The organism is Caulobacter sp. DWR3-1-2 (assembly GCF_049896225.1).
GTDB lineage: Bacteria > Pseudomonadota > Alphaproteobacteria > Caulobacterales > Caulobacteraceae > Caulobacter.
The window spans coordinates 223,269-338,611 of the sequence record NZ_JAFCTW010000001.1 but is presented as its reverse complement, the minus strand read 5'-3'; the positions used below and the strand labels follow the sequence as shown (position 1 = coordinate 338,611).

90 protein-coding genes, 2 tRNA genes and 3 pseudogenes (2 of these 95 cut by a window edge) are annotated in these 115,343 nt (G+C 66.3%); 38 read left to right on the top strand and 57 right to left on the bottom strand.

What is annotated here, in order from left to right; all coding sequences use genetic code 11:
- The 4 genes from ACP696_RS01570 to mazG form a co-directional block, all read left to right on the top strand.
- Positions 1-18: the end of a cobyric acid synthase gene (locus ACP696_RS01570; RefSeq protein WP_426043390.1), read on the top strand. Its footprint begins 1,443 nt before the window's first position; the window shows 18 of its 1,461 coding nt (coding positions 1,444-1,461); its start codon lies beyond the left edge, outside the window; its stop codon occupies positions 16-18.
- A 78-nt stretch (positions 19-96) separates the two neighbouring features.
- On the top strand, positions 97-1,293 hold the full coding sequence (gene nhaA / locus ACP696_RS01565) for a Na+/H+ antiporter NhaA (protein WP_426011553.1): 1,197 nt from the start codon (positions 97-99) through the stop codon (positions 1,291-1,293).
- Positions 1,294-1,565: 272 nt separating this feature from the next.
- Positions 1,566-2,957: an MFS transporter gene (locus tag ACP696_RS01560; RefSeq protein ID WP_426011554.1), complete on the top strand. Its 1,392-nt coding sequence runs from the start codon at positions 1,566-1,568 to the stop codon at positions 2,955-2,957.
- Positions 2,917-3,780 carry a nucleoside triphosphate pyrophosphohydrolase gene (gene mazG / locus ACP696_RS01555; RefSeq protein WP_426011555.1) on the top strand — a complete coding sequence of 288 codons (864 nt, stop codon included), beginning with the start codon at positions 2,917-2,919 and terminating at the stop codon, positions 3,778-3,780. Before ACP696_RS01560 ends, mazG begins: the two co-directional genes overlap by 41 nt.
- Positions 3,781-3,796: 16 nt before the next feature.
- Here the strand turns inward: mazG and ACP696_RS01550 are convergent, their stop codons facing one another.
- The 7 genes from ACP696_RS01550 to ACP696_RS01520 form a co-directional block, all read right to left on the bottom strand.
- Positions 3,797-4,291 carry a hypothetical protein gene (locus ACP696_RS01550; RefSeq protein ID WP_426011556.1) on the bottom strand — a complete coding sequence of 165 codons (495 nt, stop codon included), beginning with the start codon at positions 4,289-4,291 and terminating at the stop codon, positions 3,797-3,799.
- Positions 4,292-4,370: 79 nt separating this feature from the next.
- The gene (locus ACP696_RS01545; RefSeq protein WP_426011557.1) at positions 4,371-4,916 is read right to left on the bottom strand and encodes a lysozyme; all 546 of its coding nucleotides are present in this window, start codon (positions 4,914-4,916) and stop codon (positions 4,371-4,373) included.
- Positions 4,917-4,997: 81 nt separating this feature from the next.
- Positions 4,998-6,338 carry a GTPase HflX gene (hflX, locus tag ACP696_RS01540; protein WP_426011558.1) on the bottom strand — a complete coding sequence of 447 codons (1,341 nt, stop codon included), beginning with the start codon at positions 6,336-6,338 and terminating at the stop codon, positions 4,998-5,000.
- Positions 6,339-6,385: 47 nt separating this feature from the next.
- A complete protein-coding gene (hfq, locus tag ACP696_RS01535) occupies positions 6,386-6,634 on the bottom strand; it encodes an RNA chaperone Hfq (RefSeq protein ID WP_012286640.1) in 249 nt (82 codons plus the stop codon).
- 136 nt (positions 6,635-6,770) lie between these two features.
- Positions 6,771-7,634 (bottom strand): D-amino-acid transaminase, encoded by an 864-nt coding sequence (locus tag ACP696_RS01530; protein WP_426011559.1) that lies wholly within the window; start codon positions 7,632-7,634, stop codon positions 6,771-6,773.
- 5 nt (positions 7,635-7,639) lie between these two features.
- A complete protein-coding gene (locus tag ACP696_RS01525) occupies positions 7,640-9,028 on the bottom strand; it encodes a sigma-54-dependent transcriptional regulator (protein ID WP_426011560.1) in 1,389 nt (462 codons plus the stop codon).
- Positions 9,025-11,268, bottom strand: coding sequence for an ATP-binding protein (locus tag ACP696_RS01520; protein WP_426011561.1), 2,244 nt, complete (start codon positions 11,266-11,268; stop codon positions 9,025-9,027). Before ACP696_RS01520 ends, ACP696_RS01525 begins: the two co-directional genes overlap by 4 nt.
- A gap of 360 nt (positions 11,269-11,628) precedes the next feature.
- On the opposite strand from ACP696_RS01520, the gene ACP696_RS01515 reads away from it, so the two are divergent.
- The gene (locus tag ACP696_RS01515; protein ID WP_426011562.1) at positions 11,629-12,207 is read left to right on the top strand and encodes a hypothetical protein; all 579 of its coding nucleotides are present in this window, start codon (positions 11,629-11,631) and stop codon (positions 12,205-12,207) included.
- Between the two features lie 140 nt (positions 12,208-12,347).
- On the opposite strand, the gene ACP696_RS01510 is transcribed toward ACP696_RS01515, so the two are convergent.
- From ACP696_RS01510 to dusB, 3 genes are read right to left on the bottom strand one after another with little or no spacing between them, the layout of a single operon-like run.
- Positions 12,348-13,769 (bottom strand): sigma 54-interacting transcriptional regulator, encoded by a 1,422-nt coding sequence (locus ACP696_RS01510; protein WP_426011563.1) that lies wholly within the window; start codon positions 13,767-13,769, stop codon positions 12,348-12,350.
- Positions 13,766-14,896 carry a two-component system sensor histidine kinase NtrB gene (locus tag ACP696_RS01505; protein WP_426011564.1) on the bottom strand — a complete coding sequence of 377 codons (1,131 nt, stop codon included), beginning with the start codon at positions 14,894-14,896 and terminating at the stop codon, positions 13,766-13,768. The genes ACP696_RS01510 and ACP696_RS01505 overlap by 4 nt, the downstream gene beginning before the upstream one ends.
- Complete coding sequence (gene dusB, locus ACP696_RS01500; protein WP_426011565.1) at positions 14,893-15,900, bottom strand: tRNA dihydrouridine synthase DusB; 1,008 nt, start codon at positions 15,898-15,900, stop codon at positions 14,893-14,895. The genes ACP696_RS01505 and dusB overlap by 4 nt, the downstream gene beginning before the upstream one ends.
- Before the next feature lie 98 nt (positions 15,901-15,998).
- On the opposite strand from dusB, the gene ACP696_RS01495 reads away from it, so the two are divergent.
- The 3 genes from ACP696_RS01495 to ACP696_RS01485 all read left to right on the top strand — a co-directional run bounded on the left by ACP696_RS01495 (position 15,999) and on the right by ACP696_RS01485 (position 18,875).
- A complete protein-coding gene (locus tag ACP696_RS01495; protein WP_426011566.1) occupies positions 15,999-17,150 on the top strand; it encodes a bifunctional 2-C-methyl-D-erythritol 4-phosphate cytidylyltransferase/2-C-methyl-D-erythritol 2,4-cyclodiphosphate synthase in 1,152 nt (383 codons plus the stop codon).
- 104 nt (positions 17,151-17,254) lie between these two features.
- Positions 17,255-17,746 (top strand): CinA family protein, encoded by a 492-nt coding sequence (locus tag ACP696_RS01490; RefSeq protein ID WP_426043389.1) that lies wholly within the window; start codon positions 17,255-17,257, stop codon positions 17,744-17,746.
- Between the two features lies 1 nt (position 17,747).
- Positions 17,748-18,875 (top strand): FUSC family protein, encoded by a 1,128-nt coding sequence (locus tag ACP696_RS01485; RefSeq protein ID WP_426043388.1) that lies wholly within the window; start codon positions 17,748-17,750, stop codon positions 18,873-18,875.
- Here the strand turns inward: ACP696_RS01485 and ACP696_RS01480 are convergent.
- Together ACP696_RS01480 and lipA are read right to left on the bottom strand one after the other, a co-directional pair.
- Complete coding sequence (locus ACP696_RS01480) at positions 18,872-19,324, bottom strand: type II toxin-antitoxin system RatA family toxin (RefSeq protein ID WP_426043387.1); 453 nt, start codon at positions 19,322-19,324, stop codon at positions 18,872-18,874. The genes ACP696_RS01485 and ACP696_RS01480 overlap by 4 nt on opposite strands.
- A gap of 2 nt (positions 19,325-19,326) precedes the next feature.
- Positions 19,327-20,301 (bottom strand): lipoyl synthase, encoded by a 975-nt coding sequence (gene lipA / locus ACP696_RS01475; RefSeq protein ID WP_426011830.1) that lies wholly within the window; start codon positions 20,299-20,301, stop codon positions 19,327-19,329.
- Positions 20,302-20,383: 82 nt separating this feature from the next.
- Here lipA and ACP696_RS01470 point away from each other — a divergent pair, with 82 nt between their 5' ends.
- From ACP696_RS01470 to ACP696_RS01460, 3 genes are all read left to right on the top strand, one after another.
- Positions 20,384-21,421 (top strand): alpha/beta fold hydrolase, encoded by a 1,038-nt coding sequence (locus tag ACP696_RS01470; RefSeq protein ID WP_426043386.1) that lies wholly within the window; start codon positions 20,384-20,386, stop codon positions 21,419-21,421.
- A 158-nt stretch (positions 21,422-21,579) separates the two neighbouring features.
- A complete protein-coding gene (locus ACP696_RS01465) occupies positions 21,580-23,133 on the top strand; it encodes an AMP-binding protein (RefSeq protein ID WP_426043385.1) in 1,554 nt (517 codons plus the stop codon).
- 168 nt (positions 23,134-23,301) lie between these two features.
- Positions 23,302-23,697: a DoxX family protein gene (locus ACP696_RS01460; RefSeq protein ID WP_426031554.1), complete on the top strand. Its 396-nt coding sequence runs from the start codon at positions 23,302-23,304 to the stop codon at positions 23,695-23,697.
- Positions 23,698-23,870: 173 nt separating this feature from the next.
- Here the strand turns inward: ACP696_RS01460 and lpdA are convergent, their stop codons facing one another.
- From lpdA to secG, 13 genes and pseudogenes are all read right to left on the bottom strand, one after another.
- A complete protein-coding gene (gene lpdA / locus ACP696_RS01455; protein WP_426043384.1) occupies positions 23,871-25,271 on the bottom strand; it encodes a dihydrolipoyl dehydrogenase in 1,401 nt (466 codons plus the stop codon).
- An 86-nt stretch (positions 25,272-25,357) separates the two neighbouring features.
- On the bottom strand, positions 25,358-25,834 hold the full coding sequence (locus ACP696_RS01450) for a glutathione peroxidase (protein ID WP_426011574.1): 477 nt from the start codon (positions 25,832-25,834) through the stop codon (positions 25,358-25,360).
- Positions 25,835-25,847: 13 nt separating this feature from the next.
- The gene (locus tag ACP696_RS01445; RefSeq protein WP_426011575.1) at positions 25,848-27,158 is read right to left on the bottom strand and encodes a pyruvate dehydrogenase complex dihydrolipoamide acetyltransferase; all 1,311 of its coding nucleotides are present in this window, start codon (positions 27,156-27,158) and stop codon (positions 25,848-25,850) included.
- 12 nt (positions 27,159-27,170) lie between these two features.
- Positions 27,171-27,254: pseudogene (locus ACP696_RS01440) on the bottom strand (aldehyde-activating protein); the annotation flags it as partial.
- 650 nt (positions 27,255-27,904) lie between these two features.
- A complete protein-coding gene (locus ACP696_RS01435; protein ID WP_426011576.1) occupies positions 27,905-29,290 on the bottom strand; it encodes a pyruvate dehydrogenase complex E1 component subunit beta in 1,386 nt (461 codons plus the stop codon).
- Positions 29,290-29,889, bottom strand: coding sequence for a hypothetical protein (locus ACP696_RS01430; RefSeq protein ID WP_426011577.1), 600 nt, complete (start codon positions 29,887-29,889; stop codon positions 29,290-29,292). Before ACP696_RS01430 ends, ACP696_RS01435 begins: the two co-directional genes overlap by 1 nt.
- 37 nt (positions 29,890-29,926) lie before the next feature.
- Complete coding sequence (gene pdhA / locus ACP696_RS01425; protein WP_426011578.1) at positions 29,927-30,952, bottom strand: pyruvate dehydrogenase (acetyl-transferring) E1 component subunit alpha; 1,026 nt, start codon at positions 30,950-30,952, stop codon at positions 29,927-29,929.
- 162 nt (positions 30,953-31,114) lie between these two features.
- Positions 31,115-31,411, bottom strand: coding sequence for an FtsB family cell division protein (locus ACP696_RS01420; RefSeq protein WP_426011579.1), 297 nt, complete (start codon positions 31,409-31,411; stop codon positions 31,115-31,117).
- Positions 31,412-31,765: 354 nt separating this feature from the next.
- On the bottom strand, positions 31,766-33,046 hold the full coding sequence (eno, locus tag ACP696_RS01415) for a phosphopyruvate hydratase (protein WP_426011580.1): 1,281 nt from the start codon (positions 33,044-33,046) through the stop codon (positions 31,766-31,768).
- A gap of 93 nt (positions 33,047-33,139) precedes the next feature.
- On the bottom strand, positions 33,140-34,138 hold the full coding sequence (locus tag ACP696_RS01410) for a retroviral-like aspartic protease family protein (protein WP_426043383.1): 999 nt from the start codon (positions 34,136-34,138) through the stop codon (positions 33,140-33,142).
- A gap of 183 nt (positions 34,139-34,321) precedes the next feature.
- Complete coding sequence (rpmF, locus tag ACP696_RS01405) at positions 34,322-34,504, bottom strand: 50S ribosomal protein L32 (protein ID WP_007671126.1); 183 nt, start codon at positions 34,502-34,504, stop codon at positions 34,322-34,324.
- Positions 34,505-34,621: 117 nt separating this feature from the next.
- Positions 34,622-36,274, bottom strand: a complete 1,653-nt coding sequence (locus ACP696_RS01400) for a CTP synthase (protein WP_426011582.1) — start codon at positions 36,272-36,274, stop codon at positions 34,622-34,624.
- 77 nt (positions 36,275-36,351) lie between these two features.
- Complete coding sequence (gene secG, locus ACP696_RS01395) at positions 36,352-36,873, bottom strand: preprotein translocase subunit SecG (protein ID WP_426011583.1); 522 nt, start codon at positions 36,871-36,873, stop codon at positions 36,352-36,354.
- Positions 36,874-37,014: 141 nt separating this feature from the next.
- On the opposite strand from secG, the gene ACP696_RS01390 reads away from it, so the two are divergent.
- Positions 37,015-37,533 (top strand): GNAT family N-acetyltransferase, encoded by a 519-nt coding sequence (locus ACP696_RS01390; RefSeq protein WP_426011584.1) that lies wholly within the window; start codon positions 37,015-37,017, stop codon positions 37,531-37,533.
- A 280-nt stretch (positions 37,534-37,813) separates the two neighbouring features.
- Positions 37,814-40,198 (top strand): DEAD/DEAH box helicase, encoded by a 2,385-nt coding sequence (locus ACP696_RS01385; RefSeq protein WP_426011585.1) that lies wholly within the window; start codon positions 37,814-37,816, stop codon positions 40,196-40,198.
- Between the two features lie 148 nt (positions 40,199-40,346).
- Here the strand turns inward: ACP696_RS01385 and ACP696_RS01380 are convergent, their stop codons facing one another.
- Positions 40,347-41,525 carry an NAD(P)/FAD-dependent oxidoreductase gene (locus tag ACP696_RS01380; RefSeq protein WP_426043382.1) on the bottom strand — a complete coding sequence of 393 codons (1,179 nt, stop codon included), beginning with the start codon at positions 41,523-41,525 and terminating at the stop codon, positions 40,347-40,349.
- A 195-nt stretch (positions 41,526-41,720) separates the two neighbouring features.
- Between ACP696_RS01380 and ACP696_RS01375 the strand changes: the two genes are divergently transcribed.
- A complete protein-coding gene (locus ACP696_RS01375; RefSeq protein WP_426011587.1) occupies positions 41,721-43,061 on the top strand; it encodes an Hsp70 family protein in 1,341 nt (446 codons plus the stop codon).
- Here the strand turns inward: ACP696_RS01375 and ACP696_RS01370 are convergent.
- From ACP696_RS01370 to ACP696_RS01360, 3 genes are all read right to left on the bottom strand, one after another.
- Positions 43,058-43,600: a GlcG/HbpS family heme-binding protein gene (locus tag ACP696_RS01370; RefSeq protein WP_426030995.1), complete on the bottom strand. Its 543-nt coding sequence runs from the start codon at positions 43,598-43,600 to the stop codon at positions 43,058-43,060. The two genes, ACP696_RS01375 and ACP696_RS01370, sit on opposite strands and share 4 nt — an antisense overlap.
- Before the next feature lie 44 nt (positions 43,601-43,644).
- The gene (ppdK, locus tag ACP696_RS01365; RefSeq protein WP_426030997.1) at positions 43,645-46,344 is read right to left on the bottom strand and encodes a pyruvate, phosphate dikinase; all 2,700 of its coding nucleotides are present in this window, start codon (positions 46,342-46,344) and stop codon (positions 43,645-43,647) included.
- Between the two features lie 273 nt (positions 46,345-46,617).
- Positions 46,618-47,694 carry a carbohydrate porin gene (locus tag ACP696_RS01360; protein WP_426043381.1) on the bottom strand — a complete coding sequence of 359 codons (1,077 nt, stop codon included), beginning with the start codon at positions 47,692-47,694 and terminating at the stop codon, positions 46,618-46,620.
- Between the two features lie 320 nt (positions 47,695-48,014).
- Here ACP696_RS01360 and ACP696_RS01355 point away from each other — a divergent pair, with 320 nt between their 5' ends.
- Complete coding sequence (locus ACP696_RS01355) at positions 48,015-49,829, top strand: methyl-accepting chemotaxis protein (protein WP_426043380.1); 1,815 nt, start codon at positions 48,015-48,017, stop codon at positions 49,827-49,829.
- 60 nt (positions 49,830-49,889) lie between these two features.
- On the opposite strand, the gene glyS is transcribed toward ACP696_RS01355, so the two are convergent.
- The 3 genes from glyS to ACP696_RS01340 all read right to left on the bottom strand — a co-directional run bounded on the left by glyS (position 49,890) and on the right by ACP696_RS01340 (position 53,460).
- Complete coding sequence (glyS, locus tag ACP696_RS01350) at positions 49,890-52,055, bottom strand: glycine--tRNA ligase subunit beta (protein ID WP_426011592.1); 2,166 nt, start codon at positions 52,053-52,055, stop codon at positions 49,890-49,892.
- A gap of 4 nt (positions 52,056-52,059) precedes the next feature.
- Positions 52,060-52,971: a glycine--tRNA ligase subunit alpha gene (locus ACP696_RS01345; protein WP_426011593.1), complete on the bottom strand. Its 912-nt coding sequence runs from the start codon at positions 52,969-52,971 to the stop codon at positions 52,060-52,062.
- Positions 52,972-53,070: 99 nt separating this feature from the next.
- Positions 53,071-53,460 carry a hypothetical protein gene (locus ACP696_RS01340; protein WP_426011594.1) on the bottom strand — a complete coding sequence of 130 codons (390 nt, stop codon included), beginning with the start codon at positions 53,458-53,460 and terminating at the stop codon, positions 53,071-53,073.
- Positions 53,461-53,868: 408 nt separating this feature from the next.
- Between ACP696_RS01340 and ACP696_RS01335 the strand changes: the two genes are divergently transcribed.
- Both ACP696_RS01335 and ACP696_RS01330 read left to right on the top strand, forming a co-directional pair.
- Positions 53,869-54,207, top strand: a complete 339-nt coding sequence (locus tag ACP696_RS01335; RefSeq protein ID WP_007665036.1) for a P-II family nitrogen regulator — start codon at positions 53,869-53,871, stop codon at positions 54,205-54,207.
- Positions 54,208-54,234: 27 nt separating this feature from the next.
- A complete protein-coding gene (locus ACP696_RS01330) occupies positions 54,235-55,770 on the top strand; it encodes an ammonium transporter (RefSeq protein ID WP_426011595.1) in 1,536 nt (511 codons plus the stop codon).
- Positions 55,771-55,935: 165 nt separating this feature from the next.
- Here ACP696_RS01330 and ACP696_RS01325 read toward each other — a convergent pair whose 3' ends face one another.
- The 3 genes from ACP696_RS01325 to ACP696_RS01315 all read right to left on the bottom strand — a co-directional run bounded on the left by ACP696_RS01325 (position 55,936) and on the right by ACP696_RS01315 (position 60,361).
- The gene (locus ACP696_RS01325; protein WP_426011596.1) at positions 55,936-56,817 is read right to left on the bottom strand and encodes a 4-(cytidine 5'-diphospho)-2-C-methyl-D-erythritol kinase; all 882 of its coding nucleotides are present in this window, start codon (positions 56,815-56,817) and stop codon (positions 55,936-55,938) included.
- A 61-nt stretch (positions 56,818-56,878) separates the two neighbouring features.
- Entirely contained in the window at positions 56,879-58,600 is a 1,722-nt protein-coding gene (locus ACP696_RS01320; protein ID WP_426011597.1) for a tetratricopeptide repeat protein, read from the bottom strand.
- Positions 58,601-58,687: 87 nt separating this feature from the next.
- Entirely contained in the window at positions 58,688-60,361 is a 1,674-nt protein-coding gene (locus ACP696_RS01315) for an electron transfer flavoprotein-ubiquinone oxidoreductase (RefSeq protein ID WP_426011831.1), read from the bottom strand.
- 174 nt (positions 60,362-60,535) lie between these two features.
- Here ACP696_RS01315 and ACP696_RS01310 point away from each other — a divergent pair, with 174 nt between their 5' ends.
- On the top strand, positions 60,536-61,357 hold the full coding sequence (locus ACP696_RS01310) for a uracil-DNA glycosylase (protein ID WP_426011598.1): 822 nt from the start codon (positions 60,536-60,538) through the stop codon (positions 61,355-61,357).
- 80 nt (positions 61,358-61,437) lie between these two features.
- On the top strand, positions 61,438-62,985 hold the full coding sequence (locus tag ACP696_RS01305) for a lytic transglycosylase domain-containing protein (RefSeq protein WP_426011599.1): 1,548 nt from the start codon (positions 61,438-61,440) through the stop codon (positions 62,983-62,985).
- Positions 62,986-63,215: 230 nt separating this feature from the next.
- Here ACP696_RS01305 and ACP696_RS01300 read toward each other — a convergent pair whose 3' ends face one another.
- The 3 genes and pseudogenes from ACP696_RS01300 to ACP696_RS01290 all read right to left on the bottom strand — a co-directional run bounded on the left by ACP696_RS01300 (position 63,216) and on the right by ACP696_RS01290 (position 64,949).
- Entirely contained in the window at positions 63,216-63,701 is a 486-nt protein-coding gene (locus ACP696_RS01300; protein ID WP_426011600.1) for a glycosyltransferase, read from the bottom strand.
- Positions 63,702-63,727: 26 nt separating this feature from the next.
- A pseudogene (locus tag ACP696_RS01295) lies at positions 63,728-63,833 on the bottom strand (hypothetical protein).
- A gap of 24 nt (positions 63,834-63,857) precedes the next feature.
- Positions 63,858-64,949, bottom strand: a complete 1,092-nt coding sequence (locus tag ACP696_RS01290; protein WP_426011832.1) for a PA0069 family radical SAM protein — start codon at positions 64,947-64,949, stop codon at positions 63,858-63,860.
- Positions 64,950-65,153: 204 nt separating this feature from the next.
- Here ACP696_RS01290 and ACP696_RS01285 point away from each other — a divergent pair, with 204 nt between their 5' ends.
- Positions 65,154-65,306, top strand: coding sequence for a hypothetical protein (locus tag ACP696_RS01285; protein WP_426011601.1), 153 nt, complete (start codon positions 65,154-65,156; stop codon positions 65,304-65,306).
- A 44-nt stretch (positions 65,307-65,350) separates the two neighbouring features.
- Positions 65,351-66,142 carry an exodeoxyribonuclease III gene (locus ACP696_RS01280; RefSeq protein WP_426011602.1) on the top strand — a complete coding sequence of 264 codons (792 nt, stop codon included), beginning with the start codon at positions 65,351-65,353 and terminating at the stop codon, positions 66,140-66,142.
- Between the two features lie 14 nt (positions 66,143-66,156).
- On the opposite strand, the gene ACP696_RS01275 is transcribed toward ACP696_RS01280, so the two are convergent.
- The 3 genes from ACP696_RS01275 to ACP696_RS01265 form a co-directional block, all read right to left on the bottom strand.
- Positions 66,157-66,230 (bottom strand) — tRNA-Cys (locus ACP696_RS01275).
- An 87-nt stretch (positions 66,231-66,317) separates the two neighbouring features.
- Positions 66,318-67,379 carry a class I SAM-dependent methyltransferase gene (locus tag ACP696_RS01270; RefSeq protein ID WP_426011603.1) on the bottom strand — a complete coding sequence of 354 codons (1,062 nt, stop codon included), beginning with the start codon at positions 67,377-67,379 and terminating at the stop codon, positions 66,318-66,320.
- 42 nt (positions 67,380-67,421) lie between these two features.
- Entirely contained in the window at positions 67,422-68,648 is a 1,227-nt protein-coding gene (locus ACP696_RS01265) for a class I SAM-dependent RNA methyltransferase (protein ID WP_426011604.1), read from the bottom strand.
- Between the two features lie 266 nt (positions 68,649-68,914).
- Here ACP696_RS01265 and ACP696_RS01260 point away from each other — a divergent pair, with 266 nt between their 5' ends.
- The gene (locus ACP696_RS01260; RefSeq protein ID WP_426011605.1) at positions 68,915-69,577 is read left to right on the top strand and encodes a hypothetical protein; all 663 of its coding nucleotides are present in this window, start codon (positions 68,915-68,917) and stop codon (positions 69,575-69,577) included.
- Positions 69,578-69,763: 186 nt separating this feature from the next.
- Here ACP696_RS01260 and ACP696_RS01255 read toward each other — a convergent pair whose 3' ends face one another.
- Positions 69,764-70,507 carry a TlyA family RNA methyltransferase gene (locus ACP696_RS01255; protein ID WP_426011606.1) on the bottom strand — a complete coding sequence of 248 codons (744 nt, stop codon included), beginning with the start codon at positions 70,505-70,507 and terminating at the stop codon, positions 69,764-69,766.
- Positions 70,508-70,561: 54 nt separating this feature from the next.
- Positions 70,562-72,325, bottom strand: a complete 1,764-nt coding sequence (locus ACP696_RS01250) for a class I adenylate-forming enzyme family protein (protein WP_426043379.1) — start codon at positions 72,323-72,325, stop codon at positions 70,562-70,564.
- A gap of 542 nt (positions 72,326-72,867) precedes the next feature.
- On the opposite strand from ACP696_RS01250, the gene ACP696_RS01245 reads away from it, so the two are divergent.
- Together ACP696_RS01245 and ACP696_RS01240 are read left to right on the top strand one after the other, a co-directional pair.
- Positions 72,868-73,134 carry a hypothetical protein gene (locus ACP696_RS01245; RefSeq protein WP_426011608.1) on the top strand — a complete coding sequence of 89 codons (267 nt, stop codon included), beginning with the start codon at positions 72,868-72,870 and terminating at the stop codon, positions 73,132-73,134.
- A gap of 222 nt (positions 73,135-73,356) precedes the next feature.
- Positions 73,357-75,417 (top strand): calcium-binding protein, encoded by a 2,061-nt coding sequence (locus ACP696_RS01240; RefSeq protein WP_426011609.1) that lies wholly within the window; start codon positions 73,357-73,359, stop codon positions 75,415-75,417.
- Positions 75,418-75,571: 154 nt separating this feature from the next.
- Here ACP696_RS01240 and ACP696_RS01235 read toward each other — a convergent pair whose 3' ends face one another.
- From ACP696_RS01235 to ACP696_RS01210, 6 genes are all read right to left on the bottom strand, one after another.
- Entirely contained in the window at positions 75,572-78,448 is a 2,877-nt protein-coding gene (locus ACP696_RS01235; RefSeq protein ID WP_426011610.1) for a valine--tRNA ligase, read from the bottom strand.
- 149 nt (positions 78,449-78,597) lie between these two features.
- Positions 78,598-79,137, bottom strand: a complete 540-nt coding sequence (locus ACP696_RS01230; RefSeq protein WP_426011611.1) for a DUF2497 domain-containing protein — start codon at positions 79,135-79,137, stop codon at positions 78,598-78,600.
- A 117-nt stretch (positions 79,138-79,254) separates the two neighbouring features.
- Complete coding sequence (locus ACP696_RS01225) at positions 79,255-80,775, bottom strand: TolC family outer membrane protein (protein WP_426011612.1); 1,521 nt, start codon at positions 80,773-80,775, stop codon at positions 79,255-79,257.
- Positions 80,776-80,900: 125 nt separating this feature from the next.
- Positions 80,901-81,473: a protein-L-isoaspartate O-methyltransferase family protein gene (locus ACP696_RS01220; protein WP_426011613.1), complete on the bottom strand. Its 573-nt coding sequence runs from the start codon at positions 81,471-81,473 to the stop codon at positions 80,901-80,903.
- Between the two features lie 94 nt (positions 81,474-81,567).
- Positions 81,568-82,947 carry a DUF6880 family protein gene (locus ACP696_RS01215; protein ID WP_426043378.1) on the bottom strand — a complete coding sequence of 460 codons (1,380 nt, stop codon included), beginning with the start codon at positions 82,945-82,947 and terminating at the stop codon, positions 81,568-81,570.
- Between the two features lie 22 nt (positions 82,948-82,969).
- Complete coding sequence (locus ACP696_RS01210; protein WP_426011615.1) at positions 82,970-83,467, bottom strand: hypothetical protein; 498 nt, start codon at positions 83,465-83,467, stop codon at positions 82,970-82,972.
- Positions 83,468-83,576: 109 nt separating this feature from the next.
- On the opposite strand from ACP696_RS01210, the gene ACP696_RS01205 reads away from it, so the two are divergent.
- Complete coding sequence (locus tag ACP696_RS01205; RefSeq protein ID WP_426011616.1) at positions 83,577-83,975, top strand: hypothetical protein; 399 nt, start codon at positions 83,577-83,579, stop codon at positions 83,973-83,975.
- Between the two features lie 32 nt (positions 83,976-84,007).
- Here ACP696_RS01205 and ACP696_RS01200 read toward each other — a convergent pair whose 3' ends face one another.
- From ACP696_RS01200 to ACP696_RS01190, 3 genes are all read right to left on the bottom strand, one after another.
- Positions 84,008-85,522 carry a tryptophan halogenase family protein gene (locus tag ACP696_RS01200; RefSeq protein WP_426011617.1) on the bottom strand — a complete coding sequence of 505 codons (1,515 nt, stop codon included), beginning with the start codon at positions 85,520-85,522 and terminating at the stop codon, positions 84,008-84,010.
- A 12-nt stretch (positions 85,523-85,534) separates the two neighbouring features.
- Positions 85,535-87,061: a tryptophan halogenase family protein gene (locus ACP696_RS01195; RefSeq protein ID WP_426011618.1), complete on the bottom strand. Its 1,527-nt coding sequence runs from the start codon at positions 87,059-87,061 to the stop codon at positions 85,535-85,537.
- Positions 87,062-87,208: 147 nt separating this feature from the next.
- On the bottom strand, positions 87,209-90,352 hold the full coding sequence (locus tag ACP696_RS01190) for a TonB-dependent receptor domain-containing protein (protein ID WP_426011833.1): 3,144 nt from the start codon (positions 90,350-90,352) through the stop codon (positions 87,209-87,211).
- Between the two features lie 690 nt (positions 90,353-91,042).
- On the opposite strand from ACP696_RS01190, the gene ACP696_RS01185 reads away from it, so the two are divergent.
- The 5 genes and pseudogenes from ACP696_RS01185 (at position 91,043) to ACP696_RS01165 (ending at position 95,823) form a co-directional block, all read left to right on the top strand.
- Positions 91,043-92,065 (top strand): LacI family DNA-binding transcriptional regulator, encoded by a 1,023-nt coding sequence (locus tag ACP696_RS01185; protein ID WP_426011619.1) that lies wholly within the window; start codon positions 91,043-91,045, stop codon positions 92,063-92,065.
- 62 nt (positions 92,066-92,127) lie between these two features.
- Complete coding sequence (locus ACP696_RS01180; protein WP_426011620.1) at positions 92,128-94,383, top strand: glycoside hydrolase family 3 C-terminal domain-containing protein; 2,256 nt, start codon at positions 92,128-92,130, stop codon at positions 94,381-94,383.
- Between the two features lie 193 nt (positions 94,384-94,576).
- Positions 94,577-94,651, top strand: a tRNA-Asn gene (locus ACP696_RS01175).
- A gap of 176 nt (positions 94,652-94,827) precedes the next feature.
- Positions 94,828-95,073 (top strand): annotated as a pseudogene (locus ACP696_RS01170) (protein CapI); the annotation flags it as partial.
- A 582-nt stretch (positions 95,074-95,655) separates the two neighbouring features.
- Positions 95,656-95,823: a hypothetical protein gene (locus tag ACP696_RS01165; RefSeq protein WP_426011621.1), complete on the top strand. Its 168-nt coding sequence runs from the start codon at positions 95,656-95,658 to the stop codon at positions 95,821-95,823.
- A 593-nt stretch (positions 95,824-96,416) separates the two neighbouring features.
- Here the strand turns inward: ACP696_RS01165 and ACP696_RS01160 are convergent.
- Positions 96,417-96,830: a hypothetical protein gene (locus tag ACP696_RS01160; RefSeq protein WP_426011622.1), complete on the bottom strand. Its 414-nt coding sequence runs from the start codon at positions 96,828-96,830 to the stop codon at positions 96,417-96,419.
- A gap of 762 nt (positions 96,831-97,592) precedes the next feature.
- On the opposite strand from ACP696_RS01160, the gene ACP696_RS01155 reads away from it, so the two are divergent.
- The 4 genes from ACP696_RS01155 to ACP696_RS01140 all read left to right on the top strand — a co-directional run bounded on the left by ACP696_RS01155 (position 97,593) and on the right by ACP696_RS01140 (position 107,054).
- Positions 97,593-99,614 carry an acyltransferase family protein gene (locus ACP696_RS01155; protein ID WP_426011623.1) on the top strand — a complete coding sequence of 674 codons (2,022 nt, stop codon included), beginning with the start codon at positions 97,593-97,595 and terminating at the stop codon, positions 99,612-99,614.
- Positions 99,615-100,800: 1,186 nt separating this feature from the next.
- Positions 100,801-101,454: a transglutaminase-like cysteine peptidase gene (locus ACP696_RS01150; protein WP_426011624.1), complete on the top strand. Its 654-nt coding sequence runs from the start codon at positions 100,801-100,803 to the stop codon at positions 101,452-101,454.
- A 222-nt stretch (positions 101,455-101,676) separates the two neighbouring features.
- Positions 101,677-102,294 carry a hypothetical protein gene (locus ACP696_RS01145; protein ID WP_426011625.1) on the top strand — a complete coding sequence of 206 codons (618 nt, stop codon included), beginning with the start codon at positions 101,677-101,679 and terminating at the stop codon, positions 102,292-102,294.
- 797 nt (positions 102,295-103,091) lie between these two features.
- The gene (locus tag ACP696_RS01140; RefSeq protein ID WP_426011626.1) at positions 103,092-107,054 is read left to right on the top strand and encodes a GH12 family glycosyl hydrolase domain-containing protein; all 3,963 of its coding nucleotides are present in this window, start codon (positions 103,092-103,094) and stop codon (positions 107,052-107,054) included.
- Positions 107,055-107,108: 54 nt separating this feature from the next.
- Here the strand turns inward: ACP696_RS01140 and ACP696_RS01135 are convergent, their stop codons facing one another.
- The 4 genes from ACP696_RS01135 to ACP696_RS01120 form a co-directional block, all read right to left on the bottom strand.
- Positions 107,109-108,461, bottom strand: coding sequence for an HlyD family type I secretion periplasmic adaptor subunit (locus tag ACP696_RS01135; protein ID WP_426011627.1), 1,353 nt, complete (start codon positions 108,459-108,461; stop codon positions 107,109-107,111).
- Complete coding sequence (locus tag ACP696_RS01130) at positions 108,458-110,251, bottom strand: type I secretion system permease/ATPase (protein WP_426011628.1); 1,794 nt, start codon at positions 110,249-110,251, stop codon at positions 108,458-108,460. The genes ACP696_RS01135 and ACP696_RS01130 overlap by 4 nt, the downstream gene beginning before the upstream one ends.
- A 131-nt stretch (positions 110,252-110,382) precedes the next feature.
- A complete protein-coding gene (locus ACP696_RS01125; RefSeq protein WP_426011629.1) occupies positions 110,383-111,120 on the bottom strand; it encodes a metallophosphoesterase family protein in 738 nt (245 codons plus the stop codon).
- 171 nt (positions 111,121-111,291) lie between these two features.
- Positions 111,292-111,852 (bottom strand): polysaccharide biosynthesis/export family protein, encoded by a 561-nt coding sequence (locus ACP696_RS01120; RefSeq protein ID WP_426011630.1) that lies wholly within the window; start codon positions 111,850-111,852, stop codon positions 111,292-111,294.
- A gap of 271 nt (positions 111,853-112,123) precedes the next feature.
- Between ACP696_RS01120 and ACP696_RS01115 the strand changes: the two genes are divergently transcribed.
- The 4 genes from ACP696_RS01115 to ACP696_RS01100 form a co-directional block, all read left to right on the top strand.
- On the top strand, positions 112,124-112,738 hold the full coding sequence (locus ACP696_RS01115; protein WP_426011631.1) for a hypothetical protein: 615 nt from the start codon (positions 112,124-112,126) through the stop codon (positions 112,736-112,738).
- 66 nt (positions 112,739-112,804) lie between these two features.
- Entirely contained in the window at positions 112,805-113,326 is a 522-nt protein-coding gene (locus ACP696_RS01110) for a hypothetical protein (protein ID WP_426011632.1), read from the top strand.
- 94 nt (positions 113,327-113,420) lie between these two features.
- Positions 113,421-114,731 (top strand): outer membrane beta-barrel protein, encoded by a 1,311-nt coding sequence (locus tag ACP696_RS01105; protein ID WP_426043377.1) that lies wholly within the window; start codon positions 113,421-113,423, stop codon positions 114,729-114,731.
- Positions 114,732-114,875: 144 nt separating this feature from the next.
- Positions 114,876-115,343 carry the 5' portion of an acyltransferase family protein gene (locus ACP696_RS01100; RefSeq protein WP_426011834.1) on the top strand. The gene runs 888 nt beyond the window's last position, so only the first 468 of its 1,356 coding nucleotides appear in the window; it begins with the start codon at positions 114,876-114,878; the stop codon falls past the right edge of the window.

Genomic DNA, 115,343 nt, shown 5'->3' with positions numbered 1-115,343 from the left:
CGGATCGCGGGGTTGTAGCCGTTCGAGGGACTGTTGGCTGGCCACGTCGTTCCTACGCCCCCAAGATCACGCCGTCGATTCTCGCGAGGCCCGCCGATGCCGACCGCTCTCCCCCGCTCCGCCCTGCGGGCCTTTCTTCAGACCGGATCCGCCGGCGGTCTGCTGCTGATGGGCTCAGCCGCCCTGGCTCTGCTCGTCGCCAACTCACCGCTGGCCGACGGCTATTTCCACGCCCTGCATGTCGATATCGCCGGGCTGAGCGTGGCCCACTGGGTCAATGACGGCTTGATGGCGGTGTTCTTCCTGCTGGTCGGGTTGGAGATCAAGCGCGAGATGGTCGACGGCGAGCTCTCGACCTGGTCGCTGCGCGTGCTGCCCGGCGTCGCGGCCCTGGGGGGCATGGTCGTGCCGGCCCTGATCTATGTGGCCATCAATCGCCATGCGCCTTACAACCTGCGCGGCTGGGCCATTCCCGCCGCCACCGACATCGCCTTCGCCCTGGGCGTACTGTCGCTGCTGGGGTCGCGCGTTCCGGCCTCGCTGAAGATTTTTCTGGCCGCCCTGGCGATCATCGACGACCTGGGCGCCATCCTGATCATCGCCATATTCTACACCGATCACCTGACCCTGTGGGCGCTCGGCGGGGCAGCGTTGGCCCTGGGGGTGCTGGTGGCGATGAACCGGCTCAAGGTCGACAGGCTGTGGCCCTATCTGCTGGTCGGGGCGGTGCTGTGGGTGATGTTCCTGAAGTCCGGGATCCACGCCACCCTGTCAGGCGTGATCCTGGCCATGACCATCCCGATCACCCAAATCTCCAGGAAGGGGTCGCCGGCCCGGACCGAAGACCGACAGTCGCCGTTGCACCGCCTGGAGCATGGCCTGGCGCCGTGGGTCGCTTATCTGGTCGTGCCGGTGTTCGGTTTCGCCAACGCCGGAGTCGCCTTGGGCGGCATTGGCCCGGCGGCTTTGGTCGCGCCAGCCACCCTGGGCGCTGCCCTTGGGCTGTTCGTCGGCAAGCAGATCGGCGTTTTCGGCTTCAGCCTGGCGGCCATCAAGCTGGGCTGGGCCCAACGCCCGAGCGGCGCGTCGATGCTGCAGCTCTATGGCGTCGCCGCCCTGTGCGGCATCGGCTTCACCATGAGCCTGTTCATCAACAACCTGGCCTTCAAGACCCCCCTCCTGCAGGACGAGACCAAGATCGGCGTGCTAGCCGGCTCCATCCTGTCGGCCCTGCTGGGCTGGCTGCTGTTCAGCCTCGCCCGTAAGCCCGCGGCCGACGACACGCGGGGCTGAGACCCATCTCCAGCGAGGATGTCGATCCGGCCGGCGGGCGCACGCCGATCGCCTATGACTGGCACGAAGGCGACATCCGCTGGTCGCGCTATGGCGGAACATGGCGGGACGCAGAGACAGCCTTAGACAGGCTGGCCGTGCGTCTTTCCGCGGATCAGTTCGGTGAAGTGCGCTGAAACGCCCGTTTCACACGCGACTTGCCAGGGGCGCCGACACGGCGTCTGATCGGCGATCATAAACGCGGGGCCAAACCCGCTGCGTGGCGAGGAAGCATGACCGGACGGCGCTCATCCTGGACCCTGGCGGCCTTCGCCGCGCCCTGCCTGCCGCTGGCGGCCCTGGGCCTGCCGCTGGTGGTCTACCTGCCCGAATACTATGTCAGCGAGCTTGGCCTATCGCTGTCGGTGGTGGGCTCGGCCTTCCTGCTGGTGCGGCTGGCCGACATCATCTTGGACCCGATCCTTGGCGGGATGATGGACCGCACGCGCACGCGCATCGGGCGCTTCAGGCCCTGGCTGGCGGCCGGCGCGCCGGTGCTGATGATCGCCGCCTTCGCTCTGTTCATGGCCAAGCCGGGGGTCGGGCCGCTCTATCTGTGGCTTAGCCTGCTGGTCTGCTATCTCGGCTATTCCATGGCCGTGCTGTCGCACACCGCCTGGGGCGCGGTGCTGTCGCCCGACTATCAGCAACGCTCGCGAGTCTATGGTTGGTGGAGCGCCGGCAATGTGGTCGGCATGATCCTGGTGCTGCTGTTGCCGCCACTGCTGGCGATCGCCTTCAAGGGCGACCATGCGGCCGGCATCCATGCCATGGGCTGGTTCATCATTGTCCTGCTGCCCCTGACCTTCGTGCTGGCCATGACCGTGGTCGGCGAGAAGAACGTTCCGCCGGTCAAGCACGAGGCCGGCTTCAAGCAGTATCTGGGCCTGATCAAGCGCCCGTCGGTGCAGAAACTGCTGCTCGCCGACCTGCTGATGGGCCTGGCCCCCGGCATCAGCGGCGCGCTGTTCTTCTTCTTCTTTGAGCGCATCAAGGGGTTCGACAAGGCGACGGCCGGCATCATGCTGCTGGTCTATTTCGTCGCCGCCTTGGGTGGTTCGCCGATTTGGCCGGCCCTCGCCAAGAGGCTTGGCAAACACCGAGCCCTGGCCATCGCCGCCGTGGTCTACGCCGTCTTCCAGGTGGCTTCGGTGTTCATTCCTCGCGGCTTCAGCGTGGTTGGCGTGGTGTCGCTGATCCTGGCCGGCCTGCCCTATTCGGCCGCGCCGCTGCTGGTGCGCTCGATGATGGCCGACATCGGCGACGAGGAGCGGCTGGCCAGCGGCGTCGACCGCACGGGCCTGCTCTACGCCGTCGTCAACGGCACCGTGAAGCTGGGCCACGCCCTGGCGATCGGCGTGTTCCTGTTGCTGGCCCAACTGGGGTTCGACCCCAAGGCTCCCAGCGCCCAAGGCGATGCGGCGCTCATCGGTCTCTTCGGCTTCGTGCCGGCGGTGCTGGCCCTGCTGGTGTGCGCGATCATCCTGCGCTATCGCCTGGACGCGACCGCCCACGCCGAGATCCGCCGTCAGCTCGACGAACGGGACGCGGCCGAGCCCCTCCCCAGCCCGAGCCCGGAACCGCATGTCTCACCCCTCCTCGCGCCCAAGCCCGCCGCTGAATGACTCTCCGCGTGATGAGGGGCACCCGCTCTTCACCCTGATCGACATCATGGCCAAGCTGCGCGATCCCGACGGCGGCTGTCCGTGGGACCAGGAGCAGACCTTCGCCACCGTCGCGCCCTATACGGTGGAAGAAGCCTATGAGGTGGCCGACGCCATCGAGCGCGGCGACCTGGCCGACCTGAAGGAAGAGCTGGGCGACCTGCTGCTGCAGGTGGTGTTCCACTCGCGCATGGCCCAGGAGCAAGGCGCCTTCGACCTGGCCGGCGTGGCCACGGCGATCAATGACAAGATGATCCGCCGACACCCCCACGTCTTCGGCGACCATGCCTATGCCGACAAGGCCGACCAGAACGCCGGCTGGGAGGCTTTGAAGGCCCAGGAGCGCCAGGCCAAGGCCCAAAAAGCCGAAAGAGCGGGTGGCGTGCTGGACGACGTGCCAGCCGGGCTCCCTGCCCTGACCCGAGCCGTGAAGCTGACCAAGCGCGCCGCTCGCGTCGGTTTCGACTGGCCGTCCACCGACGAGGTGCTCGACAAGCTGGCCGAAGAGGTCGCCGAGCTGAAGGTCGAGATCGCCGCCGGCGACAAGGCCAAGGCCCGCGAGGAACTGGGCGACATCCTGTTCGTCATCGCCAATCTGGCCCGCAAGCTCGATGTCGAGCCCGAGGACGCCCTGCGCGCCACCAACGCCAAGTTCGTCCGCCGCTTTGGATTCATCGAGGCCGAGCTGGCCAAGGATGGCCGCTCGCCGGATCAGTCGGACCTGGCGGAGATGGACGGGTTGTGGAACGCGGCCAAGGCGGCGGAGAAGGCCACGCGCGGATGAGCTGGAGCTCCGCGTCCTAGAACCTGATCCGATTGCAGACCTTGTCGCCTTCCTTGGTCGCGCAAAAGCCGGTCTCCTGCGAGCCTTCCTTTACCACCAGCCAATGGTCCTTCATGCAGGGCTCGAAGGCCTCTTCGAACGCCGCGATCCCGGTGTCGAACTTCAGGACCGGCTGGCGATCGACGGCGTAGAACCGGACCATGCCGGTCTTGCCGCCGAAGCTGCCCTTGCCGTTGACCACGCCGCACAGCTGGCGATCATGGGTGGCCCAGACCTGGCCGACCTCGATCGGTCCCGCCTGATGCAGTCGGTCGGTGAGCGCCTGGCGCACGGCCTTCCAGTCTGCCTCCAGGGCGGGCATCGCCTTGGTCTGGTCGAAGTGATCCTTCAGGGCCAAGCCGCCCAGCACCAACGGAATGGCTAGCAACAGACCCACCACCAGCCAGCGAAACAACACCCAGCCGCGCTTCGGCGGCGGCGTCGAGGCCCAGGCCTTGCCTTCAACGATCAACGCCTATCCTCCCACGCGACACAGACTCTAAAGATCACAAGCGTAATCTTTTGCAAGCCCGTCTCGCGGGGAGCATGGATCAGAACGCCGGCCAGTCGTCCAGCGAGTCGATCTCGCGCCAGGCGCGGACGATGGCGTTGACCGGATCCTTGCCCAGGAAGATCGCCGCCTCGGCCCAGCGGCGACGCAGCAGGCCGACCAAGGGCTTGCCCTCCTGGTTGATCCATTTTCGCATTTCCAGCGGCACGGCGGCCTTGTCGCCGGCGTTGATCTTGCGCAGCATGGTCGAGGCCCCGAGATTGCCGGCGCCCAGATTATAGGTCCAGGAGATCAGGCCCGCAGCCTCCCAGACCAGCAGATCCACCTTGACCCGATTGTGAACGTCCTTGGCCGCGCCCGTCATGTCGCGCAGCAGCAGCTTGACCGCCTGGGCCTCGGTGATGTTCGGGGTGGTGGGCGTCACCGGCTTGTTGGCGCCGTCCCGGATAGAGCCATAGCCTATCGTCCAGGTGCCCCCGGCGATCGCGCCGTTGTCGTCATAGGGGTGGGCGACGAAACCCTCGATCTTCTTGACCACCACGGTCGCCGCATCCGGCACCGACACCCCATCCCAATTCGTGCTCATGACTCGCCTCTCGATTGCAAAGCGCAGAGCTTTCACCGAGACCGCGAGACAGGCAAGCCCCGGAAGAACGGCGTTCGACGATTAGTCGCTGGTGGCCATGATCCAGACGTCGGGAAACTGACGCTCGAAACGACCCAGGGCCTGGGCGTCGAGACGCGCGATCAGGCGCACGCCACCCTCAGACTCGTCATCGCGGCTCTCGACCCGGCCATTGCGATAGATCCAGGCCAGGGCTTCGCCGTCCGCCGCCGCCAGTCGCACCGCGACGGGCGGCGTGTCGTCGATCAGGGTTCCGATCCGCTTGAGCAGTTCGGCGCAGCCTTCCCCGGTGACGGCCGAAACCGCCGAAGCGCCGACGCGGCGCGCCTGGCCATCGAGGATCTCGCGAGACTCGCCGTCGACCAGGTCGATCTTGTTCCAGACCTCGATGATGGTCTTGCCGTCCTCGGCCGTGACTTTCAGCTCGGCCAGCACCGCCTGGACGTCGCGGGCCTGGGCGTCGGTGTCGGGACTAGCCACATCGCGCACGTGCAGAACCACGTCGGCCTGCTGCACCTCCTCAAGGGTGGCGCGGAAGGCTTCGACCAGCTCATGCGGCAGGTCTGAGATGAAACCGACGGTGTCGGAGAGGATCGCCGGCCGGCCGTCGGGAAGCTTGACGTTGCGCAGGGTGGGATCCAGCGTCGCGAACAGCATGTCCTCGGCCACGACGGTGGCATGGGTCAAGCGGTTGAACAGGGTCGACTTGCCGGCGTTGGTGTAACCAACCAGGGCTACGGTCGGATACGGGACCTTCTTGCGCTGAGAGCGGTGCAGGGTGCGGGTGCGACGCACCTCGTCCAGCTCGCGCTTCAGCTTGATGATGTTGTCCTTGATCAGACGACGGTCGAGCTCGATCTGGGTCTCGCCGGGGCCGCCGGTGTTGCCGGTGCCGCCGCGCTGGCGCTCAAGGTGGGTCCAGGTGCGGACCAGGCGCGAGCGCTCGTAGTCCAGCCGGGCCAGTTCGACCTGCAGCTTGCCCTCGCGGGTGCGCGCCCGGCGGGCGAAGATCTCGAGGATCAGGCCCGTGCGGTCCACGACCTTGACGTTGAGCGACCGCTCCAGATTGCGTTGCTGGACGGGTGTCAGCTGGTCGTCGAACACCGCAACGTCGATCTTCTCGACCTCGCAGATCGCCGCGAACTCCTCGATCTTGCCCTTGCCGAACAGGGTGGCGGGGGTGACCAGGCGCAGGGGCGCGATCATCGTCTCGACGACGTTGAGGTCCAGCGCCAGCGCCAGGCCGACGGCCTCCTCGAGGCGCACGTTCGGATCGCGCGCCTCGAGAGCCGACTGGCCGCGCGTCGGACGCACGGGATGGATGACGAACGCCCTGAGGACAGGCGTCGCGTGGTCGATGGATTTGGTGGTGGATTTGGTCAAACGGTCCTAAATCAAATATTGGAGCGCGGCGGGCCACGCTCCGGGTATCAGTCGTCTTGATCAGCGCTCGGCTCGTACAATTGCACGGGCTGGGCCGGCATGATCGTCGAAATGGCGTGCTTGTAAACCAGTTGAGACTGGCCATCGCGGCGGAGCAGAACGCAGAAGTTATCGAACCAGCTGACAACGCCCTGCAGCTTCACGCCGTTCACCAGGAAGATGGTCAGCGGCGTCTTAGACTTGCGCACGCTGTTCAGGAACGTGTCTTGAAGGTTTTGTTTTTTCTCGGTCGACATGGGGATTCCCCTCTTATTGTTTCGGAGGGCAAAGCGCCCCCCACACAAACAAGTTCAGACTAGAGCATTTTTCGCCGGTTGGTATGACCAATCCGCGAAGAAAGTGCGCTAACGCCCCGAAAGCTAGATTTCAAATCTAGATCGCCGCAGCCTTGGCGCGCTCGATATAGAGACGCCGCAACCGCGTTGCTATGGGGCCGGGCTTTCCATCGCCAATTTGCGCGCCATCGACGCTGACGATCGGCAGGACAAGCGTGCCAGCGCCGGTGATGAACGCCTCGCGGGCGGCCTTGGCCTCTTCCACCGTGAACGGCTGCTCTGCGATCGGCAGGCCCGCGTCGGCGATCACCTCCAGCAGGGTCGATCTGGTGATCCCGCGCAGGATGTTGGCCTGGGTGTCGCGGGTCCGCAGGCGGCCCTCGGCGTCGACGATCCAGGCGTTGGATGAGGCCCCCTCGGTCACCAGGCCCAGCTCGTCGACGAACCAGGCCTCGACCGCGCCACGCTCGCGGGCCGCCTGCTTGGCCAGGGCGTTGGGCAGCAGTCCGATCGACTTGATGTCACAGCGGCCCCAGCGGTTCTCGGCGACGGTGACCACCGACTGGCCTTTGGCGGCCTTGGCCTCGGCCGCCACGCGGTCGACGCGCTTGGCGGTGATCACCACGGCCGGCGGCACAGCGGGATTGGGGAAGGCGTGGTCGCGCGAGGCGACGCCGCGACTGACCTGCAGATAGACCATGCCCTCGACCACCCGGTTGCGGCGGATAGCCTCGCGCAGCACGACGGTCAGGGCCGCCTCGCTCATCGGACGGGAGATCTGAAGCGCGTCCAGGCTGCGCCAGAGACGGGTGAAATGGCCCGCCGCGTCGGCCAGCTTGCCGCCGAACACCGCCCACACCTCGTAGACGCCGTCGGCCAGCTGATAGCCGCGATCCTCGATATGCACGACGGCCTCGCCGTGACGCACGAACCGGCCATTGACATAGGCGAAGCGCGACATCTGCCCTATTCTTCCTCTTCCACCCGTGCGCCCGCGACACCGAGAGATTTGAGTTTCCGGTGCAGGGCCGAGCGCTCCATCCCGATGAAGTTGGCGGTCCGCGAGATATTGCCGCCGAACCGCAGGATCTGGGCGTTCAGATACTCCCTCTCGAATAGCTCGCGGGCCTCGCGCAGCGGCAGGGCGATGATCCGCTCGGCCCCGATGGCCCCGGCATTGCCGCCCGTTGGCTGCTCGTGGGTGTTGAGCATCTCGGCGGTGATCAGGTCGCCCGGCTCGCCTGACGCCAGGATCAGCATGCGCTCGACATTGTTGCGCAGCTGGCGGACATTGCCCGGCCAGGCCTGGACCTGCAGGGTCGCCAGGGCGTCCTCGCCCAGCTTGCGACGTTGCATGCCGGTGGCCTCGGCGATGCGCTCGACGAAATAGGCGATCAGCTCGGGGATGTCTTCGCGACGCTCCGATAGACCCGGCACGCGCACCGGCACCACGTTCAGGCGGTGGAACAGGTCCTCGCGGAACCGTCCGGCGGCGATCTCCTCGCGCAGCTCGCGGGAGGTCGATGAAATGACCCGCACATCCACCTGGACGTCGGTGTCGCCGCCGACCCGGCGGAAGCGCTGCTCGACCAGCACCCGCAGGATGCGGCTCTGGGTCTCGCGCGGCATGTCGGCCACCTCGTCGAGATAGAGCGTTCCGCCGTGGGCTCGCTCGAACACGCCGATCTTGCGCGGCCGACCGCCCTCGCCTTCCTCGCCGAACAGCTCGACGTCGAGACGTTCAGGCGCCATGCCTGCGGCGCTGACCGCCACGAACTCGTTGCGTAGTCGCGCGCTGGAGCCGTGGATCAACCGCGCCACCAGCTCCTTGCCGGAGCCGGGCGGGCCCGAGACCAGCACCCGGCTGTTGGCGGGGGCGACCTTGGCGATCAGCTGGCGCAGGGCCTGGGCCGCCGTCGACTTGCCCATCAGGCCATCGGAGCTGAAGCTCTGCACCCGCAGACGGCGGTTCTCGCGCTTGAGGTTGGCCGCCTCCAGCGCCCGCTCCACCACCAGCAACAGGCGGTCGGACTTGAACGGCTTTTCCAGGAACTCATAGGCGCCGCGCTTGATGGCGCTTACGGCGGTCTCGATGTTGCCGTGGCCCGAGATCATGATCACCGGCAGGTCGGGATCCAGGCCCTTGACCATGTCGAGTAGTTCCAGCCCGTCCATGCCCCCGCCCTGCATCCAGATGTCGAGCACCAGCAGAGCGGGTTTGCGAGCCCGTAGCGCGGCCAGGGCCTGGTCGCTGTCAGCGGCCACGCGGACGGCGTAGCCCTCGTCCTCGAGAATGCCGGCCACCAGTTCGCGGATATCGACCTCGTCGTCGACCACAAGCACGTCAGCGCTCATATCATCTCCTCTACGCCACTCAGTGCGTTGGCGGCGGCGAGCCGCGCGGTCGTGGGGAACCTCAGTATGACCCGGGCGCCGGTTCCATGCAGCGCGTCGGTCAGGACCAGCTCACCCTCGTGGTCCTCCATGATCCGCTTGACGATCGCCAGGCCAAGGCCTGTGCCCTTCTCGCGGGTCGTGACATAGGGTTCGGTCAGCCGATCGCGGTCGCGGGCCGGCAGGCCCACGCCGTTATCCTCGACCACCAGACAGAGATGCTCGTCATCGGAGATCAGGCTGGCGACGATCCGCCCGCCCGGCTCTGGCGTCACCAGACGACGCGCCCCAACCGCCTCGCCGGCGTTCTTGAGAATGTTGGTCAGGGCCTGACCCACCATCCGCGCGTCGCAGCTGATCCAGACGTCCTCGCCCGGCTCCTCGATCATCACGTCGGTCTCGTTATCGACGATGCGCTGGGCGAACACCGCCTGGCGCAGCATCTCGGCCAGATTGGCCGGCGCGAAGCGCGGGGCCGGCATGCGGGCGAAGGCCGAAAACTCGTCGACCATCCTGCCGATGTCACCGACCTGACGGATGATGGTCTCGGTGCAGCGGTCGAAGGTCTCGAGATCGCTGGTGATGTCCTTGCGATACTTGCGGCGAATGCGCTCGGCTGACAGCTGGATCGGGGTCAGCGGGTTCTTGATCTCGTGGGCGATGCGCCGGGCCACGTCCTTCCACGCGGCGTTGCGTTGGGCGGCCACCAGGCGGGTGATGTCGTCGAAGGTCAGCACCAGGCTCTCGGCCGCGTGGCCGGCCCCCCGGAAGCGCAGGCGTCGGGTCTCACCGCCGCGGATCACGTCGATCTCGACCTCGGCATTGGGGCGCCCCCCGCTGATCTCCTGCACGACCGGCTCCAGCTCCGCCGCAACCTCGGCCAGGGATTGGCCCACGGCGCTGTCGTCGAGCGCCAGAAGGTCGCCGGCCCGGCGGTTCAAGGCGGTGATCCGCCCCTCGGCGTCCAAGCCCACCACGCCGGCGCTGACGCCTGAAAGCACGGTCTCGATGAACTGCCGGCGCGACTCGGCGTCCAGGCTGGCGACGCGCAGCGCCGCCTGCTGCGCCTGCAGGTCAGTGGTCATCATGTTGAAGGCCACGGACAGGGCGCGGATTTCCTCGGGCCCGATCTCGACATCGACGCGGGCGTCCAGATCCCCCGCCGACACCCGTCCAGCGGCCTGTACCAGGCCGGAAACCGGGGCCGCGATCGAGTTGGCGGCCGCGATGCCGACCCAGACGGCGGCGACCAGGACCAAAAGCGCGGTCTCGATATAGCTGAGCCCGAAGATCACCTGAATGCGATCCTGGTTCTTGGCCGCCTCGCGATAGGAAATCAGCGACTCCTCGGACTCGATCAGGTGGGCCAGGATGCCCTTGTCGATCGGCCGGGCCACGTAGAGATAGGCGTCGGGAAAGCCCTTGAGGCGGTAAAGCGCCCGGAACAGATCCTCCGTGACAAAGCGCTGTGAGGTGATCTCGCCGGTGTCCGTCCATTTGAAGCTCGACGGTGGCGGGGCCAGGAACGGCGGCGCGTCATCGCTCTCGGCGCGCGCCAGGATGCGACCGTCGCGGTCCAGCACATAGGCGGCCGAGAAGCCGTTGTCGTCCGCCAGGCTGCGCAGGAAGTGGCCGAAGGCGACAGGCGAGTCGGCCAGGGTCGGCGCCGCCTCGTTCAGCGTGCCGGCCATCGGCCCGACATGCTGGCTGATATAGGTGATCTGCTCGGCGACATAGGAGCGCGCCACGGTGGCGGAGTTTTCGACCACTGTGCGCACGCGTTGGCTGAACCAGGCGTCGACACCGCGGTTGACCAGCACGCCGAAGAACAGGGCCACGATGACGGCCGGGGCGACGGCCGCGACGGAGAACAGGCCGACGAAGCGCAGATGCAATCGCGCGCCAGCGTCGCTGGCTCGCGCATCAACCAGGTCCAGGAGCCGCCAGCCGACAATGCCGGCCACGCAGAGGATCAAGGCGAGGTTGAAGCCCAGCACCGCCAGGATGACCGTGGTGGCCGGTCCGATCGGCCCGGTGGTCGGCGGCGACGAGGCCAGCCCCACCGCCGTGGCGGTCAGGGCGACGGCCAGCCCGTAGGCCCCGCCGAGCGTAAAGCGCGATCGCAGTAGCTCGCGCCACCAGGCCCGGCTGAACCGGGTCGGCGGTCCTTCGAACTCCAGCACGGATGGAACGGACGCCATTCAACAAGTTTAAGGGGAGGTGTGCCCCAAACTCAACAGGTATGTGCCAATTAAGCGTCAGCGGTGTGTGCTTGGTTCGATGCAACCGATTGCGTGACCTACATCGGCGCGAGGTGTTTGCGCTGCGATACGGCCATTGACGCAACTTCGATGCGGTGCGCAACCAATGCAATACGCTTTCCAGCCAAGAGTGGATTCGTTCGCCACTGGAGTGCAGATTTATTGGATCCGCAAAGATCGGCGAGCCAATATTGGCCTAGAGCGCAGGAGTTGGTGACAATGAGTACGCCAGTCAGGTGTGACAACTGCCTGCATTTATGGCCATCGCACGGCATGGTAATAAGGAATGCCCGAGCTTCCATGAGCGGGAACAAAGAAGGGCCATGCCCAAGGTGTGGAGGAGTTGGCTCAGTACAAGACGGAGAATATATTTACGGGTCTGATGCTTCTGCTACCCTTTCACGCGGACCAGCATCGAGCTTCGCCGCTTTTAGAGAACTGTACGGAGCTTTCACAGCGCCTGATGTTCGGCGAACCGATCTTGAAGCAATCGAACTTTTGGCAAAATCCGCCAAAGCCGGCACCCTCGCGCCGGACGAAATTGCCGAAGCCGTCGCGGCAATCAATCCAAACATCGCCGAGACGATACGGAGCGATGCGGTTGCCTGGGCCAGCCTCGTTGTTGCGATTCTGGCGCTGCTCTTCGCGGTGTGGACTTGGTACGACGACAAGGCTGATAACGCGAGCCAGGTGGAACGAGATGAACGGTCGATTGCCGTTCTAAAAAGCATCCAACAAGCGCTCGAGGCTCAGGGCGTTGTAGCCAGCCAGGCTCCACAGGAACCAGTCGCTCCAAGTTCATCTCGTCAGCAGAGACGCCTGATCGCAAGAAAGGCAGAAAAGGCGGCTAGGAAGCAGCCTCGCCCAATTCCCAGCTAGTAGTGAGCGTTGGGCGTAGGGGCTTAGTTTGAACTACGCGCCAAAACAGCCCGTCTGAGCTGCGGCACCTCCCCTGCGCAGGTGCCCGGGAACAGGAATGCGGCCCGGCAACCACTAGCCGGTGGCACCACGCCCGCGCCTTATCGGCGCCCCCGCGTCATCTCGACGCCCAAATCCTGGATCTTCTTGCGCAGAGTGTTGCGGTTGAGGCCGAGGATTTCCGCGGCGCGCACCTGGTTGCCGCGCGTGGCCGACAGGGTCAGCTGGATCAGCGGTCGTTCGACCTCCTGCAGCACGCGGTCATATAGCCCGGCCGCCGGCAAGCCATCCGGCTGATCGGCGAAGTGCGACGACAGGTGGCGCTCCACCAGGCTGGCCAGGGTGACGGGGCCCTCGTCGGCATGGGCGGTGGGGGTGTGATCCTGCAGCTCGCGATCGACGATGCGGGCGGTGATCAGCTCCTCGGCATAGAGGGCGCACATCCGGCGGATCAGGTTTTCCAGCTCGCGCACATTGCCCGGCCAGGCGTGGGTCTTCATGCGGTCCAGGGCGCTGGAGTCGATGGTCTTGGAGGGCAGGCCTTCGCGGGCGGCGCGCAGCAGGAAGGTGCGGGCCAGGTCCGGAATGTCCTCGGTGCGGTCGCGCAGCGGCGGCAGGCGCACGGGGGCCACGTTGAGGCGGAAGAACAAGTCTTCCCGGAAAAGCCCTTGTTGGATCAGGCCGCGCAGGTCTCGGTTGGTGGCGGCGATGATCCGTACATTGGGCCGGCGGCCGGTCTTGGGGTTGAGCACCGGCTCAGTGCCGTCGATCACCCGCAGCAGGCGTGTCTGGGCGTCCAGCGGCATGTCGCCGATCTCGTCGAGGAACAGCGTGCCGCCATCGGCCTCGATCAGCCGGCCCTGGTCGCCCTCGCCGCGTCCGAAAAGTTCGGTCTCGACCCGCTCGCGCGGCACGGCGGCCAGGTTGATGACCACGAACTTGCCGTCGCGGCGGCGACCCAGTTCGTGCAGGGCGCGGGCCACCAGTTCCTTGCCTGTGCCGCTTTCGCCGAGAATCAGCACCGTCAGATCGGCGCCGACCAGCCGGGCGATCGTGCGATAGACCTCCTGCATCGGGGCCGAGCGGCCGATCAGCGGCAGGCGCTCGTCGCGCATGGCCCGGGCCTGGGCCTTGGAGGCCTCCGCGTCGGCCGGACGCGACAGGGCGCGGCGGGCGGCGGACGTGACGTCGTCCAGATCGAAGGGCTTGGAGATGTATTCGAACGCGCCCGCGTCGGCGGCGTTGACCGCCGTCAGCAGGGTGTTCTGGGCGCTCATCACGATGATCGGCAACTTGGGCCGTTCCTTGCGGATGCGCGGCAGAACGTCGAACACGTTCTCGTCGGGCATCATCACGTCGGTGACGATCAGGTCGCCCTCGCCGTCCATCACCCATTTCAGCAACGTGGTGGCGTTGCCCGTCGCCCGGACCTGATAGCCCAGCCGGGTGAAGGCCTGGCTGAGCACCAGACGCACCGAGCTGTCGTCGTCGGCGATCAGGATTTTCTTGCTGGCGGCGTTCATGCGTGGGCGTCTCCAGTGGAGGAAGCAAGCTTTCCGGTGGCCATGGGCAGCAGCACGCGGAACACCGTGCGGCCGGGCTCGGATTCGAAATCGATCAGTCCGCCGTGGCTGGTCACCAGCTTGGTGACCAGGGCCAGGCCCAGGCCCGTGCCGTTGGCCTTGGTTGTGACGAACGGCTGGAACAGGTGGTCGCGCAGGCTGTCGGGCACACCGGGACCGTTGTCCTGGACGCGAATCTCGATCGGCGCGCCCGCCGAGGCCTTGCCGTCGGCGCCGCGCACCCGGACGCCGGGACGCCAGGCGGTCTGGATCGACAGGATGCCCAGGCCGTCGCCGCGCATGTGGGCGGCTTCGGCGGCGTTCTTGACCAGGTTCAGGAACACCTGGATCAGGTGGTCCTCGTCGCCCCAGACATCCGGCAGCGACGGATCATAATATTCCTCCAGCGCCAAGCCGTCGGCGACGCCGTTGACGACCAGGGCGCGGACGCGGTCCAGAACCTGGTGGATGTTCACGGCCTCACGCGGGCTCGGGACCTCGTCGGAGAAGGCCTCCATGCGCTCCACCAAGCGGCGGATGCGGTCCGTTTCGTCCACGATAAGCTGGGCCAGCGGCTGGTCTGCGGCGCTGGCGCCGGTCTTCAGCAATTGGGCCGCGCCGCGAATGCCGGCCAGCGGGTTCTTGATCTCGTGGGCCAGCATGCGCCCCAGCCCGACCACCGAGCGCAGGCCGGCGGCGTCCGAGGCCCGCTCGACGCCCAGCACGCCCTTGACGTGCAGCGTCAACAGCACCGAGCCGTCGCCCAGCGGCGCAGCGGCGCCGTCCGCCTCGAACGGCGGCTGGCCGAACAGGTTGACCTCGACGCCGTGCTCGCGGACCAGCGCCCCTTCGAACAGGGCGCGGTCCATCATCGAGACCAGCACCGAGCCCGGCGGCAGGGCGGCGCGGAACCGGCCCCGGGCCAGCAGCGACAGGCCTTGGCCAAACAGCGCCTCGGCGGCCTCGTTGACCGCCACCAGGGCGCCTTCCCGGTCGACGACCAAGGCGGGTTCGGGGCTGAGGTCGAAGGCCGCGATCTTCAGGCTGTCGGCGATCTTGGTGGGGACGACGCGGGCATGATCGGTCATGCGGCGAGCCTCCGGTCGCCCAGCCACAGGTTGGCCAGGCCATCCTCGATCGCGGCGGGATCTTCCAGCCGGCACAGGGCCGAGCGGGCGATCCGGCGCGCTTCCTCGCTGTCGGGCCACGGCGCGGCCTCGATGTAGGAGGCAAGGTGCTTGCGGAACATCTTCAGGCCGACGCTCTGGCCGTAGAAGTCCAGGCTGCGGCGGAAATGGGTGACGGCGATGGCCAGGCGCTCGTCAGCATCCGGTTCGCGGAAGCCTTCGCCGCGCAAGGCCGCCTCGATGGCCTGGGCGATCCACGGACGGCCATAAACGCCGCGCCCGATCATCACGCCGTCGGCGCCGGACTGTTCGAGCGCCCGGCGGGCGGTGTCGCCGTCGACGATGTCGCCATTGACCAGCACCGGCACGCCGACCGCGGCCTTGACCGCCGCGACAGCCTCCCAGTCGGCCTCGCCCTTGTAGAACTGGCAGCGGGTGCGGCCGTGGACGGTGATGGCCTGGGCGCCGGCGTCCACCGCCCGGCGGGCGATGTCGGCGGCGTTGCGGCTGTGGTCATCCCAGCCCAGGCGCATCTTGACGGTGACCGGCACGTCCACGGCCTTGACGGCGGCGGCCACCAGGGCCTCGGCCAGGTCGGGCTCGCGCATCAGGGCCGAGCCCGAGGCGACGCCGCCGGTGACCTGTTTGGAGGGACAGCCGAAATTGAGGTCGATGATCTGGGCGCCGGCGTCGGCGGCCAACCGCGCGCCCTGGCCCATGAAGACGGGGTCACGGCCAACCAGTTGGACGACCATCAGCGGCAGGCCCTTACCTACCGCCGCGCGGCGCACGGCGTCGGGCCGACCTCTCGCGAATTCCGCGCAGGCGACCATTTCCGTCGCCACATAGGCCGCGCCGAGGCGGGTGGCGGTTTCCCTGAAAGGCAGATCCGAGACACCCGTCATCGGCGCGATCCATACGCGTCCGGGTACCTCGACCTTGCCGACTGCGAGAGTGTTGCTCATTTTATACGCATCCCCACCGCACTGTTTTTAGGCATATTGTGCGGCGCAGTAAAGCCCACATCGCTGGACAAGTTTCCGCATGCGGCTAAACAGCCACAATGACCTTCTCCGCCGTCATCGTCGCCGCTGGCTCCGGGACCCGCAGCGGCCCCGGCCAAGCCAAACAGTGGCGTATTGTGGCGGGCAAGCCCGTGTTGCGTTGGTCAGCCCAAGCGTTGCTGAACGCGGGGGCTCAAAGCCTTGTGATCGTGGCCGATCCGGGCGCGCGCGAAGCTCTGGACAACGCGTTACACGGCCTTTCAGGCTGGACGACGACGGCCGGCGGCGCGACGCGCGCCCTTTCCGTCCAGGCCGGGCTGGCCCTGTTGGCCGACCGCCCGGCCGATGAGCCCGTCCTGATCCACGACGCCGCCCGTCCCTTCCTCGGCGCCGCAACAATCGCCGCGCTCCTCACCGCCGTCGCGACCGCCGACGGCGCGATTCCAGCCTTGCCGGTGGCCGATACGCTGAAAAGCGCGGCGCTCGACGCTGGTCTTGTCACGAAACCGCGTGACAACCTCTGGCGCGCCCAGACTCCCCAGGCCTTCCGCCGGGAACGTCTGGTGAAAGCCTATACGGCATGGTCCGGACCGAGCGAACCGACCGACGATGCTCAGGTGGTCGAGGCCGACGGCGGGCGCGTGGTCGCGATCCCCGGCGACCCGATGCTGATGAAACTGACCTATCCGGAGGACTTTGCCATGGCCGAGCTGTTGGCGGGCGCCGCGCGCATCACCCGCATGGGCCAGGGCTTCGACGCCCATCGCTGGGGGCCGGGCCAATCCGTGTGGCTGTGCGGCGTCGAGATCGCTCACGACGAGACCCTGATCGGTCATTCCGACGCCGACGCCGGCCTGCACGCCCTGACCGACGCCATCCTCGGCGCGATCGGCGAAGGCGACATCGGCGACCACTTCCCGCCCACAGATCCGCAATGGAAGGGCGCGTCGTCGGACAAGTTCCTGATCCATGCCGTGGATCTCGTGCGAGCGCGGGGTGGGGCTTTGATCAATGTCGACGTGACCCTGATCTGCGAGCGGCCGAAGATCAAACCGCACCGCGCGGCCATGCGCGCGCGACTGGCCGAGATCCTCGACCTGCCGCTCGACCGGGTCAGCGTCAAGGCGACCACCACCGAAGGCATGGGCTTCACCGGCCGCGGCGAGGGTTTGGCGGCTCAGGCCATCGCCGTGGTCGAGACGCCGGCCTAGGGGCTGCGAACGGAGATCGAGGCACACACTCCCCCCATCGACATTGCCATGCGATCACCGGCCGTGGTGTGAGTGTGTCCCCGCATCAGCCGCAGGAGTCCCTCATGTTTCCGCTCGAAATCCAGACTCTGGCCCGCCTGCTGATCGATGAGGCCCGGCAAAGGTCCCTGCGGCTGGTCACGGCCGAAAGCTGCACCGGCGGCCTGGTGGCCGGCGCGATCTGCAACGTTTCCGGGGCCTCCGACGTCTTCGAGCGCGGCTTCGTCACCTACACCAACCGCGCCAAGTCCGAGATGCTGGGCGTGCCGGGCGACCTGATCGCCGACCATGGCGCGGTGTCGGAGGTGGTGGCGCGAATGATGGCCGAAGGCGCGCTGGAGGCCAGCAACGGCCATGTCGCCGTGTCGATCACCGGCGTGGCCGGCCCCGGCGGCGGCTCGCCGCTGAAGCCGGTGGGCACGGTGCATTTCGCCGTGGCCCGCGCCAACCGCTCGGTCGTCCATCGCCACGAGCTGTTCGAGGGCGAGACCCGCGAAGGCGTCCAATTGGCGGCCGTGCGCACGGCGCTGGAGATGCTGCGTGAGGCGGTGGCCTAGCATGGCCGACCACCCGCCCAGCGACTCGCCCGGCCATTGGCGGCGGTTTGTCGGCCTCGGACTGTCTCGCGCCGCCCTGGCCAAGGCGGCCGGTCGCAAAACCGAACTGCGCCACGCCGTCCGGGTGTCGGCGGCGGTGCTGGCGGCCTACGCCTTGGCGACCCTGTTGCGCCTGCCGCAGGGCTATTGGGCGGTGTTCACCGCCGTGATCGTCGTCCAGTCCAGCCTGGGCGCGACCATCACCGCCTCGATCGAGCGGCTGATGGGCACCGCCGTCGGGGCCGTGGTCGGCGCGGGGGCGGCGATGCTCCACGTCCGCTTCCCCGAGGCCGGCGGACCGATCCTGGCGATCACGGCGGCCCTGCTGGCCTTCCTGGCCGCCGTCCGACCCGCGTTCAAGGTGGCCCCGGTGACCGCCGTAATCATGCTGATCGGCACGACCACCCACATGGACCCGCTGGTCGCCGCCTTCCTGCGGGTGGCCGAGATCACGGTCGGCAGCGTGGTCGGCATCGCAGCCACCCTGCTGATCTTCCCCGCCCGCGCCCACGCGTCGGTGGTGGAGAGCGTCGACAAGGTCACAAGCTTGCTGGCCGATTTGCTAGAGCATTATGCCCGCAAGCTGCGCGGCGGCGAAACCGAGTTCGACGCCCGCGCCCACTATGACGACACGCTCGCGGCCCTGGCCAAGCTGCAGACCGCGATGGCCGAGGCCGAGCGCGAGAACGCCAGCAAGCTGAGCGACCATTCGGTGACCGACGCCCTGCCCCGCACGCTGTGGCGGCTGCGCAACGACTGCGCCCAGATCGGCCGGGCTCTGCGCGAGACCCTGCCCGCCCCGGGCCTTAGCCTGCAGTCGGCGGCCATGCTTGGCGCCTGCGCGGCGTTCCTGCGCGCCTGCGCGGCGCTGCTGGCCGGCGCGCCTCGCCCCGACCGCCTGGCCTTCGGGGGGGCGCACCAGGCCTTCCAGACTGCGGTCGAGACCCTGCGCGAAACCGGCGGGACCCGCGCGCTCGGCTTTGACGACGCCGCCAGGGTGTTTGGGTTGGTGTTCGCCGTCGAGAACCTGTTCGGCAACCTCGGCGACTTCGAGGAGCGGGTGGAGGAGACGGCGGGGAAGCGGGGTTAGCTCTTGGCCCCGTAAATCGCCACGGCCCGCGCTTCGAAACAGCCGATCAGGGTATTGGCCGCGCGATCCAGATTGGCCGCCAGCAGCGCATCGAGCACGCGCGACTTGAACGCGAAGTCGATGACGAATTCCACAGATGTTCCAGAGACATGCGGCGAAAACAGCCACTGGTTCGATAGCCGCTTGAACGGCCCATAGAGCAGGCTGACGTCCACGCTCAGCGCCTCGGCGTCGCGCCGCACGCGGGTGGCGAACTTCTCGCGCAGGAACGAGAAGCCGACCTGGGCCTCGGCGTCGACGGTCGAGACCGCGCCTTCCACCCGGCTGTTCCAGGTACGCATGCTGGTCAGCCACGGCACGAACTGCGGATAGGACTCCACGTCGCCGACCAGGGTGAACAACTGCTCGGGCGCATAGGGCAGCACCCGGGTGACGACATGGCGATGCAAGGCTAGGCGCTCTTGAGGTCCAGCGCCCGGCGGGCCGCCGCCAGCTTTGCGAAATCCTCGCCGGCGTGGTGCGACGAGCGGGTCAGCGGGCTGGACGACACCATCAGGAAGCCCTTGGCCCGGGCGATCGCCTCATAGGCCTGGAACTCTTCCGGCGTCACGAAGCGGTCGATCGGCGCGTGCTTGCGGGTGGGCTGCAGGTATTGGCCGATGGTGATGAAATCGACGCCGGCCGAGCGCATGTCGTCCATAACCTGCATGACCTCCTCCTTGGCCTCGCCCAGCCCCACCATCAGGCCGGACTTGGTGAACTGGCTCGGATCGCGCTCCTTGACCCGCTCCAGCAGGCGCAAGGAGTTGTAGTAGCGGGCGCCAGGGCGGATCTTCAGATAGAGTCGCGGCACGGTTTCCAGATTGTGGTTGAAGACGTCCGGACGGGCATCGATGACCACGTTCTCGGCCCGGTCCTTGCGCAGGAAGTCGGGGGTCAGGATTTCGATGGTCGTGCCGGGCGCGGAGGCGCGAATTGCCAGCACCACCTGGGCGAAATGCAACGCCCCGCCGTCGGCCAGGTCGTCGCGGTCGACCGAGGTGATGACCACGTGCTTGAGGCCCATCTTGGCCACGGCTTCGCCCACGCGGCGCGGCTCGTCGGCGTCCAGAGGGTTGGGCATGCCTGTCGCGACATTGCAGAAGGCGCAGGCGCGGGTGCAGATTTCGCCCATGATCATCATGGTGGCGTGCTTCTGGCTCCAGCATTCGCCAATGTTGGGGCAAGCGGCTTCTTCGCAGACCGTGGTCAGCTTGTGCTCGCGAACGATGGCGCGGGTCTCATTGTACTGACCAGACCCGGGCGCGCGCACGCGCAGCCAGTCGGGCTTGCGCAGCACCGGCGTGTCGGGGCGGTTCTGCTTTTCCGGGTGACGGGCGCGCTCGCCTGGAACGCGGGCCTTCAACGTGTCGATCAAGGTGACCATAGTGCCTAGATCGGACTTCTTGGCCTCCGGATCAAGCATGCGATCTTGCATGTGGCTTAAAGGCGCGAAATGAGTGCCTGGAATGCGTCGCCAAGTTCTCGCCCTGCTGCTGGCCCTGCCCCTCGTCTCCTGCGGCGACGAGGCCGTCCGCGCGCCCTTCGCCGAGAGCCGCACGCCGCCCTCCTTGGCGGTGCGGTTCCAGCCGCCGCCTGGCTGGGCCTGGGGCTATGTGAAGGTCGGCGACGACGGCGTGCAGCGCTACGGCGTCTCGACCACGCCCAACGCGCCGCGCGGCCAGATCCTGATCCTGCCGGGCTATGGCGAACCGGCCGAGGTCTGGTTCGAGACGGCGCGGGACCTCAATGCCCGCGGCTATACGGTGTGGGTGCTGGAACGCCAGGGCCAGGGCGGCTCGGAACGCGCCAGCCCCTGGCGCGATCTGGGCCATGTCTCCAGCTTCGCGCCCGACGTCACGGCGACCAAGGCCATGGTCAGGGCGGTGATCCGGCCGAACGGGCGTGACCCGTTCGCGGTGCTGGGACACGGCGACGGCGGGCTGGTGGCGCTGCGGGCGGCGGAAGAAGGTCTGCGGGCCGACTCGTTGATTCTGTCTTCGCCCAATTTCGACATCGCCGACCTGCCGCGCCCCAAGAGCGAACTGATCCGCATCGCGCGCTGGGCCCGGAGCCTGAAGCTCGGCTTCCTCCGCTATCCCGGTCAGGCCGGCTGGAAACGCGACGCAGGGGTCGATGGCGCGCTGAGCCACGACAAGGCCCGGGGCGGCGTGCAGCAGGCCTGGCAACTGGCTAATCCCGACCTGCGGATGGGCGCGCCAAGTCTGGCCTGGTACGCGGCCTTCTACGACGCGGTCGACGCCGTGGGCCGCGATCTCAAGCGCGTGCGGGTTCCAGTCGTCATGCTCGACGCGGGCCAGGACTCCAAGGTTCTGCCCGCCCCGCAACGCACTGTCTGCGCCGCCCTACCCGCCTGTGTCGAAACCCGCTATCCCACCGCCCGTCACGCCCTCCACCTTGCGGCGGACTCGGTGCGCGGTCCCTGGCTGGCCGCCATTGACGACACGGTCAGCGCCCCCATGGCCTATCCGCCACCCCGGCGTTAAAAGGCCAATCCTTGAACGCCAAGGCGTCGATCGCATTTCAGAGGGATCGGTGCGGTGACGTGCGCGTCGCCGGACTTTGCAAAGCCAGGCTCCATCGATAGGGTCCCGCTTCAATCAGACGAGCGCGCCACGTCGCGCTTCGGGGAGGTTTCGCCGGCATGCCGGTCGTATTTGACGCTCAGGCGGGCCAGAAGGCTCTCTTCGACGCCCTGTTGGACGCCCGTGACAAGTACGGGGCCCGAAAACCGATCCTGGAAGATCAGGACCGCAATCCGCTCAGCTATACCGATCTGATCCGCGCCGCGTTTGCCCTGGGCCGAAAGATCGCGGCCATGACCCAGCCGGGCGAGCATGTCGGCATCCTGCTGCCGTCAGGCTCCGGGGCGGTCGTGACCTTCTTCGCCCTGCACGCCTTCGGCCGCGTGCCGACCATGCTCAACTTCACGGCCGGCCTGCGCAACCTGCGCGCCGCCTGCGAGCTGGCCGGGGTCAAGCGGGTGCTCACGGCCCACAAATTCATCGAGCTGGGCAAGCTGCACGACATCGTCGACGCGCTGGGTGAAAAGGCGACGATCACCTATCTGGAAGACGTGCGCGGCACGATCGGCACCGGCGACAAGCTGTTCGCCGCCGTGGCCGGGGCCTTTCCCCGCACCCTGCGCGCCCATGCCAAGCCGTCGGATCCAGGCGTGGTGTTGTTCACCTCGGGCAGCTTCGGCGCCCCGCGCGGCGTGGTGTTGAGCCAGGCCAACCTGGTCTCGAACGCCGAGCAGATCGCCAGCCATATCGCGCTGGACCCGGCCTGGGTGTTCTTCAACCCGCTGCCGATCTTCCACTGTTTCGGCCTGACCGGCGGCGTGATCCTGCCGCTGTTGAAGGGCATGAAGGCCTTCCAGTATCCCTCGCCCCTGCACACCAAGCAGATCCCGGCCCTGGTCAAGGACACCGGCGCCTCGGTGCTGTTCGCTACCGACACCTTCCTCAACCACTATGCCCGCGCCTCGGACAGCGATGAGCTTTCTGGTCTGAGGTTCATCGTCTGCGGCGCTGAAAAGGTTCGCGAAGAGACCCACAACCTCATCAACGAGAAGTTTGGTGACGTGCCGGTTTTGGAGGGTTACGGGGCGACCGAGGCCTCGCCGGTGATCGCGGTCAACAAGCCCGAGGACAACCGCCGGGGCACGGTCGGCGGTCTGCTGCCCGGTCAGGAGTGGAAGATCGAACCGGTTGAGGGGATCGGCGGCGGCGGCCGCCTGCTGGTGCGCGGCCCCAACATCATGTCGGGCTATCTGCGCGAGGACGGCGGCGTCGACGCCCCCGAGGACGGCTGGCACGACACCGGCGACGTGGTGAACATGACCGACGACCTGTGGGTCACCATCAAGGGCCGGGTGAAGCGCTTCGCCAAGATCGGCGGCGAAATGGTCTCCCTGACCGCCGCTGAGGACCTGGCCAGCGCGGTCTGGCCCGACGGCCGCCACGCGGTGATCTCGATGCCCGACAAGAAGAAGGGCGAGAAGCTGGTTCTCGTCACCGACTGCCAGAACGCCGCTGTCACCTCGCTGGTCGCCCACGCCCAGAGCATCGGCGCGCCGGAACTGGCCGTGCCGCGCAAGATCCTCAAGGTGCAGGAAGTGCCGGTGCTGGGCAGCGGCAAGACCGACTATGTCGCCATCCAGCGGATGGCCGATCAGGACGCGAAGGCCGCCTAGAGCATTTTTCGAGCGAAGTGGTTCCGGTTCGCGTGAAGAAAAATGCGTCAAAACAAAAGATTAGAGCTCACGGCCTGACGCAGTCAGGTCGGGAAATGCTCTAATGCGATTGGGGACAGGCGCATGCGCCTGTCCCCAGCCTCGCCATCAATCGCTGGAGGGAAGATCATGGAACGCTTGAACGTGTGGGCGCCGCGGGTGCTTAGCCTGCTTCGAATCATCGCCGCCCTGCTCTTCATGGAGCATGGCCTGATGAAGGTGTTCCACTTCCCGGCCGCCCAGCCCGGGTCGCCCGATCCGCTGCCGACCTTGCTGCTGGTCGCCGCTTGGCTGGAGATCGTCGGCGGCGCGCTGCTGGCGCTCGGCCTGTTCACCCGGCCGGTCGCCTTCATCCTGTCGGGGCAGATGGCGGTGGCGTATTTTCTGGCCCATTTCAGCAAGGGCTTCTGGCCGGCCCTGAACGGCGGCGAGGCGGCGATCCTGTTCTGCTTCGTGTTCCTGTACCTGGCGTTCGCCGGGCCGGGTGAGTTGAGCATCGACGCCCAGGTGCGAAAGCGGCCGTAGTTTTCCCCTTCTCCCCTTGCGGGAGAAGGTGTCAGCGAAGCTGACGGATGAGGGTTGAAGAACGAAAACGCCGCGCCTGGCTTCAAAGCTGGGCGCGGCGTTTGGCTTTTGAGAGACCCCTGATCCGTCGGCCTTCGGCCGCCACCTTCTCCCGCAAGGGGAGAAGGATCAGATCAGATGTGCAGCGCTCTGCCATAGGCGTCGAGCGCCGCCTCGTGCATGGCCTCGCTCATCGTTGGGTGAGCATAAACGATGCCGTGCAGGTCCTCCTCGGTGGCTTCCAGGGTGATGGCGGTGACGAAGCCCTGGATCATCTCGGTGACCTCATGGCCGATCATGTGGGCGCCGATCAGGGCGCCGGTCTTGCCGTCGAAGATCGTCTTGACGAAGCCCTCGGTCTCGCCGGCCGCCACGGCCTTGCCATTGACCTTGAACGGGAAGCGGCCGGCCTTGACCTCGATCCCGGCCGCCTTGGCCGCGGCTTCCGTCAGGCCCACCGAGGCGACCTGCGGGTTGGCGTAGGTGCAGCCGGGGATGGGCGAGTGGACGGCGGGCGTCTTGTAGCCGGCGATGTGCTCGGCGGCGTGGATGCCCTCGTGGCTGGCCGTGTGGGCCAGCCACGGCGGGCCGGCGGCGTCGCCGATGGCGTAGAGGCCCGGGACATTGGTCTCGCCGTGCTTGCCGGTGACAACATGGCCGCGTTCGAGGGTCAGGCCCACCGACTCCAGCCCCTCGGTATTGGGGGCGATGCCCACCGCGACGATGCAGACGGCGGCGGTCAGAACTTCGGCCTTGCCGCCGGCCTCGATGGCCACCGAGACGCCGGTGGCGGTCTTCTCGACCTTGGTCACCTTGGCGCCGATGCGGAAGGCGATGCCGCGCTTCTCAAAGGCTTTCTGGGCGGCCTTTGAGACCTCGGCGTCCTCGACTGGCATGATGCGATCGACGGCCTCGACGACGGTCACCTCGGCGCCCAGGGCGCGGTAGAAGCTGGCGAACTCGATGCCGATGGCGCCCGAGCCGATGACCACCAGCGACTTGGGCATGGCCTTGGGGGCCAGGGCGTCGCGATAGGTCCAGATCTTGTCGCCGTCCGAGACCGCGCCGATGGCGGGGATGTCGCGAGCCCGGGCGCCGCTGGCCAGGATCACGCTGCCGGCCTGGATCGTGCGGCTGCCGCCGGCCTTCAGGGCCACGACCACCTTCGGAGACGGCGTGCCCTTTTCCAGCCGGGCCTCGCCCTCGACGACCTCGATCTTGTGCTTCTTCATCAGGAAGGCGATGCCGTTCGACATGGTCTTGGCCACGCCGCGTGAGCGGTCGATGATCTTGGCGAAGTCGAACGAGGCCTTCTCGACCGCCAGGCCATAGCCGCCGAGGTGGGAGAGCTGCTCGAAGATCTCGCCGGACTTCAGTAGCGCCTTGGTCGGGATACAGCCCCAGTTGAGGCAGACGCCGCCCAGGTTCTCGCGCTCGATGATCGCCGTCTTCAGGCCCAGTTGGCTGGCGCGGATCGCGGCCACATAGCCGCCGGGGCCGGCCCCGATGACGACGACGTCGAATTCCGTGGACATGGTGTTCTTACCCTAGGTTTGACGCCTTCGGGGGGAGCCGGCGGGCGTCGGTCGATCGGCCCCAAGGCCGGTCCAGGAGAGAGTGTCTAAAGCAGCGCCTCGACGGCGAGCGTCAGGTCTTCGGGCTTGGTGGTCGGCGCGAAACGTTCGACCACCTCGCCGTCACGGCCGATCAGGAACTTCGTGAAGTTCCACTTGACGCCCTCGGTGCCCAGCAGGCCCTTCTGCTCGTGCTTCAGATAGGCATAGAGCGGGTGGGCGTCAGGGCCGTTGACGTCGATCTTGGCCAGCACCGGGAAGGTCACGTCATAGGTCAGCGCGCAAAAGCTGGCGATCTCCTCGGCGGTCCCTGGCTCCTGCGCCCCGAACTGGTTGCAGGGGAAGGCCAGGATCGTGAAACCGCGGTCCTTGTAGTCCCGGTACAGCGTCTCCAACCCCTCATATTGCGGGGTGAAGCCGCACTTGCTGGCCGTGTTGACGATCAGCAGCACCTGGCCGCGATAGTCGGCCAGGCTCGTGTCGTGGCCGTCTAGCGTCTTGGCGGAGAAGTCGTAGACCGACATCGTCGTTCCCCGCCTAGACCAGCAGCGTCAGCGGCTCTTCGATCAGCGGCTTGAAGGCGGCCAGGAACCTGGCCCCGATCGCGCCGTCGACCACCCGGTGGTCGCAGGTCAGGGTGATGGTCATCACCGTGGCCACGGCCAGCTCGCCATTCTTCACGACCGGCCGTTGCTCGCCGGCGCCCACGCTCATGATCGCGCCCTGCGGCTCGTTGATGATCGAGGCGAACTGCTTGATGCCGAACATGCCCAGGTTGGAGACCGAGAAGGTGCCGCCCTGGAATTCCTCGGGCTTGAGCTTCTTGGACTTGGCGCGGGCCGCCAGGTCCTTCACCTCGGCTGAGATCTGGGCCAGGCCCTTGGTCTCGGCGGCGCGGACGATCGGGGTGATCAGTCCGCCGTCGATGGCCACAGCCACGGCGATGTCGGCGTGCTTGTGCATCGCGATGCCCTCGGGCGTGTAGGAGGCGTTGGCCTCCGGCACGCGCTTGAGCGCCACGGCGCAGGCCTTGATGACGATGTCATTGACCGACACCTTGACGCCCTGGCCTTCCAGCAGGCGGTTGATCTTGGCGCGGGCGGCCAGCAGGGCGTCGATCTCCAGATCGATGACCAGCGGGAAGTGCGGCACGTCGCGGAAGCTGTCGGTCAGGCGGCGCGCGATGGTCTTGCGCATGCCGTCCAGCGGGATCAGGTCGTAGGAGCCGGCGGGGATGCCCATCTGCTCCAGCGACAGAACCTTGCGCGGCTCGGCGGCGGCCGTCGGAGCCGAGGCGGCCGCAGCGGCCTTGGGAGCGGCAGCGGCAGTCGCGCCGCCCTTGCCGGCGGCCTCGACGTCGGCCTTGACCACGCGGCCGTGGGGCCCCGAGCCGGTGATGGCCTTCAGGTCCAGGCCGGCGGCCGAAGCCAGGCGGCGAGCCAGGGGCGAGGCGAACACGCGGTCGCCGGTCGGCGCGACGGCGGGCGCAGCCTTGGCTGGGGCAGCGGTTTCGCCAGCGGCCTGGACAGGCGCAGCGGGCGTCGGGGCGGCCTTTGGCGCCTCGGCGACGGGAGCGGCCGCGGCCGGCGTCGGAGCCGGGCTTTCGCCCTCGCCCGTCAGCTTGGCGATCTGGGCGTTGACCTTGACGTTCTCGGTCCCGGCCTCGACCAGTATGGCTTCGATCACGCCTTCATCGACGGCTTCCACCTCCATCGTCGCCTTGTCGGTCTCGATCTCGGCGATCACGTCGCCGGCCTTGACGGTGTCGCCAACCTTGACGTGCCACTTGGCGAGGGTCCCCTCCTCCATGGTAGGCGACAGGGCGGGCATCAGGATGTCGATCGACATTGAGAGTCTTCCTCAAGCGTTCGGGACGGCTTCGACCAAGGTGGTCGGCGTCCAGCGAGCCTTGCGACGGGCAAGGCGTTGTTCGTCCGTTTCGTCATGATAGTCCAGCCGTTCAGGCTCGCGCTCGGCGAAACCCGGCAGGTCGGTCCCCACGACATTGAGGGTGGCGTAGGCCTGGCCCTCGTCCTCGATCAGCGCCGCGACGTAGACGGCGCATTCGCGGCAGATCAGAAAGTCCACCTTGCGGCGTCCGAACCGGTAACGCGTCAGCGACCCCGGCGCGGCGGTGATGTGCAGCCGGCTGCCTGGATCACTGGTGGTCCGCGCGCCGTGCCGACGGCAGAAGCCGCATTGGCAGGCCCGCAACGCCAGCTCGGCCACCGGCTTGCCGGGGTCGAGCTGCACATGGACCGCGCCGCAGTGGCAGGAGCCGTTGAGGGTGTTAGTCATTAGCCCCTCCCACTACCCGCGCGACTGCGTACGGATTGCTTCCACAGGTGTAGCCGCCAAGTTGGTCTTCGGACTTCATCATTGGCTGAACGTCCAAATGGGAAGTCCGCTTTTTTTACCCCATCGGCCATTCAAGTAACCACTGACGATTTCGCCCTCAGTTAAGTGCTTAGCGACTAAGGCTTTCAAACAGCCCGAAAGCTGACGGTTGCTCATTTCGGAAACTGGAACGACAGCTTGAAAAACTTTCTCCAAGCTGTCGTACACAGTGATTTCCCAACGGAGACCGCTGGCCATTAGCGGTAGCAGACCGCCTTGGCCGCCTTGACGATCTTGGGGACCGACGGCAGCGACAGGGCTTCAAGATTGGCCGCATAGGGCAGCGGCACGTCTTCCTGGTGAACCCGCAGCGGCGGGGCGTCCAGATAGTCGAAGCCGAACTCGGTGATGCGGGCGACAATCTCGGCGCCGACGCCCATCGGGCCCCAGCCCTCCTCGACCGTCACCAGACGGTTGGTCCGCTTGACGCTTTCAAGGATCGTGGCGTGGTCCATCGGACGGATCGTGCGCAGGTCGACGACCTCGGCCTCGACGCCCTCCTTGGCCAGTTCCTCGGCGGCTTGCAGGGCAAAGCCGACCATCCGCGAATAGGTGGCGATGGTGACGCTGGGACCGGTGTGACCCTCGGCGACGAAACGACGGACCTTGGCCTTGCCGATCGGCACGACCCAGTCCTCGACATCCGGGATGTCGAACTCGTGGCCGTACATCATCTCGTGTTCGAGGAAGACGATCGGGTTCGGGTCGCGGATGGCGGCCTTCAACAGGCCCTTGGCGTCGGCCGCGTCATAGGGCGCGATGACCTTCAGGCCGGGGACGTTGCCGTACCAGGCCGCGTAGTCCTGGCTGTGCTGGGCGCCGACCCGCGAGGCCGCGCCATTGGGGCCGCGGAACACGATCGACGACTTGATCTGGCCGCCTGACATGTAGAGCGTCTTGGCGGCCGAGTTGATGATCTGGTCGATCGCCTGCATGGCGAAGTTCCAGGTCATGAACTCGACGATCGGCTTGAGGCCGGCCATGGCCGCCCCGACGCCGAGGCCGGCGAAGCCGTGCTCGGTGATCGGGGTGTCGATGACGCGCTTGTCGCCGAACTCCTGCAACAGATCGCGGCTGACCTTGTAGGCGCCCTGGTACTGGGCGACTTCCTCGCCCATCAGGAAGACCTTGTCGTCGCGGCGCATCTCCTCGGCCATGGCGTCGCGCAGGGCGTCGCGCACGGTGATCTTCTTCATCGGCGTGCCGGCCGGGATTTCCGGATCAGCGAAGGTCGAGGCGGCCGAGATCGGGCCAACGGCCGGAGCCGCGGCGGCGACCGGCGCGGGCACCGGAGCGGCTTCGGCGGCGGGCGCGGCGGCCGGAGCCGGGGAAGCGGCTTCCCCCTCGCCCTTCAGCGTGGCGATCGAGGTGTTGACCTTGACGTTCTCGGAGCCGGCCGGAACCAGGATGGCTTCGATCACGCCTTCATCGACGGCTTCGACTTCCATTGTCGCCTTGTCGGTCTCGATCTCGGCGATCACGTCGCCGGCCTTGACGGTGTCGCCGACCTTGACCACCCATTTGGCCAGGGTGCCCTCTTCCATCGTCGGGGAGAGAGCAGGCATTAGAATATCGATCGCCATTAAAGGGCCTCCACTGGCCAAATAGGACGATCGTCACGTCCTAGTACGTAGGGAATCGCACCGGAAGACAGTTTGAAAGCATCTCCAGGCCGGCGATCAGTTCTCATAAAATAGCTTCCCATGACCAGCATCGCTGCGGAGGCGCATTCCTCCTTGCCGCCCGAAGCGCCGGTTACTGGATTGCGACTGCTCTTGGGATACGCGAAACAGACCGACAAGGACCTGAGCGTCTTGCCGTCGACGACCTGCTCGTCGAGCTTTGTACGCCAGTGCCCGACGAGCACCTTCTTGTTGCCCGGATACCAGAGAAAGGCCTGGCCTTGGGCATCGGTATACTCGACCTGGGTTCCATGCTGGCCGTCACCGCCTATGACGGTCACGTCACGCAGGAAGCTCTGAACATAGGTCTCAAACTCCGCCGTCGTCATCGTCTGTGGCGCGGTTTCGTGCGCCTTAAACTCGAAAATGGCGCGCTCGGGATCATACTTCATATAGGCGCTAGAGCCTTCGAACGGCTTTGGCGGCGCGGCTTCCGCCGCCTGCCCCGCCGCGAACGCGTCGGCCCAGGCCACCGGCTTGATGGAGCCCGCGACGACCATGCAGAGCGCCACTCCCAGGAGTACTTTGCCCCGCACGTCAGGCCTCCAGATAGACGTCGGTATAGAGTTCGGAGGGATCCGGCTCGGGGCTGGTGCGGGCGAACTCGGCGGCTTCGGCGACGATGCGCTTCACCTCGGCGTCGACCACCTTCAGATCGTCCTCGGTGACGCCGACCTTGGCCAGGCGTTCCTTCAGGTGGTCGATCGGATCGCGGGTCTGCTTGACGTTATCGACCTCGTCCTTGGTGCGGTACTTGGCCGGGTCGGACATCGAGTGGCCGCGATAGCGATAGGTCTTCATCTCGAGGATGAAAGGACCCTGGCCGCTACGGGCGTGCTCGGCGGCGCGGGCGCCGGCCTCGGCGACGGCCGTGACGTCCATGCCGTCGACTTCCTCGCCGGGGATCCGGAAGGATGTGCCGCGCTTGTGGAAGGCGGTTTCCGACGCCGAACGCTCGACGCTGGTGCCCATGGCGTACTGGTTGTTCTCGATCACATACACGACCGGCAGCTTCCACAGCTGGGCCATGTTGAAGCTTTCGTAGACCTGGCCCTGGTTGGCCGCGCCGTCGCCGAAATAGGCGAAGGCCACGTTTCCGTTGCCCCGGTAATGGTTGTTCAGCGCCAGGCCGGTGCCGAGCGAGACTTGGGCGCCGACGATGCCGTGGCCGCCGTAGAAGCCGGTTTCGATGTTGAACATGTGCATCGAGCCGCCCTTGCCGCGCGACGAGCCGCCCGCGCGACCGGTCAGCTCGGCCATGACTTCCTTTGGATCCATGCCGGCGGCCAGCATGTGGCCGTGGTCACGGTAGCCGGTGATGATCTGGTCGCCCTTGACCTTGATCGACTGCATGCCGACCGCGATGGCTTCCTGACCGATGTAGAGGTGGCAGAAACCGCCGATCAGGCCCATGCCGTACAGCTGGCCGGCGCGCTCCTCGAAGCGGCGGATCAGCAGCATGTTCTGGTAGAATTTCAGAAGCTCGTCCTTGCCGACGAAGGTGTTGACACCGGTGGCGTCGGCCTTCCCCGCGGGGGCTTCACCCTTGCGCGTGCGCGCCATTCAACTCTCCCTGGCCAATCTTCATCGCGGCCCTGCTCCTGGAAGCTCACCGTGCGAACCAACCTTCGGTTCCGCGCCGATGAGCCCTTGGTCAAACCCGAAAACAGGTCAGGTTCGCCTGATCCCGTCGGCAGCTCCGCAGAAACCAATCCGTACGGCGCCTTAGCGCTGGGTACGGATCACGTAGTCCTTGGGGTCGGCATATCCGAGGAGAGAACGCGCGCGCTCCTCCAACAGGTCCTCCGACAAACTGCCGCTGCGTAATAGACGAGCGCGGGCCTCAAGGTCCATCCTTTCGGCGTGGATCTTCTTCAGCTCCAGCGTCTCGGCGGCAAGATCTGCGTTGCGCTGCGACGTCGATAACAGGCCCCGTTCGCCCGTCAGGGCGTGAAACACGAAGTAAGTGATCAACAGGAGAAGCGCCGCAGTCGGCAGGAAGGGTTGCAGTCGGGCGAACATCATCGATTCCCAGCAGGGGAAGTTTACCCTGCCCGATCATGCTTAACGCCTTACTAAACGGGCGGTTTGGGCAGGTGACCGCAAGAGATCGAAAGCAGCATCATAACGCTTTCATTTGAGATGGTTTCAAAGGCATCTAGATACCGCATTGCAGCATCTAAACAGCCGTTTCGGCGCGTTTTTCACGGCGCTGCGGCCGCCCGGTCAGTTTTGCTTTTAGAAAAATTGTTGGTGAACCTTGGCGCCGGGCGCCTGGCGTTTAGGCGGTTGCGTCAGAATCACCTGCCGCGCGAACGTGTTCAAACAAAAAGGGGCGGCGCCGAAGCGCCGCCCCCTGTCGTTCGTTGGCGGAGATTAGCGTCCCTTGAGGACCGCGCGACCGGCATAGACGGCCTGGTCGTCGAGGGCTTCCTCGATGCGCAGCAGTTGGTTGTACTTGGCCAGCCGGTCCGAGCGGGCCAGCGAGCCGGTCTTGATCTGACCGCAGTTCAGGGCCACGGCCAGGTCGGCGATGGTGCTGTCCTCGGTCTCGCCAGACCGGTGGCTCATGACGCTGGTATAGGCGGCACGGTGGGCCATATCGACGGCGTCGATAGTTTCCGACAGGGTGCCGATCTGGTTGACCTTGACCAGGATCGAATTGGCCAGGCCCTGATCGAGACCGATCTGCAGGCGCTTGGGATTGGTGACGAACAGGTCATCGCCCACCAGCTGGACCTTCTTGCCCAGCGTGTCGGTCAGCAGCTTCCAGCCCTCGAAATCGTCTTCCGACATGCCGTCCTCGATCGACAGGATCGGGAACTTGTCGGCGAGGCCGGCCAGGTAGTCGACCATCTGACCCGGATCCAGGCTCTTGCCCTCGCCTTCCAGCTCGTACTTGCCGTTCTTGAAGAACTCGGTGGCGGCGACGTCCAGGCCCAGCACGAAGTCCTCGCCCGACCTGTAGCCGGCCGCCTCGCCCGCCTTGACGATGAAGGCCAGGGCGTCTTCGGCCGAGCCGAGATTGGGGGCGAAGCCGCCTTCATCGCCGACATTGGTGTTGTGACCGGCGTCCTTCAGGGCCTTCTTCAAGCCGTGGAAGATTTCCGCGCCCATGCGCAAGGCCTCGGCGAAGGTCGGGGCGCCTGTCGGCAGGATCATGAATTCCTGGATATCGATCGGATTGTCGGCATGGGCGCCGCCATTGATGATGTTCATCATCGGCACCGGCAGCACGCGAGCGCTGACGCCGCCGACATATTTGTAGAGCGGCAGGCCGGCCGATTCGGCGGCGGCCTTGGCGGTGGCCAGCGACACGCCGAGAATGGCGTTGGCGCCCAGGCGGCTCTTGTTGGCCGTGCCGTCCAGGGCGATCATCAAGGTGTCGAGGCGGCGCTGGTCCTCGGCGTCCACGCCCGACAGCGCGTCGAACAGCTCGCCATTGACCGCATCGACCGCCGACTTCACGCCCTTGCCGCCGTAGCGACCCTTGTCGCCGTCGCGCTTCTCGACCGCTTCGTGGGCGCCTGTCGAGGCCCCCGAGGGCACGGCGGCGCGGCCAAACGCGCCGTCTTCGAGGACGACATCGACCTCGACCGTCGGATTGCCGCGGCTGTCGAGGATTTCGCGGGCGATGATGTCGACGATCTCGGTCATGGGAGCTCCCTTTCAAAAGGCGCTTCCCCTTACCGGCGCAGACCCCGAACCGCAACCGGCGCGGGACGTCATCGTCCGAACGACCGTATGCCCTCAGGCCTGCAGCGCCGGCGGCGACCAGCCCTTGCCGAGCCGGAACTTGACCCGGTCGGAACCGAAATCGAGCTCGACCCGCGCGAACATCTTCAACACGTCCACCCCCAGCAGCACCGCCGGCCGCTTGTTGAGCTCCCAGAGGTCGAAGATATGCAGGTCGGCCAGCACCAGCGGCAGGTTTGTCATCCGCAGCGACCCCAGCTCGATCGAGCGGACGACCCGGAACTCGCCGAGCGTCGCCTCCCCTGCCGCTCCGATCAGATGAACCGCCATGCTCGGCTCGGGCCGGCGGCGCAGCCGCAGCTTGATGGCCTCGGCCAGGGCCAGGTTGCCGATGCTGGCGCCGGACCCTGAATCGATGAACGCCATGCAGCGCACGCCGCTGACCCGCGCATTGGCGATCGTCAGACGTCCAAAACGCTGGTCGGCGATGACCGAGACCTCTCTCACCCCCGAAAAGGCCGGGCTGAGGGCGCTGCTACGACGCACCTCCAGTCGGTGGCGTCGGAAATCCATCACCACGTTGCGGTCCTCGAGCATGTCGATGCCCATCAGGCCATCGACTCCGAGTCGCTCAGGCGGCAGGACCGGAAGCTGGGCGTTCCTCATCCGCGAGTCGCCCGACACCATAAGCGCCACCTTGGCCGTCGGTGTCAGGGCCGAGCCGCTGACGCCGTGCAGCATCACGTCCTTCCCGCGCTCCAACCCCAGGCGCTCGGCCAAGGGGACGGAGATCGCGCTGCGGTCGGCGCCGGTATCGACCACGAAGTTGAAGGGGCCCTTCCCATCGATGAACACCTCGACGGTCATGCGGTCGGAGGCGTCCAGCGCGGTGTCGACGAAGATGGCTTGCTGGTCGGGCGCGACCAAAGGCCCTGCGGAGGACTGCGCCTGGGGCGCGATGGCCGGGGGCGCGGGCGTCGTGGATCTAGCCAGGGCCTGTTCGGCCAGTAGCGACAATCCCAGTCCCGCCGTTAGATTTCGGCGTGTGAGCATGGGCGGGTCTCCCTTGTCACCAAGATAACATGGTTTTTCGACGAGATTGCCGAAAACGACGTTCTTTGGAACACGGGTCAAGCCGTCGCGGCCTGGGGAAAAATGCGAAAAGGCGGCGATCCGAAGATCGCCGCCTTTCAGGCATCGTCGTGTCGCCCCGCCGGAGCGGAGAGACCGCGAAAACTAGTCTTCCTTCGGCGTCAGGATCTGCTTGCCGTTATAGAGACCCGTCTTCAGGTCGACGTGGTGCGGACGACGCAGTTCGCCCGAGTCCTTGTCTTCCACGAAGGAATTGGCGCCCAGGGCGTGGTGCGACCGGCGCATGTTCCGGCGAGAAGGCGAAGTTTTTCTTTTGGGAACGGCCATCGAAGAGGACTCTGCTCGCTGAGCTTGGAAACTGGAGACGGCGACTCGGGAAGGACCCAGGCCGCCGTGTGAGGGCGCGTCTATGCCTGAAACTCCCCGAGGATGCAACCGGGGTTGTTAGACGAGTCTGCCCTGCTCCTTCGCCGCCGCGATGAAGCTCGCAAATAGCGGATGCGGGGCGAACGGGCGGCTCTTGAGCTCGGGGTGATATTGCACGCCGATGAACCACGGATGGTCCTCGCGCTCGACGATCTCGGGCAGCACGCCGTTGGGCGAACGGCCGGTCAGTTTCAGGCCGGCGTCCTCCATCAGGTGGGCGTAGCCGATATTGACCTCGTAGCGGTGCCTGTGGCGCTCGCTGATGTCCGTCGTGCCGTAGATGCCCGCGACCTTCGAGCCGGGCGTCAGGACGGCGTCATAGGCCCCCAGGCGCATAGTGCCGCCCAGGTCATCGTTGCTGCGCCGCTGGACGGTCTCGTTGCCCTTGATCCACTCGGTCATGATGCCGACCACGGGACGATCGGTGGGGCCAAACTCGCTGGACGAGGCGTCCTTGACGCCCGCCACGTTTCGCAACACCTCGATCACCGCCATCTGCATGCCAAAACAGATGCCGAAATAGGGCACCTTGCGTTCGCGGGCGAATTGGGCGGCTCGAATCTTTCCTTCAGCTCCCCGCTCGCCGAAGCCGCCGGGCACCATGATGGCATGGGCGTTCTCCAGGCGGGCCGCGGCCGCACCGGGGTCGCCCTCGAAGGTCTCGCTCTCGACCCAGTCCAGATTGACCTTGACCTTGTTGGCCAGGCCGCCGTGGTGCAGGGCCTCGATCAGCGACTTATAGGCGTCCTTCAAGACCGTATATTTGCCGACCACGGCGATGGTCACCTCACCGTCGGGGTGGTTGACGGTCTGGTCGATGGCTTCCCAGCGGCTGAGGTCGGGCTTGGGCGCGTCGCCCATGCCGAACACTTCCAGCACCTCGGCGTCCAGGCCTTCCTTGTGATAGTCGATCGGCACTGCATAGATCGAGGCGCTGTCCATCGCCTGGATCACGGCGCTGGGTCGCACGTTGCAGAACTGGGCGATCTTGCGCTTTTCCTCGACCGGGATCTCCTGCTCGCAGCGGCAGAGCAAAATGTCCGGCTGTATGCCGATCGAGCGCAGTTCCTTGACCGAGTGCTGGGTGGGCTTGGTCTTCATCTCGCCGGCCGTCTTGATGAAAGGCAGCAGCGTCAGGTGCACGTAGCAGCTCTGGCCGCGCGGCAGGTCCTGGCGCAGTTGGCGGATGGCCTCGAAGAACGGCAGGCCCTCGATGTCGCCCACCGTGCCGCCGATCTCGACCAGCACGAAGTCGACCGGCTTCTCGCCGGTCTCGTCCATCGCCGGCGAAAGGACAAAGTTCTTGATCTCGTTGGTGACGTGCGGAATCACCTGGACGGTCGCGCCCAGATAGTCGCCGCGCCGTTCCTTCTCGATGATCGTCTTGTAGATCTGGCCGGTGGTGATGTTGTCGGCCTTGGTCGCCGACACGCCGGTGAAGCGCTCGTAGTGGCCCAAGTCCAGGTCGGTCTCGGCCCCGTCGTCGGTGACGAAGACCTCGCCGTGCTGATAAGGGCTCATCGTGCCCGGATCGACGTTGAGATAGGGGTCGAGCTTACGAAGGCGGACCTTGTAGCCTCGCGCCTGCAGGAGCGCTCCGAGCGCTGCGGAGGCGAGGCCTTTTCCCAAGGAGGAAACCACGCCGCCGGTGATGAAAATGTACCGGGTCATGGGCAATCAGATTAGCCGCGATTCGGGGGCAGCGGCGAAAAGACCGCTGTTCATCAACATTAAAATGTAGCCGACCCTTACTGGGCCGGCTTTTCCGTCGAGGCGGCCGGCGCCGTGATCGCCGGTGGCGGGGCTTCGACGACCGTCTTGGCGGCAGGCCTGGCGATCGAGGCGGCCGGCTTGGGCGTGGCGATCGTCGGGGTCGGGGCGCTGATCTGCGGGGCCGGAGCCTCGATGGCCGCCGGGGCGGCCGTCGAAGGCGTGGTGGCGGCCGACGGCAGGGTCGCGCCCGGCGCTGGCAGGGTCGCTGGCGCCAGGGTCTTGGTGTCCAGGCCGTCCAGCTTCAGGCGATCGACCACCGAATTGCCGCCCGACATCCGGCCGGTCAGAATGGTCAGCGTCAGGCTGATGATCAGGAACACCGAGAACAGGATCCAGGTCGTGCGGGTCAGCAGATCGCCGGCGCCGCGCGCGGTCATGAAACCGCCGCCACCGCCGCCCATGCCAAGGGCGCCGCCCTCGGAGCGCTGAAGCAGCACCACGATGATCAAGACGACGCAAACAATGATGTTGATGGCCAGCAGAACGCCGATGAGCATGTGTAATTCGATCTCGATCCGGGCGACGGACGATTCCACCGCGAAAAACGAAGCGGCCCCTCTATCACTTGCGACAGGCCCACGCCATAGCTGGGGATCAACCAGCCCCACTCAAGTCCGTCTTCAGGTTTGTTCGCGCGCATGATCCTCGAGACCGAACGCCTGACCTTGGCGCCGCTGACCGTCGAGGACGCCCCCTACGTCTATCCGTTCATGAGCGATCCTGAGGTGATGGCCCACTGGGACCGCGCCGCCATCGAGGATCCCGACGAGGTGAAGGCCGCCGTCGCGGGCCAGGTCGCCGAGATGGCTGACCGGACCGGTCTCTACTGGGCCATCCGCCACACCCATTCCGGGGCGTTCCTCGGCTATTGCGAGCTGGTCGATCTCGACTGGCGCCACTATCGCGGCGAACTGGGCTTCATCGTCGCCCGGGCGGGCTGGGGCCAAGGCTTCGCCACTGAAGCCGCCGCTGCTCTGCTGGCCCATTGCGCCTCGCCGCTCGGCCTAAAGCGGATGATCGCCCGCACCCATGTTGGCGACATCCGCTCGGAGAAGGTGCTGCGCAAGCTGGGCTTCGAGGAGGAAGGCTATCTGAAGGGTCATGTGGACCGCGATGGCGAGCGGCGGGATTGCCGACTGTTTGGGCTGTTGTTCTAAGTCCTCCCACGTTGAGAGGGTTTTAGAGGTACGCGCGGCGGACCTTTTCGCCGCACCGCAGCAATCTTTCCCCAGCCCTCTTGCTTTCCGCAACGTTTTGGCCTCCTTAGGCCGCCCAACAGGCCCCTTTTGTCCCGCCCTTCTCGGCATCCGGACGAAAACGGTCTATTCTCTAAAGATTATTGACCAAGAACACGGTCCGCTTGGGGGTCGTATTTGGTCGTGGTGCGAGCCGCGCGCTTTGTGTGTGCGCCGTTCGCTTGAAACGAACTGGACCTGTATGCCCTTCCCCGCCTCCCACCCCGCTCTTGAGCGGGCTCTTGCCGCTCAAGGTTACCTTGAGCCCACCCCCGTCCAGGCCGCTGTGCTGGAAGAGGGCGCCGTCGGCCGCGACCTGCTGGTCAGCGCCCAAACCGGCTCGGGCAAGACTGTCGCCTTCGGTCTCGCCGCCGCCACCACCCTGCTGGGCGACGCCGAAAAGTTCGGCAAGGCCGGCCTGCCGATGTGTCTGGTCATCGCCCCGACCCGCGAACTGGCCATCCAGGTTAATCGCGAACTGGCCTGGCTCTATGCCGACGCCGGCGCCGTGGTCGTCAACTGCGTGGGCGGCATGGACGCTCGCCGCGAGCAGCGCGCCCTGAACTTTGGCGCCCATATCGTGGTCGGCACCCCCGGCCGCCTGCGCGACCACATCGAGCGCGGCCACCTGGACCTGTCCGAGCTGAAGGTCGCCGTCCTCGACGAGGCCGACGAGATGCTCGACATGGGCTTCCGCGAGGACCTGGAATTCATTCTCGACGCCGCGCCGAGCGAGCGCCGCACCCTACTGTTCTCGGCCACCCTGGCGCGCGAAATCGTGCAGCTGGCCAAGAGCTATCAGAACGACGCCCTGCGCATCGACACGGTCGGACGCAACGAGCCGCACCGAGACATCGAATACCGCGCCGTCCGCGTGGCGCCCAACGAGATCGAGCACGCGGTCGTCAACCTGCTGCGCTATTTCGAAAGCCCCGGCGCCCTGGTGTTCTGCAACACCCGCGAAAGCGTCCGCGCGCTGCACTCCAAGCTGCGCGAGCGCGGCTTCGCCGTGGTCGGGCTGTCGGGTGAACTTTCGCAACGCGAACGCGCCGACGCCCTGCAGGCCCTGCGCGACGGCCATGCCCGCGTCTGCGTCGCCACCGACGTCGCCGCCCGCGGTTTGGACCTGCCCGACCTGGGCCTGGTGATCCATGCCGAAATCCCGGTCAACAAGGCCACCCTGCTGCACCGTTCGGGCCGCACCGGCCGGGCCGGCAAGAAGGGCGTCTCGGCGCTCGTCGTGCCCTATACCCGTCGCCGCAAGGCCGAGCAGTTGCTGATGGCCGCCGGCGTTGAAGGCCATTGGGGCGGCGCCCCGACCGCCGACGAGATCCGCCTGAAGGACACCGAGCGCCTGCTCGACGACCCGATCTTCGACGAACCGTCGATGGAAGAAGACGCCCCCCTGGCCGAGGCCATGCTGGCCAAGCGCACGCCGATCGAGATCGCCTCGGCCCTCATCCGCACCCGCCGGGCCAAGCTGCCGGCTCCGGAAGAGATCTATGACGACCCGCGCCACGGCGCCGATCCGGGCCCCCGTAGCCGAGAAACGGGCTCGCGCGACGCCGGCCCGCGCTCCAACGACGCCGCCGACCGCTTCGCCGACCGCGCCCCGCGCGACTTCGGTTCGCGGGATGGGGGTTCGCGCGACGACGGCGACCGTCCCGAGCGCGAGCCGCGCGCCGACATGGCCAATTCGGCCTGGTTCCGCCTCAATACCGGCCGTCGCAACAACGCCGATCCCAAGTGGCTGATCCCGCTGATCTGCCGCCTGGGCCACATCACCAAGAAGGACATCGGCTCGATCCGGATCTTTGACTACGATACCAAGTTCGAGATCTCGGCCGAGGCGGAAGTGAAGTTCGGCGCCGCCGTCCAGAACACCGTGCGCGACGACGTGACCATCACCCCGACCACGGCCCCGGCCGCCCGTGATGCTTCCGGTCCGCGCAAGGAATACGCGCCGCGTCCGCCGCGCGACGACAACGACGGCCCGCGTCGCGAATACAGCCCGCGTCCGCCACGGGACGACGCCCCCCGTGCGCCACGCGCCAACGCCCCTGGCTCGCGCGACAGCTCGCCGCGTCCGTCGTCCTACAGCGCCGACGGCGTTTCGAACGCCAGGCCCTATGCGCGCGGCGAAGAGCCCAAGCGCGACTACAAACCCCGTGACGACGGCCCCAAGCGTGATTTCAAGCCGCGTCCCGCCGCCCGCGACGAGGCCCCGCGCGACTTCAAGCCTCGCGCCCCGCGCGATGAAGCCCCCAAGGCCTATTCGCCGCTGAACGAAGGTCCAGCCCCGCGCCGCGCCCCGCGTGAAGCCCGCGAGAGCGTGCCCTATGATCCGGAAGCCAAGCCGGCCAAGGCCCCCTACGTCGCCCGTCCCCGCGACGGCGCGACGGGCGGCAAGCCCTATGCCGGCAAGAGCAATGACGGCCCCGCCAAGCCGTTCAAGGGTCCCAAGCCCTTCAAGGCCCCCAATGCCTTTAAGAGTGGGGCCGCGTTCGGTGACAAGCCGGCGTTTGGCGCCAAGCCCGCCTTCGGCAAGAAGCCGGCCGGCGCTAAGGCGCCGTTCAAGAAAAAGTAGTGATCCGAAGTCCTCCCCCTGTGGGGGGAGGCGATCGCGCAGCGATCGGTGGGGGAGTTTTAGGGTCGATCCGGGCCAAGGCTGGCGGCCGATCACTCCCCCCTCCGTCGCCCATTGGGCGACACCTGCCCCACAGGGGGAAGACTTTCTAAACCGCCTGCCCCGCGCACCAGCCCGACGCCCAGGCCCACTGGAAATTATACCCGCCTAGCCAGCCGGTGACGTCCACCACCTCACCGATGAAATAGAGCCCCGGCGCCGCCTTGGCCTCCATCGACCGCGAGTCCAGCCCGTCGGTATCGACCCCGCCCAGCGTGACTTCCGCCGTGCGATAGCCCTCCGACCCCACCGGCTTGAACGTCCAGGCGTTGACCGTGGCGGCCACGCCGCGCAGCAGCACATCCGAGCAGTCGGCCAGATTGCCATAGGCCCCAGCGTCCTCGGCGATCAGTTGGGCCAGGCGCTTGGGCAACAGCTCCGACAGCACCGTCGCCAGGGCCCGTTTGGGGGTAGCGGTGCGGGCGGTCTTCAGCATCGCGAACACGTCGGCGCCCGGCGCCATGTCGACGCTGATCTCGCCGCCTTCGCGCCAGTAGGACGAGATCTGCAGAATCGAAGGTCCCGACAGGCCGCGATGAGTGAACAGCATGGCCTCGGCGAACCTCGTCCTGCCGCTGGTCACGACGGCGTCCAGCGCCACGCCCGACAGCGGAGCCAGGCGCTCCAGGGTCTTGACCTCGAAGGTCAGGGGCACCAACGCCGGCCGGGTTTCGACGATCGCCAGGCCGAACTGCTGGGCCAGGTCGTAGCCCAGGCCCGTGGCGCCCATCTTCGGGATCGACTTGCCGCCGGTGGCGACCACCAGCGAGGCGCAACGCATCGGACCGCGCGAGGTGCTGACCACGTAGCCGCCCTCCTCCCGGGCCACGCCCTTGATCTCGGTCTCGATCCGCAGTGTGACCCCAGCCCTGTCCATCTCGGTCAGCAGCATGTCTATGACCTGCTTGGCCGAGCCGTCGCAAAACAGCTGGCCCAGCGCCTTCTCGTGGAAGGCGATGTCGTACTTCTGAACGAGCGCGATGAAGTCGGACGGCCGGTAGCGGCGCAGGGCCGAGACGCAGAACTTCGGATTGGCCGACAGGAAGTTGGCCGGCGCGGTGTTGACGTTGGTGAAGTTGCAGCGCCCGCCCCCGCTGATGCGGATCTTCTCGCCCGGGGCCTTGGCGTGGTCGAGCACCAAAACCCGGCGCCCGCGCTTGCCCGCCTCGATAGCGCACATCATGCCGGCCGCGCCGGCGCCCAGCACCACGACGTCGAAATCTTCCAAGGCCGGAGCCCTCCTGTTGAGGGCCGTTTCGACAGGAGGCGAGCGAGCGAGTCAATCGCGAGGATGCTGGGGGCTATCCAAGCCGCGATCAAAGCGATGTGTCTCAACGGTTTGCGGACCCAAACATGCGCCCACGCTTGACGTGCGCGCCTGGGGGTTTAGGAACCCTGCCTCCTCCCGCCCAGGCTCCCCTCCATGACGTCCGCCTCCCCGCCGGCGATCGGCCCGACGATCGGTATCGACTTCGGCACGACCAACACCGTGGTCTCGATGACCCAGGGCGATGGACCCGCCACGCTGGTGCGGTTCCCGACCACGGACGGCGACATCTTCGCCTTCCGCTCGGCCTTGAGTTTCCATGCGGTGATGGGAACCGACGGGCGCCCGAACGAACGGGTGGTCGAGGCCGGCCCCTGGGCCATCGAGGCCTATGTCGAGGACCCGCTGGAGACCCGATTCATCCAGTCGTTCAAGACCTTCGCCGCCAGCGCTGCCTTCACCGAGACCAAGATCCTCAGCAAGCGCTACCTGTTCGAGGACCTGCTGGCCGCCTTCCTGCTGAAGCTCAAGGAGCACGGCGGCGCGGCCATGAGCGCCTTGCCCGCCCGCGTCATCGTCGGCCGGCCCGTGACCTTCGCCGGTGGCAACCCCAACGAGGCCCTGGCCCTGCAGCGCTACGAGGCGGCCTTTGCGCGCCTGGGCTTTACCGACATCCGCTATGCCTATGAGCCGGTCGGGGCGGCGTTCTTCTTCGCCCGCCAGCTGACGCAGGACGCCACGGTGCTGGTTGCCGACTTTGGCGGCGGCACCAGCGACTTCTCGATCGTGCGGTTCGAGCGGTCCGGAGGAGCATTGCGCTCCACGGCCCTCGCCCGCTCGGGCGTCGGCGTGGCCGGCGACGCCTTCGATTACCGGATCATCGACCATCTGGTCTCGCCAGAACTGGGCAAGGGCAGCCTTTATCGCGCGTTCGACAACCGCTTGCCGATCCCGCAACGCTATTACACCGCCTTCGCCCGATGGGATCAGTTGGCCCTGCTGCGGGCCTCCAAGGACATGCGCGACATCCGCGCCCTGGAGCGCACGGCCATGGAGCCGGAAAAGATCGCCCGGCTGATCGAGGTGCTGGACGACAACCACGGCTACGCCCTCTACCGCGCTGTGTCGGCGCTGAAGGAGGCGCTGTCGAGCCATGACGAGGCGACGTTCCGCTTCGAGGCCGGCTCGGTGCTGATCGAGAAGGCGGTGAAGCGGTCGGACTTCGAAGGCTGGATCGCCCCGGAGCTCAAGGCCATCGAAGGCGCCGTTGATCAGGCGCTGGCGCGTTCGGGCCTGGGTCCCGACGGCGTGGACCGCGTCTTCCTGACCGGCGGCAGTTCGTTCGTGCCAGCGGTGCGCGACATCTTCCTGCGCCGGTTCGGCGAGGCGAAGATCGAGAGCGGCGGGGAGTTTGAGTCCATCGCTTCAGGGCTGGCGCTGATCGGGCGTGAGAGCGATTTGGACCTGTGGAGCGAGAGGGCGGGGGTAAAGCCCTAGTTCAACCGGTCACCAAACTTCGCCAGCGCCACACGCGCGCAGGCGTCGGCCGCCTCGTGGGTGGTGTCGGCCACGGCCAGGCCGCCGACCAGCTTGCCGTCGATGTGCAGCGGCAGCGAGCCGCCGTGCGGATTGAGGCGATCGGGCTCGGCGGCGATCAGGGCGGCGAAGGCGGGGTCGGCTTTCTGGCGCGGCTCCATCTCGGAGCCAGGAGCATCGAACTGCACGGCGGTCGCCGCCTTGCGCGGCGCGGCGATCGGCGGCTTTTGGCTGGCGGGCGACCGCAGCACGACGAGCGGGTTGCCCTTGTCATCGACCACGCTGGCGCTGACCGGCAGGCCCTTGGCGGCGCAGGCGTCGACGGCGGCGCGGGCGAGGTCGATGGAGAGCGGGAGGTCGAGGGCGCCTGGGGTCTGGGCGAAGGTTGGGGTGGCGACCAACAGCAGGCCTGCGATCATCATCCGCGTCATCACCGCTTCCTCGCCCAGGTTTTCACAGGGATGACGGAGTTCGGAGATGATCGCAACGAAGTAACCCACGCCCTTCATCTCCCGAACAGGGGGGGATGAAGGGTTGAGGTGAACTACCCCTTGTTCGCCAGCGCCGCTTGCGCCGCCGCCAACCGGGCGATCGGCACGCGGTAGGGCGAGCAGGAAACGTAGTCCAGGCCCACGCTTTCGCAGAAGGTGATCGAGGCCGGATCGCCGCCGTGTTCGCCGCAGATGCCCATCTTGATCCCCGGACGGGCCGCGCGACCGCGTTCGGCGGCGATGCGGATCAAGTCACCGACGCCTTCCTGGTCGAGCGAGACGAAGGGGTCCTTGTCGAAGATGCCCTTGTCGATATAGGCGCCCAGGAACTTGCCGGCGTCGTCGCGGCTGATGCCGAAAGTGGTCTGGGTCAGGTCGTTGGTGCCGAAGCTGAAGAATTCGGCGTTGGCGGCCAGGTCGCCGGCCCGCAGGGCGGCGCGCGGCAGCTCGATCATGGTGCCGACCGTGTAGACGATGGTCATCCCCTGCTCTTCCAGCACGGCCTTGGCGGTGCGGTCGGTCAGGTCGCGCAGGTACTTCATCTCCTCGCCCTTGGCGACCAGCGGGTGCATGATCTCGGGGATCGGCGCGGTCTTGCCCGACTTGGCCCCATCTCGGGCGATGTCGCAGGCGGCCTCGATGATCGCCCGGACCTGCATCTCGTAGATCTCGGGATAGGAGACGCCAAGACGGCAGCCGCGATGGCCCAGCATGGGGTTGGTTTCATGCAGCTCCTTGGCCCGCTGCATCAGCTTACCGGCGTCCAGGCCGGTGGCCTTGGCCACCGCGACGACGTCTTCTTCCGTATGCGGAAGGAACTCGTGCAGCGGCGGATCGAGCAGGCGGATGGTGACCGGAAGGCCTTCCATGATCGTGAACAGTTCGACGAAATCGGCCTTCTGGAAGGGCGCGATCTTGGCCAGGGCGGCGCGACGGCCGGCCTCGTCATCGGCCAGGATCATCTCGCGAACGGCGGCGATCCGGGTGTCGTCGAAGAACATGTGCTCGGTGCGGCACAGGCCGATGCCCTCGGCGCCGAACTGGCGGGCCGTCTTGGCGTCGAGCGGGGTCTCGGCGTTGGCGCGCACCTTCATGCGGCGGGCGGCGTCGGCCCACACCATCAGGGTGGCGAAGTCGCCGGTCAGCTCCGGCTCGATCATCTTGGGCGAACCGCTGAGGATTTCGCCGGTCGAACCGTCGATGGTGATGATCTCGCCGGCCTTGAACTCGCGGCCGCGCACCCGGAACAGAGCCTCCTTAGGGAAGATGCCGACCTCGCCAGCGCCGGAGACACAGGCCCGGCCCATGCCGCGCGCAACGACGGCGGCGTGGCTGGTCATGCCGCCCCGGGCGGTGATGATGCCCCGGGCAGCGTGCATGCCGTGGATGTCTTCGGGCGAGGTTTCCTCGCGCACCAGGATGACGCTCTCACCGGCGGCGGCGGCCTTTTCTGCGGCGGCGCTGTCGAAGACGATCTTGCCGGTGGCCGCGCCCGGCGAGGCCGGCAAGCCCTTGGCGATCACGTCGCGATGGGCGGTCGGGTCAATGGTCGGGTGCAGCAGTTGGTCCAGCGAAGCCGGCTCGACCCGGTTGATCGCCTCGTCGCGTGAGATCACGCCCTCGGCGGCCATGTCGACGGCGATCTTCAGCGCCGCCTTGGCCGTGCGCTTGCCGCTGCGGGTTTGCAGCATGTAGAGCGTGCCCTGCTCCACCGTGAACTCGATGTCCTGCATGTCGCGATAGTGGCGCTCCAGCGTCTCGACCACGGTCTTGAACTGCTGGAAGACGGTCGGCATGGCCTCTTCCATCGAGGGGGCGGTGTCGCCCATCTCCTCGCGGGCGGCCTTGGTCAGGGACTGCGGCGTGCGGATGCCGGCCACCACGTCCTCGCCCTGGGCGTTGATCAGGAACTCGCCATACAGGCGCGCGTCGCCGTTCGACGGGTTGCGGGTGAAGGCCACGCCGGTGGCCGAGGTCTCGCCCATGTTGCCAAACACCATCGACTGGATGTTGACGGCTGTGCCCCAGGCCTCGGGGATGTCGTGCATGCGGCGATAGAACTTGGCCCTGTCGTTCATCCAACTGGCGAACACCGCGCCGATCGCGCCCCATAGCTGCTCCTGGACATCCTGCGGGAAGGGCTTGCCAAGCGCGTCGTGCACGGCGGCCTTGTAGTCCTTGATCACTGCGGCCCAGTCATCGGCGGTCAGAGCGGTGTCGACCCTGATGTCCAGACGGTCCTTGTGGTCATCGAGGATCTCCTCGAACAGGTGGTGCTCCAGGTCGAGCACCACGTTCGAGTACATCTGGATGAAGCGGCGATAGCTGTCATAGGCGAAGCGGCGATCGCCCGACAGGATGGCCAGGCCCTCGACGGTCTCGTCGTTCAGGCCCAGGTTGAGGACGGTGTCCATCATGCCCGGCATCGAGGCGCGCGCGCCCGAGCGCACCGAGACCAGGAGCGGGTTCTTCACGTCGCCGAAGCTCTTGCCCGTGAGCTTTTCCACCGTCGCGAGACCGGCGTTGAGCTGATCTGTCAGCTCGCCTGGATACTGCTTGCCGTTGGCGTAGTAGTGGACGCAGGCCTCGGTCGTCACCGTGAAGCCTGGCGGCACAGGCAGACCCAGGGACGACATCTCGGCGAGATTGGCGCCCTTGCCCCCCAGCAAGTTCTTCATCTTGGCGTCGCCGTCCGCGCCGCCTCCTCCGAACGAATAGACCCACTGCGTCTTGGTCAGCGTATCAACCGGCATCTCTGGTTCACCCTGCGATAAGTGAAAATAACCGGCGGTCCTCTATCGGAACCGTCCTGGCCTGGGACAAAAAGCGTAAACGCCCATCCCGCACTGCAATATCCGGGCGTTCACTAGCATCTTGTCAAAGAACGCGTCCACCGGCGGTTTGCATAACGCAGTCTAAACGGAAATTTCGGCAAATTCTTCCAATGACAACGTTGTCCTGATTGAGTTTTGCGCGTCGGCCCGGCGTCTCGAAAACAGATGTGAGTCTGCGGAATGGAGTCACCGCTAGAACAGGGTGACCGTCATGCGCAGCGCCATCACCACCACGTTCGCGGCGCCGCGATCGCCGCCGGCCCGGCGAATGACCTGCAGGTCGGGCTGCAGGGTGATTCGCGGCGTGATCTTGTCGGAATAGGTGATCTCAAGGCTCGATTCTGCGTCGGCCGGGACGAGGCCTTGGTCGTGTGTGTTGTCGCGTTGCTTCGTCGACAGCCTCCCCTGCTCCATCCCCACCGAGAAGGCGCTGTCAGGGCGCGAGGCGAAGACCCGTTCCACCAGCACACCTGCCTGCCAACCCGAGTTGAACGGGGTGGTGTCGCCATCCGACAGGCCGATGCGGGCGAAGCCGCGAACCGACCGGCCAGTCTCTCCGCCGTCGACGAACGGATATTCCGCCAGCACGTAGCCGCCGTGGGCCTTGCTGAGGGCCGGGTCACCGTTGATGTCCAGGTTACGCAGGTCCGGTTGGCGGCGGGTATAGAACCAGGCGCCGGCCGCGACACGCCAACTGGCGCCGATCCCCGCTTCGGCAATCAGGATCGCGCCGTTGTCGAACTTCGTGGACGGCCCCTCGGGATCACCCACCGTGCCGGCCTCGGCGTTCAGCGCGGCGGCCTGGACATAGCGTCCTTGCTCGCCCTCAAGCCGCACCCGCACGGCCAGGGCTGTGGACGGAAAGATCGACGGACCATTGGGACCGGTGGACGCGAACTCCGAGCCGATCCCGAACGGCGGGGCCAGAAGCAGGCCCGAGGCCTCGGTCGAATAGAACTCGCTGTTGAGGTCGTAGAGACCCGTCAGGGCCGATCCCTTGCCATCGGCGAAGCCAGTCTTCAGCCAAAGCTCGTAGAGCCGAGTCCGGGGCCGACCGACCTCGATATTGTCGATGCCCTGCAGCGTGCCCGCCACGTCGTTGGGCGCGCCGCCGCTGTTGTTTAGCAGGTAGGCGTGAAGGGTTGCACCGCGCCAACCCAGGAGCTTTTCCAGGTCGCCATCGAGGATCACGTCAAGATTGTCCAGCGCCTTGCCCGCGCGCGCCGCGCCGCCCTTCACGGCGCCGGTGACGTCGGCGGTATAGGTCACCTCGTGGGACCATGCGCCTTGTCTGGCAACCGTTTGCGCCATCGCCGACGGCCCCGCCCCCGCCCCTGCCATGAACAGCGCAGCAGAGAACCATGCTACGCCACGTAGTATAGGTCTAAATAAACTCATGGCGGGACCCCGTTTCAATCATTCAAAATAAACCTGAGGCTTGAACCGCCTATTAAATTCCCGAGGCGCGGCTTTTTGCCTCACTTGCCGGCAGTTACCAACATTATAGGTGGGACTCGACGCCTTTGAAGATGTCGTTAATCTAACTGGCCGAAGGTACGCCGGATCTCACAAGGATGCGGAACCTCGAAATGCTTCGGACGATCAACCAAAAGGTGATAGCCGCGGGCGCGGCTGTCATGGTGCTGTGCACGGCCGGCGCGGGCGCGGGCCTATGGTCCACCACGCGGCTGGACGACGCGCTGCGAGAAGCCAACGCGTCGGCTGGAGTCCTGCGCAACCATATGGAGGCCGACATGATGCACGACGCCCTGCGCGCCGACGTCCTGTCGAGCCAATTGGCCGGTGACGCGGGATCGGGCATCCAGATCGCCGACGTCCGCAAGGATCTCACCGAGCACACCGCGATCTTCCGCAAGGCGATCGCCGACAATGACGCCCTGGCCACCGATCCGGCCAGTCGCGCGGCCTTGGCCGATCTGAAGGCTCCGCTCGACACCTACGTCAAGTCGGCGACCCAGATGGTCGCCTTGGCCGGCGCCGATCGCGTGCAAGCCATCGCGGCCATGCCGGGCTTTATGACGCAGTTCACCACGCTGGAAGGCGCGATGAACAGCGCTTCGGACAAGATCGAGGCGGCCTCGAACGCCTCGACCCAGCGCGCCCAGAAGGTCGGCGCCTTCTCAGAGATCCTGATGAGCGCCGCCGTGCTGGCGGGCATCATCTTCGCCGCAATCCTGATCGTCATGTCGCGCGCCGCCATCGTCCGCCCCGTGCTGGAACTGGCTGGCGACATGCGTCGCATGGCGGCGGGCCAGAACGACATCACCGTCTCGGGCGCGGACCGCGCCGACGAGATCGGCGAGATGGCCAAGAGCGTCCAGGTGTTCCGCCAGTCGGGCCTGGAGCGGGCCCGTCTCGAGGTCCAGGCCGCCGGCTTCCAGCAGGAACTGGACAAGAAGCTCAAGGACATGGAGGCCGCCTTCGAACTAGCCGGCCGCGAACAACAGGCCGTCGTCGAGATCATGGCCAAGGGCCTGTCCAGCCTGGCCAGCGGCGACCTGTCGACCCGCATCGCCGCTCAGGTGGCCAGCGACTACGCCGCCCTCAAGAGCGACTTCAACGCCGCCGCCGCTGGGCTGGAAGAGGCCATCCGCACCATTTCCGACGTGGCCGGCCAGATCGGTTCCGGCACCGATGAGATTGCCCACGCGTCCAACGACCTGTCGCGCCGCACCGAGCAGCAGGCCGCCAGCCTGGAGGAAACCGCAGCCGCCCTCGACGAGATCGCCGCCACCGTGCGCCAGACCGCCGACGGCGCCCAGCGCGCCACCGTCGAGGTGTCCTCGGCCCGCACCGAAGCCGAACGCTCCGGCGAGGTGGTCGGTCAGGCCGTCAAGGCCATGGGCGCGATCGAGGACAGCTCGCGCCAGATCACCCAGATCATTGGCGTGATCGACGAGATCGCCTTCCAGACCAACCTGCTGGCGCTGAACGCCGGCGTCGAAGCCGCCCGGGCTGGCGACGCCGGTCGCGGCTTCGCGGTCGTGGCCCAGGAAGTGCGGGCCCTGGCTCAACGCTCGGCCGAGGCGGCCAAGGAGATCAAGACCCTGATCTCGACCTCCTCGCAGCAGGTCGGGGCCGGCGTCGATCTGGTGGGCCAGACCGGCGAAGCGCTCAGCCGCATCGTTGGCCGCGTCGCCGCCATCGACGACCTTGTGCGCGGCATCTCGGCCTCCAGCCAGGAACAGGCCTCGGGCCTTAACGAGGTCAATATCGCGGTCAACCACATGGACCAGGTGGTGCAGCAGAACGCCGCCATGGTCGAACAGGCCACCGCCGCGACTCATTCGCTGAAGGGCGAGACGGCGCAGTTGGTGTCGCTGGTCAGCCAGTTCCGCACCAGCGACAGCGAGCGCGAAACCCCGGCGCGCCGCCGCGCCTAAACCCTCTCAAACCTTGTTCCGGGCGCAATGCCCGGGCTGACGGTTGCCAGGTGAGTTGATCTACCCGCCAACCAGCGAGAAGTCGGCCACCTTGCCCATGGCGTCCCGCACGGCGGCCAGCGTCTTCAGCCGGTTGTCGCGCTCGGCGGCCACCTCGGAATTGACGAACACGCCGTCGAGGAAGGCGTCGACCGGACCGCGCAGGCCGGCCAGTTCCTGCATGGCGGCGGTGAAGTCCTCGCGCGCCAGGGCCGTGGCCAGGGCAGGTTCGACCAGGCGCAGGGCGTCGTGAAGTTGCACTTCAGGGGCCGAGGCGTCGTCCAGCAGGTCGCGGCCGCCCTCGGCTTTCCAGCCCTTCTTCTCCTCGGCCTTGAGGATGTTGGAGGCGCGCTTGTAGCCGGCCAGCAGGTTCTTGCCGTCGTCGGTCTTGAGGAACCCGTCCAGCGCCTCGACCCGGGCGACGATGCGCACCAGGTCGTCATCGGCTTTCCCGTTTATGGGCGCGAACACCGCGTCGACGAGATCGTGGCGCTTGCCTTGGTCACGGAGCATCACTGCCAGGCGGCTAGCGAAGAACGCTAATAGATGTCCCGCAAGCGAGACTTCCGGTGTCTCAACTGCACGCTCATAGACGAGTTCATGCCCTTCGACACGACCTGCCATTAGCTTGGCATGGCCTTCCCAGAAAGAAGGGTCGACTCCACGATCGAAGAGGAGACGAGCATGCTTTGCGAGGAGAACACGCAAAGGTAGGCGCACATTGTTTTCGATAACGGGCCGTGCCACCCCAAGCGTCGCGCGACGCAGTGCATAAGGATCCTTCGAACCGGTAGGCACTTCGTTGATCGCCCAGAAGCTCACCAGCGTGTCCAGCTTGTCCGCCAATGCCACGGCCACGCTCAGCGGCGCTGTCGGGACGGCGTCCGAAGGCCCTTGCGGCTTGTAGTGGTCGCGGATGGCGTCGGCGATTTCGGGGTCCAGGCCGGCGGCGCGGGCGTAGTAGCCACCCATCAGGCCCTGCAGTTCGGGGAACTCGCCGACCATCTGCGACACAAGGTCGGCCTTGGCCAGTCGCGCGGCCTCGGCGGCCTTGTCCGGATCGGCGCCGACCAGGGGCGCGATCTCGCGGGCCAGGGCGACGATGCGCTCGACGCGTTCGGCCATGGTCCCCAGCTTGGCGTGGAAGGTCACGCCGTTCAGCTTCTCCAGCCACGGCGCGAAGCCGACCTTGACGTCCTCGTCCCAGAAGAACCGGGCGTCCGACAGCCGCGAGGACAGCACCTTGGCGTTGCCCTCGGCGATCACCTTGCCGCCGTCGGCCGACTGGACGTTGGCGATGGTGATGAAGTGCGGGGCCAGGCCGCCGGTCGCCGGGTCGCGGACCGCGAAATACTTCTGGTGAGTGCGCATCGAGGTGCGGATCACCTCGGCCGGCAGGTCGAGGAACGCCGGGTCCATGTCGCCCAGCACCGGGGTCGGCCATTCGGCCAGACCGGCGACTTCTTCCAGAAGTCCCTGGTCTTCGACCAGTTCGAGATTACGCGCGAAGCAGAGCGTCTTGCAGCCTTCCAGGATGCGCGCCTTGCGCTCCTCGACGTCGAGCACGACGAAGTGGTCCAGCAAGCCTTTGGCGTATTCGTCGAAGTCGCGAACCTTGAACGGCTGGCCGCCCCAGCCTTGGCCAACGCGCATGAAGCGGTGCCCCTCGGTGATGTCGCCGCTCTCGATACCCTCGATGGCGAACGGCACGATCTCGCGATCGAAGACGCACAGGATGCGCTTCAACGGTCGCACCCAGCGCAGCTTGCCGCTGCCCCAGGTCATCGACTTTGGCCAGGCGAAGCCGCGGACGATCGCTTCCACCATCTCGGCGACGATGTCGGGGGTCGGGCGGCCGGTCTTCTCGAGGAAGGCCATCCAGACGCCGTCGCGCTCCACCAATTGGTCCTGGGTCAGGCCCGCCTTGCGCAGGAAGCCTTCCAGGGCCTGGGGCGGAGCGCCGACGCGGGGGCCCTTCAGCTCTTCCTTGCGGTCGGCCTGGGCGATCGGCAGCCCCTCGACCACCAGGGTCAGGCGGCGGGGGCCGGCGAAGGTCTTCAGGGCCTCCGGTAAAAAGCCGGCGGCGGCCAGATGCTCGCGCGCCATCCGCTCCAGGTCACGGGCCGCCTGCGTCTGCATGCGGGCGGGGATCTCTTCGGAGAACAGTTCGAGAAGGAGTTGGGGCATCGGACTACGCGGCTTCCTGCTGCTCGACCCAGGCGCTGGCGCACATCTTACAGAGGTCGCGGATGCGGCCGATGTAGGAGGCGCGCTCGGCGACGGCGATCGCGCCGCGGGCGTTCATCAGGTTGAAAAGGTGGCTGGCCTTGAGGACCATGTCATAGGCGGGCAGCACCAGAGACTTGCCCTGATAGGAGCGGGCCAGCATCAGCGGCGCCTGCTGTTCCATCTGCTCGAACTGCGACTTGAGCACCGCCACGTCATAGCCGTGGAAATTGGCTTCCGACTGCTGGCGCTCGTTCTCCAGGAACACGTCGCCATAGGTCAGGTGACCCAGGGGCGCGTTGGGGTCGTTGAACGGCAGGTCATAGACGTTGTCGACGCCGAATACGTACATGGCCAGGCGCTCCAGGCCATAGGTCAGCTCACCGGCCACCGGCGAGACGTCCAGGCCGCCCACCTGCTGGAAGTAGGTGTACTGGCTGACCTCCATGCCGTCGCACCAGACTTCCCAGCCCAGGCCCCAGGCCCCGACGGTGGGATTTTCCCAGTCGTCCTCGACGAAGCGGATATCGTGGATGCGCAGGTCGAGGCCGATGGCTTCCAACGAGCCGAGATACAGGTCCTGCATGTTCGGCGGGTTCGGCTTGAGGATCACCTGGTACTGGTAATAGTGCTGCAGGCGGTTGGGGTTTTCGCCATAGCGGCCATCGCCCGGACGCCGTGAGGGCTGGACATAGGCCGCGTTCCACGGCTTGGGACCGAGGGCGCGCAGGACTGTGGCGGGGTGAAGGGTGCCGGCGCCCACCTCGACGTCGTGCGGTTGCAGGATCACGCAGCCCTGGGCGCTCCAATAGTCATGGAGCGTCAGGATCAGGCTTTGGAAAGACCTGGGCTTTTCTTGGGGTTTTTCAGCGGGCATGAGGTCCGAACGCGCCTGGAATCTGGGCCAGAAAAAAGTCGGCGGACCTTAGGGCCCGCCGACTTTCGCTTCAAGCTGAGTTCGAGACCCTCGAAAGGCCTAGTTGCCCTTGGCGGCCGAGCGCTTGCCGGCGTTCGACATCGGCTTGCCGTAGAGCTTGCGGTTCTCGGGCGTGTCGGCCACCGGCGGGTTGGAGGTGACGTTGGCGTCGCCGGCCTTCAGCGTCGCCTGTTGCTCGGCCGGCATGGACGAGACGCGGCCGGCGGTGTCGCTCGCCATGCCCGTCGCGGCGGGCGCGGTGGTGGCGGTCGGATCGGTCGGCGTCATGGTGGCGGCCGAGGGATCGGCGGCGGGCATGGTCTGGTCGGCCGGGGCGGCTGCGGTCGAATCGGGATTGACCGGTATGGCTTGGGGCGCGGTGGACTGGGCCACGGCAACACCGGACATCAGCGCCAGGGCGGCGGTGGCGGTAGCAAGACGTATAAACATCGGGCTCGTCCTTCTGGGAAATCCAGCCTGAACAGCGTTCCAGCCCCACCTTCCGTTGCGCCCGTCACGGGCTCGTGATCTGCGGGCTCGGTGGGCTCGACGCGATTTGGTTTGAAGCCGCTGATTGTATGGGTAACGCGACAGCTCCGATCGGAGGCCGGATCGCCGGCCGAAACGCCACCTTTGCAAGCGTCCCGCGCTCTCGGCGCCTAATTTTCGGGCGCCGCCTTCCTTTCGTTTCCAAAACCCTACCGCGCGACGGTGATGTCGGAAGCGCGACCGATAGCGTGCATCGGCCGGGGAAAACGATGGCGGCTCCTAGGAGCCTTCGTCGCGGTGCAAGTGAGCAACGCGCTCTAAAACCAATTCAAGGGGAACCCGCGAAGTCGGCGGGTCGGAGCAAGGCGGATGAAACTGATCATAGCGATCGTCAAACCCTTCAAGCTCGACGAGGTCCGGGAGGCGCTAGTCGCCGCCGGCGTCGAGGGCCTGACGGTGTCCGAGGTCAAGGGCTACGGACGTCAGAAGGGCCAAACCGAGATCTATCGCGGCGCCGAATATCAAGTGAACTTCGTGCCCAAGGTGAAGCTGGAAGCCGTCGTCGACGACGCTTCGGCGGCCAAGGCGGTCGAGGCCGTGAAGGCCGCGGCGGCCACGGGCAAGATCGGCGATGGCAAGATCTTCGTCCTCAATGTCGAGGAAGCTGTTCGCATCCGGACCGGTGAAACCGGCCCGGCCGCTCTGTAAATCATCGGGGAAAAGGGGATACCAACGATGAAAATCACAAAGATGCTTTTTGGCAAACCGCTGGCCGGACTGTTGCTCGCCGCGACCCTGGCGGGGGCTCCGCTAGGGGCCGTCGCCTTCGCTCAGGAGGCCGCGCCGGCCGCCGCCGCGCCCGCCGAGGCCACGCCGGCTCCGGTCGCCGCGCCAGTCGCCGCTCCGGCTCCCGCCGCCGCCGCGACCATCACCGACAAGATGGACAAGGGCGACAACGCCTGGATGCTCGTCTCGTCCCTGCTCGTCCTGCTGATGATCATTCCGGGCCTGGCCCTGTTCTACGGCGGCCTGGTCCGCTCGAAGAACATGCTGTCGACCATGATGCAGGTCTCGACCGTCGGCATCATCGGCATCCTGGCCTGGGTGTTCTGGGGCTACAGCTTCGCCTTCACCAGCGGCGGGTCGTGGGACCTGTTTGTCGGCGGTCTTGATCGCCTGTTCCTGAAGGGCGTGACCCCGTCGAGCATGGTCGCCACCTTCTCGACCGGCGTCGTGATCCCCGAGTTCACCTACATCGTCTTCCAGTCGACCTTCGCCGCGATCACCGCCGCCCTGGTCGTCGGGTCGCTGGTCGAGCGCTTCAAGTTCTCGGCCATGGTGGTGTTCGCCGTCCTGTGGCCGCTGCTCTCCTACTACCCGATCGCCCACATGGTCTGGTGGTGGCCGGGTCCTGACGCCATCGCCCTGCACCCGACCGACCCGATCAAGGCCGGTCTGAGCTGGGGCTTCGGCGCTCTGGACTTCGCCGGCGGCACCGTGGTGCACATCAATGCCGGCATGGCCGCTCTGGTCGGCGCCCTGATCCTGGGCAAGCGCCAGGGCTACGGCAAGGAACCGATGCCGCCGCACTCCCTGACCCTGACCCTCGTGGGCGCCGGTCTGCTGTGGGTGGGTTGGTTCGGCTTCAACGCCGGTTCGAACCTGGAAGCCAACGGCTTGGCCTCGCTGGCCATGATCAACACCTTCGTCGCCACCGCCGCCGCAGGTCTGTCCTGGATCGTCGTCGAGTGGGTCACCAAGAAGAAGCCGTCGGCCCTGGGCCTGGCTTCGGGTCTGGTGGCCGGCCTGGTCGCTGTCACGCCCGCCGCCGGTTTCGCCGGCCCGATGGGCGCCATCGTCCTGGGCCTGGTCGTCTCGCCGATCTGCATCTTCTTCTGCTCGGTCGTGAAGAACGCCTTCAAGTATGACGACAGCCTGGACGCCTTCGGCATCCACGGCATCGGCGGCATCGTCGGCGCCCTGGCTACCGGCCTGCTGGTCAACCCCGCCTGGGGCGGCGCCGGCGTGGTCGATTACACCACCTGCGCCAAGGACGGCGACATCTCGACCTGCGACAACGCGGTCTACAGCCTGGGAACCCAGATGATGTCGCAACTAAAGGCCGTCGGCGTCACCGTCGTCTGGTCGCTGGTCGCCTCGATCATCGTCTTCCTGATCATCAAGCTGATCATGGGCATCCGCGCTTCGCCGGACGCCGAGGAAGAAGGCCTGGACATCTCCGAGCACGGCGAACGCGCCTACCATAGCTAAGGCTGAGGTTCGGAAAGACAGAAGAAGGGCCCGGAAGCTTCGGCTTCCGGGCCTTTTCTATGGATGGGTACGCTTCGGGCGGCCCGGCTGGGGACACGCACTTGTGCGTGTCCCCAGCAAAGGCAAGGCGGCTTTTGGGGACACGCGCAAGCGCATGTCCCCAGCCTAGAACGGCCCGCCGAGGCGGCAGCGCTTGACCCACCAGTCGGGCCGCATCTGTTCGATGCGCTCGGCCAGGCCCTCGGCTTCGATGTCGCCAGCGCACAGCGCGAAACAGGTGGCGCCAGAACCGGACATCCTGGCCAGCAGGGTCTCGGGCTCGTCGGCCAACAGGTCCAGCACCTGGCCGATGCGCGGCTCCAGGGCGACGGCGGGCGCCTGCAGGTCGTTGCGGGTATAGCCGGCCAGCCAGGCGCTGACCTCCTCGACGCTCTCCAGCCCGTCGAGCAGCGGCGGCATGGCCTCGCCCTGCGCCGCCACGGCGGCGTCATAGGCGCGGTAGACCGCGCCGGTCGGCGACGGGATCAAGGGATTGACCAGCACGGCGTTGAGCGCCGGCAGGACGGGCGCGGGCGACAGGCGCTCTCCCCGTCCCTGGGCGATGACCGGCGCGCCCCACAGGCAGGCCGCGCCGTCCGCGCCGAGACTTCCGGCGACCGCTTCGAGGTCGGCGTCGGAGAGGCCCGGCGCCAGGGCGTCGCGCAGTAGCCGCAGCGCGGCGCCCGCGTCGCTGGAGCCGCCACCCAGACCGGCGGCGATCGGCAACGCCTTGTCGAGCAGCAGGCGGAACGGGGGTGTGGGCCCGCCGAGCTTGGCGCGCAGCGCGGTGGCGGCGCGGACCACCAGGTTGCCATCGTCCACGGGAATGTCGCCGCCAAACCGGCCGGTGGTCTCAAAGCTCAGAGCGTCGGCCGGCTGCAGGCTGACCGTGTCGCCGACATCGGCGAACACCATCAGGCTGGAGATCGGATGATAGCCCGCTGCGTCGGGGCCGCCGACATGCAGGAACAGGTTGACCTTGGCCGGGGCAAAGGCGTCGAGGCGCATGGCGGGACCTTGAAGAGACTTTATCGTCGGAACCCGATGTATCCGCGTGGCCGAAGCAGCGCTACCGCGTCGAGGCGATCTTGGCCGGTGGACCGTTCAAGCCGTTCTTCAGCTTGGCCTCGGCGTCCAGCTTCTGCTTCTCGTCCGGCTCCAGGCTGAGCACGCGCTGCCACTGGTAACGGGCCTCGACCGTGCGTCCGATGCGCCAATAGGCGTCGCCCAGGTGGCCGTTGACGTCCGGATCGCCCGGCTCTAGCTCAACAGCCTGTTCCAGCTTGGCCACGGCGGTCTTGAAGTCGCCCTGGCGGTAATAGCCCCAACCCAGGGAGTCGAGCATCGCGCCCGACTGCGGCCGGGCCTCGACGGCCTTCTGGACCATGGCGATGGCCTCGGGCAGGCGTTCGCCGCGGTCGATCCACGAATAGCCCAGATAGTTCAGCAGGTCGGGCTCGTTGGGGCTGAGCGCCAGGGCCGCGCGCAGATCGCGTTCGGAGTCGCTCCAGCGGTTGGCGCGCTCCAGGGCGATGCCGCGCATGTAGAGAAGCCGCCAATCGGGCTTGGCGGCCTCGGCGACGATCAGCGGGTCCAGCACCGCCACGGTTTCTGCCCAGCGTTCGTTGGCGCGCAGCACGTCGGCATAGCCGACCTGGGCGTCGCGATCGGTCGGGGCGGCGGCGGCGGCCTGCTGGGCCACGGCGATCGCCTTGGTCTTGTCACCTGCGGTCTGGTAGCTCCAGGCCAGCTTGGTCTGGGCGGCGACATAGCGGGTCGAGCCCGCCGGCACCTTGGCATAGGCCTCGCGCGCGCCGGTTTCGTCATCATCCTGGGCGAGCATCTCGCCGACCAGCAGCCAGGCGTCGTCGCGCTTGGGGTCCAGCCGCAAGGCCAGGCGCAGATAGGCCAGGCTGAACTGGCTCTGGTGCTCGCTGGCGAAGGTGGCCGCGCAGGCCACCAGCACGTGGGCGGCGCCCTGACGCACCGTGTCCATTGCCGGCGGGCCGCCGCGCGCCACGGCCCGCGCCCGGGCCCGGATCAGGCCCTGGTCGGTCGCGTCAATGGCGAGGCCCGAGTCGTACAGCATCACGGCGTCGGCGGCGCGTTTGCGCCGTTCCAGGAACTCGCCGTAGTCGAGCATGAACAAGGCCCGCACGGGCTCCACCGCCATCAGGGCCTTGTAGTCGGTCTCGGCCTCGTCATAGCGCTTGGCCCGCTCATAGAGCTTGGCCTGGCTCAGCTGGCCGAAGAACTGCACGAAGCGATCACCCTGCAGTTCCGGGCGAGTCACCGCGCCGTCGGTATCGCCCGTCGCGGCCGCCAGCCAGGGCGCCAGCAGGACCACGGCGGGACGATGCGGAAAGCCGATGGTCTGGGCCTGCAACAGCGCCTTGGCGTCGCGCCCCTTGCCCTGGGCCAGCAGATCGATCGCCTGGGTCAGGGCGCCCAGGCGCCGGGCGTTTTCGTTGGTGTCGGGTCCATGGGGCGCGATCGTCGCGGCCCGTTGAACGTCGCCGGCCAGGAGGGCCGCGGTAAAGGCGCGTTCGCCGATCACCCCAGGGTCATCGCCCAGTTGCAGGGCCTCGTCGAAATAGCTGGCGGCCTGACCGCTGGCCCCGCTTTGCAAGGCGGCTTGGCCGGCCAGGAACTGACCATAGGCCGAGCGCGACTCGCCCCAGCCGGCGCTGCTGGAGACCTTTCCACGCAGCGTGGGCGCGGGTGTTGTCGTGGCGCAGGCAGTCAGGGCGGAGACCGAGACCAAGGCGAGAAGCAGCTTCACACGTATCATGTCCGCACCCTCATCGCTTTCCCGCGTCGCCGCAAGAATGGCGCTAAGAAAAAGGCGCGGTCCGGGCGATCGGACCGCGCCTTGCGCTTACATGTTCGGATAGTTGGGCCCGCCGCCGCCTTCGGGCGTGGTCCAGACGATGTTCTGCGACGGATCCTTGATGTCGCAGGTTTTGCAGTGGACGCAGTTCTGGGCGTTGATCTGGAAGCGCGGATCGGTCCCCTGCTCGTTGTAGAGCACCTCATAGACGCCCGCCGGGCAGTAGAGCCGGGCGGGTTCGCCGTACTTGGGCAGGTTCACGGCGATCGGGATCGACGGGTCCTTCAGCTTCAGGTGGGCCGGCTGGTCTTCCTCGTGATTGGTGGCCGAGATGAACACCGAGCTCAGTTTGTCGAAGCTGATCACGCCGTCCGGCTTGGGATAGACCAGCGGCTTGTAGTCCTTGGCCAGGCCCGTCGACTCCGCGTCGGTCTTCTCGTGCTTCATCGTGCCGAAGAACGAGAAGCCGCCGGTCAGGTGGGTCACCCACATGTCGAACATGCTGACCGCGCCGCCGAGGGTCGTGCCCAGCTTGCCGATCAGCGGCTTGGCGTTGCGGACGACCTTCAGTTCCTTGGCGACCCACGAGTTCTCATAGGCGGTCTGGTATGCGACCAACTCGTCGCTGGCCCGGCCCGCGCCCAGCGCCGCGAACGCGGCCTCGGCGGCCAACATGCCGGTCTTGATGGCGTTGTGGCTGCCCTTGATGCGCGGCACATTGACGAAGCCGGCCGAGCAGCCGATCAGCGCTCCGCCGGGGAAGGTCAGCTTGGGCACCGACTGATAACCGCCCTCGGTGATGGCCCGCGCGCCATAGGCGATGCGCTTGCCGCCTTCCAGGTGCGGCTTGACCGAGGGATGGTGCTTGAAGCGCTGGAATTCGTCGAACGGCGACAGCCAGGGGTTCTTGTAGTTCAGGTGCACCACATAGCCGATGGACACGTAGTTATCGCCGAAATGGTACATGAAGCTGCCGCCGCCGGTCGTCTGGTCCAGAGGCCAGCCCGTGGTGTGCTCGGCCAGGCCCGGCTGGTGCTTCTCGGGCGGCACCTGCCACAGCTCCTTGATGCCCAGGCCAAACTTCTGCGGCGACTTGCCGGCCGCCAGGTCGAACTTGTTGATCAGCTGCTTGGCGAGCGAGCCGCGCACACCCTCGGCGATGAACACATATTTGCCGTGCAGCTCCATGCCCGGCTGATAGTCGCCCTTGTGGCGGCCGTCCTTGGCGATGCCCACCACGCCGACGATCACGCCCTTCAGCGAGCCGTCATCATTCCAGACCGTGTCGGAGGCCGCGAACCCCGGATAGATCTCGACGCCCAGTTCCTCGGCCTGGGTCGCCAGCCAGCGCGACAGGTTACCCAGGGAGGCGATGTAGCAGCCGTCATTGTGCATGAACGGCGGCAGGGCGAACATCGGCAGGGCGATGTCGCCTGACGGACCCAGCACACGGAAGACATCCTTGGTGACCGGCGTTTCCAGCGGCGCGCCCAAGGCCTTCCAGTCGGGGAACAGCTCGGCCAGGCCCCTGGGGTCGATGACCGCGCCCGACAGAATGTGGGCGCCGACCTCGGAGCCCTTCTCCAGCACCGCCACCGAGACCTCGGTTCCGGCCGCAGCCGCCATTTGCTTCAGCTTGATGGCCGCCGACAGGCCGGCCGGACCACCGCCGACGATGACCACGTCATATTCCATCGACTCGCGTTCGAGCTCTGGGCTCAGCTCTTCGCTCATGGGGTCTCCCGTGCGGGCGCACGCTGCCCGCGTTCTTGCTGTTTGAGTCGAAGCTTATCGGGACGTGACGCCGGGGTGGTCAAGAATAAACGCGCGTCTATTGCTGCGATGCAGCGCGGCGTGACCGTGGCGACGTTCGAAAGTTCGTACTAAGATGAAGGCATGGACCTCGCCGTCGATCCGCGCGCCGTGGAAAGCCTGCTCGCCTTCTGGGCCGATGCGGGTGTCGAGGCCTCGTACGCCGACGAACCGATCGACCGCCTGGCCGAGGGCGCGGCGATGCTGCGGGCCCGTCGCGAGCCCGCGCCCCCCGTCGCCGTCGCGCCCATCGCCGCGCCAGCCTTCGGACGCGGGCCGGACCTCGACACGGTCGTCACCCAGGCCAAGGCCCTGGCTGGCGCCTGCAACGACCTGCCCGCCCTGGCCGCTGCCATCGCCGCGTTTGACGGCTGCCCGCTGAAAACCCAAGGCGCGCGCCAGGCCGTGGTGTCGCGCGGTCCCGTTGACGCCCCCCTGATGGTCATTGGCGAAGCGCCTGGCGCCGACGAGGATGCGCAAGGCGCGCCGTTCGTCGGCAAGGCGGGCCAGCTATTGGACCGCATGCTGAAGGCTGCGGGCCTGTTGGACCGCGCCTTCGTCACCAACACCGTGTTCTGGCGGCCGCCGGGAAACCGCACGCCGACCCCCCAAGAACAGGCCGCCTGCGCGCCGTTCCTCGAAAGGGCCATCGAATTGGTGCAACCGAAGATGCTGCTGCTGGTCGGCGGAGCCTCGGCCAAGAGCATCCTCAGTCGCGACGAGGGCATTTTGTCGCTGCGCGGTCGGTGGTTCGAATGGACCTCCAGCGACGGCCGAACCGAGCTTCCGGCCCTGCCCACCTTGCATCCGGCGTTCCTGTTGCGGCAGCCGGCCGCCAAGAAAAAGGCCTGGATCGACATGCTTATGCTCAGTGAGAGGCTTGATCGCCCGCACCGTCCCAACTAGAGACTCAGGGGGCCAGTTGGACACGGCCAGCTTTTGGGGACGCGTGGGGGGCCTCTTCGGAGGTCAGGCGCGGAAACGCTTTGCAGCTTCTAGCTCGCCCTCTGGCCGTTTTGTCGGCCTTCGTGATTGGTGTCGTGGCGGCGTTCGGCGCGCACGCGTCGTCGCTTGAGCCGCTGTCCGAAAGCGACGCCCGCCACTACCGCGCCGCCTTCGCCGCCTCCGACCACGGCGACTTCGACGCCGCCGAGGCCGCCCTGGCCAACACCCGCGACAAGAGCCTGACCGGCCGCCTCGAATTTTCCAAGGTCATGCACCCGCGCGCCTATGCCGCCAGCTACGATGAGTTGACCGGTTGGATCGACGCCTATGGCGATCAGGCCGGGGCCGACCGGGTCTATGCCCTCGCGGTCAAGCGCAAGCCGGTCAAGGTCGCCGCGCCTCGGGCGCCCGCCCTGTTCGTGGCCAGCGCCAAGGGCCCCGCCCCGGCCGACAAGTCCCGTGCAGCGCGTGAGGCCTACTATTCCGGCGACGTGAAGAGTGCCCTCAGCCTGGCCCAGGGCGCGGGCGAACCCTGGATCGCCGGCCTGGCCGCCTTCCGCCTGCAGGCCTATGCCCAGGCCCGCACCTATTTCGAGCGGGTCGCCAATGACGACAAGCAGGACGAGTGGCTGCGCTCGGCCGCGTCGTTCTGGGCGGCGCGTTCCGCGGCGTCCAACGGCCAGACCGGCGACGTCGAGGACCTGCTGAGCGCCGCAGCCCGTGCGCCCCAGACCTTCTACGGCATGATCGCCGCCCGCCAGCTGTCGATGGCCGGCCAGCAGTTGGCCCAGGACGACCCGATCGCCGCGCTGCTGACGAAAGTGTCCTACGACGGCCCGGACGTCGCCTCTCTGGGCCGATTGCTGACCGCCGATCCCCGCGCCCGCCGCGCCGCCGCCTTGGCCCAGATCGGCCGCTGGAGCGAAGCCGGCCAGGAACTGCGCGCCGGCCTTTCCCTGGCCAGCGACAAGGCGCGGGGCGATTGGACCGCCCTGACCCTGGCGCTCAACGAGAAGGCCCCGCTCAATGCGGGTCGCCCCGCCGGCCGGGTCGGCGGCGAGGACTATCCCCTGCCCCTGCTGGAGCCCAAGGGCGGCTTCACCATCGACAAGGCCATGGTCTACGCCCTGGTGCGCCAGGAGAGCCGCTTTGACCCCTATGCCGTGTCGGGCTCCGGCGCCGTGGGCCTGATGCAGCTGATGCCGATCGCTGCGGCCCGCGCGGCCGGCGACGACAAGCTGCTGGCCGACAACAGCCCGCTGCTCGACCCGGGCTTCAACCTGCGGGTCGGCCAGGACTATTTCACCTGGCTGATGGACAGGGGCCTGCAGAGCCCCGACCTGTTCCGCGCCGTGGCGGCCTATAATGGCGGTCCGGGCGCCCTGCTCAAGGCCCAAGGCCAGCTGGGCGGCGCCGACTGTGACCCGCTGATGTTGATCGAGAGCCTGCCGGCCCTGGAAACCCGCAACTATGTCGAGAAGGTCATGGCCTCGTACTGGACCTATCGCAAGCTGATGGGGGCCGAGACGAGGACCCTGGACGCGGCGGCCAGCGGGGCTCGGGTGATCGATTTTCGGCTGGATCAGTAGGGCCGCCACGGAGCGGTGTGAGGGTGAGAGGTTTCACCGTTAGCCGGGAAATCCCGATTTCTACCGTTGAGTCTGCAATTGAGGGGTCGCTCCTTTATGGAGCGATCTGCGACACAGCGGGAGCCCTCCCAACGGTGCTCCGATCGGCGAGTGTGTAACCTCTCACCCTCCCACCGCCTCCGGCGGCGGGCCCCTCCCTCTCTCAAAGAGAGAGGGATTCGCGGCCGCCTCTACACCCGGAGTCGTAGGGCCTTAGGCTTCAGCCGCCTCAGTAAGGCCTTTAGGGGATTACCACCCGGCTTGAACCCGCCAGCCGCCTCGACGGCCTCCAGCTTGACCAGCACCGCCAGCGGCCGTCCCGGCAGGCCCAGAGGCCCCGGCGCGGCGACGAACGCGGGCTTGCCGCCGCCGCCGGCCAGATGCGCCTCGACGGGCACGCGCCAGGCTTCCGGTAGGGTCAGGTCCTCCCCGAGGGCCAGGATCCAGGCGCTCGTGGCCGCCGCGCAGCCGGCCGCCAGCCGTGTCCCGGCGTCGCCCTGCACCGTGACCACCCGCGCGCCGCTGTCCTCGGCGATGTCGAGGGTGGCGTCGGTGGAGCCGGCGTCGGCGAAGATCACGGTCTTGACCAAGCCATCGACCGCGGCGGGCACCAGCAGGGTCAGGACCTGGATCAGGCGCGCGGCGCTGTTGTGGGTGGGCAGGACGACGGAGATCATGGGGCTGGTTCAGGCGATTGCGGGGCTTAGGTCAAGGGGCGCCGTGCGTCCTTCGAGGCCCGCTGCGCGGGCGCCTCAGGATGAGGAACTCAAAAGCAACCTACTTACCTCATCCTGAGGTGCGAGCCGCAGGCGAGCCTCGAAGGACGCACAACCTCAAAACAGCGACAGCTGATCTCCTGCCTTGGTCGGCACGGCGAACTGGGTCAGGTCCATCGGTCCCAACCGCCCCGTCAAGCCGAAACGCTTCTTCGCCAGATCGAACCGCTGGCCCATCACCTCGGCGACCGGCCCCTCGCCCGTCATCCGCTTGCCCCATTCCGAACTATAGGCCGCCCCACCGCGCATCTGGCGGACCAGCGACATCACCCGCTTGGCGCGGTCGGGATGCTCGGCGGCCAGCCATTCCTCGAACAGATCCTTGATCTCCAGCGGCAGGCGCAGGGCCACGTAGCCAGCGGAGGTGGCGCCGGCGCCGGCGGCGGCCTCCAGCACCCCCTCCATCTCGTGATCGTTCAGCGACGGGATCGACGGCGCGAACATCACCGTGACCGGCACGCCCGCCGCCGTTAGCTGCCGCACGGCGTCGATCCGGCGCTTGGGCGTGGCGGCGCGCGGCTCCATGCTGCGTGACAGCCGGTGGTCCAGGCTGGTGATCGACACCGCCGCCCGCGCCAGACCCGCCTGGCCCAGCGGTCCCAGCAAATCCAGGTCGCGGGTGATCAGCGCCGACTTGGTGATGATCGAGAACGGGTGGCGAAACCGGCCCAGGGTCTCGATTACCGCCCGGGTCACGCGAAGCTGCTTCTCGTCGGGCTGGTAGGGATCGGTGTCGCCGCCGATATGGATGATCTTCGGCGCGTAGCCCTTCTTGGACAGCTCGCGCTCCAGCAGCTTGCCGGCCTCGGGCTTGAAATAGATCTTGGTCTCGAAATCCAGGCCTGGCGAGTGGCCGAGATAGGCGTGGGCCGGGCGTGCATAGCAGTAGATGCAGCCATGACTGCAGCCACGATAGGGATTGATCGAGGCCTCGAAACCGATGTCGGGACTGTCGTTGCGGGCGATGATGCTTCGCGACTTCATCGGCTGCAGCGTGGTGGCGATCTGGGCCGGCTCCTCCTCTGCGGCCCAACCGTCGTCGAAGGTTTCACTAACCTGGCTCTCGAAACGACCGGTGCGGTTGGACTTGGCCCCACGGCCGCGCGCGAGGACGGGAGGATGACCTGGGAGATTGGCGGGGGCGACCATGGCCAGATCATGGATCATCAGCGAGAACAATTCAAGAACACGCTGTGTCGCGGCCCTGATGGCCCTGCTTGGACATCGGGCGTCGCGCCGAAGTCGCCGCTCAAATCCGCCCCGATGGCCGACAGCGAACCTTGACCGTTGCAATCTCCACCATCAGGCCCGCCGGGTTACCGTCGCCCGGCCGCTCGTACCGGGACGCTCTCCATGACCACCACGCCAGAAGACAGTGCCGCCACCGAGGTCGAAGCTCCGCACTCCGCCAAGGTCGGCGTCGTCGACACCAGTCACAACGTCACTACCGCCTTCAACGAGCCGATCAACGGCCCGATCGCCGACCTCGCCGACGGCGACGCCTGAAGTCCACGACCGCCGGCGGCGCGCCTGCCCCTTGGCGACGTCTCGTGCGTTTGCTGCGGGCCATGAAGATCGCCACCTTCAACATCAACAATATCAACAGGCGGCTCGACAACATGGTCGCCTGGCTGGCCGAGGCCGAGCCCGACGTCGTCTGCCTGCAGGAGCTGAAGGCCGAGCAAGGCTCGTTTCCTGCCGACGTCCTGGCCCAGCTCGGCTATGGCGCGGTCTGGCGCGGCCAGCGCCTCTGGAACGGCGTCGCCATCCTGGCGCGCGGCGCGCAGCCGGTGCTGACCCGCACCGCCCTGCCCGGCGCGCCAGAGGACCTCCAGGCCCGCTATATCGAGGCGGCGGTGGATGGCGTGCTGATCGCCTCGCTGTACCTGCCCAACGGCAATCCCCGACCCGGACCGAAGTTCGACTACAAGCTAGCCTGGTTCGCCCGCCTGATCGCCCACGCCGCCGCGCTGAAAGCCACCGGCGCGCCGGTGGTCTTGGCCGGCGACTATAATGTCGTGCCAACCGAAGCCGACCTCTATCAGCCGCATTCGTGGAAAGACGACGCGCTGCTGCGGCCCGAGGTCCGCGCGGCCTACCAGGCGTTGCTCGCCCAGGGTTGGACCGACGCCCTGCGCGCCGCCCATCCCGAGGGCCCGCTCTGGACCTTCTGGAGCTATCTTCGCCACCGCTGGCCGGCCGACAAGGGCCTGCGGCTCGACCATCTTCTGCTGACCCCCGACCTGGCCGAGCGCTTGGTCGAGGCCGGGGTCGATCGCTGGACGCGTGGCGAGGAGGACGCCAGCGATCACGCGCCGGCCTGGGTCGTGCTGGATCGCTAAAAGGCGGAAAAGGTTGGAGGCCCGGCCCGGAATCGAACCGGGGTGCACGGATTTGCAATCCGCTGCGTAACCACTCCGCCACCGGGCCATCCGGCGTCAACGCAAGGTGCGTCGGCGAAGAGGTCGGTTCGATACAGGAGCCCGCCGGACTAGGCAATGGCCATGATGCGGTGGCTCAGGCGGGCTTTTCCAGCAGCAAGGCCTTGGTGAGGAAGGCTTGGTCCTGATCAATCAGACGCAGGCCCGCGCCGCTGAACAGGGCCGGCAGATCGGTCTCGGCATAGGTCGAATAATAGGGCTCGTGGAAATAGGCCGGGAACGCTTCCAGCAGGCGCGACAGGTTCGGCTCGTCGGCCGGCTGCACCGAATCGGCGAAGGCCAGCACGCCGCCGGGCTTCAGCACCCGGGCGATCTCGGCGGCCACCACGGGGCGAACGCGCGGCGGCAGTTCGTGGAACAGGTAGACGCAGGTCACCGCGTCCAGGCTGGCGTCGGCGAAGGGCAAATGTTCGGCATTGGCCTGCACCCCGCCGCGCTTGGAGCGACTGCGGGCGGCGGCCAGATAGGCTCTCGACAGGTCCAGCCCGCCAATCGCGGCGCGGGGGAAGGCGCCGTCCAAGTCACAGAGAAACGAGCCTGAGCCGCAGGCCAGGTCGATCAGTTTCAGGCCGCGCTGGTCCTGACCGCGCCAATGCTTGGCGAGCAGCGACAAGGCTCGCCGGCGCATGGCCCCAGCCGCACCGGAAAACAGCGCCTCGACCTGGGCCTCGTAGCGCTGGGCGCTGGCGTCGGTGAACCAGCCGCCGGACTGGTAATGGAAGTTCTGGCGATAATAGGTTGGATAGCCCTGGCTTTCCGGCTCGTCCCGCACCTCGACCCCGTCGCCCCGGCGACGGCGTTGGTCGACGGCCTTGGCGTCGGCGATGACGTCCAGCGCTCGGCGGAAAGCCTGGGCCGGATTGCGCGGCCCGTCTTCCATCGGCGGATAAAGACCGGCGGCGACATCGGCGGTATCCTTGTCGAAGGCGGCCAGATAGGCCCTGCGAAGTCGAGCAGCGGAAACCGGCGGCCCCTGGGGTTCGAACTTGGTCTTGGCCTCGCCGCGTGTCGGATTGGCCAGGGCGCGGGTCACGCTGCCCGCGGCGCCCCACCAGGCGGCCTTGACCGCCGCCTTGGCCCGTTGGCTGGCGCCGTCCAGGGCGAAGGCGCTTCTGCCGCTGCCGCGTTGCTCGTCCATCACCATCTCCCGGACGGCCCCGCCTCCAAGGCGTGGGCCGACCTAGCGCGAAAACACCCCGACTAGCTCAATATGGGGTGACCATAGGAACTGGTCCACCGGCAAGACCCGCTCCAGGCGGAAACCGGCCTGGATCAGCACCTTGGCGTCGCGGGCGAAGGTGGCGGGATTGCACGAGACGCCCACCACGCGGGCGACCTTGGAATTGGCGATCTCGACATGCTGCTCGAACGCCCCGGCGCGGGGTGGGTCGAGCACGGCCACGTCGACCTTCTTCAGCTCCATCGACAGCATCGGCCGGCGCGCCAGGTCGCGGGCCTCGGCGGTGATGGCCTTCAGGCCGGTGGCGGTGCCAACCGCGCCCTTCAGGGCAGCGATGGCCAGGGCCGAGCTGTCGGCGGCGTGGACCCCGCCCACCTGCGCCAGGCGGAAGGTGAAGGTGCCCACCCCGCTATAGAGATCGACGATCCGCGAGGCCCCCTGGGCGGCCTCGACCGCGAACTCGACCATGGCCTGCTCGGCCTGTGGCACGGCCTGCAGGAAGGCGCCGGCCGGCAGGGCGACGATGGCCGGACCCAGTTTCACGATCGGCTGGCGGGCCATGTAGATCATCTCGCCGGCCAGGGTGACGCGGGCGAAGTCCGACTCACCAGCGATCATCGCCGCCCGAACCCGAGCGTCGGACGACAGCCCGCCGCTCTTGGCCTCGACGCCGGTGATGTCGATGTCCAGGCCCGTGGCTGTGATGGTGACGTGCAGGGTTGGGGCCGACTTCGGGTGTTCCATGAACGGACCGGCCAGGCGTCGAAGGGCCGGCAGGGCGGCGACCAGCTTGGGGTTGGACACCGGACAGACCTCGATCTGCACCAGGTTCCACGAGCGACGCTCCTTGAAGCCCAGGCGCACCCCGCCCTTGCCGCCGCGAGCATGCAGCGCCACCCGGCGACGCGAGTTCGGGGGCGAGGCGAAGGTCGGCAGGATCTCGGTCTCCAGGCCCTCGAAGGCCAGCTGGATGCGGATTTGCTCGCGCTTCCAGTCGAGATAGGGCTGGGCGTCCCAGTGCTGCAGGGCGCAACCGCCGCAGACACCGAAATGTGGGCAAGGCGGCGCCACGCGGTCGGCGCTGACCTCCAGCACGTCGAGCAACTCACCGCGCGCGCCGCTCATCTCGGCCGTCACCAACTCGCCGGGCAGGGTCAGGGGGATGAACGCCCCCGCCGACAAGCCGTCGCCCTGGGCGCCGACCGCCTCGATCCTCAGTTCACGCATGGCAGATCGTCCGTCCGTCCGGCGAAACCTTGACCGGTTCCGCGCATTTCAAAAGGCGCGTGAGCGCCGCCACGTCTACGCCACGATCGACGCCGACAAGCTTTCGAGACGTCCCATAGCGCATTCGCGCCCTCCGAGGGTGAAATGAAGGCGCGTGAGGGGGCTGAAGATGAACGGGTCGCTCAACAGCCGTTCATCAAGAGCTTGGCAATTTGCGGTGAAGGTCGGGCCTTCTGGATCGGCGGACCCGTTCGAGGAGCTACTCAATGATGTTCAAGACCGTTCTCGGCCTCGTCAGCGCCGCCGCCCTGGCCAGCGCCATGGCCCCGACTCTGGCCTCGGCCCAAGCCTATGGCGCCTATGGTAATTCCGGGGCCTATGCCGGCAACCGCAGCAACTATGACAGCAACGGCTCTTACTACGATCCCTGCCGCCGCAGCACGACGCAGCGCGGCACGGGCGGAGGTCTGATCGGGGCTGGCATCGGCGCGGCGATTGGCAGTGGCGTGTCGGGCCACGGCGCCCGCACCGAGGGCACGGTGCTCGGCGGCCTGGTCGGCGCGATCGCTGGTTCGGCGATCGGTCGCAACTCTGCCGCCTGCAGCCCCGGCGCGGCTCCGCCGCCTCCGGCAGCTTACAACCAGGGGGCATATAGCCAGGGCGCCTACAGCAGCCAACCCTATGATGACCGCTATGACCGCGACCGTCAGGACGACCAGGCCCGTTATGAGGATAGCCGTTACGGCGACCGTCGCGGCGGCTACAGCTACCAGTCCGAGCGCTCCTACACGGTGACTGACAGCAGCAAGGCCGACGTCAACGGCTGCACCCTGGCCGAAAGCCCGATCTACCTGCCCGATGGCCGCGTTCAGAAGCGCTTCGTCCGCGTCTGCCCCGACGCCCAAGGGCGTTATCAGGTCGTCGATTAGGGTTTTCCCCTTTCCCAAAGGGAGAGGTTGGGGCCCGCGCGAAGCGTGGGAGGGTGAGGGGTCTGGACGTCAGCCGGCGTGCCCGCCGAGCGTTCGTGGGAAATCGGTGAGGGTGTAACCCCTGACCGTCCCATGCTTCTTCGAGCGCGGGTCCCTCCCTCTCCCGCTGGGAGAGGGTTTCGAATTCTAGCCCTTCACCGCCCACAGCAGGTGTTCTTCCTGCCCGTCGCCGCCGGTGATCGGGCTGACGGTTACGCCCTTAATCGTCCAGCCCTGGGCCTCGACGAAGGCCGAGACCGAGGCGATGCATTCGGCGATGATCGCCGGGTTCCTGACCATGCCGTTCTTGCCCACCCGTCCAAAGCCGGCCTCGAACTGCGGCTTGATCAGGCAGACGAGATCAGCGCCCTCGGCGGCCAGGTCCAGCGCCACCGGCAGCGCCTTCTCCACCGAGATGAAACTGACATCGCTGACCACCAGGCCGGGCGTCTCGTCCAGATAGCCCTCGTCGAGGATGCGGGCGTCGACGCCTGACAGATCGACCACCCGGCCGTGGTTGGCCAGGCGCGGATTGAGCTGGTCGCGGCCGACGTCGCAGGCAAAAACCTTCTCAGCGCCGCGTTCCAGCAGGACCTCGGTAAAGCCGCCGGTCGAGGCGCCGACGTCCAGCGCCACCTTGCCCATCACATCGATCGGCCACATGTCCAGGGCGTGGACCAGTTTGAGGGCGCCGCGCCCCACCCAGGGATGGGGTGGGCGGCCGTCCAGCTTGGCGCTGGTCTCAAGCAACTCGGCGGGCTTCTTGACCACATGGCCGTCGGCGGTGATCAGTCCGGCCTCGATGGCGGCGCGAGCCTTGGCGCGGGTCTCGAACAGGCCGGTCTCGACCAGCAGGATATCGGCGCGCTTATAGGTGGGGGGGGAGGTCATGGCCGCCGTTTAGCACAGTCCTCCCCCACGGGGGGAGGACCTTCAGGCCCGCGCCTACCCCTCGACGAACACCTTCTTCAGCTCGTTCTTCATGATCTTGCCGTTGGCGTTGCGCGGCAGGGTCTCGTGCCAGAAAACGATCTTCACCGGCACCTTGAAAGCGGCCAGGCGGTCGGCGACGAAGGCGCGAAGCTCGGCCTCGCTAGCCTCCGCGCCCGGCTTCAGGGTCACGACGGCTGCCGGCTCCTCGCCCAGGGTCTTGTGCTCGATGCCGACCAGGGCGGCGTCCATGACTGCGGGGTGCTCATAAAGGAGGTTCTCGACCTCGATGCAGTAGATGTTCTCGCCGCCCCGGATCAGCATGTCCTTGGCCCGATCGACGATGTAGCAGAAGCCTTCCTCGTCGAGCCGCGCCAGGTCGCCGGTCTTGACCCAGCCCTCCACGAAGGTCTGGGCGGTGGCTTCCGGCTTGTTCCAATAGCCCTTCACCACCTGGGGGCCCTTGCACCACAGCTCGCCGACCTCGCCGACCGGCAGTTCGCGATGCGGCGCCTCGACGGTCATGATCTTCAGGTCGGTGACCGGCACGGCCGGGCCGCAGCTGTCTGGACGGTTTTCGTAGTCCTCGCTCGAATTGCTGGTGGCTGTGGCCGAGGTCTCGGTCATGCCCCAGCCATTGCCGGGCGAGGATTTCGGCCAGATTTCCTTGATCTTCCGCACCAGTTCCGGGGCCGAGGGCGCGCCGCCATAGGCCACCGTCTCTAGCGAGGACAGGTCGTACTCGCCGCGACGCGGATGCTCGATGATCTGCCAGGCGATGGTCGGCACGCCGCCCATCTGGGTCAGTTTCTCGTCCTGGATCAGCTGCATGGCCTTGTCGGGATCCCACTTGCGGATCATAGCCAGCTTGGCGCCGGCGAACAGCGAGGGGTTCATCACCGCGAAACAGCCGGTCGCGTGGAAGAACGGCACCGAGATCAGCGACCCCTTCTGCGGCAGGCTGGGATCAGGCTGGGGCGGGGCCTCGCCGCGACGCAGGAAGCTGCGGGCTCCGGCGGCGGCGGCTGCGAAAATATTGCTGTTGACGTTGCGGTGGGTGCCCAGGGCGCCCTTCGGTTTTCCGGTCGTGCCCGAGGTGTAAAAGATCGTCGCGTCGTCTTCGGGACCGAGCGACACGGTCGACAGCCGCTTTTCGTCCAGCGTGATCCAGTCGTTGGGGGCGCCGATCACCTTCTCCATCCGCTTGACGTAGGGATGGGCGATTTCTTCCTTCGAGCGGCTGACATAGACCAGCGTCAAGGCGGGGCAATTGTGCAGGTGCTCGGTCAGGCGCTCGAAGCGCTCGACGTCCATCACCGCCACCGAGGCGCCGCTGTCGATCAGACCGTATTCCAGCTCCTGCCCGGTCCACCAGGCGTTCAGCGGCGTCATGATCGCGCCGAGGCTTAGGCCGGCATAGAAGGCCACCGGCCATTCGGGCAGGTTGCGCATGATCAGGGCGATCCTGTCGCCCTTCTTGACGCCCGAGGCTTCCAGCTCGGCGGCGAACACCGTCACGGCCCGATAGAAGGCCTCGAAACTGACCCGCTCGTCCTCGTGAACCAGGAAGATCTTCTCGCCGTGCGTGCGGCCCGCCAGCAGGGTGTCGCGCAGGGTAGGCGGGCAGTTCTTCCAGACCCGGGTCATCACACCCCGGATGTCGATCTCCTCCATCTCACCGGCCGTGCCCGGCGCGGTGATCATGGCATAGGCCTGCTTGACCGACATGGCGGGCCAGGGGATGGCGGCGGGGGTGGGCGCGGGCGCGGCCTGGGTCATGTTTACTCTCCCGGTGTGTGGTCGCGCCTCGTTGGACGAGCGCGTTTCTCTCGCGAGAAAGCACAGGCCGAGGCCCGATGCAAACGTCTGTTCGAACGTAAGGGAACGACGATAAGTTAGAGAGGCTCATCCCCTTGCGGGCGCGTGCCATGACGGCGCTGGGCCTCCGCCAGTCTACAGTGACGCGCCAGCCGCCCAGGCTCCGCCGTCCCCGGCCCGCGGCTCTTGGGCGTGGGACGCGACCGCCGGGCGGTAGAGTTGGTTTCCCTGCTGATCCCGCGATCCGCCCGCAGAGCGAACCACCCGCAGAGCGAACCGCGTTCGGTCGCTTCCTATTTTGACCCCATCAGCGTCCAGCCGAAGCCCCAAAGGAACGTCAGCCTAGCGGCACGTTTCGCTAGATGGGAAATCGCATGCGTTGATTTCTGACCCTCGGCGCCGCCACGATCGCGCTCGCCATCACCGCCCCCGCCCTGCAGACTGCGCCGGGCCAGAACACGGCCCCGGCGGCCTCCGCTCAAGATTCGGGCGCCACAGCAACTATGACGGCTCCCGCAACGCCAGCGGCTCCGGCGGCGGCCGCCGCGCCCGTCACCGCCGGCCAACCCGGCAAGGACAATACCGGCGCGGTCATCGGCTCGGTCGTCGAGGTCAAGCCCGACGCCTCCGGCAAGTCGATGGCCACCATCAAGATGGACCACAAGACTTTCGCGGTGGACGTCGCCATGCTGGCCGTTCGCGACGGCGCCACCCTGATCAACGCCAGCAAGGCCGAGATACAAGGCATGATGGGGGCCGCGAAGAAGTAGGCACAGCGGACTTGTAGGGGGGGCGCGCACCCCAAGGCGCGGACATTGGGCAGACCGGCAAGCCGCTTGCCTTGAGGGGGCGTCTCGCTCTTGCGGGCCATAGTAGTTGGGATCTGGCGGGGCTATGAAGCGCCCCCTCGCCGTGCAACCTATGGCAGGATCGCGCGGTTTAACGTGGAGCCCGCGTGACAGTGGGGACCGCAGGCTTGCGTGAGGTTTGACATGGCGTTGCTGGTTGGAACAAACTTCGACGACAACCTCGTCGGGACCGCAGATGACGACACGCTCCTGGGTCTCGATGGCGCGGATACCCTGGATGGCGGCGGCGGGAACGACTTCCAGGACGGCGGCGCGGGCAACGATACGCTCTATGGTCTTGTCGGCGCCGACATTCTGCAGGGCGGCTTGGGGGACGACCTTTACGTAATCAGCGACGCCGCCGTGCGCGTTCGGGAGTCGGCCGACGGCGGGAATGACACGCTGATGACCTATGTGGATTTCGAACTCGCGGGCGGCATCGAGAAGGTTCGGGTGCTCGACCCGGGCGCCATCAAGATTTTTGGCTCGAACGACGCCGAACAGATCATGGGCTATCTGGGCGACAACTATCTCAGCGGCGGCGGCGGGAATGACGCGCTCTACGGCCATGGCGGTAACGACAAGCTGGATGGCGGCGCGGGCGACGACTGGCTTGACGGCGGCGACGGCGGATCCGTGGACGGCGGCAGCGACGTCCTTTTCGGCGGCCTGGGTGCGGACGGCCTGGCAGGCCGGGACGGCGACGACTGGCTGGACGGCGGAGCCGGCGCCGACCTGATGATCGGCGGCGTCGGAAATGATAGCTATGTGGTCGATGACATCGGCGACCGGGTCATCGAGAGGCCGAACGAAGGTGTGGACCTGGTTCTTTCGTCGATCACCTTCGCGCTGGAGGGCGGGGTCGAGCAACTGCGATTGCTGGGCTCCGGCGCGATCAACGGCTTCGGCTCGAACGACGCCGAGCGGATCATCGGCAATCTGGGCGATAACTATCTGGGCGGCGGCGGTGGAAACGACGCGCTCTACGGCAGCGGCGGCGCCGATCATATCGACGGCGGCTCCGGCGACGATTGGCTGGACGGCGGCGACGGCGGGTCGGTCGATGGCGGCGACGACGTGTTTTTTGGCGGCCTTGGGTCAGACGGTCTCGCCGGGCGGGACGGCAATGACTGGCTGGATGGCGGCGCCGGCGCCGACCTGATGTTCGGCGGCCTCGGGGATGACATCTATGTGGTCGATGACGCCGGCGATCAAGTCGTCGAGGCCGCAGGTGAAGGGTTCGATCTGGTCCTGGCGTCGGTCAGCTACCAGTTGCAGGGGGGCGTCGAGCGGTTGGAGTTGCAGGGAAACGCCGCGATCAACGCTTTCGGCTCCGCCGACGCCGAGCAGATCAACGGCAATAACGCTTCCAACTATCTGTTCGGGGGCGGCGGCGATGACATTTTAAGGGGTCAAGCCGGCAACGACACTCTCGACGGCGGCGCGGGCGACGATTTGCTGATTGGTGACGACAGCTATCCCCGGTCGTTCCCAGAAAACGACATCCTGTTCGGCGGCGCCGGTTCCGACTTTCTCGATGGTGGATTAGGCGCCGACTGGCTGGATGGCGGTACCGGCGGCGATAACATGTATGGCGGGAAAGGCGACGACATCTATATCATCGACGACGCAGGCGACGGTACGACTGAGTACTTCAACGGCGGGTATGACATCGTCTATTCGTCAGTCAGTTACTCCTACGCCTTCCCCCATTACCCCTATCGCACGTTTATCGAGGAACTGCATCTGACCGGGACAGCCTCGATCGACGCCACTGGATCGGATTACGGCGAAAAAATCTTCGGCAATGCCGGCAACAACGTCCTGCGCGGCGGCAACTCCGGGACCAGTCTGGGAGTGGACGGTGTCGATTGGCTGGATGGCGGCGGCGGCGACGACACCCTGTACGGCTCGAGCCCCGACAACCGCACCTATTATGGCGGCTACTCAATCGACCAGTTCTCGTTCGGGCCGGGCGGCGGCCACGATCACATCATCGATTTCCATTGGGCCTACTGGAATACGCGCAGCAACGTTTCCGAAGACATCCTGGATCTGTCGTCCGAGAAGGCCGCCGGGACGACATGGACGATCCAGCAGGTTGGCTACGACACCCTGATCAGCCTTTCCGATGGCGACAGCATCGTCCTGGAGGGCGTGACCGCCAGCCAGCTTCAGCAGAATTCCAGCGGCTGGATCTTCTGATCGCTTGGAAAGTGTCGATCGCCGCTCGCTGATAAGGCCAAGATCGCCTTGGTGACCTGATCTAGACAACAGCGGTTTGCCCGCCCTCGGACTGCGCCGAGGGCGGGTCAGCAGTCGATAAACCGGCCGACGGGATCGACAGGCGTCAGGCCCCTTACCCCACCGCCACCAACCGCGCCAGGGCCGCTTCCAGCTTGGCCTTGGCGGCTTCCGCGTCAGCCAGGCGCTCGCGGTTCTCGGCCACCACCTCTTCCTTGGCTCGGGCCAGGAAGTCCGGGTTGCCCAGCTTCCTGGCCGTCTTCTCGATCTCGCCGACATGGCCGGCGATCTCCTTGGCCAGGCGAGCCTTCTCGGCGGTCAGGTCGATGAACTCGGCAATGGCCAGGGCCCCCGTCGCCTCACCCAGCACGAAGGGCACGGCGCCGGCGGGCGGCGCTTCGGCCTCGCGGGCGCTGTCCAGGCGGGCCAGGCTCAGCAGCAGGTCGCGGTGGCGGGCCAGGCGGGCCTTGGTCTCGGGATTGGCGCCGATCACCGTCAGCGGCGGCTTGGCGCCGGGCGGGACGTTCATCTCGGCGCGGACGGAGCGGATCTCGCCCACCGTCTCGACCAGCCAGCCGATCTCGGCCTCGGCCTCGGCGTCGATCCAGCTTTTCGGAAGTTCCGGCCACTTTTCGACGATCAGCATGCCCGTGCGGGGCGCGCCGAATTCGGCGGTCTTGTCCCACAGCTCCTCGGTGATGAACGGCATCACGGGGTGCAGGAGCTTGAGGATCACATCCAGCGCCCAGGCGGCAGTGGCGCGCGTCTCCGCCTTGGCCTCGGCGTCGTCGCCATTGAGGATCGGCTTGGCCAGCTCGACATACCAGTCGCAGAACACGTTCCAGATGAACTTGTAGAGCGCGTCGGCCGCGTCGCTGAAGGCCGGCGCCTCCAGGGCCCGCGTCACCTCGGTGACGGTCTTGACCGTCTCGCCGCGAATCCACTTGTTGATCGGTTGCTTCACCGTGGACGGGTCGAAACCCTCCACGCGGACGCACTCGTTCATCTGGGCGAAGCGTGAGGCGTTCCACAGCTTGGTGCCGAAGTTGCGATAGCCCTCGATGCGCTGCTTGGACAGCTTGATATCGCGCGCCTGGCCCGACATCGCCGTCATGGTGAAGCGCACCGCGTCGCAGCCCAGCTCGTCGATCAGGATCAGCGGATCCATCACATTGCCCTTGGACTTGCTCATCTTGGCGCCCTTTTCGTCGCGGACGAGGGCGTTGATGAACACCTGCTTGAACGGGACTTCGCCCATGAAGTGCAGACCCATCATCATCATCCGGGCCACCCAGAAGAAGATGATGTCGAAGCCGGTGACCAGGGTGTTGGTCGGATAGAACTTGGCGAGGTCGGCGGTCTTGTCCGGCCAGCCCAGGGTCGAGAACGGCCACAGCGCAGAGCTGAACCAGGTGTCAAGGACGTCTTCGTCTTGCTTCAAGACAACTATATTTCCGCCAGACTCAGAACTTCCCAAGCCAGATTCTGGGATGCTTACTCTCTCATCGCCATAGTAGTCTCGTGCCTCTGCGAGAGCCTCTTCGGCAGTCTCAGCCACGAACATATGAGGCGTGAGATGCTCCAACTTCATAGTGGTTTCAGTTCGTTCGACAACGCGCGGCCCATACCAAACTGGGATGCGGTGCCCCCACCATAGCTGCCTGCTGACGCACCAAGGTTCGATGTTTCGCAGCCACTCGAAGTAGGTCTTTTCCCAATTCTTCGGCTCGAAGACCGTTGCGCCCTCTTCCACCGCCTTGATCGCCGGCTGCGCAAGCGTGTGCGCATCGACGTACCATTGATCCGTCAGGCGAGGCTCGACCACCACTCCGGAACGGTCGCCATGTGGCACCGCATGGCGGATTTTTTCAATCTCCCGCAGCCAACCTTCATTTTCAGAGATCGCAACTATCGCTTTCCTAGCGCTGAAACGATCGAGGTTTCGCAGTTCAGCCGGCAACTCATGCAGGGGTGCGCTGGGCTCAAACTTTCCATTTTCAACTACCCACCGCTTCGGGCGGGCGAGCGTTGATCCACGCTCATCGAAAACGTCGATGAAAGCCAAGCCGTGGCGCTTGCCGACCTGGAAGTCGTTGAAGTCGTGGGCGGGCGTGATCTTGACCGCGCCCGAGCCCTTGGTCGGGTCGGCATAGTCGTCGGCGACGATCGGGATGCGGCGGCCGATGATCGGCAGGACCACGTCCTTTCCGACCAGGTCCTTGTAGCGTTCGTCCGAGGGATGGACGGCCACGGCGGTGTCGCCCAGCATCGTCTCGGGACGCGTTGTGGCCACGACGATGAAGTCGCGGGTCTCATATTCGGTAGCCTTGCCGTCCTCGTCGAAGGCGACCGCGTGCTGGTAGGTGACGCCGTCCGCCAACCGATAGGCAAAATGCCAATAGAAGCCGTCGACCTCCTTCTGTTCGACCTCAAGGTCGGAGATGGCGGTCTGGAACTGCGGGTCCCAGTTGACCAGGCGCTTGTCGCGATACAGCAGATTCTGCTTGTAGAGCTGGACGAACACCTTGCGGACGGCGGCCGACAGACCCTCGTCCAAGGTGAAGCGTTCGCGCGACCAGTCGCAGCTGGCGCCCAGGCGGCGCAGCTGGTTGACGATCTCGCTGCCGCTCTCGGCCTTCCATTCCCAGATCTTCTCGACGAAGGCCTCGCGGCCCATCTCGCGCCGGCCGACATTGCCGGCGGCGGCCAGTTGGCGCTCGACAACCATCTGGGTGGCGATGCCCGCATGGTCGGTGCCCGGCAGCCACAGGGCCGATTTGCCGCGCATCCGGTGGAAGCGCGTCAGCACGTCCTGCAGCGTGTTGTTCAGCGCGTGGCCGATGTGCAGCGAGCCCGTGACGTTGGGCGGCGGGATGACGATGGTGAACGACTCGGCGTTCGGGTCCTCGCTCGGCTTGAAGGCGCCAGAGGCCTCCCAGGCGGCGTACAGGCGGGGCTCGATGGATTTGGGATCGAAGGTCTTTTCAAGCATGGCGCTGCGGGTATGCCATCTGCGGCCGCTCGGCGAAACCGTGGGCCTTGGTTCAACAGGGATTTTGGGACGGAAAAAGGCGGTCGCCGGAGCGACCGCCTTCCAAATTCCGGGCCGTCACCGCCGCGCGAGCGACGGATGACGGCGGATTATACGCCGCGACCGCGAGCGATGCGGTGGACTTCTTCTTCCACCTTGGTCTCGACGATGCGTGGCAGGTTCTGGTCCAGCCATTCCTTCAGCAGCGGCTTCATCAACTCGCGGACCACGTCCTCGAGGGTGCGGCCGTCCTTGGGCATCAGCAGGGCCGAGGTCAGGCTGCCGAAGGCGCTGGCAGCCAGGTTCGAGGCGTGGTCGCCGACCAGGTTCTCGGCGACTTCGTCGCGCGAGAATCCCGACGGAAAGCTGGTTTCCGGAGCCGGCGGCGGCGGCGGCGCGGGTTCAGGCGCGGGTTCCGGCGAATAGACGTCGATATCGCCCACCGACTCCAGCGGCACGGACGGATCGATCGGATCGGTCAGGTCGAGCACGTCGTCTTCAGGCTCGATCTCGGCCAGCGGCGCGGGTTCAGGCGCGGGCGGGGCGGCGGCGGCCTCGGGCTCCGCCGGCGCGTCATCTTCCGAGATGATGCGCCGGATGGAGGCGAGGATCTCCTCCATCGTCGGTTCTTGAGAGGTCTGGTCAGACATGTGCGGGCCGTCTCGAAGGGGTACGAATCCTGTGAGCGCCCAGGCAGGCGCTCACAGCGATGGTGCAGACTTGCGCGGCTTAAGCAAGCTCAAGGATTGGGGCCGCGCCAATTCGTCCTACTTGGACGCGGTCTTGGGCTGGGCCTTGACGGCGGTCGAGGGCGCGCCGACGTGATCGATGGCCTGGATCACCGGCTCCCACGGCACCCAACCGAAGGCATGGTTGACCTTGTCGTAGGACTTGACCGGGTCGTAGCGCTCGACGGCCGGCGCCAGGTTGGCGAGATTCAGCACGCCCATGGCCTGCAGGACGCTGGCGCTCGCGACATATTCGTCGCGTCGGGCGACGACTAGGGAGACCTCGGCATTGGCCAGTTCCAGCTGGGCGTTCAGCACGTCCAGCGTGGTGCGCAGGCCGACCTGCTGCTCCTGGCGCACGCCCTCGAAAGCGATCCGCGTGGCGCGCACCTGCTCCTCGTTGGAGACCAGATTGGACCGCGAGGCCAGCAGGTTGTTCCAGGCGGTGGAGACCTGTTGCAGGGCCGAGCGCTTTGCGCCCTCCACGGCGATGCGGGCGGCGTTCTCGCGCTCGGTGGCGGCGCGCACCTGCGAGCCGTTCAGACCGCCGGTGAACAGCGGCACCGATGCAGTAATAGAGCCGGTCAGGGCGCGGCCATAGTCGCCGAACTGGCTCCCCGCGCCATTGAGGTTTTGGGCGTCCCAGCCCAGGCCGGCGCGGGCCGAGACGGTCGGGCGATAGGCGGACCTGGCGACGGCGACCCGGGCGGCGGCGGCTTGTTCGGCGTAGCGGGCCGCCTGGACTTGCGGGTTGAACTGGTCGATCGAGTCGAAGGCCTGCTCGACGGACGTCGGCAGGAGGGCGGCCAGCGACGGCTCGGGCGCCAGGTCGGTCGGGTTCTGGCCGACCACGGCGGCGTAGGCCGCGCGGCTGGCGGCCAGGATCGCCTGGGCCGACGACTGGCTGGCGCGAGCGGCGGCCAGGCGGGCTTGCGACTGGGCGACGTCGGTCCGGGTGATCTCGCCGACCTCGAAACGGGCGTCGGACTCCTCGAGCTGGCGGCTCAGGACCGCGACGTTCTCGTTGGCGATGCGCAGGCGTTCCTGATCACGACGAACATCGACATAGCTCTGGATGACATTGCCCAGCACCGATTGCTCGACACTGCGCAGATCTTCGCGGCCGGCCAGGACGTCGGCCTGGGCGGCGGTCAGGTTGGCGGTGGCTCGGCCGCCGCTATAAAGCGGTTGGGCCAGTGAAAGGCCAGCGCTGCTGGTATTGATCGTGCGGTTGTCACGATTGGGGACGTTGACCATCGCGCCATTGACGAAGGTGGCCGTCGTGCCCGGATTGGCCAGTTCGGTGCGTTGGCCGCTGACATCGGCCGAGGCGCTGAGCGCGGGACGGAAAGCGGTCTTGGCCTGGACCACGCCTTCGTCGGCGGCGCGCTGGTTGGCGCGCTGAGCCTGAAGCGTGGGGTTGGTCTGATAGGCCAGGGCCAGGGCGTCGGTCAGGGTCTCGGCCATGACTGTCGACGGGAAAGCGACCGAGACGAGGCCCGTCACCAGCCCTATGCTGCAAGCGGCGGCCAACAAAACGGCCCGACGGCTATTCGACATCAAGTTCATCCCCAGACACACGGCGCGACCGCACCCTATATGATCGGCTGTAAGACGCGACGCCAGCGGCCGCTAGTTAAGCTTTTTTCACGCAGACGTTGCGCGGATGTCTCGTGGGCGTGTTGCTAGAAGGTGAAACCGGGTTCCACCGCGAAGCCGGCCAGCATCGGCGGGGTGGAATCGAACACCGCCCGGCGACCGACGCCATCCTCGGCATGAACATAGATCATCGCCCGACCCACCGGCCCGTCGCGCTCGACCACGCCTAGACGGCCGCCGACCGCCAGGGCCTGGGTCCAGCTGGCTGGAGCGCGCGGCACGGCGCCTTCGCAGATGATCAGGTCATAGCCGGCGCCGGGCACGGCGGTCAGGTCGTCGCCGTCGAGCCGGGTGACGGTCAGGCCCATCTTTTCCAGCACGGCGGCCGCATAGGGCGCGGCGATGCACAGGGCCTTGTCGCCTTCACGGGGACGCAGGTTCTGCAACAGCTTGCCGAGGTCACGCGGGCGCAGCAGCCAGCGGCCGGGAGCGTACTCAACATCGGCGTCGGCATAGGCCAGATGGCCCTTGCCGGCCGGCACGCAGGCCTCGCGCGCCACGACGCGCAGGGCGTCCTGCAGCGGCAGATCGGTGACATCGGCCACGCGGATCTGGCTTTCGACCATGTTGAGGCGCGCGGCGGCGAAATCGGAGCTCATGGAATCCCTCAAAGGGCTGGATTTTCAAGCCCGCTTATAGGTCCCCCGCTCGGGTCTAGGCAATCGGGGCTTTTCCCGAAGGAAGCGCCGAGATCTACCAGCGCCGATAGCCCACCACGCGGGCCGCGAAGGCCTCGGCGTCCTCGTGATCGCTCCAGTCGGCGATGGCCGGGACCAGGGAGGCGATTTCCAGCATCTGATGCTGGGCGTCCTTGTAGCGGGCGACGCGGGCGTAGCGGGCGGTATCCAGGATCAGGGCGCGCAGCAGCAAGGTGGCGGCCAGGGGGTGGCGGCCCTCGATGGCGCGGGCGGCTGGCTCCAGCAATTCGGGCCGATCGCCGTCCAGCTCCGAGGCGCGGCGCAGCACCAGGCGCGCGGCGCGATCCCAGGCCGGCCAACGGATCAGGAAATCGAGCGCCGCGTGCAGGTCGTGAAAGTCTTCCGCATGGGCCAGGGCCTTGTCCTCGGCCTCGACGTCGTCGAAATCGGGCAGGCGCTTGAGATAGTCTCGCAGCCGCTCGACCGACAGGCCGCGCTCGAAGCCGGCCCAGCGCATGTCCTGGGCCAGGTCGCCCTGCCCGCGCGCCTCCAGCACGTCGATATAGGTCTCTTCCCATTCGAGCGCCCCGGGTCCAGGCAGGCTGGGTCGTCCCAACACCGTGCCGATCAGTTGGGCGAAAGAGCCCGGCGTCGCGCGGTCGAGCGCCGCGATCGCCTCGTCCAGCCGCCCCGCCGCCATCAGCCGGCGGGCGATCTGGGCCCCGATGGGCGGCAGCACGGCCTGGGAGTCGGTGAATTGGGCGATGTAGCCATCGACGTCGCCCAAGGCGTCGGACAGGACCTGAACTGCGGCCTTGAATGTGCCGCTGACCCGCTTCTGCGAGGCCATGGCCGTCTGGATCCGGGCCCGCAGAATGGCGATGGCGTCCTGGCCCATGGCCGGCAGGGCGTTCTTCAGCACGCGCGGCGCCAGGCCGGCGCGGCCCGAGACCAACAGATCATGGAGCTGGTCGGTCAGGAGGCGCGGATCTGGCATGGCCACGGCAGAGATGCTCGCCACATCCTCGACGGCCAGATCAAACACCGCATCGACCTCGCCCTTGGCGTCGGCGGTGCGTTGAAACACCCAGTCGGCCAGGTCCAGGAAGCGCAGCATCATCGACAAGGCCAGGGCGGCGTCGAGTTCGGTCAACCGACCGGCAATCATCGCCCGCACCATGTCCAGCTCGCGGACGAACTCCTTGTGCTTGCGCCAGTGGATGCGGGCGCGGCTATCGGCGACGGACTCGATGCGCTTGGCCAGCTCTGCCGCCAGGTCCCCTGCCCCCACCTCGCCCGCCAGCTCCAGACGAAGCCGGCGCTTGATCTGGGCATGACCGTCGGCGACATCGATCAGCAGATCGGCCAGCCGCTCGGCGCCCAAGGCGGCCAGATTGGCCGTCGTCAGGGTCTTCTTCGAGCCCGTACGCTTCACCGTCGCCAGCGGAGTTCTCCCGTCACGCGTCCATGGTCCGAGCCAGGCGACTCGCCAGGTTCGGAAGCACAGTCTCTAACACGACGGCATAGGCGGAGGCTGCATGGGGCGCGTCGAGGCCGTGCGCGCGCTTAAAGGCGTCCTCGACGACCATGGCCTGCTGCTCGAGGTTCAGGGCCGTGAAGACCGGTTCGCCGGTCAGGTCGTAGGCGTAGGCGGCCGGCCCGTCCCCGGCCCGCAGCTTGGCGATCAGCAGGTTGAGACCGTGCTGCGCCTGCCAGACATGCACCAGCTCATGGACGAAAAGCGCCTGGTCGCGGACGGAGACGTCGGAAGCGGTGAAATCCGGCCGCGCGCCTCGCGCCGGCCAAGCCATCAACCGGCCGCTGGCGGCGAAGGCGCGGCTCCACAGCGGCATCGCCCAGAGCCGCACGCGCGTGCTGTCCAGCGCGCGACCAAACACCTGGGCGCTTAGCGCCCGTTCGCCGTCCGTGAGCCGACGCAGGCGACCGGGCCTCATGCATGTGTGGCCGATGGGCATCACTCGCCAACGTCCGCTTTCTTGAGGGGATCCGCCGGGAACAGGTGAGCGGTGGCCGTGTTGAATTAACGCATTGGAAAATCCTAACATGGCCAAGGGCTGGGTAGTACTGGGTGGAACGGCGCTGGCGAGCGTGGCGCTGATGATCGCCGCCCCCGCCATGGCCCAGACCTGCCGTGGCCCCACGCCGTCTGTCGGCCAGACGGTCACTGGCCCGGTGATGCATGTTCTCGACGGCCGTACCCTGTGCGTCGCCCAGGGCCCGACGCCCGACCAGTGGATCCCGCTGCGGATTTCGTCGTCCATCGCGCTGATGACCGACGATCGCGAAAAGCTGATGTCTGCCGCCTTCGCTCAATCCCTGCGTTGCGATGTCACCGGCGGCCGCGGCGTAACACGCACGGCCAGTTGCACCCTGGCGGGTCGGCCGCTCGACACCTTGCTGGCCGACCCCGCGGTAGTCACCCAGGCCAGGGCCCGGCGGTAAACCTGGTCTTCTCCGCCCGCGCAACAAAAGGGTCAGGCCGACCGCCTGAACGGCTCGGCCGGGCAGTGCTGGCTCAGGAAGTCCTGGTGGCTGGGCAGCGTGGCGACGAACTCGGCCAACATGGGCGCTGACTTGTCCATCAGGTTCATGATCACGCCCAGCGGAATGCGATCGACCAACTGCTGGTAGCGTTGGGGCCGGATGCCCATGCCTTCCATCACCGACTGCCAGCTGGGGGCGCGGAACATGTCGTCAACCCCGTCGCGCAGCGCGGCGCTGGCCTTGAACAAGGCGATCCGCGTCTTCAGGCTTTCAGGCAGTTCGACCGCCTGGCAGGCGCGCCAGAACGGCGTGTCACCGCGGGCGGTCACCGAATAGTGCAGCACGACGAAGTCACGGATCTCCTCGTAGTCGGCGGTGATCCGGCGATTGTACTCGGCCGCCAGGATGGGGTCGGCGTCCATGTCCGGCATGAACCGCAGCAGATAGTCCATGCCCTTGTAGATCAAATGCAGGGCGGTGGATTCCAGCGGCTCGATGAAGCCGGCGGCCAGGCCGATGGCGACGCAGTTCTTGACCCAGGGCCTCTGGCGCATGCCGGTCTTGAACGGGATGACATTGGGGCCGAGCACCACCTCGCCCTGGACCTGGCTCATCAACACGGCGGTGGCTTCGTCGTCGCTGAGATATTTGCTGCAGAACACGTAGCCGTTGCCTGAGCGATGCTGCAGCGGGATGCGCCAGCGCCAGCCGAAGTCCTGGGCCTGGGCCAGGGTGTAGGGATGGGGCGCGCCGACATTCTCGGTCTGCAACGCAATCGCGCGGTCGCACAGCAGCAGGTCGGACCAGTCGCGGAAAGGCTCGTCCAGGGTCTTGCCGACCAGCAAGGAGCGGAAGCCCGAGCAATCGATGAAGAAGTCGCCCGCCACCTCGCGGCCGTCCTTCAGGATCACTTTCTCGATGCCACCGTCGGCGCGGGTGGCCACATTGGTGACGATGCCTTCCGTCCGCTTGACGCCGCGCGTCTCGGCGAAGTCGCGCAGATACTGGGCCACCAACTTGGCGTCGATGTGCAGGGCGTAGTTGGCGTTGGCGATCATCGTGCGCTGGGCCTTGGCCGGCAGCATGAACTTTCCCGTGTCGGCCATCACCGTGGCGGGCGCGAAGTCCTGCAGCGCCGACGGATGGCCGTTCTGCTTGGCGCGAAGCCAGCACTGATAAAACTCATTGATCTCCAGCGGTCCGCCGATCTGGCCGAACGGATGGTAGTAGGTTTCGCCCTTCTGGCGCCAGTTCTCGAAGCGGATGGCCAGCTTGAAGGCGGCTTGGGTCTTCTGGATGAAGTCCTGCTCGTCGATGCCCAAGGTTCGGATCAGCTGCAGGAACGGCGGGATGGTCGATTCGCCCACCCCGATCGTGCCGATCTCCTCGGATTCGACCAGCTCGACTTCGGTGGGGCCGTTCTGGAAATAGTGGCTGAGCATGGCCGCGCAGATCCACCCAGCCGAACCGCCGCCGACGATCACGATCTTGTTCAGATGAGCCATGAGGTCGTTTCCTTACTCGGCCGCGACGGCCTGAGGCCGGGCATACTGTTCGATGAAATCGCCGTGAGTCGGTGAAGCGTCGACGGTCTCGCGCACCGATTTTCGCATCTCGGTCAGGGCGGCCGACAGCTGCCGCACGTCCAGCCCATCGACGCTGGCGTCGTAGGTTTCCGGCAGCATTTCGAACCCATCATAGATCGCCAGCCAGCTGGGTTGCGAGAACATCTCCCAGCGATAGCGGATGAAGTGTCCCTGGGCGCGCCACAGGTCGATCTTCTTCTGGAGCGTGTCGGGCACGCTCATCTCGCGGCAGTGTCGCCAGAATCCGGTCGGGTCGTCCGTCCTCTGGTTGGCCTTGTAGTGCAGGATGATGAAGTCGCGGACGCGCTCCATCTCCAGCCGCGACATCGCGTTGAACTCGTCGATCACCAGCGGGTTGAAGTCGCGGTTGGGGAACAACTGCTTGATCTTCTCGATGCCCGTCTCGATCAGGGCGATGCTGGTGCTCTCGAGAGGCTCGAGAAAGCCCGATGCCAGGCCCAGGGCGATGCAGTTCTTGTTCCAGGCCTTCAGCCTGCGGCCGGGATGGAAGCCGATCTTGCGGGGCTCGTGTAACAGACGCTCGTCGAGGGAGCCCACCAGCACGGCCTTGGCGTCCTCGTCGCTCGTATGGCGGCTGGAATAGACATAGCCATTGCCGTAGCGATGCTGCAGCGGAATGCGCCATTGCCAGCCGGCCGGGCGGGCAGTGACGTCGGTGTAGGGCGGCGGAGCGCCCTTCCCTTCGCTCTGCACGGCCAGGGCGGAGTCGCACATTAGCCACTCGCTCCAGTCCTCATAACCAGTGTGCAGCGCCTCCTCGATCAGCAGGCCGCGGAAGCCCGAGCAGTCGATGAACAGGTCGCCCGCGACGCGCCCGCCGCTGTCGAGCGTAACGGACTCGATGAAGCCGTCCTCGCCGCGCAGGTTGACGTCGGTGATCCTGGCGTCGAGGCGGCGCACACCGGCCCGCTCGGCGACCTGGCGCATCAGCTTGGCGAACAGGCTGGCGTCGAAATGCAGCGCCCAGTCGAAGACCGACAGCGACGAGGGCGGGTTGCGCGACGGGGTGACAAACTTGCCGCCCGCCGCCAGGCTTGCGCCCAGCGAATAGTCGGCCAGAGGAACATCCTCACCATTGGCCCGCAGCCGCATCCAGTAGTGGTGAAAGGCGACGCCCTTGAGGTCTTGGCCGTACAGGCCAAAGGGGTGGATGAAGCATGAGCCGGGCCGCAGCCAGTCGTTGAAGCGGATTCCCAGCTTGCAGGTGCCGCCGGTGGCGCGGAGCACGTCGATGTCGGACAGGCCCAGCGCCTGGTAGAAGCGGCGGATGGTCGGGATCGTGGCCTCGCCCACGCCGATCGTGCCGATCTGCGAGGACTCGATCAGGGTGATGTTGATCAGCGCGTTTCCGAAGTGATGCTTCAAACTGGCGGCCGCCATCCAGCCGGCCGTACCGCCGCCAACGATGACGATCTCGCGGATACGGTCATGCGCCATGCTCAGTCCCCAAACGCTCGAAGCACTTCGGCTTCCGTGTCGCGGGCGTCGAGCACGCCCGTCTTGTGGTCCATGCTATCGCCCCCGCGCGAAAAAAGAAGCCGCCGTGACAGGGGTCACGGCGGCCCGCAGGGAGGGGTGGAGGCGCTAGAACTTCGCGCGCACGCCGATGGTGTATCGGGCTTCGAACTCGTTCTGGCTGAAGTACTGAGTCTTACCTTCCGCAAACTTCACGTAGTAATTCTCAATCTCTCCGGTCACGTTTGAGCCGTTGGCGTAGACCACGACATTGTCGCGAACATTGTAACTGACATTGACGTCGACATAGCCCGTGGCCTTCTGGAAGATCGGCAGGTTGTCGCCGGAGCTTCCAGCCACCGTGGACAACCGGTCAGTACGATAGTTGTAGGCCACGCGGGCCTGGAACTTGTCGTCCTGGTACCAACCGATCAGGTTGTACTGCTGTTTTGAGTTATCGGTGAACGGCAGTTTCTTGCCATCGAGACCAAGCCGTGATTCCGAGCTGGGCGAGTAGGTGTAGTTAGCGTCGACGCCGAAGTTGGAGAAGAAGCCGCCGCCGGCCAGCAGGTCGCTCAACGCCAGCTTGGTGCCGACTTCGACGCCCTTCACCGAGCCGCCGTCGCCCTGGATGGGCTGGCTGACATTGACGGTGCGCGGGGTGCCGTCCTCGTCCTTGAAGGTGCCGGTGGTGGTGCCGCCGGTGACGAAGCTGTCGATCTTCAGCTTGAAGGCCGACAGGTTCACCATCGAGGCGCTGCCGAAATAGTACTCGACCGCGCCGTCGAAGTTGGTCGAGCGCCACGGATCCAGGTTCGGGTTGCCCGAGGAGCTGGCGCCGGTCACGCAACGGCCGGGCTTGGTGCCGCAGTCGGCGGTGGAGATGCTGAGACCGCCGCCGTAATTGCCCAGATCCAGCGGTTGCATGGTCTTGCTGTAGGCGAAGCGGAACTTCAGGTGGTCGTCGAAGTCATAGACAGCGTTCAGCGACGGCAGCCAGTCGGTATATTTGCGGGTGGAGACCGTGTCGCCGACGTCCAGATTGGTGTCGCCGTAGTTCTGGGTGGCGCCCGTCAGGTTCTGCTTCACCAGGAAGTGCGTCTGGATGACATGCAGGCCAAGGTTACCCGACAGCTTGCCGGCCGCGAAGTTCATCACGCCGTAGGCGCTCTGCTCCTTCAGGGTCACGTCATAAGTCGCGCCGGGGATCTGATAGCGGACCGCCGCGCCGAACACCTTCTTCTGGAACGAAGCCACATCGTCGAAGTCATGCGGATCGACGACCCAGAAACCCGGCATGCCCTGGGTGACGCCACCCAGGTCGGTGAGGAAGATGACGTTGTTGTGGGCGTCGATCTTGGTCGGCCGGTTGACCGTATAGCCCTGGAAGCAGGTTGGGGTGTTCTTGCGATCGTTGGCGCCAAGGCCCGGGGGCGCGGTGCAGTTTGAAGGCCCGGTCCCGAGCGGCAGGGTCGAATTGTAGGCGGGGTTGGAGACGACTTCCCCCGCCTGGCACTGGTCCTGGCTCATGACGACGTCGATAGCCTTCCACTGGGCGAAACAGCCGGCGGCCGGAACCGGTTGGCCGTTCAGTTGCACCGCGCCCGGCGAGCCGCCGTAGAACGGCGAGAACAGGTGGAACGACTCGACGTTGACGGACCGGTCGCTCTGGCGAACCCCGGCGTCGATCTTGGTGATGAAGCCCAGGAAGTTATTATCGAACTTGTAGTGACCCTCGGCGCGGAACACGTTCATGTCCGAGTCGACTTCGTTATTGCCTTCCGAGGAGAACGCCGCGATCGCGTAGCTGTCCTTGTTGGCCATGTAGTCCTTGAGCGTCTTGCCGGCGCCAAGACCGCCAACCAAAGGCTTGTCGAAGCCGCTCCAGATCGCCTTGTCGCCGCTGATATTGTAGTGCAGCTGCGGATTGGCGCCGTAACCTTGCGGGTTGGGGTTCAGATAACAGCCGCCGGCGCTGCCGACGACCGCGTTGCTGCGCTGCGAAGCCGGATACTGCGAACAGATCGACGACGGATAGAACGGACCTCGGGTGCGGTCGGCGGGGTCGCGGAACAGGTTGAAGCGGCCCGGCGCGTACTGCCAGTTGCTCAGGTCGCCCTGGGCTTGGCCGTTCATGCTGAGGCGGTTGCCGTTGGCGCGGATGGCCCGCACCTCGCTCGTGAACTTGCCGCCGTTGTCGTATTTCAGTTCGAGGTTGTAGTTCTTGGTCGTCGACTTGGTGGTGCGGTTGACCGAAAAGGTGTTCACCCACCAGGCGTCGATGTCGTACTCATCGACAGCCACCCACGGGCGGCCATTGCCGGTGCTCTTCTGGCCGGTGGCCTCCGAGACCGTGGGCTGGGTCCAAACGCCGAAGGCGCCGCCGTCCCAACGGTTGGAGATATTGATGCCCGCGGCGCGGTTGTATTCGTCGAGCTTGGCGTAGAATCCCTCGGCCACCAGCGTGAAGCCTTCGCCCAGGTCGGCCTCGAACGAGACATTGACGCCCAGGCGCTTGCGCTCGTTCACGCGGTTGAAGCTTTCGAAGCCGTGCGGCGAAACGAAGTTGTTGGCGGCGCCGCCACCCCAGTCGTTATTGCCGGACATGCCGACCACGCCAGAGGAGTTGTTGCCCAGGTTCGACTCGCTGCCGGCCACCGAGGCCAGGATACCGACGCGGTCGTTGCGCCAGCTGACCAGGGCATTGGCGACGTAGTCGTTTTCCTTGGTGCGTTCGCCGGTCTGGCCTTCGAGGCCGCCGGCGATCTGGAACCCTTCCTGCATCTGGAACGGACGACGGGTGCGCAGGTCGATGGTGCCGGTGATGCCCGACAGGGCGTTCTTCGGATCGGTCGACTTGTAGACCAGCACCTGGTTCATCAGTTGCGAGGGCACGTCGAGCAGGTTTGGCTGGGCCGAGCCCATGTTGCCGGCGCTGAGATACTGTTCGCCGTTCAGCAGGGTGATGACCTGGGCCAGACCGCGGATGTTGACCGTGGCGCCTTCGCCTGCGTCGCGTCTGATCTGGATGCCCGGGATCCGCTGCAGCGAGTCGGCGATGGTGACGTCTGGCAGCTTGCCGATGTCTTCCGATGAGATGGCGTCGACGATCGAGGCTTCGCGCCGCTTGACATCGACCGAGCGCATCTGCGAGCCGCGGATGCCGGTGACGACGATTTCCTCGACCTGGGCGGGCGCGTCCGGCGCCGCCTGGGCCCAGGCGCTGGTGGCCAGCGCCATGGTCGATGCGCCCGCCAGCAGCGTCAGGGTCATGCCCCGCGCCAAGACGGACTTGTGGGTTGGATTGGACAAGATCTTCGCTCCCCAAACGTTTTTATGGCCGTTCTTGACCCCCGCCGGTTTCGACGAGGGCTGCAATCAATTCGCCTGGTGCTCAGGACATCCGGCCTGCCCGGAAGGTCCTGCGTTCAGGCGAAATCTGTAGGCGCCCCCTGCGTCTCGAGACGCACACGCTGGCTCACGCCCTCCCCAGCCGCAGTGCAAGATCGGCAAATGTCCGCTCCGTGTCAACTGGAATGTCAACGTTGTCATTTTGTGAGGAAGAGCGTGGAAACGGGCGATGCAATGGAATTTACTGGCCGCCCGACGCAAACCTCATCCCCAGATACAGCCCACAAACCTCTGATGATACTTATCAATTCACCCTGATAGGGATGGACCGACCTTACACCGGGAAGGCTTGAGAGTCGGCGTTTGGCAGGCCACCAAGCCATGCCCAGCCCTGACTAGGTAGTTGCTTTCCCCCGCTGCGCGAGAAATCGCTGTTATGAAATGTCTCGAAGTGTCCATAAATGTCCAACTGGATGTCTATTACAGACAAATAATGTCCTCAGGCATGACATCGTTGTCGGGTTGGGCTATGGGTTCCTTGCTGGCAAGCGGTAGCGGTTCCAGTGATCAGGCGCGACGCCGAGAAATTTGAACCCTAGGTGCGACGACGTAATGGCGACGATCCATGATGTGGCGCTTCAGGCGGGAGTGTCGCCCAAGACGGTCTCGCGGGTCATGAACGACCACGAGAGCGTCACCACAAAGACTCGCGAACGCGTCCGCAACGCCATGCAAGCCTTGAATTATCAGCCGAACGCCGTGGCGCGCACGCTGCGCTCGCAGACCGCTCCGGCGGTCGGCATCCTGATGGGCGACCCCAGCGGCGGCTATCAGACCCGCGTCCATCACGCCCTGATGGTCGCCTGCCTCGAGAACGGCCGCCACCTGACGGCCGAGTTGGTCGAGGGCGACATGGCGCGCTGGGAAGACCGGATTCGCGCCTTCGTCACCGAAGGCGGCATTCGAGAGATGGTTCTGCTGCCGCCGGAATGCGATTTCGCGCCGCTCAAGACCCTGCTGCGCGAGCACGACGTGCGCTGCGTGCTGATCTCGCCAACCAGCCCCGATTCGCAGTCGCCCGGCATCGTCATGGACGATCGCGCTGCGGCCCGCGAGGTGGTCGAGCATCTGTTCAACCTGGGCCACACGCGGATTGGCCACATCGCCGGCCACCCGGACCACGCCGCCAGCACCCTGCGCCGCAACGGCTTCAACGAAGCCTACGCCGCCGCCGGCAAGCCGCGCCCCGACCCCGCGCTGATCGTGCCTGGCGATTTCACCTTCAAAGGCGGTCTGATCGGTGCCCAGGCCCTGTTAGACATGGCCGATCCACCTACCGCCATCTTCGCGGCCAATGACGACATGGCCGCAGCGACCTGCATGGAAGCCCAGCGTCGCGGTCTGAAACTGCCCGACGAACTGTCGGTGGTCGGCTTCGATGATGCGCCAATCGCCGCGGCCATCTGGCCGTCCCTGACGACTATTCGCCAACCCTTCGACCAGATGACTCGCCGGGCCATCACCGCCTTCTCGTCCTGGAACGCCAACGAGGCGCTGGGCAAGTCGGCGGCGACAATCCTGACCCAGCATAGTCTGGTCATCCGCGAATCCACCGGCCCCGCTCGGGCCGGCTAGAGCCAAACGCCAGAATGCGTCGGCGAGCGTTCGCCGACGCCAAGAATGATGTGGGAGGTACTATGAACCGACAATCCGTGCAGGGCCTGGCCCTGGCCTTGATGCTAGGCGTGTCCATCGCCGCCGTGTCGCAAGCCGCGCAGGCTCAGACCGCCGCCGCCTACCCGGCCACGCAGCCGTGGTTGGATGCGAGCCTCGACCCCGACGCCCGCGCCGACCTGGCGTTGAAGGCCATGACCCAAGACGAGAAGATGACCATCATCTTCGGATTCTTCGGCTCGGAAATGGCGCCCAAATACACCCGCGTGCCCCAAGCCCTGCCTGGCTCGGCCGGCTATGTGCCGGGGATCGCGCGTCTTGGCGTTCCGGCCCAGTTCCAGACCGACGCCGGCGTCGGCGTGGCCACCCAGGGCGGCGAGCCCAAGAAGCGCGAACGCACAGCCCTGCCATCCGGCATGGCCACCACCGCCACCTGGAACCCCGACCTGGCCTTCAAGGGCGGCGCGATGATCGGCTCGGAAGCGCGGGATTCCGGCTTCAACGTCATGCTGGCCGGCGGGGTCAACCTGGTTCGCGAGCCGCGCAACGGCCGCAATTTCGAATATGGCGGCGAGGACCCGTTATTGGCCGGCCGCATGGTCGGGGCCCAGATCAAGGGCATCCAGTCCAACGCCATCGTCTCGACGATCAAGCACTACGCCGTGAATGGCCAAGAAACCGGACGCTTCGTGTTGGACTCCAAGATCGGCGAGGCCGACGCCCGGACCTCCGACCTGCTGGCCTTCCAGTTCGCCATCGAGGACGCCGACCCACATTCGGTGATGTGCTCGTACAACCGCCTCAACGGCGACTACGCCTGCGAGAATGATTTCCTACTCAACAAGGTGCTCAAGCAAGACTGGGGCTTCAAGAACTACGTGATGTCCGACTGGGGCGCGGTGCATTCCAGCGCCAAGGCGATCAACGCCGGCCTCGACCAGGAATCCGCCGGCCAGGCCTTCGACAAGCAGAACTTCTTCCAGGGCCCGCTGAAAGGCGCCTTGACCAAGGGCGAGGTCTCACAGGCCCGCCTCGACGACATGGCCCGTCGTATCCTGCGCGGCCTGTTCGCCAGTGGCGTGGTCGAAAAGCCGGTCAAGATCGCCGCCATCGATTACGCGGCGCACGCCAAGGTCACCCAGGCCGACGCCGAGGAAGGCATCGTCCTGCTGAAGAACGACAAGGGCCTGCTGCCGCTCGCGGCTTCGGCCAAGAAGATCGCGGTGATCGGCGGCCACGCCGATGTGGGTGTCCTATCGGGCGGTGGCTCGTCGCAGGTCTATCCGATCGGCGGCCGCGCGGTGACGGGCGAAGGTCCAGCCAGTTGGCCCGGCCCGATGATCTATTTCCCCTCCTCGCCCCTCAAGGGCCTGAAGGCGCGCTTGCCCGGCGCCGAGATCCGCTATGCCGACGGCAAGGATCTGGCCGCCGCCGCGAAGCTGGCGGCCGACAGCGACGTCGTCCTGGTGTTCGCCACCCAATGGAACGGCGAGTCGTTCGACAGCCCGCTGACCCTGGAGAACAATCAGGACGCCCTGATCGACGCGGTGGCCTCGGCCAACACCAGGACCGTGGTGGTGCTGGAGACCGGCGGCCCGGTCCTGATGCCGTGGCTGCCCAAGGTGGGCGGCGTGGTCGAGGCTTGGTATCCCGGCTCGGCGGGCGGCGAGGCCATCGCCCGCGTCCTGACCGGCGAAGTGGACGCTTCGGGCCGGCTGCCCGTCACCTTCCCAGCGGCGCTGGCGCAATTGCCGCGCCCCGTGCTGGACGGTGATCCCAAGAAGCCCGACGACAGCTTCCCGGTCGACTACACGATCGAGGGCGCGGCGGTCGGCTACAAATGGTTCGACAAGCAGGGCCACCAGCCGCTGTTCGCCTTCGGCCACGGCCTGTCCTACACCAGCTTCGCCTATGACAACCTCAAGGCCACCAGCAAGGACGGCGTCGTGACCGTCAGCTTCGACGTCAAGAACACCGGCCCCCGGGCGGGCAAGGCCGTGCCGCAGGTTTATGTCTCGCCCAAGGCGGGAGGCTGGGAAGCGCCGCAGCGCCTGGCCGCCTTCAGCAAGGTCGATCTGGCTCCTGGCGCCACAACAAGCGTCACCCTTGCGGTCGATCCGCGCCTGCTGGCGACCTGGGACTCCAAGGCCCACGGCTGGTCCGTGGCGGCCGGTGACTACACCGTTACCCTGGGCGCCTCATCGCGCGACACGGCCGCCAAGGTCGATGTCGCGGTGGCGGTGGCGGCCATCCCGGTCGGCCTGATGAAGCCCCGGTAAAGCCTTTTGGTCGCAGGTCAAATTAAGGTCTGATTAACCATAAAGGCCCAATTTCGGCTGGTCTTCCTTGAAGACACCCCACCATCACTGACTTTCAACAGCTCGACGCAAGTCGGGCTGTTTTTTTGTCCGAATGCGCTTGCACCGAGTTAAACGGGCGGCTATCACCCGGCCTCTTCCTGAGGCGACCTGTTCCGCGGTAGCTCAGTGGTAGAGCAGCCGGCTGTTAACCGGCTGGTCGTAGGTTCGAATCCTACCCGCGGAGCCACCTCTCCCCCCGAGGCCCTCATGGGTAAGGGGTTCGATGGGGGTGGAGATGAGAGCGCCCTACATTGCGCCCCACATCGTAACTCGACTGTAGCGGCCGAAAAATCTGGGCCTGGCGAACGCCATTCGCCGTGGTCGGCGTGGTTTTGATCCGCCCTCGACTCGACAATACCGCAATTCTACATCGGCGATTCCAAACCCGTCGGTCTGATGGACATGATCCGGATTCTCGAGAAGGCGCTCGGTCGCGAGGCGGTCAAGATCATGCGTCCGATGCAGCCCGGCGACGTCACCGCCACCTATGCCGACGTCTCCAAACTTCGCGCCCTGACGGGCTATGACCCCAAGGTGGCGCTGGACGATGGCCCGCCGCGCTTCGTCGAATGGTGGAGAAGCTGGAACGGTCGAAACGCCGTCTCATAGGGGGCGGGGACCGTCCGAACAACCTGCGGTTGGCGCGCCACGCCCTCGTCCGCCCCCCGTCTGCGCCGGCGCGTGATCGTCGCGCCCGAGGCCACAGGCGCGCCGCAAGCCCGGCGGGCACGGCGATCGGCCGTCCGACGATGCGGGTCCGTCCGGCACGATGAGCGTCGGCCCGCCTCGCCCGCGAGGGGGTCTCCTCGAAACGCTCACCGGCCCGAGTTTTCTGCCAAGATCGCCGCTGACGCCCTGACCGCCGCGCAACCGGCGGCGCGCATGCGGCTATGGCCTCGCGGTTCGAGGCGCCCAGAACCTCCATGCCGCCGTGCAATTGTGGAACCGGAGCGTTGAACCCCGCGCCGGGCGCTTGGGAAAGGGCCATGGCTCGCCGCCTTTTCGAAGACGGCGAGCCTTTTCATCCAGCCCGTCGAGGCGATCCGCGCGAGGCGGAGCCGGGCGCGACATTGGGCCTACACCGCCCGCAAGCCGCCAGGCGGCCGTGTCCCGGGGACGGGGCCTGCGGTTACGCGCCGGAGCTGGTTTGGACAGCGCCCTCGGGGAACAGCGAGGGCGGACCGGCATTGGATGGGGACGCTGATTGATTTGCCCGCGCGATCCGACGCGAGACAACAGGCGCGGGGCTGGCTGAAGGCGGAGCGGATTTCACATTTTGTGCTGTTTCAGCAGGTCAAGGTGCACGACCCGAACGAGGGTCGCCGGTTCAAGACCTCGATCGCCGCCCACCTGGCCTGACCGGCCCCCCCGGACGGGCGGACTCGCAAGCCGGGCAGGCCGCACGGATCGGACCAAAGCCGATTTCGGGGGAGCGCCTGGCCGCTCGCCGACGCCCTTCCGATCGGCCTCGCCTCCCGACCGTCATCGCCCTCGCCCGTCCGGCTCCCCGTGGGAAGCGGCGGGACTTCGATTGGGGCGCTTGTCCAAGGGCGGCGCTCGGATGCCGCAAGGGAGCGGACTTGCGCCGCGCGGCGCTGAGGACGGCTGGCCGAGGGTGATCCGAAGGGCCGTGCGTGGAGATCAGACACGCCAACAGGATGGCGGGGGTCACGGGCTTGGCCAGAGCGCGGAGTCGGTCCTGCGGCGTCCTGCACAGCCCCGTCGCCGCGCCGTCGGATCAGAACGGGTCAGGCTCGACGGAATCGCCCCCAGACCGGCCGCCTCGCGTGCGCAAGGGGACGCAAGGTTCGCCAGACCGCCGCGCCGGTGACGCGCGTTCGGTTGTCAGGTCCCGCGCGATGACATCGATCCAGCGGCGCGACGCGGCCAGACGTCACCACCCGCCTATTGTTCCGACTGACGGGCCTTGGCCTGAGACCCCGCTCCGGCCACTATCTTCCGTCGAGCGAGGCCCGATCGCGTGTCCGACGGGTCAGTTGCGGCGCGGAGGTCCGCGAGCGACGAGAACCGCCCCGTCTTCGGTCAGCCCAGGCGAGAGAGGCCAAGGTGGCGTCCGGCGATGTCCGAACGAGACGACGCAATTGCTCGATCATCCCGGGGAGCAAGGCGATCCCGATCCCCAGCGCATCAGCTGAAAAGTCCGCCAAAAACATACTGCGGCCCGTCAGGCCCTGGGCCAGTTCGGTCAGGACCCCGAAGACCAGCATGACGACGGCCAGGTCGGTGCGTCGGCGCCGCGGAGCGACGGCGAACAGGATCTGGGTGACGGCGAAGGCGGCGATGGCGTGAGCGGGCTTGTCGGTCAGGCCGAACACATGCTCCAGACCCTGAAAGGGACCAAGCACGAGGGATCAGCCCGACGACGAAGGCGACGCGCAAGGCAGTGAGGACGCGTCGAGGCGTAAGCATGGGACGGTAAGTCCTATCAACCGTCCTGAAAGTGTCGCTGAGTGTCACAAAGTCCGGTGAAAGGGTATGCTCAACAAGTGATGAACCCTACAGTTCGCCGCCCCTCGGCGAGAGGTGCGCTCGTCGCCGGACGGGCTGGCTGGCTGGCTGGTGGCTGCGATGATGCCATGGTCTTTGCGAACAACGGGCCAAACAGCACCATTTGGTCGTCGGCGGTGACTGACGATCGCGCGACATGAAGACATGTCGGGCAGCAGGCATCATTCCCCTTGCAAGCCCGGCGCCTCGCACGGAGCCTCAGCTAGCGTCACCATACGCCGTAGTCAGGAAACAGCGCCATAGCCGGATCCTGCTGTCAGGCAGCCAAGTCGCCGACTTGCGCGCTGATCTTGATCGGGTCAACGCCGAGCTGATCAAGGCAGGATCCTTCATCGCTGACTGCATGCAGGAAAACCAGGGCTCGCGTCTAAAGCATGGCGGAGCCTGATGCCGAACCTGTTCGCGCACTGGGTCGGCGGGGCCGTCCGCCTCTCCTTCCGCAGTCCAGTTGCGAACGCCCACCTCAGGCTTCTGCCTCGGGCTTCTACAGCGTCAGTAGAGACTGCCCATCAAGGGCGGACCATCATTGCGCGCGGGAATGGAGAGTTGCTAAAGTTCAGGGGGCGAACGACCGTTCTGTCAGCCGGAGCGGAAATCCAATGCAGAGTCCGACCTTTCGACCGGATATCGCAGCGCTCCGCGCCATCGCAGTCGCGGCGGTCGTCCTGTTTCATTTCGGCGTTCCGGGCATAAACGGCGGCTATGTCGGCGTAGATGTCTTCTTCGTGATCTCGGGATTCCTGATGACAGGCATCGTGACGCGCGCCTTACAGCGAAAGACGTTTTCGCTTTGGGGCTTTTATCGGGCCCGCGCCGAACGGATCATGCCCGCACTCGCCGTGCTCTGTCTCGTATTGGCCGTGCTCGGCCTGACAGTACTGGATCCCATGACGGCGCGGGAGATCGGGATCAGCATTCTGGCCACCCTTACCTTCACCTCCAACATCCTGTTCTGGTCTCAGGACGGTTATTTCGCCCCCGGCGCCGACGCCCAATGGCTGCTGCACACATGGTCTCTCTCGGTCGAATGGCAGTTCTATTTCGCCTTCCCCATTTTTGTGATGCTGATCTGGCGGATTGATTTCCTGCGGCGTCGATTTGGCGCCGTTATGATCGCAGGCACCGTTCTGTCGTTCGTCGCCTGCGCGGCAGCGGGTATGCTCGGCGAGGGAGCTGTCAAGACCAGCTTTTTTTTGCTGCCCTTCCGGGCTTGGGAGCTTCTGCTGGGCGGCCTCGTGGCCTGCTATCCGCTGTTGTTCTCGCGCATGCCCTCCCCGCTCGTCATCACGACAGGACTGGGAATGATCGTCGTGTCGATCCTTGTCTTCGACCCGACGACGATCTGGCCCGCCTGGAACGCCCTGCTGCCGACGCTGGGGACGGCCCTCGTCATCTGGGCGGGAGGGCGGTGGGACGGCTGGTCGAACTTACCGGGCGTGCAGCGGATCGGTGCTTGGTCATATTCGATCTATCTGTGGCACTGGCCAGTCGTCGTTGGACTGGCTTATTTGGGCCTGCGCCACAACGTCCCCGCGATCGTTGGGGGAGTTGTGGGCTCAGTCCTTTTGGGCGCCCTGTCGCATGTGACTTTTGAGGTGCGGATGCGCAAACGCCTGTTCGGTCGAACGGGCAGGCTGGCCGTGACATCCGCATTGGCGGGTCTTGCGATCCCTTTGGGAATTGGAGCTGTCGCAGCATCGAGCAATGGACTGGAGGCCCCCCGCATCGCCCACTTGTCGCCCGAGATTCAGGCCGCCCTCAGGGATTACAGGGCCGCCACGTCTGATCGTCGCTATCCAGCCGACTGTGTCGGCGGAAAGATTTCCGAAGGCCTGCTCGCCATCTGTCAGATCGGCGATCCATCAGCTCGCGACACCCTGATCATCGGCGATTCACACGCGCAGCAACTAACTCCACGCGTGTCGCAGTTGTTCGAGAACCGCCCCGGCGGCGTAACACTCGTGACACGGGGCGGATGTCCGACCCTGCCTTTGGTCAACCTTACGACGCCAGGCAACAATTGCGCAGATCGCAATCGCGCCGCTTTCGACTATGCGCTCACCCAGCCATACCATCACATTGTGATCGCAGCGTTCTGGTCCGGGTATGTCGAACCCGCCCAGGAGACGGGCGTGTTGCAGCGGAAGCTTTGTTTCGTCACCTCAAGCGGGTGCCGAACGCCCTTGGATGAGGCCGGCTACCTCGCCCAAGTCGATCGGGCCGTGGACCGGCTGGGGATCGAACTTAAACGGCTCAAGCGCGCAGGACGGCAGATCACGCTGGTTCTGGCCGTGCCCTATGCCTTCAGCAACGATCCACGACGATTGTACGCCGAGACCTTTCTGACCCGCAGACTGGTCGCTCCCCTTGGCATTCCCCGCGATCAGATGACCGCGCCGCAGCGCCGCTTGCGCGACCGCCTCATCGCCATGGCTGGCGCAGCGGGCGTCGATGTGGTCGATCCACGCGACACCATGTGCGGCGCTCGAACTTGCCCTTCGACCGATGACGGCAGGGTCATCTACATGGACAACAACCACATCCGGTCTACGATGGTCGTGCGGCCGGAGTTTGCCTATCTCGATCGGGACATGATCCCCGAACATCAAGGCAGCCGCTGAACGCCAGCTTTTGCTTGATTCTCGACCGAACTGTGAGACTCGGGGGCCGGCGTCAACGCCAACGCGGAGGGTCAAGGTCTGTGCCCTAGTCGCCGCTGGCCTTCGGCGTCTGCTCGGATCGACGTTCCCGTGGATCGAGTTCAGCCCCCATGTCGGCCGAATGGACGCGACCTGAACGGGAAGGTCGAAAAGGCGTAGGAAAGACCGGGTGAGTCCGGTTCCCGTCAGCCCAGGACGAACACACCGCCTATGCTCGGATGCCCAGGTCGATCCATGGGCACCCTCAGGACCTCTTCAGCATCATAAAGCCGACGCTACCCGAGCTGCGTTCCTGGTAATTGATTAGGCGTTCTAACCTCTGCTCATTCAGACGGTGCATGCTGATCCAAGGGCCACCTGACCGGCGTGAACGGTTTAACCCCGCCGCCTCACCCGCGATTTGCTCCGGGTTTCCTCGGCGCTATGCAGCCGAGCCAGGCGCTCCGAAGGAGCCAAGCCCGTCCTATCGCAAAGCGGCACGCTCTCTTGAGTTTAGAACAGCAGTATTTTTTGCTTAGCATCCAGCCAGCCGCGCCAATCTTAACGACCATCAACCATCTTCGATCACAGCCCAAAAACTATAGCTGTAAAGCGCATTTTAGACTCGGCGCGTCAATGTCTCCGCATGGCTGGAGAACCCTACATGCCGCGCCGGATACTGAACGTCACCGCAACGCTATTCGTTCTCGCTGCGGGAGCCGCAGGCGGATCCGCGCGGGCGGCCGAGGCCGATCGGGCCATGCACGTCTCCATGCCTTTGGGCCTCTCCGTCCCGGCCCCGAGCGGATTCCTGGAGTTCTGCCGCCGAACCCCGGAACAATGTCAGTCCTCAACGACAGAGGGACGAAACCCCGCCGCAGCCGCGCGACACGCCTCTCAACTCTACTGGCGAAACGTGTTTGCGCGCGGCGCCGCCCCCGGTCCTGCGTCGAACGGCGTGAGGGTCCAGTCCGCTGCGCCCAGCAGCAACACGCCCCTCCCCCGCAGCGCGGGTCGTGACGCATATGACCGGCCCTATGGCCTTCCAACCGTCGGCTCGCCTGGCCGCCCGGATGTGGTCATCGCCCCCCGCCTGCAGCCGGCGATGACGGGCGGACCTCATCGTCCTTCGGCGACAGAAGCCGGCGATCAGCAGGCGGAGACCCCCGTGGCCGATGGCGCCTCTCACGCGTCCGACTTCGCCGCCTCCTCCAATCCCTCCGCGCAAAGCATTGCGCAGATCGGCGGCGTGCCGGGTGCGGGGTCGCCTGAGCTCACCTCAACCCAAGCCGTTCCGGGATTCGCAGAGGCCGATCAACCTTCGCCGCCGGCAGCCCTCTCCGCCAATGACCTGGAGAGTGCCCGACCGGCTGCCGACACCGTTCTGGCCCTCACGCCCGAAACCTGGACGCTGCTCAACACGGTCAACCGCCGGGTGAACTACAGCATCCGCAAGGCTTCCGACCAATCCACCTTCGGAAAGGCGGACTATTGGCAGTCGCCAACCCGAGACGGCGCCCCCGGCGATTGTGAAGACTATGTCCTGGCCAAACGCCAGGCCCTTATTGCGTCAGGCGTCCCTGCGGCAACGCTTTCCATCGCCATCGTCCAGACGCGTTGGGGCGAAAGCCACGCCGTCCTGCTCGTCATCGGCGACACGGGCGAGGTCGTCCTCGACAGCCTGTCGCCGGCGATCTTGCGCTGGGATTTGGCCCCCTACACCTGGCGCGAGCGCCAGGCTCCGGGACAGGTGTTCGAGTGGATGACCATACCCGCTCCGGGCCTGCCTTCAAGAGCGTCCCAAATCACCGCGGCTTCGTAATCCAGGTTCCAGGCTGCGAGACGCGGGGGCGCGCTCGCGTGACGCACGGAGATGACGCTCGCCCGCTGAATTCCTGCCTCTAGGCTGATCTGGGCCGGCGTGATACCAGAACGACTTCATGGCAATCCCGCAAAGCGGGTACAGGCCGAGACCTCAGCGGGAACCTTCCGGGTCAGGAAAGCTTTTGGTAAGAGCCTTAAGCCAAGGCATGGTGAATTTTTGATGCGCAGATCTGTCCTCACTCTTGTCGCCCTCCTCAGTGTCGGTGCCGGTTCTGCAGCCGCCCAGACCAACTGCGGCCGACCCGACGAGATTGTTCCAGCAGTCAAAACGGCCGCCGAGGACCTTCTGGGCGCCAATGTGGTTGGGCGCTCGGCCTATGCGTGTGCACGCCCCTGGTCGGCGAGCGCCATCTTCGAAAAGGCCCTGGTCGCCCGACCGTCCATCCTCTCACGGTTCAACCTTGCTTCGGCCTATGCCGCCAGCGAGCGACTCGACGCGGCGGCGGCCCTCTATCGATCAGTGGTTGAGGACGGGCAGTTTGTGACCTTGCGACTTGACCCCAAGCTAAACGAGAGGACCAGGACGTCCATCCGCGTCAACGCAACGGACGAGGCGCAAAGGCGACTCGATGGCCTGAGCGCCAGGCTGCAGAGTAACGTCGCGCCAGCGGCCATCGGGGGGGGCGCCGAGGATGGATCGAGCGACAGCATCGCACTTTCTCCGCTTCATTCGGCGACCCTGGCGATCATTTCGTCGGCCCATGTGGACGAGGATCGCGCGCTCTATTTCGACGGTCTGGCGGCGGCTCCAGCCGACCTTAAAGGGGTTACGCCTTAAAAAGGGTCGCGTTTTCCCAGGGAGGCGTCCCGCCTTGATGAGCCGTTCGGACGCGAAAGATCGGGCCCCCAGTCGCTATGCTGCTTGCGGCATGTTTCGGACATAGAGAGCCGTCCGCCGCGTCGACTCAGATCTCCATTTCCTCTGGCGTCGCGGACTGCCCACTGGCCTCAAACCGAGTGCTGTGAAACGGCCCCCCAAGCTCGTCCCGGGTCACTGCAGCGGGCGAACAAATACAGTCGTCCCACGCATTGCACCAGGGCAGGACAAGGGCCCGCGGAGAAAAGGCGTTGGGTGACGGGACACGCGACCGCGTGGCCCTGTGAACCACAACGCGCCCGTCAAGGCTTTCCTGACCAGGGCGGCAGGCCGTCCATCCGGCCCGCGGCGGCCACGGCCGACTAGAAACGATGGAATATTAAGCCGATCCTCGGCTCGCGGGGGCTCAAGCCTCGCTCTGGTCAGGGTTGAAGCCTGAGCGGCCTGCGTACAGCGCCCTTTGAGGGGAGCTCAGCACAGGTCAATGCGACCCTGTACGGTGACTAGGTTTCGAACACTGGGCCGTTGGTAAGTCTAGAAGGCCGACACGTCTGTTCTCTCTGGCCCAAACAACGAGCTAAGGCCAGGCGTCAAACGCCTGACAAACTGGGTGGCCCTATCCCACCACCCGTCTGGTCATTACTCGCCAAATCTTCTAGCAGACGCCTGAAGTTGGTTATCCGAGGTTTAACCTCGTTTCCAAACCACAAGTTACGGTTTTCAGGGCGAGTATTGAGCTCCTTTCGGGAACAGTAACAATGTATACTAACGCCAAAAAACTGATCATGGCCGAGTCGGGAGCAACCCAGAATTGGGTTACCGGATCGGCAAACGCCGAAACCCAGACCGGCACGGCGAAAAATGATGTCTTCTACGCCTCGCGCGGCGACACCCTGATCGGCGGCGCGGGCGACGACACCTACTACGTTTGGGACACGTCTGCGGTTGTCACCGAAAAGGACAAGGACGGCATCGACACGATCCTCGCCAGCGTCTGGGCCCCGATCACCCTCGCCGCCAACGTGGAGAACCTCATTCTGACGGGTCAGGGCGCTCGATCCGGAACCGGCAACGCCCTAGGCAATATCCTGGTCGCCAGCGATTTCGGTTCGACCCTCAACGGCCTGGCCGGGGACGACGTCCTGGTGGGCGGCTCTCACGCGGACCTGTTCAGGATCGTGGCCGGAAACGGCTCCGACGCCATCGTCAACTTCAAGCCCAGCGTCGATGGAATCCAGCTGCAGGGCTACGGCGTCTCGACCTTCAGTCAACTGATGGCCTCCGCGACCCAGAACGGGTCCGACGTAAGCTTCGCCATGGGCAACGGAGAGTCGCTCGTCTTGCGCGACGTCTCGCTTTCAAGCCTGCACGGTTACGACTTCGGGTTTCGCATCGCCAACGTCGCCGAAGCGGGCGAGAGCCTGATGGCGGGGGCCGGTCGGGCCACGCTCGTCAACGGCTGGTACGTCGTCAACAACATCTGGAATCCAGGCGCGCTCGTCGAGAACAAGGACTATACGATCGAGAGCACCCTGACGCGCTCAAACGTAAGCCATGGCACCACCTTCACCTGGTCCTTCCCCTTCACGACGGAGTACGGCGCGCCAGTCCGCGGTTATCCCGAGGTCGCCTTCGGCCCGGCCCCGATGGCCGGCGGCCAGAAGCCGACAGACATCGGCGGCGTCTTCCCGCTTCAGGTGAGCACGATCTCGTCGCTGGCTATCAACTACGACGTCAGCATCGCGGGAAACACGGCCGGCTTCAACGTCGCCTTCGACATCTGGCTGACCAGCGTAAAGGGCGGGGGCGAGTCCACGATCACCAATGAGATCATGATCTGGACGCACACCGGCGACTTCCCGCCGTTCGGCGACCTCATCGGAACCTATTCCGACGCCAACTTCTCCGCCAAAATCTATCATACCGGCCGCTACACGGCGTTGATCCTCGACACAGACAATTTCAGGGGCACCGTCGATTTCGCTGCAGTTCTCGCCAAGCTTGTGTCTCTCGGCATCGTGTCGCCGAATGAATATCTCGCCTCCGTGGAGCTGGGTTCGGAGATCTTCTCCGGCACGGGCTCATTGACGATCAACGACTTCGGGATCCAGGCGACTACCGTTCCCGTAAACGGCGTTCAGTCGACCTATGTCGCCGACGGCTCCGGCACCGTCCGGACGGAGTTCACCGTTCGCCCGGCCGACGGGGTCTTCGACGGCGTGAACAGCTCTCATGACTTGATCGGGGCCGGCGGCGCAGACATCGTCTCCTACGCCGCCGCGACAAGGGGTGTGCTCGTCGATCTCGCTTCGTCCGCCCTGAACACGGGCGACGCCGCAGGCGATACCTTCAAAACCCTCTCGAACGTCCGCGGTTCGGCCTTCGCCGACAGCCTCTTCGGCGACGGCGCAGCCAATATGTTGCAAGGTGGAGCAGGCGCCGACGTTCTCGTCGGGCGCGGCGGCGCCGACATCCTCGAAGGCGGGGACGGCGACGACAGGCTCCAGGGCGACGCCGGATCCGACATTCTGCGCGGGGGCGCCGGGATCGACACGGCCAGTTACGCGGGCGCGCAAGCCGGCGTGGTCGTCGACTTGCTCACGCCCGCCGCGAACGCGGGCGAAGCTGCGGGCGACACCTATGACAGCATCGAGAACATCCTTGGCTCGGCGTTCAATGACACGCTCGGCGGCGACGACGGCGCAAACACGATCAACGGGGGCGACGGGAACGACATCATCCGCGGCCGTGGTGGCAACGATGTTCTCATCGGCGCAGCGGGCACCGACAACCTGTACGGTGATGCTGGCGCCGACATCCTTCAGGGCGGCGAAGGCAATGACATGCTGGTCGGTGGCCTCGGCGCCGATCGCCTGGAAGGCGGAGCCGGCATCGACACGGCAGGCTACCAGAGCAGCGCCACGGGCGTTCAGGCCGATCTCCAGGACGCCAGGCTGAACACGGGCGAAGCCGCCGGCGACACCTATGTGGGCGTCGAGAACCTGCTCGGCTCCTGGCTGAATGACATCCTCGCCGGCGACGCCGCCGCCAACCAGCTAACGGGCGGCACGGGCGACGACCTCCTGCTCGGCCGCGACGGAAACGACGTCCTCGACGGCGGCGACGGCAACGACACGCTCGACGGGGGCGCCGGGAACGACACTCTGCGGGGCGGCGCGGGCTCCGACGTCCTCGTCGGCGGCCTGGGCGCGGACGTGCTGGACGGCGGCGACGGAACCGACACCGTGAGTTACAAGGCCTCCGCCGCCGGTCTTGCGGTCGACCTCTTGGCGCCGGGCACGAACACCGGAGAGGCGGGGGGCGATACCTATCGGGACATCGAAAACATTTCCGGCTCGGCGTTCAATGACACGTTGCGAGGCAACGCCGTGTCGAACATCCTCTCCGGCGACAACGGCTCAGACTCGATCTTCGGACGCGACGGCGACGACACCCTCTTGGGAGGGTTGGGTGCCGACTATCTTTACGGCGACGCCGGCGCGGACAGCCTCTATGGCGGAGACGGCGACGACCTCCTGTGGGGCGGTGCCGGCGCTGACCGTCTGGACGGCGGAGCCGGCGTCGACACGGCGCGATACAACAACGCCCTATCAGGCGTCACCGTGGATATGACAGCGCCATCCGGCAACACCGGTGAAGCGGCCGGCGACAGCCTCATCAGCATCGAGAACCTCACCGGATCGGCGTTCAACGACAGTCTTCGCGGCGATGACGGCGCCAACCTGCTCACGGGGGCTGCCGGCTCGGACGTCCTCGAAGGCCGGGGCGGAAATGATCTGCTGGAGGGTGGGCTCGGGGCCGATACGCTCAACGGCGGCGGCGGCTACGATGTGGCCCAGTACCTCGGGGCGCAGGCGGCAGTGACCGTCGATCTGTCCAATCCCGGTCTGAACAGCGGCGAGGCGGCGGGCGACCGGTATATCAGCATCGAAGGTGTGACCGGATCGATGTTTAACGACATCCTGCGCGGAGACGCCGCGAACAACTATCTGACGGGCGGCGTCGGAGACGACGTTCTGTCTGGCGGCGGGGGCTCCGACACCCTTCGCGGAGGCATCGGCTCCGACACCCTGACCGGCGGGGCCGGCGCTGACCGGTTCCTGTTCGCAGACAAGGATGGATCGGATAAAATCACCGATTTCGTTCATGGCGAGGACCGGATCACCCTTTCCCGCTCGGCCTTCGGCTTCCAGACCATCAAGGGCGACGAGCGCGCGCTGACTGCCAGCGACGCCGATTTCATCGCCTCCGGTTCGGCCTCAGTGTCCGGCCGCCCGACCTTCTTCTGGAACGCCCAGACCGGGGCCCTGACCTTCGATGCAGACGGTACGGGCGCTGGTAAGCCGACTCTGATCGCCAGTCTCAAACCGGGCCTGGCGCTGAGCCTCGGCGACATCCATACGGTCAGCGACGCCGACATGGACATCAGCCATCTCCTCGACGGAGTCGGGGCCCAGACCTCGCCCCCCAGCGCTCTCTTCTCGGCCTCTGACGCTTTGCCGGGCAAGTCGGTCGCATCCGCGAGCGTGTCTTCAACGGACCTGGCGCACAGCGTTTCGGGCGACTTCACGACCCCCCACTTCGTGGCGACGGACGCAGGCCATGCGCTTGCCATCGCCGATCCTGCCGGAATGGTCACCCTGCCCGATATGGTGGCATGGCTTTCGCAGCCGACGCCGGCGTACTGGGGTCATGCCTGACTCGACACGGCTGGCCGGCATACCCGGCCAGCCGTGTCGACGTCGGGCCGCAGGCTAACCGCCTTGGCTCCACAGCGAGGACATCAGGGGTTCAAACCAGAATTCCAGAAGGCTCTTCTTGCGCTTGCGGATCAGCACCTCGACCGGCATTCCGGGCCTGAGCCGAACGGGTGACGCCTCACCCCGGTTGAGCTTCAGAAGCTCGACTTCACTGACGACGGCGCGGGCCGTGTAGAAGGTCGCGCCGGTCTTCTCATCGACGAGAGTGTCAGGCGACAGAACGGCCAGGGATCCCATCAACACCGGGGTCCGTCGGTTCGTGAGGCTGGGAAATTTGATTTCGACAGCCTGCCCCGCAGACAGCCCCTCCACATCCCGCGCCGGGACCCGGACATCCATGGTCAGCGACGGCCGAACGGGAACGATCTCCATCAGGTTCTGCCCTGCCGCCACCACGCCCCCGACGGTGTGGACCGTCACCCCCATCACTGTGCCGGAGACGGGTGCTTTTATCCGCGACGCCTCCAGCCGCTGTTTGGCGGCCTCCCATTGCGGGATAAGGCTTGAAAGCTCCGACTGCGCCTGGCGGGTCTCGGCGGCCAGCAGGCGGGCGCGCTCCGCAGACGTCTGGCTCATCTGCAGCCGGATTTCGCCGACGCCCGCGCCGAGGCGCGCTATTTCCCCGCGCTGAACACCGTTGGCGCCTTCGAGCTCGGCGGCCGCCCGTTCCAGCGCGCGAACCCGGGTCAGGGGCGCATAGCCCTGGTCCGCTAGGCGGCGCATCCCGCTGAGTTCCTGACCCATCAGGCCCTGCTGACGTTCATTGGCGGCGCTCTGGACGCGCCCCCCCGTGATCTGTTCGTGAAGCTGGTCGACACGGCGCGAGAGGACCGCCTGTTCCGTAGCGTAAGCCCGGTCGCGCGCCGCGAGCTCCCGCCGCGCCATGATTTCGGCCTCGGCTGCAAGCGCGCGATCTTCGGGGCTGGCGCTCGCCGGCAGGCGAAGCGCCTCGAACGGCCGTCCCAGGGTTTCGGCCTGGATCCGGGAAATCTGGGCTTGGTGCTGAATCACTTGGGCGGCCAAGGCCCGCTCCGCGGCCCGGGCCTCAGCGGCGTTCAGTTCCACCAGCGGCTGGCCGGCGGCGACGACATCGCCTTCCTTGACCAGCAGGGCGGAAATCTCGCCGCCCTCGAGGTTTTGGACCTGTTGCCTGCTGCCTGAGACCGCGACCTGGCCGGTCGCGTGCGCCGCCGAATCCAGGGGCGCCGAAGCGGCCCAGCCGACGAAGCCGACGAAGAACAGTGTGGCTGCGGCGCCGCCAAGCAGGATGTCGCGCCGGGCGTCGGCGATGTGGCACAGCCCCTTGGTCAGGGGAGAGGTCTCCATGAAAGCCGTCAGGGGGGTCATGAGACGGCTTTCGAATTGAGGGAACGGGCGTCATCGCCGGCCGGCTCGGCGGTCCGGTCGACCGGCGACGTTCGCGGGCCGGACCTCCGCTCACGCATCAGCGACGCGACGTCCTTCAACGGACCGGACAGGTCGATCTCGCCGTTCTTGAGAACAATGATCTCATCAGCCAGTCCAAGCAGGGCTCGGGAGTGCGCCATCACGATCACCGTCGCGCCCCGGGCGCGCGCGTTCGTCATCGCCTGGATGAGCTGCTGTTCGGCCAGCCCGTCCAGATGGGCGTTGGGTTCGTCGAGAACGAGCACTACGGGATCGCCGAAGAAGGCCCGCGCAAGGGCGATCCGTTGGGTCTGTCCGCCTGACAGGCCGCTGCCGTTAACCCCGAGCCGGGTGTCGTAACCGTGAGGCAGCGTGAGGATCATGTCGTGCGCGCCGACCGCCATGGCCGCCGCCACCGTGGATTCATCCAGAGAGTCTGCGTCGCCGGCGACATAGGTACCGAACCGGGAGATGTTTTCCTTCACAGTGCCTTCAAACAGGGTGGACTCCTGCGGCAGGTAGCCGATGTGCGGCCCCAGAGCGTCGGAATCCCAGTCCTGAAGGGCGGCGCCGTCCAGGCGCACAAGGCCGGAGCTGAGGTCGGCCCCGCCGACGAGGACCCGCGCCATCGTCGACTTGCCTGATCCGCTGGCGCCGGCGACGCCGGTGATCCGGCCTGGTTCGATCGTGCACGTCAGACCGCTGAGGATAGGTCGCGCGCCTGCGCCGGCCTGGACCGTGACGTCTTCCAGCGTCAGCCGCCCTCGCGGGGCGGGGAGCCGGGTCCGGTCAGGTTGCGCGCCGGTCGCGTCGAAAAGCGCCTTGAGCGAAAGGGCGGCGTTGCGAGCCTTGTCGAGCGTCGGCCATGCGCCCGTGATTTGCTCGATCGGCGAAAGTGCGCGAGCAAGGAGGAAGGAGGCCGCCATGAGGCTCCCCGCTGACAGATTGCCCTGGATGACGAGGTAGGCGCCGACGCCGACCGAGGCCGATTGCACGACGATGCGCAGGGTCTTGTTGAAACTGGTGTAGGCGGCTGCGCGAAAACTGGCCTGCGACTGCCACTCCAGCATCTGCGAGCGCTCCGACAGATGCTTGATGACCATGGCGCGCTTCATGCCGAGGGCCCCGACGACCGACAGGCCCCGCGACGCCGCCTCCTGGGTCGAATAGCCTCGCGCTGCGGCCTCCCCTGCGGCCTTGAGCGGCGCGCGTGTCCGCCGCTCGTTGGTCAGGGCGACGGCAATCATGGCGGCGCCCGCCAGCGTGGCCAGCACGCCAAGGGCCGGATGAAGGAGATAGGTCAGCCCCAGATAGAGCAGCCCCCACGGCGCATCGAGGATTGACAGAAGCACCGGGCCGGAAAGGGCCTGCTTGACAGTGTCGAAATTCTGGATTGCGCGTTGGCCGGATGTTCCCCTCGCGCTGCGCGACAACGCAGCCCAAAGCACATCGGCCGAGGCCTTGAGATCCATCTGGGCGGCCGCGCGCACCAGAATGCGCGAGCGCACCCAGTCGAGCAACGCCTGCACGCCCAGGGCCAGCAGGGTGACGCCGCTCAGCAGGACGAGGGTCATCAGCCCGCCCGTCGGGAGCACGCGATCGTAGACCTGCATCAGGTAAAGGGTCGGCACGACGAAAAGCAGATTTGACAGCGCGCTGAAGGCGGCGACGGCCACAAAATGGCTCCGGCACGCCCGGATCAGGTGATCGACGGGAGCGCCGTGGGGCGGCCGACTTACGTTCGACGACATTAGTTGAGTTCTCTCAATGCCTGAACACGGTTAACGGGCATCCGTTAATGAGTCCTGAAACCGGCATCACCCTTGGCCGAGTCTCGGCGGGCGGCGAACCGGCGTGGCGCACGGTCGCGGCGGGTCGAGAGTCAGGCGGCTCGAAGCGACAGTTCGACGCCGCCTCCGAATTTCGCCGTCTGAAGCAACCAGCGGCTCTCCCCCTCCAGGCGAAGGGCGGTGAGCACGCCGGTCGCATAGGCTCCGGTATCGACGCCGATACGGCGGTGATCGATGTGGACCTTCTCTGTCGGCGTATGGCCATGCACCACAACGCGGTCGAAGGGCCTGGGGTCGTCCAGGAAAAGCTGCCGCACCCACATCAGATCGTGCTTGGACTGGCTCTCCAAGGGCACCCCGGGCTTGGCTCCGGCATGAGTGAAGAAGTAGTCGCCGATGCCGAGCGACATTTCCTGATTGGCGAGGAAGGTTTTATGGGCCTCCTTCATGGCGCGGTTCAGGGCCTGGGACGTGATGGCCCAGCCTTCCAAGTCGTCCCGGCGGACCGGGGCATCGATGCCGTAGGACAGCAAGGCTTCGCGGCCGCCGTAGTCACACCAGCTGGGGCCCACGGACGGATCCGTGAGAAACGCCTCCATCCGGTCTTCGTGGTTGCCGCGCAAGAAGTGAAACTCGAAGGGGTGCGCACCCGGCAGGCAGGCCAGCAACTCGATCACGCCGCACGATTCCGGTCCGCGATCCACGTAGTCGCCGAGAAAGACGACGACCTTGCGTCGCGCCGGGCTGCGCGAAAGATCCGCCAGCAACTCGGCAACCAGGGGTTCGAGAAGGTCGCGGCGTCCGTGAACGTCGCCGATCGCCCACACCACTGTGTCATCCGGCAGCCTCACCGTGCGCCGGCGAAGCGGCGGACCCGGTCTTCTAAACAGATTTCCAAACATCACGAGACCCTTATGACGGCGCCGGCATGCCCGGTCCGGCGCGAACGCTCCTGCTCGCCGATCGCTGCGGCGGCCTGCCGCCCTGTCCGGCCGCACGGTTCAGAAGTAGCGCTCGCCGATGCGGATGGTGTCGCCGGGCGCAACCTGTGTTGCGGTCGTGAGCGGATAGGCCTGCTCGCCGCTGTCCCCTGCCCGCTTGATGTACACCAATTTGGTGTTCGCGCGGTAGGTGAAGCCCTGGGCGGTGGCCACCGCGTTCAGCGCCGTCAGGTTGTTCGTAAACGGATATTCCCCCGGCTTGTTCACCTCGCCCAGAATGTAGAACGGACGGTAGGTGAGAATTTCGGCGCTCACCCGTGGCTCGTTGATGTAGCCTTGGCGCAGCGCGACGGCGATCTCTTCCTGAAGCATGGAGACGGTCAGGCCGGCGGCCTGGACTTCGCCGATCAGGGGCATGGAAATCTTGCCATTACCGCCGACGAGGAACTCTCCCGTCAGCGCCTCTTCGTTGAAAACGTTAATCCGGACCTTATCGGCCGCGCCCAGGCGATACTCCGCCACTTCCCGGGTCGGAACGAGGCCGCCCGCCCCGCTGCTCGGCCCGGCCCCGACGGCGCCCGGCGCGCACGCCGCCACTGAGCAGGCGAGGAGGATCCCCAAGATAGCCGTGCCTAGCCAATGCCTCATCCGTTTGGTTCCTGCATAGTGTCTGAACGCCTCGGATCGGACCGCGCGGGATGTCCAAGGCAGAGCCTGTCAATTTGCAGTTCGCGGGCCCGAGTTCAAGCCTTCTTCGGCACCGCACAATACTCCGGAAGAAAAACATAAATGATTAAAAGCCTTGCCGTACGATGAAGGCGGATCGCCAGAGCGCAAGGGAGGACCGGGAGTGTCGCCATCAGAAAGCCTACGGCCAAGACGGCGCCATCGCGTGAAACAGGTGCGGCGACCGGCCTTCGGCGTCGCCTTGCTCGTCTCGACCTGCACCGTGGCGGCTGCGCTAGGTGTGATGATCCGTCTGTCGTCAACCGACGCCGCTCTCCAGGGCGCGAGCGCGGCGCGGCGGGAGATGAACGCCGACAGCGCCCTGCGCGAGTCGCCCACCGATTTGACAACCGCCGAGCGCGAGAACGAGGCAGCCCTGTCGGCCGCTCCCCTGACGGCCACCGCCTGGGCCCGGAAAGCCTACATCCGCCAGGCCAAAACCGGCGGCCTCGACCGCGACGCCCTGGCTGACCTTGAGAGCTCCTACCGCGCGGCGCCGCTTGGCCCGGACATCACGCGCTGGCGCGTCAAATACATGTTTGAGAATTGGGGGCGCCTGTCGCCGGCGCTGCGCGCGCGCGCGACGACAGAGCTTGAGGTCTATGCGCGCTTTCACCGCGGCAGCAACAACCTCGCCCGCACGATCCGAGATCCGGCCGGACGCCTGTCCGCAACCCTGACGACACAGCGGGCATACCGCGAGCGGGGCGCATCCAGGCCTGCAGCGCCGAAAGTTTGGACTGGCGCAAGTGTCGCATTTATGCCACAAACGCCCGGTTAAGAAATCTAAATCGACGCAAGCTATGGTAGAACTTAAAATGATCGGGCAAGGTAGGGAGATATGAGGATGATGGACGTGGCGATCCGCAGACGTATGACAGGTTGGGCCAAGGCGTTGATCGGCGCCGCAGTGGTCGTGGCAGCGCCGGTCGCCGCGGCGGTGATCGCGTCGCAACCGGCCCAGGATCAGGCGCCCGCGCCTTTGTCTGTGTCTGTGGAGGCCTTAACGAGCGCGCTGGCCTTGGCGGTAACGAATGGGCAGCGTGAATTGGCCGCCAGCGGCGCTCCCGCCACCGAACACCAGGCGTTCTTGGTGAAGGCCCTAGAAGAGACCATCACCACCAGCGGCGCCACGCCGGAGGTCGCGGTCGATGCGCTCGTGGCGGCGCGGGCGCAGCTCGGGGCGAGCGGGTCGCTGAGCGCAGAGGCCGCCGCAGCGTTCGACGAACTTCTCACGCGGATTCGCGGGTTTCTGAAAATTGATGAGTCCCCCGCATCATTGGGCAACGATACCAGTGCTCCGCCGTTCGGAGCGCCTCCAACTGCGGGAGATTCCGCCGGCGGGTCGGATTATCGCCCGAGGTCCTGAGACCTTGGGCGGACGGTAAAAGCGTCCGATCACGTCGCCGTCGTCGCATCCAGCGAAGACGGCCCTGAATCTTTTGAAAATGTAGGCCCGATCCATGTCCCAGCGGAATAACCAGACGCGGCTTGCACTCCAGATTGGGGTCATGTCGGCCCTCGTGGTCGCAGCGGCGTCGAGCGCGGCCGCGCAGGCCGTGGGGACCGCCCAGGGCCAGACTGCGGATCTGTTCGCCCGCGACCGGGCCGTGGGCGTGAGGGAACGCGCGCGACCCGACTATGAAGCCGTGGGCCTGCCGCGCGGCGCGTTTACGATCTTCCCCAAGGTCCAGACGGACGTCGAATACAACGACAATGTGTTTGCGACGGAGACTGACGCGCAGGACGCCGTCATCTTCAGGGTCCGGCCCGAGGTCACCGCCGAGTCTGGATGGTCGCGGCATTATCTTACCGCCTACGTCCGCGGCGCCCTGAACCGGAATGCGGAGTTCAAAAGCGAAAACCGAAACGAGTGGGCGCTGGGAACCCGTGGGCGTCTCGACATTGTTCGCGGCGCCAACCTCGCCGCTGGCGCCGACTTCGCTCACCAGATCGAGCCCCGGACATCCACCAACACCGCTCTCGCCGCAGCCGAACCGATCGAACTGGACGTGGCTCAGGCCTATCTCGCCGCGTCGCGCATTCGCGGACGGGTGAAGCTCGGCGCTCGGGCGGACGTCCGAAGCTACGACTACAAGAATGGTCGCAGCACCTCAGGCGCGGTCATCGAACAGAACGACCGCGACAGAGACGTCTTGAGCGCCGTGGTGCGCGTCGACTACGCCGTAAGCCCCGCGACAGCGGTCTTCGCCCAGATCACGGGCAACGACCGGTCCTACGGCAACGTCCCGGCGGGCTTCGCCGACCGGACCTCGAACGGCTACGAAGCCCTGGCGGGCGTGAATTTCGAATTGGGCGCGGTCAGCCGAGGCGAGGTGGCCGTCGGCTACATCTCGCAAAGCTTCGACAATTCCGCTTTCGTCGACCTTGGCGGCTTCGGCGCCCGCGCCCAGGTCGAATGGTTCCCGACGGAGTTGACGACCGTCACCGCCTCGGCAGCCCGAACGATCGAGGACGCCGGCGTCCCCGGAGCCGCCGGTTATCTGCGGTCGGAAGGCGGCGTCAGCGTGGACCACGAACTCCTGCGGAATTTCATTCTGAACGGCCGCGTCGGTTATTCGGACGACAGCTACAACGGCGTTGATCGCCAGGACACCCGTCTCCTCGGCTCCTTGGGAGGCACCTATCTAATCAACCGGAATTTCGGGCTCAGCGGGACCCTGATCTATATCGACCAGCAGTCCGAAGGCGTCAGCCGCGGCCCCCGGTACAACGTCACAAGGCTGCAGCTGTCGCTCGTCAGCCAGTTCTGACTTGACCGGACGGGCCTCAAGCCCTTGTTGTTAATATCCTTCCCGTACATTGGATCACAGCGCTCGTTTGGGTGAGGGCTCGAAACCGCAACCCGCCCGCAGGCGGCGATAGCGGGGTCGAGGGAGACGTCAGGTTTGAAACAGGTGCGAGCGTATCGCCGCGATATCGACGGTCTGAGAGCGATCGCCGTTCTTCCGGTGGTGGTCTTTCATATCGCCCAATCCTACCTTCGCGGCGGATATGTCGGGGTCGATATCTTCTTCGTCATTTCCGGCTATCTGATCAGCAGCCACATCATGGCCGATGCGGCGGCGGGTCGGTTCGACCTTCTTGATTTCTACCGGCGGCGCATTCGCCGCATCCTTCCCGCCTTTGTGGCCCTGTTGACGGTCGTGACGGCGCTCGTTGTCTGGCGCTTCTTTCCCATCGAAACCATCAAATACGCAGGATCGCTCCTGGCGGCCCTCGGCTCGGTGTCGAACCTTTATTTCTGGCGCGATGCCGGCTATTTTCAGCCCACCGTCAAAAGCCTGCCGCTGCTGCACACCTGGTCGCTGGCGGTTGAGGAGCAGTTCTACCTCGTCTTCCCCCTGATCATCATGGGCGTGACG

What these genes read in the sequence shown, in the direction of transcription:
- pdhA (WP_426011578.1), bottom strand. Translation starts at nt 30,952, where the DNA reads ATGGCGCGCACGCGCAAGGGTGAAGCCCCCGCGGGGAAGGCCGACGCC.
- ACP696_RS01375 (WP_426011587.1), top strand. Translation starts at nt 41,721, where the DNA reads ATGACGTCCGCCTCCCCGCCGGCGATCGGCCCGACGATCGGTATCGAC.
- ACP696_RS01420 (WP_426011579.1), bottom strand. Translation starts at nt 31,411, where the DNA reads ATGTTCGCCCGACTGCAACCCTTCCTGCCGACTGCGGCGCTTCTCCTG.
- ACP696_RS01110 (WP_426011632.1), top strand. Translation starts at nt 112,805, where the DNA reads ATGATGGACGTGGCGATCCGCAGACGTATGACAGGTTGGGCCAAGGCG.
- ACP696_RS01260 (WP_426011605.1), top strand. Translation starts at nt 68,915, where the DNA reads ATGATGTTCAAGACCGTTCTCGGCCTCGTCAGCGCCGCCGCCCTGGCC.
- lipA (WP_426011830.1), bottom strand. Translation starts at nt 20,301, where the DNA reads ATGGTCACCTTGATCGACACGTTGAAGGCCCGCGTTCCAGGCGAGCGC.
- ACP696_RS01340 (WP_426011594.1), bottom strand. Translation starts at nt 53,460, where the DNA reads ATGTTTATACGTCTTGCTACCGCCACCGCCGCCCTGGCGCTGATGTCC.
- ACP696_RS01490 (WP_426043389.1), top strand. Translation starts at nt 17,255, where the DNA reads ATGTTTCCGCTCGAAATCCAGACTCTGGCCCGCCTGCTGATCGATGAG.
- ACP696_RS01285 (WP_426011601.1), top strand. Translation starts at nt 65,154, where the DNA reads ATGACCACCACGCCAGAAGACAGTGCCGCCACCGAGGTCGAAGCTCCG.
- ACP696_RS01435 (WP_426011576.1), bottom strand. Translation starts at nt 29,290, where the DNA reads ATGGCGATCGATATTCTAATGCCTGCTCTCTCCCCGACGATGGAAGAG.
- ACP696_RS01130 (WP_426011628.1), bottom strand. Translation starts at nt 110,251, where the DNA reads ATGTCGTCGAACGTAAGTCGGCCGCCCCACGGCGCTCCCGTCGATCAC.
- ACP696_RS01460 (WP_426031554.1), top strand. Translation starts at nt 23,302, where the DNA reads ATGGAACGCTTGAACGTGTGGGCGCCGCGGGTGCTTAGCCTGCTTCGA.
- ACP696_RS01105 (WP_426043377.1), top strand. Translation starts at nt 113,421, where the DNA reads ATGTCCCAGCGGAATAACCAGACGCGGCTTGCACTCCAGATTGGGGTC.
- ACP696_RS01145 (WP_426011625.1), top strand. Translation starts at nt 101,677, where the DNA reads ATGCGCAGATCTGTCCTCACTCTTGTCGCCCTCCTCAGTGTCGGTGCC.
- ACP696_RS01465 (WP_426043385.1), top strand. Translation starts at nt 21,580, where the DNA reads ATGCCGGTCGTATTTGACGCTCAGGCGGGCCAGAAGGCTCTCTTCGAC.
- hfq (WP_012286640.1), bottom strand. Translation starts at nt 6,634, where the DNA reads ATGTCGACCGAGAAAAAACAAAACCTTCAAGACACGTTCCTGAACAGC.
- ACP696_RS01345 (WP_426011593.1), bottom strand. Translation starts at nt 52,971, where the DNA reads ATGCCCGCTGAAAAACCCCAAGAAAAGCCCAGGTCTTTCCAAAGCCTG.
- glyS (WP_426011592.1), bottom strand. Translation starts at nt 52,055, where the DNA reads ATGCCCCAACTCCTTCTCGAACTGTTCTCCGAAGAGATCCCCGCCCGC.
- ACP696_RS01205 (WP_426011616.1), top strand. Translation starts at nt 83,577, where the DNA reads ATGGCCAAGGGCTGGGTAGTACTGGGTGGAACGGCGCTGGCGAGCGTG.
- ACP696_RS01515 (WP_426011562.1), top strand. Translation starts at nt 11,629, where the DNA reads ATGAGCGGGAACAAAGAAGGGCCATGCCCAAGGTGTGGAGGAGTTGGC.
- ACP696_RS01180 (WP_426011620.1), top strand. Translation starts at nt 92,128, where the DNA reads ATGAACCGACAATCCGTGCAGGGCCTGGCCCTGGCCTTGATGCTAGGC.
- ACP696_RS01520 (WP_426011561.1), bottom strand. Translation starts at nt 11,268, where the DNA reads ATGGCGTCCGTTCCATCCGTGCTGGAGTTCGAAGGACCGCCGACCCGG.
- ACP696_RS01140 (WP_426011626.1), top strand. Translation starts at nt 103,092, where the DNA reads ATGTATACTAACGCCAAAAAACTGATCATGGCCGAGTCGGGAGCAACC.
- ACP696_RS01545 (WP_426011557.1), bottom strand. Translation starts at nt 4,916, where the DNA reads ATGAGCACGAATTGGGATGGGGTGTCGGTGCCGGATGCGGCGACCGTG.
- ACP696_RS01250 (WP_426043379.1), bottom strand. Translation starts at nt 72,325, where the DNA reads ATGACCCAGGCCGCGCCCGCGCCCACCCCCGCCGCCATCCCCTGGCCC.
- ACP696_RS01450 (WP_426011574.1), bottom strand. Translation starts at nt 25,834, where the DNA reads ATGTCGGTCTACGACTTCTCCGCCAAGACGCTAGACGGCCACGACACG.
- eno (WP_426011580.1), bottom strand. Translation starts at nt 33,046, where the DNA reads ATGACCGAGATCGTCGACATCATCGCCCGCGAAATCCTCGACAGCCGC.
- ACP696_RS01470 (WP_426043386.1), top strand. Translation starts at nt 20,384, where the DNA reads ATGCGTCGCCAAGTTCTCGCCCTGCTGCTGGCCCTGCCCCTCGTCTCC.
- nhaA (WP_426011553.1), top strand. Translation starts at nt 97, where the DNA reads ATGCCGACCGCTCTCCCCCGCTCCGCCCTGCGGGCCTTTCTTCAGACC.
- ACP696_RS01200 (WP_426011617.1), bottom strand. Translation starts at nt 85,522, where the DNA reads ATGGCTCATCTGAACAAGATCGTGATCGTCGGCGGCGGTTCGGCTGGG.
- mazG (WP_426011555.1), top strand. Translation starts at nt 2,917, where the DNA reads ATGTCTCACCCCTCCTCGCGCCCAAGCCCGCCGCTGAATGACTCTCCG.
- ACP696_RS01445 (WP_426011575.1), bottom strand. Translation starts at nt 27,158, where the DNA reads ATGTCGATCGACATCCTGATGCCCGCCCTGTCGCCTACCATGGAGGAG.
- ACP696_RS01530 (WP_426011559.1), bottom strand. Translation starts at nt 7,634, where the DNA reads ATGTCGCGCTTCGCCTATGTCAATGGCCGGTTCGTGCGTCACGGCGAG.
- ACP696_RS01485 (WP_426043388.1), top strand. Translation starts at nt 17,748, where the DNA reads ATGGCCGACCACCCGCCCAGCGACTCGCCCGGCCATTGGCGGCGGTTT.
- ACP696_RS01510 (WP_426011563.1), bottom strand. Translation starts at nt 13,769, where the DNA reads ATGAACGCCGCCAGCAAGAAAATCCTGATCGCCGACGACGACAGCTCG.
- ACP696_RS01325 (WP_426011596.1), bottom strand. Translation starts at nt 56,817, where the DNA reads ATGCGCCTCGACGCCTTTGCCCCGGCCAAGGTCAACCTGTTCCTGCAT.
- ACP696_RS01495 (WP_426011566.1), top strand. Translation starts at nt 15,999, where the DNA reads ATGACCTTCTCCGCCGTCATCGTCGCCGCTGGCTCCGGGACCCGCAGC.
- ACP696_RS01310 (WP_426011598.1), top strand. Translation starts at nt 60,536, where the DNA reads ATGGACCTCGCCGTCGATCCGCGCGCCGTGGAAAGCCTGCTCGCCTTC.
- ACP696_RS01430 (WP_426011577.1), bottom strand. Translation starts at nt 29,889, where the DNA reads ATGGTCGTCGCGGGCTCCATCAAGCCGGTGGCCTGGGCCGACGCGTTC.
- ACP696_RS01560 (WP_426011554.1), top strand. Translation starts at nt 1,566, where the DNA reads ATGACCGGACGGCGCTCATCCTGGACCCTGGCGGCCTTCGCCGCGCCC.
- ACP696_RS01235 (WP_426011610.1), bottom strand. Translation starts at nt 78,448, where the DNA reads ATGCTTGAAAAGACCTTCGATCCCAAATCCATCGAGCCCCGCCTGTAC.
- ACP696_RS01300 (WP_426011600.1), bottom strand. Translation starts at nt 63,701, where the DNA reads ATGATCTCCGTCGTCCTGCCCACCCACAACAGCGCCGCGCGCCTGATC.
- ACP696_RS01185 (WP_426011619.1), top strand. Translation starts at nt 91,043, where the DNA reads ATGGCGACGATCCATGATGTGGCGCTTCAGGCGGGAGTGTCGCCCAAG.
- ACP696_RS01390 (WP_426011584.1), top strand. Translation starts at nt 37,015, where the DNA reads ATGATCCTCGAGACCGAACGCCTGACCTTGGCGCCGCTGACCGTCGAG.
- ACP696_RS01210 (WP_426011615.1), bottom strand. Translation starts at nt 83,467, where the DNA reads ATGAGGCCCGGTCGCCTGCGTCGGCTCACGGACGGCGAACGGGCGCTA.
- ACP696_RS01410 (WP_426043383.1), bottom strand. Translation starts at nt 34,138, where the DNA reads ATGCTCACACGCCGAAATCTAACGGCGGGACTGGGATTGTCGCTACTG.
- ACP696_RS01320 (WP_426011597.1), bottom strand. Translation starts at nt 58,600, where the DNA reads ATGATACGTGTGAAGCTGCTTCTCGCCTTGGTCTCGGTCTCCGCCCTG.
- ACP696_RS01195 (WP_426011618.1), bottom strand. Translation starts at nt 87,061, where the DNA reads ATGGCGCATGACCGTATCCGCGAGATCGTCATCGTTGGCGGCGGTACG.
- ACP696_RS01165 (WP_426011621.1), top strand. Translation starts at nt 95,656, where the DNA reads ATGGGGACGCTGATTGATTTGCCCGCGCGATCCGACGCGAGACAACAG.
- ACP696_RS01335 (WP_007665036.1), top strand. Translation starts at nt 53,869, where the DNA reads ATGAAACTGATCATAGCGATCGTCAAACCCTTCAAGCTCGACGAGGTC.
- ACP696_RS01245 (WP_426011608.1), top strand. Translation starts at nt 72,868, where the DNA reads ATGACGGCTCCCGCAACGCCAGCGGCTCCGGCGGCGGCCGCCGCGCCC.
- secG (WP_426011583.1), bottom strand. Translation starts at nt 36,873, where the DNA reads ATGCTCATCGGCGTTCTGCTGGCCATCAACATCATTGTTTGCGTCGTC.
- ppdK (WP_426030997.1), bottom strand. Translation starts at nt 46,344, where the DNA reads ATGCCGGTTGATACGCTGACCAAGACGCAGTGGGTCTATTCGTTCGGA.
- ACP696_RS01220 (WP_426011613.1), bottom strand. Translation starts at nt 81,473, where the DNA reads ATGAGCTCCGATTTCGCCGCCGCGCGCCTCAACATGGTCGAAAGCCAG.
- lpdA (WP_426043384.1), bottom strand. Translation starts at nt 25,271, where the DNA reads ATGTCCACGGAATTCGACGTCGTCGTCATCGGGGCCGGCCCCGGCGGC.
- ACP696_RS01355 (WP_426043380.1), top strand. Translation starts at nt 48,015, where the DNA reads ATGCTTCGGACGATCAACCAAAAGGTGATAGCCGCGGGCGCGGCTGTC.
- ACP696_RS01525 (WP_426011560.1), bottom strand. Translation starts at nt 9,028, where the DNA reads ATGAGCGCTGACGTGCTTGTGGTCGACGACGAGGTCGATATCCGCGAA.
- ACP696_RS01385 (WP_426011585.1), top strand. Translation starts at nt 37,814, where the DNA reads ATGCCCTTCCCCGCCTCCCACCCCGCTCTTGAGCGGGCTCTTGCCGCT.
- ACP696_RS01190 (WP_426011833.1), bottom strand. Translation starts at nt 90,352, where the DNA reads ATGACCCTGACGCTGCTGGCGGGCGCATCGACCATGGCGCTGGCCACC.
- ACP696_RS01230 (WP_426011611.1), bottom strand. Translation starts at nt 79,137, where the DNA reads ATGTCTGACCAGACCTCTCAAGAACCGACGATGGAGGAGATCCTCGCC.
- ACP696_RS01265 (WP_426011604.1), bottom strand. Translation starts at nt 68,648, where the DNA reads ATGCGTGAACTGAGGATCGAGGCGGTCGGCGCCCAGGGCGACGGCTTG.
- ACP696_RS01505 (WP_426011564.1), bottom strand. Translation starts at nt 14,896, where the DNA reads ATGACCGATCATGCCCGCGTCGTCCCCACCAAGATCGCCGACAGCCTG.
- dusB (WP_426011565.1), bottom strand. Translation starts at nt 15,900, where the DNA reads ATGAGCAACACTCTCGCAGTCGGCAAGGTCGAGGTACCCGGACGCGTA.
- ACP696_RS01155 (WP_426011623.1), top strand. Translation starts at nt 97,593, where the DNA reads ATGCAGAGTCCGACCTTTCGACCGGATATCGCAGCGCTCCGCGCCATC.
- ACP696_RS01135 (WP_426011627.1), bottom strand. Translation starts at nt 108,461, where the DNA reads ATGACCCCCCTGACGGCTTTCATGGAGACCTCTCCCCTGACCAAGGGG.
- rpmF (WP_007671126.1), bottom strand. Translation starts at nt 34,504, where the DNA reads ATGGCCGTTCCCAAAAGAAAAACTTCGCCTTCTCGCCGGAACATGCGC.
- ACP696_RS01240 (WP_426011609.1), top strand. Translation starts at nt 73,357, where the DNA reads ATGGCGTTGCTGGTTGGAACAAACTTCGACGACAACCTCGTCGGGACC.
- ACP696_RS01270 (WP_426011603.1), bottom strand. Translation starts at nt 67,379, where the DNA reads ATGGACGAGCAACGCGGCAGCGGCAGAAGCGCCTTCGCCCTGGACGGC.
- ACP696_RS01225 (WP_426011612.1), bottom strand. Translation starts at nt 80,775, where the DNA reads ATGTCGAATAGCCGTCGGGCCGTTTTGTTGGCCGCCGCTTGCAGCATA.
- ACP696_RS01400 (WP_426011582.1), bottom strand. Translation starts at nt 36,274, where the DNA reads ATGACCCGGTACATTTTCATCACCGGCGGCGTGGTTTCCTCCTTGGGA.
- ACP696_RS01330 (WP_426011595.1), top strand. Translation starts at nt 54,235, where the DNA reads ATGAAAATCACAAAGATGCTTTTTGGCAAACCGCTGGCCGGACTGTTG.
- ACP696_RS01255 (WP_426011606.1), bottom strand. Translation starts at nt 70,507, where the DNA reads ATGACCTCCCCCCCCACCTATAAGCGCGCCGATATCCTGCTGGTCGAG.
- ACP696_RS01290 (WP_426011832.1), bottom strand. Translation starts at nt 64,949, where the DNA reads ATGGTCGCCCCCGCCAATCTCCCAGGTCATCCTCCCGTCCTCGCGCGC.